General features: G+C 65.5%; 104 protein-coding genes and 2 tRNA genes. 26 read left to right on the forward strand and 80 right to left on the reverse strand.

Features of this window, described 5'->3' with window-relative positions:
- Positions 1-286 precede the first annotated feature (286 nt).
- A complete protein-coding gene (locus tag RIT73_RS13580; protein WP_309132622.1) occupies positions 287-919 on the reverse strand; it encodes a hypothetical protein in 633 nt (210 codons plus the stop codon).
- An 87-nt stretch (positions 920-1,006) separates the two neighbouring features.
- Here RIT73_RS13580 and RIT73_RS13585 point away from each other — a divergent pair, with 87 nt between their 5' ends.
- The 3 genes from RIT73_RS13585 (at position 1,007) to RIT73_RS17245 (ending at position 2,127) form a co-directional block, all read left to right on the forward strand.
- Positions 1,007-1,339 carry a hypothetical protein gene (locus RIT73_RS13585; RefSeq protein ID WP_309132623.1) on the forward strand — a complete coding sequence of 111 codons (333 nt, stop codon included), beginning with the start codon at positions 1,007-1,009 and terminating at the stop codon, positions 1,337-1,339.
- A gap of 153 nt (positions 1,340-1,492) precedes the next feature.
- On the forward strand, positions 1,493-1,870 hold the full coding sequence (locus RIT73_RS13590) for a hypothetical protein (protein WP_309132624.1): 378 nt from the start codon (positions 1,493-1,495) through the stop codon (positions 1,868-1,870).
- Positions 1,871-1,911: 41 nt separating this feature from the next.
- Positions 1,912-2,127, forward strand: coding sequence for a helix-turn-helix domain-containing protein (locus tag RIT73_RS17245; protein WP_375295014.1), 216 nt, complete (start codon positions 1,912-1,914; stop codon positions 2,125-2,127).
- A 288-nt stretch (positions 2,128-2,415) separates the two neighbouring features.
- Here RIT73_RS17245 and RIT73_RS13595 read toward each other — a convergent pair whose 3' ends face one another.
- From RIT73_RS13595 to RIT73_RS13865, 56 genes are all read right to left on the reverse strand, one after another.
- Positions 2,416-2,721: a hypothetical protein gene (locus tag RIT73_RS13595; protein WP_309132625.1), complete on the reverse strand. Its 306-nt coding sequence runs from the start codon at positions 2,719-2,721 to the stop codon at positions 2,416-2,418.
- Between the two features lie 10 nt (positions 2,722-2,731).
- Positions 2,732-3,268 (reverse strand): holin, encoded by a 537-nt coding sequence (locus RIT73_RS13600; RefSeq protein WP_309132626.1) that lies wholly within the window; start codon positions 3,266-3,268, stop codon positions 2,732-2,734.
- A gap of 2 nt (positions 3,269-3,270) precedes the next feature.
- The gene (locus RIT73_RS13605) at positions 3,271-4,164 is read right to left on the reverse strand and encodes a hypothetical protein (protein WP_309132627.1); all 894 of its coding nucleotides are present in this window, start codon (positions 4,162-4,164) and stop codon (positions 3,271-3,273) included.
- Between the two features lie 48 nt (positions 4,165-4,212).
- A complete protein-coding gene (locus RIT73_RS13610) occupies positions 4,213-4,944 on the reverse strand; it encodes a hypothetical protein (RefSeq protein WP_309132628.1) in 732 nt (243 codons plus the stop codon).
- Complete coding sequence (locus RIT73_RS13615; RefSeq protein ID WP_309132629.1) at positions 4,941-5,222, reverse strand: hypothetical protein; 282 nt, start codon at positions 5,220-5,222, stop codon at positions 4,941-4,943. The genes RIT73_RS13610 and RIT73_RS13615 overlap by 4 nt, the downstream gene beginning before the upstream one ends.
- A gap of 62 nt (positions 5,223-5,284) precedes the next feature.
- Positions 5,285-6,238, reverse strand: a complete 954-nt coding sequence (locus RIT73_RS13620; RefSeq protein ID WP_309132630.1) for a hypothetical protein — start codon at positions 6,236-6,238, stop codon at positions 5,285-5,287.
- A gap of 83 nt (positions 6,239-6,321) precedes the next feature.
- Positions 6,322-7,434, reverse strand: a complete 1,113-nt coding sequence (locus RIT73_RS13625; protein WP_309132631.1) for a siphovirus ReqiPepy6 Gp37-like family protein — start codon at positions 7,432-7,434, stop codon at positions 6,322-6,324.
- A 28-nt stretch (positions 7,435-7,462) separates the two neighbouring features.
- Positions 7,463-8,899 carry a hypothetical protein gene (locus tag RIT73_RS13630; RefSeq protein ID WP_309132632.1) on the reverse strand — a complete coding sequence of 479 codons (1,437 nt, stop codon included), beginning with the start codon at positions 8,897-8,899 and terminating at the stop codon, positions 7,463-7,465.
- A 13-nt stretch (positions 8,900-8,912) separates the two neighbouring features.
- On the reverse strand, positions 8,913-13,163 hold the full coding sequence (locus tag RIT73_RS13635) for a tape measure protein (RefSeq protein WP_309132633.1): 4,251 nt from the start codon (positions 13,161-13,163) through the stop codon (positions 8,913-8,915).
- A gap of 6 nt (positions 13,164-13,169) precedes the next feature.
- A complete protein-coding gene (locus tag RIT73_RS13640; RefSeq protein ID WP_309132634.1) occupies positions 13,170-13,502 on the reverse strand; it encodes a hypothetical protein in 333 nt (110 codons plus the stop codon).
- A 116-nt stretch (positions 13,503-13,618) separates the two neighbouring features.
- Entirely contained in the window at positions 13,619-13,975 is a 357-nt protein-coding gene (locus tag RIT73_RS13645; RefSeq protein ID WP_309132635.1) for a hypothetical protein, read from the reverse strand.
- A gap of 17 nt (positions 13,976-13,992) precedes the next feature.
- Positions 13,993-14,268, reverse strand: a complete 276-nt coding sequence (locus RIT73_RS13650; RefSeq protein ID WP_309132636.1) for a hypothetical protein — start codon at positions 14,266-14,268, stop codon at positions 13,993-13,995.
- Between the two features lie 105 nt (positions 14,269-14,373).
- Positions 14,374-15,042, reverse strand: coding sequence for a hypothetical protein (locus tag RIT73_RS13655; RefSeq protein ID WP_309132637.1), 669 nt, complete (start codon positions 15,040-15,042; stop codon positions 14,374-14,376).
- Positions 15,043-15,132: 90 nt separating this feature from the next.
- Positions 15,133-15,510: a hypothetical protein gene (locus tag RIT73_RS13660; protein ID WP_309132638.1), complete on the reverse strand. Its 378-nt coding sequence runs from the start codon at positions 15,508-15,510 to the stop codon at positions 15,133-15,135.
- On the reverse strand, positions 15,507-15,815 hold the full coding sequence (locus tag RIT73_RS13665; RefSeq protein ID WP_309132639.1) for a hypothetical protein: 309 nt from the start codon (positions 15,813-15,815) through the stop codon (positions 15,507-15,509). The genes RIT73_RS13660 and RIT73_RS13665 overlap by 4 nt, the downstream gene beginning before the upstream one ends.
- The gene (locus RIT73_RS13670) at positions 15,812-16,156 is read right to left on the reverse strand and encodes a hypothetical protein (RefSeq protein ID WP_309132640.1); all 345 of its coding nucleotides are present in this window, start codon (positions 16,154-16,156) and stop codon (positions 15,812-15,814) included. The genes RIT73_RS13665 and RIT73_RS13670 overlap by 4 nt, the downstream gene beginning before the upstream one ends.
- Positions 16,157-16,162: 6 nt before the next feature.
- Entirely contained in the window at positions 16,163-16,597 is a 435-nt protein-coding gene (locus RIT73_RS13675; protein ID WP_309132641.1) for a Gp19/Gp15/Gp42 family protein, read from the reverse strand.
- 15 nt (positions 16,598-16,612) lie between these two features.
- Entirely contained in the window at positions 16,613-16,933 is a 321-nt protein-coding gene (locus tag RIT73_RS13680; protein ID WP_309132642.1) for a hypothetical protein, read from the reverse strand.
- A 5-nt stretch (positions 16,934-16,938) separates the two neighbouring features.
- Complete coding sequence (locus RIT73_RS13685) at positions 16,939-17,862, reverse strand: hypothetical protein (protein ID WP_309132643.1); 924 nt, start codon at positions 17,860-17,862, stop codon at positions 16,939-16,941.
- Positions 17,863-17,877: 15 nt separating this feature from the next.
- On the reverse strand, positions 17,878-18,228 hold the full coding sequence (locus tag RIT73_RS13690) for a capsid cement protein (RefSeq protein WP_309132644.1): 351 nt from the start codon (positions 18,226-18,228) through the stop codon (positions 17,878-17,880).
- Positions 18,229-18,233: 5 nt separating this feature from the next.
- On the reverse strand, positions 18,234-19,484 hold the full coding sequence (locus RIT73_RS13695) for a head maturation protease, ClpP-related (RefSeq protein WP_309132645.1): 1,251 nt from the start codon (positions 19,482-19,484) through the stop codon (positions 18,234-18,236).
- The gene (locus RIT73_RS13700; protein ID WP_309132646.1) at positions 19,481-20,812 is read right to left on the reverse strand and encodes a hypothetical protein; all 1,332 of its coding nucleotides are present in this window, start codon (positions 20,810-20,812) and stop codon (positions 19,481-19,483) included. The genes RIT73_RS13695 and RIT73_RS13700 overlap by 4 nt, the downstream gene beginning before the upstream one ends.
- Before the next feature lie 18 nt (positions 20,813-20,830).
- The gene (locus tag RIT73_RS13705) at positions 20,831-22,531 is read right to left on the reverse strand and encodes a terminase large subunit domain-containing protein (protein WP_309132647.1); all 1,701 of its coding nucleotides are present in this window, start codon (positions 22,529-22,531) and stop codon (positions 20,831-20,833) included.
- Positions 22,532-22,545: 14 nt separating this feature from the next.
- On the reverse strand, positions 22,546-23,136 hold the full coding sequence (locus RIT73_RS13710) for a P27 family phage terminase small subunit (RefSeq protein ID WP_309132648.1): 591 nt from the start codon (positions 23,134-23,136) through the stop codon (positions 22,546-22,548).
- A complete protein-coding gene (locus RIT73_RS13715) occupies positions 23,099-23,515 on the reverse strand; it encodes a hypothetical protein (RefSeq protein ID WP_309132649.1) in 417 nt (138 codons plus the stop codon). The genes RIT73_RS13710 and RIT73_RS13715 overlap by 38 nt, the downstream gene beginning before the upstream one ends.
- Before the next feature lie 161 nt (positions 23,516-23,676).
- Positions 23,677-23,979, reverse strand: a complete 303-nt coding sequence (locus tag RIT73_RS13720; protein WP_309132650.1) for an HNH endonuclease — start codon at positions 23,977-23,979, stop codon at positions 23,677-23,679.
- A 133-nt stretch (positions 23,980-24,112) separates the two neighbouring features.
- Positions 24,113-24,298: a helix-turn-helix domain-containing protein gene (locus RIT73_RS13725; protein WP_309132651.1), complete on the reverse strand. Its 186-nt coding sequence runs from the start codon at positions 24,296-24,298 to the stop codon at positions 24,113-24,115.
- On the reverse strand, positions 24,295-24,879 hold the full coding sequence (locus tag RIT73_RS13730) for a hypothetical protein (protein WP_309132652.1): 585 nt from the start codon (positions 24,877-24,879) through the stop codon (positions 24,295-24,297). Before RIT73_RS13730 ends, RIT73_RS13725 begins: the two co-directional genes overlap by 4 nt.
- Before the next feature lie 155 nt (positions 24,880-25,034).
- A complete protein-coding gene (locus tag RIT73_RS13735) occupies positions 25,035-25,373 on the reverse strand; it encodes a VRR-NUC domain-containing protein (RefSeq protein ID WP_309132653.1) in 339 nt (112 codons plus the stop codon).
- On the reverse strand, positions 25,370-26,566 hold the full coding sequence (locus RIT73_RS17250; protein ID WP_375295015.1) for an HNH endonuclease: 1,197 nt from the start codon (positions 26,564-26,566) through the stop codon (positions 25,370-25,372). The genes RIT73_RS13735 and RIT73_RS17250 overlap by 4 nt, the downstream gene beginning before the upstream one ends.
- 565 nt (positions 26,567-27,131) lie before the next feature.
- On the reverse strand, positions 27,132-27,452 hold the full coding sequence (locus RIT73_RS13740) for a hypothetical protein (RefSeq protein ID WP_309132654.1): 321 nt from the start codon (positions 27,450-27,452) through the stop codon (positions 27,132-27,134).
- A gap of 109 nt (positions 27,453-27,561) precedes the next feature.
- Positions 27,562-27,972: a hypothetical protein gene (locus tag RIT73_RS13745; RefSeq protein ID WP_309132655.1), complete on the reverse strand. Its 411-nt coding sequence runs from the start codon at positions 27,970-27,972 to the stop codon at positions 27,562-27,564.
- The gene (locus tag RIT73_RS13750; RefSeq protein WP_309132656.1) at positions 27,965-28,366 is read right to left on the reverse strand and encodes a hypothetical protein; all 402 of its coding nucleotides are present in this window, start codon (positions 28,364-28,366) and stop codon (positions 27,965-27,967) included. Before RIT73_RS13750 ends, RIT73_RS13745 begins: the two co-directional genes overlap by 8 nt.
- On the reverse strand, positions 28,366-28,653 hold the full coding sequence (locus RIT73_RS13755; protein ID WP_309132657.1) for a hypothetical protein: 288 nt from the start codon (positions 28,651-28,653) through the stop codon (positions 28,366-28,368). The genes RIT73_RS13750 and RIT73_RS13755 overlap by 1 nt, the downstream gene beginning before the upstream one ends.
- A 115-nt stretch (positions 28,654-28,768) precedes the next feature.
- The gene (locus RIT73_RS13760; RefSeq protein ID WP_309132658.1) at positions 28,769-29,041 is read right to left on the reverse strand and encodes a hypothetical protein; all 273 of its coding nucleotides are present in this window, start codon (positions 29,039-29,041) and stop codon (positions 28,769-28,771) included.
- A complete protein-coding gene (locus RIT73_RS13765; RefSeq protein ID WP_309132659.1) occupies positions 29,038-29,310 on the reverse strand; it encodes a hypothetical protein in 273 nt (90 codons plus the stop codon). The genes RIT73_RS13760 and RIT73_RS13765 overlap by 4 nt, the downstream gene beginning before the upstream one ends.
- Positions 29,307-29,585 (reverse strand): hypothetical protein, encoded by a 279-nt coding sequence (locus RIT73_RS13770; RefSeq protein WP_309132660.1) that lies wholly within the window; start codon positions 29,583-29,585, stop codon positions 29,307-29,309. Before RIT73_RS13770 ends, RIT73_RS13765 begins: the two co-directional genes overlap by 4 nt.
- Positions 29,582-30,112 (reverse strand): hypothetical protein, encoded by a 531-nt coding sequence (locus RIT73_RS13775; RefSeq protein WP_309132661.1) that lies wholly within the window; start codon positions 30,110-30,112, stop codon positions 29,582-29,584. Before RIT73_RS13775 ends, RIT73_RS13770 begins: the two co-directional genes overlap by 4 nt.
- On the reverse strand, positions 30,109-30,402 hold the full coding sequence (locus tag RIT73_RS13780) for a hypothetical protein (RefSeq protein ID WP_309132662.1): 294 nt from the start codon (positions 30,400-30,402) through the stop codon (positions 30,109-30,111). Before RIT73_RS13780 ends, RIT73_RS13775 begins: the two co-directional genes overlap by 4 nt.
- A gap of 8 nt (positions 30,403-30,410) precedes the next feature.
- Positions 30,411-31,265 (reverse strand): hypothetical protein, encoded by an 855-nt coding sequence (locus RIT73_RS13785; protein ID WP_309132663.1) that lies wholly within the window; start codon positions 31,263-31,265, stop codon positions 30,411-30,413.
- The gene (locus tag RIT73_RS13790; protein ID WP_309132664.1) at positions 31,262-31,663 is read right to left on the reverse strand and encodes a hypothetical protein; all 402 of its coding nucleotides are present in this window, start codon (positions 31,661-31,663) and stop codon (positions 31,262-31,264) included. The genes RIT73_RS13785 and RIT73_RS13790 overlap by 4 nt, the downstream gene beginning before the upstream one ends.
- Positions 31,660-31,860, reverse strand: coding sequence for a hypothetical protein (locus RIT73_RS13795; RefSeq protein ID WP_309132665.1), 201 nt, complete (start codon positions 31,858-31,860; stop codon positions 31,660-31,662). Before RIT73_RS13795 ends, RIT73_RS13790 begins: the two co-directional genes overlap by 4 nt.
- An 82-nt stretch (positions 31,861-31,942) precedes the next feature.
- On the reverse strand, positions 31,943-32,287 hold the full coding sequence (locus RIT73_RS13800; RefSeq protein WP_309132666.1) for a hypothetical protein: 345 nt from the start codon (positions 32,285-32,287) through the stop codon (positions 31,943-31,945).
- A gap of 154 nt (positions 32,288-32,441) precedes the next feature.
- On the reverse strand, positions 32,442-32,750 hold the full coding sequence (locus RIT73_RS13805) for a hypothetical protein (RefSeq protein ID WP_309132667.1): 309 nt from the start codon (positions 32,748-32,750) through the stop codon (positions 32,442-32,444).
- Entirely contained in the window at positions 32,747-32,968 is a 222-nt protein-coding gene (locus RIT73_RS13810) for a hypothetical protein (RefSeq protein WP_309132668.1), read from the reverse strand. The genes RIT73_RS13805 and RIT73_RS13810 overlap by 4 nt, the downstream gene beginning before the upstream one ends.
- Before the next feature lie 153 nt (positions 32,969-33,121).
- A complete protein-coding gene (locus RIT73_RS13815; RefSeq protein ID WP_309132669.1) occupies positions 33,122-33,469 on the reverse strand; it encodes a hypothetical protein in 348 nt (115 codons plus the stop codon).
- A complete protein-coding gene (locus RIT73_RS13820; RefSeq protein ID WP_309132670.1) occupies positions 33,469-35,256 on the reverse strand; it encodes a DNA cytosine methyltransferase in 1,788 nt (595 codons plus the stop codon). Before RIT73_RS13820 ends, RIT73_RS13815 begins: the two co-directional genes overlap by 1 nt.
- On the reverse strand, positions 35,250-35,492 hold the full coding sequence (locus RIT73_RS13825) for a hypothetical protein (protein ID WP_309132671.1): 243 nt from the start codon (positions 35,490-35,492) through the stop codon (positions 35,250-35,252). Before RIT73_RS13825 ends, RIT73_RS13820 begins: the two co-directional genes overlap by 7 nt.
- The gene (locus tag RIT73_RS13830) at positions 35,486-36,022 is read right to left on the reverse strand and encodes a hypothetical protein (RefSeq protein WP_309132672.1); all 537 of its coding nucleotides are present in this window, start codon (positions 36,020-36,022) and stop codon (positions 35,486-35,488) included. Before RIT73_RS13830 ends, RIT73_RS13825 begins: the two co-directional genes overlap by 7 nt.
- Positions 36,019-38,895, reverse strand: coding sequence for a DNA methyltransferase (locus RIT73_RS13835; RefSeq protein WP_309132673.1), 2,877 nt, complete (start codon positions 38,893-38,895; stop codon positions 36,019-36,021). Before RIT73_RS13835 ends, RIT73_RS13830 begins: the two co-directional genes overlap by 4 nt.
- A complete protein-coding gene (locus RIT73_RS13840; RefSeq protein WP_309132674.1) occupies positions 38,892-39,116 on the reverse strand; it encodes a hypothetical protein in 225 nt (74 codons plus the stop codon). Before RIT73_RS13840 ends, RIT73_RS13835 begins: the two co-directional genes overlap by 4 nt.
- Before the next feature lie 115 nt (positions 39,117-39,231).
- Positions 39,232-39,570 (reverse strand): hypothetical protein, encoded by a 339-nt coding sequence (locus tag RIT73_RS13845; protein WP_309132675.1) that lies wholly within the window; start codon positions 39,568-39,570, stop codon positions 39,232-39,234.
- On the reverse strand, positions 39,567-40,019 hold the full coding sequence (locus tag RIT73_RS13850; RefSeq protein ID WP_309132676.1) for a hypothetical protein: 453 nt from the start codon (positions 40,017-40,019) through the stop codon (positions 39,567-39,569). Before RIT73_RS13850 ends, RIT73_RS13845 begins: the two co-directional genes overlap by 4 nt.
- A gap of 220 nt (positions 40,020-40,239) precedes the next feature.
- Entirely contained in the window at positions 40,240-40,476 is a 237-nt protein-coding gene (locus RIT73_RS13855; RefSeq protein WP_309132677.1) for a hypothetical protein, read from the reverse strand.
- On the reverse strand, positions 40,476-41,171 hold the full coding sequence (locus RIT73_RS13860; RefSeq protein ID WP_309132678.1) for a hypothetical protein: 696 nt from the start codon (positions 41,169-41,171) through the stop codon (positions 40,476-40,478). The genes RIT73_RS13855 and RIT73_RS13860 overlap by 1 nt, the downstream gene beginning before the upstream one ends.
- Positions 41,171-41,482, reverse strand: a complete 312-nt coding sequence (locus RIT73_RS13865) for a helix-turn-helix transcriptional regulator (protein ID WP_309132679.1) — start codon at positions 41,480-41,482, stop codon at positions 41,171-41,173. Before RIT73_RS13865 ends, RIT73_RS13860 begins: the two co-directional genes overlap by 1 nt.
- Before the next feature lie 219 nt (positions 41,483-41,701).
- Here RIT73_RS13865 and RIT73_RS13870 point away from each other — a divergent pair, with 219 nt between their 5' ends.
- From RIT73_RS13870 to RIT73_RS13880, 3 genes are all read left to right on the forward strand, one after another.
- Entirely contained in the window at positions 41,702-42,316 is a 615-nt protein-coding gene (locus RIT73_RS13870; RefSeq protein ID WP_309132680.1) for a hypothetical protein, read from the forward strand.
- A 104-nt stretch (positions 42,317-42,420) separates the two neighbouring features.
- Positions 42,421-42,852: an ImmA/IrrE family metallo-endopeptidase gene (locus RIT73_RS13875; RefSeq protein WP_309132681.1), complete on the forward strand. Its 432-nt coding sequence runs from the start codon at positions 42,421-42,423 to the stop codon at positions 42,850-42,852.
- Between the two features lie 33 nt (positions 42,853-42,885).
- Complete coding sequence (locus tag RIT73_RS13880) at positions 42,886-43,995, forward strand: site-specific integrase (protein ID WP_309132682.1); 1,110 nt, start codon at positions 42,886-42,888, stop codon at positions 43,993-43,995.
- Positions 43,996-44,049: 54 nt separating this feature from the next.
- Here the strand turns inward: RIT73_RS13880 and RIT73_RS13885 are convergent.
- A tRNA-Ser gene (locus tag RIT73_RS13885) sits at positions 44,050-44,138 on the reverse strand.
- A gap of 362 nt (positions 44,139-44,500) precedes the next feature.
- Here RIT73_RS13885 and RIT73_RS13890 point away from each other — a divergent pair.
- Together RIT73_RS13890 and RIT73_RS13895 are read left to right on the forward strand one after the other, a co-directional pair.
- A complete protein-coding gene (locus RIT73_RS13890) occupies positions 44,501-46,645 on the forward strand; it encodes an LCP family protein (protein ID WP_309132683.1) in 2,145 nt (714 codons plus the stop codon).
- Complete coding sequence (locus RIT73_RS13895; RefSeq protein ID WP_309132684.1) at positions 46,642-48,711, forward strand: FAD/NAD(P)-binding protein; 2,070 nt, start codon at positions 46,642-46,644, stop codon at positions 48,709-48,711. Before RIT73_RS13890 ends, RIT73_RS13895 begins: the two co-directional genes overlap by 4 nt.
- 58 nt (positions 48,712-48,769) lie before the next feature.
- Here RIT73_RS13895 and RIT73_RS13900 read toward each other — a convergent pair whose 3' ends face one another.
- Both RIT73_RS13900 and RIT73_RS13905 read right to left on the reverse strand, forming a co-directional pair.
- Positions 48,770-51,088 carry a YhgE/Pip domain-containing protein gene (locus RIT73_RS13900; RefSeq protein WP_309132685.1) on the reverse strand — a complete coding sequence of 773 codons (2,319 nt, stop codon included), beginning with the start codon at positions 51,086-51,088 and terminating at the stop codon, positions 48,770-48,772.
- Complete coding sequence (locus tag RIT73_RS13905; protein ID WP_309132686.1) at positions 51,085-53,895, reverse strand: MMPL family transporter; 2,811 nt, start codon at positions 53,893-53,895, stop codon at positions 51,085-51,087. Before RIT73_RS13905 ends, RIT73_RS13900 begins: the two co-directional genes overlap by 4 nt.
- 125 nt (positions 53,896-54,020) lie before the next feature.
- On the opposite strand from RIT73_RS13905, the gene RIT73_RS13910 reads away from it, so the two are divergent.
- Together RIT73_RS13910 and RIT73_RS13915 are read left to right on the forward strand one after the other, a co-directional pair.
- Positions 54,021-54,689 carry a TetR/AcrR family transcriptional regulator gene (locus tag RIT73_RS13910; protein ID WP_309132687.1) on the forward strand — a complete coding sequence of 223 codons (669 nt, stop codon included), beginning with the start codon at positions 54,021-54,023 and terminating at the stop codon, positions 54,687-54,689.
- A gap of 78 nt (positions 54,690-54,767) precedes the next feature.
- Positions 54,768-55,814 (forward strand): hypothetical protein, encoded by a 1,047-nt coding sequence (locus RIT73_RS13915; RefSeq protein WP_309132688.1) that lies wholly within the window; start codon positions 54,768-54,770, stop codon positions 55,812-55,814.
- A 9-nt stretch (positions 55,815-55,823) separates the two neighbouring features.
- Here RIT73_RS13915 and RIT73_RS13920 read toward each other — a convergent pair whose 3' ends face one another.
- Together RIT73_RS13920 and RIT73_RS13925 are read right to left on the reverse strand one after the other, a co-directional pair.
- Complete coding sequence (locus tag RIT73_RS13920) at positions 55,824-56,933, reverse strand: C45 family peptidase (RefSeq protein ID WP_309132689.1); 1,110 nt, start codon at positions 56,931-56,933, stop codon at positions 55,824-55,826.
- Between the two features lie 99 nt (positions 56,934-57,032).
- The gene (locus tag RIT73_RS13925; protein ID WP_309132690.1) at positions 57,033-58,091 is read right to left on the reverse strand and encodes an MBL fold metallo-hydrolase; all 1,059 of its coding nucleotides are present in this window, start codon (positions 58,089-58,091) and stop codon (positions 57,033-57,035) included.
- Between the two features lie 330 nt (positions 58,092-58,421).
- On the opposite strand from RIT73_RS13925, the gene RIT73_RS13930 reads away from it, so the two are divergent.
- Positions 58,422-59,813 carry an APC family permease gene (locus tag RIT73_RS13930; protein WP_309132691.1) on the forward strand — a complete coding sequence of 464 codons (1,392 nt, stop codon included), beginning with the start codon at positions 58,422-58,424 and terminating at the stop codon, positions 59,811-59,813.
- 472 nt (positions 59,814-60,285) lie between these two features.
- On the opposite strand, the gene RIT73_RS13935 is transcribed toward RIT73_RS13930, so the two are convergent.
- Positions 60,286-60,373: transfer RNA gene (locus RIT73_RS13935), tRNA-Ser, on the reverse strand.
- A gap of 159 nt (positions 60,374-60,532) precedes the next feature.
- A complete protein-coding gene (locus RIT73_RS13940; RefSeq protein WP_309132692.1) occupies positions 60,533-62,650 on the reverse strand; it encodes a hypothetical protein in 2,118 nt (705 codons plus the stop codon).
- Positions 62,651-62,838: 188 nt separating this feature from the next.
- Here RIT73_RS13940 and ilvA point away from each other — a divergent pair, with 188 nt between their 5' ends.
- From ilvA to RIT73_RS13965, 5 genes are read left to right on the forward strand one after another with little or no spacing between them, the layout of a single operon-like run.
- Positions 62,839-64,125: a threonine ammonia-lyase IlvA gene (gene ilvA, locus RIT73_RS13945; protein ID WP_309132693.1), complete on the forward strand. Its 1,287-nt coding sequence runs from the start codon at positions 62,839-62,841 to the stop codon at positions 64,123-64,125.
- A gap of 52 nt (positions 64,126-64,177) precedes the next feature.
- Complete coding sequence (locus tag RIT73_RS13950; RefSeq protein ID WP_309132694.1) at positions 64,178-65,218, forward strand: NAD(P)H-quinone oxidoreductase; 1,041 nt, start codon at positions 64,178-64,180, stop codon at positions 65,216-65,218.
- Complete coding sequence (locus RIT73_RS13955) at positions 65,215-65,730, forward strand: proteasome activator (RefSeq protein ID WP_309132695.1); 516 nt, start codon at positions 65,215-65,217, stop codon at positions 65,728-65,730. Before RIT73_RS13950 ends, RIT73_RS13955 begins: the two co-directional genes overlap by 4 nt.
- Positions 65,731-65,739: 9 nt before the next feature.
- Positions 65,740-66,291, forward strand: coding sequence for a hypothetical protein (locus RIT73_RS13960; RefSeq protein WP_309132696.1), 552 nt, complete (start codon positions 65,740-65,742; stop codon positions 66,289-66,291).
- Positions 66,288-67,211: an HAD family hydrolase gene (locus tag RIT73_RS13965; protein ID WP_309132697.1), complete on the forward strand. Its 924-nt coding sequence runs from the start codon at positions 66,288-66,290 to the stop codon at positions 67,209-67,211. Before RIT73_RS13960 ends, RIT73_RS13965 begins: the two co-directional genes overlap by 4 nt.
- Before the next feature lie 10 nt (positions 67,212-67,221).
- On the opposite strand, the gene RIT73_RS13970 is transcribed toward RIT73_RS13965, so the two are convergent.
- Both RIT73_RS13970 and serS read right to left on the reverse strand, forming a co-directional pair.
- The gene (locus tag RIT73_RS13970) at positions 67,222-68,073 is read right to left on the reverse strand and encodes an HAD family hydrolase (RefSeq protein ID WP_309132698.1); all 852 of its coding nucleotides are present in this window, start codon (positions 68,071-68,073) and stop codon (positions 67,222-67,224) included.
- A gap of 40 nt (positions 68,074-68,113) precedes the next feature.
- On the reverse strand, positions 68,114-69,400 hold the full coding sequence (gene serS / locus RIT73_RS13975; protein WP_309132699.1) for a serine--tRNA ligase: 1,287 nt from the start codon (positions 69,398-69,400) through the stop codon (positions 68,114-68,116).
- A 103-nt stretch (positions 69,401-69,503) separates the two neighbouring features.
- Between serS and RIT73_RS13980 the strand changes: the two genes are divergently transcribed.
- From RIT73_RS13980 to RIT73_RS13990, 3 genes are all read left to right on the forward strand, one after another.
- The gene (locus tag RIT73_RS13980; protein WP_309132700.1) at positions 69,504-70,619 is read left to right on the forward strand and encodes a diacylglycerol kinase family lipid kinase; all 1,116 of its coding nucleotides are present in this window, start codon (positions 69,504-69,506) and stop codon (positions 70,617-70,619) included.
- Between the two features lie 261 nt (positions 70,620-70,880).
- Entirely contained in the window at positions 70,881-72,458 is a 1,578-nt protein-coding gene (locus RIT73_RS13985; RefSeq protein ID WP_309132701.1) for a hypothetical protein, read from the forward strand.
- 236 nt (positions 72,459-72,694) lie between these two features.
- Positions 72,695-74,086 (forward strand): hypothetical protein, encoded by a 1,392-nt coding sequence (locus RIT73_RS13990; protein ID WP_309132702.1) that lies wholly within the window; start codon positions 72,695-72,697, stop codon positions 74,084-74,086.
- 143 nt (positions 74,087-74,229) lie between these two features.
- Here RIT73_RS13990 and RIT73_RS13995 read toward each other — a convergent pair whose 3' ends face one another.
- The 6 genes from RIT73_RS13995 to RIT73_RS14020 form a co-directional block, all read right to left on the reverse strand.
- Entirely contained in the window at positions 74,230-74,664 is a 435-nt protein-coding gene (locus tag RIT73_RS13995; RefSeq protein ID WP_309132703.1) for a heat shock protein transcriptional repressor HspR, read from the reverse strand.
- 14 nt (positions 74,665-74,678) lie between these two features.
- Positions 74,679-75,689: a DnaJ C-terminal domain-containing protein gene (locus RIT73_RS14000; protein ID WP_309132704.1), complete on the reverse strand. Its 1,011-nt coding sequence runs from the start codon at positions 75,687-75,689 to the stop codon at positions 74,679-74,681.
- Positions 75,690-75,943: 254 nt separating this feature from the next.
- Positions 75,944-76,597, reverse strand: a complete 654-nt coding sequence (locus tag RIT73_RS14005) for a nucleotide exchange factor GrpE (protein ID WP_309132705.1) — start codon at positions 76,595-76,597, stop codon at positions 75,944-75,946.
- Positions 76,597-78,462, reverse strand: a complete 1,866-nt coding sequence (gene dnaK, locus RIT73_RS14010; RefSeq protein ID WP_309132706.1) for a molecular chaperone DnaK — start codon at positions 78,460-78,462, stop codon at positions 76,597-76,599. Before dnaK ends, RIT73_RS14005 begins: the two co-directional genes overlap by 1 nt.
- A gap of 152 nt (positions 78,463-78,614) precedes the next feature.
- Positions 78,615-79,511: a dihydrodipicolinate synthase family protein gene (locus RIT73_RS14015; RefSeq protein ID WP_309132707.1), complete on the reverse strand. Its 897-nt coding sequence runs from the start codon at positions 79,509-79,511 to the stop codon at positions 78,615-78,617.
- Positions 79,512-79,520: 9 nt separating this feature from the next.
- Entirely contained in the window at positions 79,521-83,120 is a 3,600-nt protein-coding gene (locus RIT73_RS14020; protein WP_309132708.1) for an efflux RND transporter permease subunit, read from the reverse strand.
- Between the two features lie 476 nt (positions 83,121-83,596).
- On the opposite strand from RIT73_RS14020, the gene RIT73_RS14025 reads away from it, so the two are divergent.
- Positions 83,597-83,989 carry an MmcQ/YjbR family DNA-binding protein gene (locus RIT73_RS14025; protein WP_309132709.1) on the forward strand — a complete coding sequence of 131 codons (393 nt, stop codon included), beginning with the start codon at positions 83,597-83,599 and terminating at the stop codon, positions 83,987-83,989.
- Between the two features lie 37 nt (positions 83,990-84,026).
- Here RIT73_RS14025 and RIT73_RS14030 read toward each other — a convergent pair whose 3' ends face one another.
- Positions 84,027-84,683 carry a molybdenum cofactor guanylyltransferase gene (locus RIT73_RS14030; RefSeq protein ID WP_309132710.1) on the reverse strand — a complete coding sequence of 219 codons (657 nt, stop codon included), beginning with the start codon at positions 84,681-84,683 and terminating at the stop codon, positions 84,027-84,029.
- A gap of 112 nt (positions 84,684-84,795) precedes the next feature.
- Between RIT73_RS14030 and RIT73_RS14035 the strand changes: the two genes are divergently transcribed.
- The 3 genes from RIT73_RS14035 to RIT73_RS14045 all read left to right on the forward strand — a co-directional run bounded on the left by RIT73_RS14035 (position 84,796) and on the right by RIT73_RS14045 (position 88,212).
- Positions 84,796-86,520 (forward strand): amidase, encoded by a 1,725-nt coding sequence (locus RIT73_RS14035; RefSeq protein WP_309132711.1) that lies wholly within the window; start codon positions 84,796-84,798, stop codon positions 86,518-86,520.
- Positions 86,521-86,612: 92 nt separating this feature from the next.
- Positions 86,613-87,401, forward strand: coding sequence for an isocitrate lyase/phosphoenolpyruvate mutase family protein (locus RIT73_RS14040; protein WP_309132712.1), 789 nt, complete (start codon positions 86,613-86,615; stop codon positions 87,399-87,401).
- Positions 87,402-87,447: 46 nt separating this feature from the next.
- On the forward strand, positions 87,448-88,212 hold the full coding sequence (locus RIT73_RS14045; RefSeq protein WP_309132713.1) for a VOC family protein: 765 nt from the start codon (positions 87,448-87,450) through the stop codon (positions 88,210-88,212).
- Positions 88,213-88,222: 10 nt separating this feature from the next.
- On the opposite strand, the gene RIT73_RS14050 is transcribed toward RIT73_RS14045, so the two are convergent.
- The gene (locus RIT73_RS14050; protein WP_309132714.1) at positions 88,223-90,418 is read right to left on the reverse strand and encodes a RecQ family ATP-dependent DNA helicase; all 2,196 of its coding nucleotides are present in this window, start codon (positions 90,416-90,418) and stop codon (positions 88,223-88,225) included.
- A gap of 90 nt (positions 90,419-90,508) precedes the next feature.
- On the reverse strand, positions 90,509-90,982 hold the full coding sequence (locus RIT73_RS14055) for a hypothetical protein (protein WP_309132715.1): 474 nt from the start codon (positions 90,980-90,982) through the stop codon (positions 90,509-90,511).
- 162 nt (positions 90,983-91,144) lie between these two features.
- Between RIT73_RS14055 and RIT73_RS14060 the strand changes: the two genes are divergently transcribed.
- A complete protein-coding gene (locus RIT73_RS14060; protein WP_309132716.1) occupies positions 91,145-91,732 on the forward strand; it encodes a TetR/AcrR family transcriptional regulator in 588 nt (195 codons plus the stop codon).
- Positions 91,733-91,747: 15 nt separating this feature from the next.
- Here the strand turns inward: RIT73_RS14060 and RIT73_RS14065 are convergent, their stop codons facing one another.
- Positions 91,748-91,936 carry a hypothetical protein gene (locus RIT73_RS14065; protein WP_309132717.1) on the reverse strand — a complete coding sequence of 63 codons (189 nt, stop codon included), beginning with the start codon at positions 91,934-91,936 and terminating at the stop codon, positions 91,748-91,750.
- 27 nt (positions 91,937-91,963) lie between these two features.
- Entirely contained in the window at positions 91,964-92,695 is a 732-nt protein-coding gene (locus tag RIT73_RS14070; protein ID WP_309132718.1) for an ArgP/LysG family DNA-binding transcriptional regulator, read from the reverse strand.
- A 69-nt stretch (positions 92,696-92,764) separates the two neighbouring features.
- On the opposite strand from RIT73_RS14070, the gene RIT73_RS14075 reads away from it, so the two are divergent.
- Both RIT73_RS14075 and RIT73_RS14080 read left to right on the forward strand, forming a co-directional pair.
- On the forward strand, positions 92,765-93,364 hold the full coding sequence (locus tag RIT73_RS14075) for a LysE/ArgO family amino acid transporter (protein WP_309132719.1): 600 nt from the start codon (positions 92,765-92,767) through the stop codon (positions 93,362-93,364).
- Between the two features lie 52 nt (positions 93,365-93,416).
- Positions 93,417-94,160, forward strand: a complete 744-nt coding sequence (locus RIT73_RS14080; protein WP_309132720.1) for an AAA family ATPase — start codon at positions 93,417-93,419, stop codon at positions 94,158-94,160.
- A gap of 32 nt (positions 94,161-94,192) precedes the next feature.
- Here the strand turns inward: RIT73_RS14080 and RIT73_RS14085 are convergent, their stop codons facing one another.
- The 3 genes from RIT73_RS14085 to RIT73_RS14095 form a co-directional block, all read right to left on the reverse strand.
- On the reverse strand, positions 94,193-95,191 hold the full coding sequence (locus RIT73_RS14085; protein WP_309132721.1) for a hypothetical protein: 999 nt from the start codon (positions 95,189-95,191) through the stop codon (positions 94,193-94,195).
- A gap of 77 nt (positions 95,192-95,268) precedes the next feature.
- Positions 95,269-97,446, reverse strand: a complete 2,178-nt coding sequence (locus RIT73_RS14090) for a YhgE/Pip domain-containing protein (protein ID WP_309132722.1) — start codon at positions 97,444-97,446, stop codon at positions 95,269-95,271.
- Positions 97,447-97,543: 97 nt separating this feature from the next.
- Positions 97,544-98,407, reverse strand: a complete 864-nt coding sequence (locus RIT73_RS14095; RefSeq protein WP_309132723.1) for an ATP-binding cassette domain-containing protein — start codon at positions 98,405-98,407, stop codon at positions 97,544-97,546.
- Between the last annotated feature and the right edge of the window lie 260 nt (positions 98,408-98,667).

A 98,667-nucleotide genomic window follows, 5' to 3' on the forward strand; every position in this document is an offset into this window, starting at 1 on the left:
GTGACACATACGGTGAACGATGTCGCGAGACATGGCATCAATTCGATGAACAATGTCGTGAGACATCCCGGCGGGAAATGAGAAATGTGCCGCGACATCGAGTGAACGATGTCGCGACACATCACAACGCGGAGCCGGTGGGATTTGAACCCATATCCGCTCCCTGATCACGGCGTGATCCGCGAATTCTCTGGTGTTCTCGACCTCTCTAGATGGTGCGGCAGTGGTCTAATGTGCCCGAATTGTGCCCAGCGGGTGCCCGACGTGAGGCGCGTCCCGACCGGGCTCAGCCGCAGAGCGTGATGGGGTCCATCATGGCCGTGAAGTGGTTGCGGTCGACGCCGGAGACGTCACGGACGACGATGGTGTTGATCTCGAGCGAGTCGTCGGCGCCGCAGCCCATGTTCATGAACCAGCGAGCGACGTCGTCGGCCTGATCATCCGTGAGCGTGTCCTGGACGTAGACCCGCGCGGTGCCGGTGCTGACGTCTTCGACTTTCGTCACCGCGTACACCGGAGACTCAGGAGTCATGTCGGAGAACTTATCGACGCCAGCTGCATCGAGCACCGTCTTCTCGAGCTTCGCGGCAAACGAATCCTCGGCGGCCGGCGCTTCCGACTTCGGAGCCGGCGACGTCGGTGCCGGGTCACTCGGCACCTGGGTTGGTGCGCTGGTCTTCGGCGGCGCGGTCGTCGCGGGCTTCTCCGGCGGAGCCGACGAGGGCGCTTCCGAGGTCGCCTCGGTGGTGGCCGTCTCAGCCGCGGGCTCGGCATCCTCGGGCGCCGACGGGCCGTTGACGAGGGTGACGATGACTCCAATGATGACGATGAGGAGGAAACCTGCGACGAGGAGGCCGCCGCAGCCGATTCCTGTCGCGGCGAGCTTGTGGGATTTGGCCCACGCCATAATCTTCTGCATAGATGAAGCGTAGAACAACAGGCGCGATTTCCAGTAGACCGTTTCATATCGGCCAAACTACGGCGAGCGCGGGATAGCGTGGCGGGCATGCACATTCTCAGTCCGCGCACCGTGCCAGCGGTCGACGTCGTCGCCGAGATCCTTGCGCTGCACGACGAACACCTGCGGCCGGGGCAGGATATCGAGGTTCGGATTGTGTTCGCCGAGGTTCTCGGCGGTGTCGACGTCGTGGCCGTGGCCGTCGATTGGGGATCATGGGGTGCGACGATCGTGCAGACCTACTCCGAAGACGAGGACGGGGTCGCGGAGGCGCACCAGTACGTGATCGGCCGGCCCCTCACGGGCGCCAAGGTTCAGCTGGCCGTCGACGTGGTCCTCGCGGACCTATGGCCTCGCTTGGTGGATTCGATGGACTTCTAGTCATCAGTAGCGATCGGATGCGACTGAATGGCCAGCGCATGCATGGGCACCCGGGCCCTCAGAAATTCTTTCCGTCAGGGCATTGTCTACTGTCATACGTATGTGTATGATGGTAGACATCCACCAGCCCCCACCGATTGAAAGGCCAGACCGATGAGCACCTACACCGACTGCACCAACGTCGACTTCGACGTGTACGGCAACTGCTACCGCTGCGGGGAGCCGGAGGGGCTGCACAAGAAGCCGACCTACCGCGAGGAACTCCGATCCCTCTTTGCATCCGCTAAGCGCGACGATGAGGAGCGGGACGGCTCACCATATCCGGCAGAGATGATCATGGTCGTCGCCCTGAGTGACCGCGTTCCACTGGACGAAATTCCGGCCCTCGCAGATGTCTCCCCGGAAGACGCGAATCGCCTATTCTGGGTCGGTTTCGATCAAAACCGCGACCATCGTGCCCTCAGGATTCCCTTCTCATCCGATCGGTGGACGGAATCACTGATTGGCTCGGAGCTGGGGATCACCCGATGAGCCACGGCGACACATGCGTGTGCGGTGACTGTGTTGACGTCATGCTCCAGGCGCTCCGCGATGACGATGCGACAATTCACCAGGCCACGGAATCGCGGAAGGCTCACGCCCTCTCTGCGTACCGTCGAGGCATACCCAAAGCCCGAATCGCCACCGCCGGCGGGATCACTCGGCAGACTCTCGACAACTGGATCGCGCGCGCCGGTGTCGAGCAGCTACCGCCAGATGCTGCCGCCGTCCTACCCGCCGAGTCATAGGGCACGACAAAACGCCCCCACGCGGCGAATCGTGGGAGCGATCCCCGCAAACGCGGGGCGAGATACCCAACTTGACGGAGACTCGTCGAGAGCAATCGGGTCACCCCTGCATGCGCAGGGAAGATGTTGCGGTCGTCCTGCCCGTCAACGAAGAGCGGACAATCCCCGCAGTGACGGGGTGGGACGAGCGTAACACGACTCCGGGAACGACGAAACGCCCCCACCTCGGTGAGAGGTGGGGGCAAATCGGATGAAACTATACCGGGAAATATACCGGCAGGGTCTGACTCAGGCGTCTTCCCAGTGGTCGTTGCATTCGGGTTCGCAGATCACGAGACCCGTCGTGGCGCGGCGGCGGCCGCCGTTGCGGAGTACGACATCCCCGACACCGTAAGCGTCGACGGACTCAGCCGGTTTCACGTACTCCGCGACAGCAGGGACCGGCAGCATCCCCGTCTGCCGGAACTGCTCGTGCAGCTTCGTCTCCTCGCGCTGGAACGCCTCCCGGTTCTGCCGGCGCAGCAGCTCCGACTTGAGTGCCTCCATCCACTGGGCGATCTCCTCGGGAGTCATCTCCTCAATCGGTTTGTCCATGGTGGCCTCCTCAGTGTTTCGGCGTCCAGCCCGGCGCGGCAGGCGTCGGGTCGGTGTCCTCGGTAGCGTCGACGGCCTCGACCTCGTCGGCATCCTCTGCAGCATGATCCGACTCCTCGGCTGGGGTGGCCTCGGTGTCGGTGAGATCCACGACCTCGGCTTCGTCGGCATCATGATCCTCCGGACCGGTCACGTCCTCGGTCTCGTCGTAGTCCAGGGGCGCGAGGCTCACACGCGTGTCGAATGCCCCGACCGGATCCTCCCCGGCGCGCAGCATCCGCAACGCCTCCTCAGCCTCAGCGTTCGCGACACCGATTCCCTCGGAGCTGGTGAAGCTGGGGCCGTTCTTGGTGGCGACGTCGCCTGCGATCGAGGAGAGGACCGACAGGAGCATCATCGTCGCGGTGATGCCCAGGATCTCCGCCCAGTCGAGGGAGACGATGTTGACGGCCTCGGCGCCGATGAGGGTGATCGCCGACTGCGCCCCGGTCTTGGCGACACGGTCAGCCGTGGCTGCCCAGAACTCTCTGGTGACCAGGTTGCTCATGGTCAGTTCCCCTTCGTCTCGTAGTCGACGTAAGCGATCGTCACGTCGTGCTTGGTTTCGTTCTTCACCTCGAGGTGGAACCGCGGACGATCATCACCGTGCGGGCCGTACCCGCAGGAACCGTCGGTGAAGGTGAAGTTGCCACGTGCCCGGCGGCCGTCGCCCTTGCCGTTGACGTCGGCGACCGCGCTCCGGTGCCTGATGGTGGAACGCTTCTTCTTCCCGTTCCAGTCGACGATGACGTTACGCACCGTCACGGTTTCGCCGAGCATGAGGCCCAGCACGTCGATGTTCACGACCGTCTCGAGCAGCTGACCCTTCTTGCAGTCACCCATCGAGTAGTCGCCGTTGGAATTGGTGCGGATCCGGGCGGTCTGTCCCGGCCCGAGCTTCTGGGGTTTGCGGTGCTCACCGTGCTTGATCCGTCGCATATCGTTCTCGTCCTCCTTCGGAGTCGTGGTGGTCGAGCCTGCACTGCCAGCGGTACTGCCGGGGAGGCCTGGCCAGGGTCTGGTGTCGTCCTCGCCGCGTCCGTAGACGCAGGAGACGTGGGCGTGGGCCTTGTGTGGGTTCGACCCGCTGTAGGGCCGCCAACGGCCGGCGCCGATCTTCGGGTTGCTGATCTGCCGGTTGCTGATCAGGTACTTGATCCGGGAGTCCCCGGCCTTGGCGAGGCGGCGCACGAACGCGTGGGCGTCAAATCCGCCCTTCGGGTCGTGCGTGAAGTCGCGGGCGTGGACGATCCCGCGCGAATCCGGGTTGTGGTCGGATGCTCGCGCCGAATGCGCGGTATCACCGATCGACCCATCTGAGCGTTTCGACCGCCGCGGCGCTGCCGCATTGATCTGGGCCAGGAGTTTGTCGAGAGCCCTGGCGACTCTCCACGATCGGGCCATACTGATCACCCCTTCCTGAGGGCGTAGGGCATGGAAAAGCCCCGCGAGTCACGGGGCTTCGGTTGGTTCTGGTTGGGTTTGGGTGACCCTGCAGGGGCCGTCGACGGTGACGCTCGTGTCATCCGTGAAGGCAAACAGCCAATCCCCATCAGCGGTACAGCTGACGTCGCGGATCCCGCGGCCGGACTTACCGGCTGGACCTTCTGGCCCCTCGGGGCCGGGCGGGCCAGCCTCACCCCGGCTACCCCGGTCGCCCTTGTCGCCCTTCGGCCCGGGCGGGCCGATCGGGCCAGGGACAGTCGAGTCCTTGCCCGGGGCTCCCGGCTCCCCCGCCGGCCCCGGGATCGTCGAGTTCTTCCCGGGCGGTCCGGGTGGGCCAGACGGTCCGGGCGGACCCGGGACGGTGGAGTCCTTACCTGGCTTCCCGGCGGGGCCGGGGACCGTCGAATCGCGTCCGGGCAGTCCCCGGTCACCCTTGTCGCCCTTCGGCCCGGGCGGACCCTGCTTCGTCACCGCGGCGGTGTCCTTCTGCACCTGCTCCGCTTTCTTGCAGATGTCCCGACCGTCGACCTTCACAGACCCCTCAGCACAGGCACGTGACACCTGATTCGCCAGTTGCGAGGCCGACGACTCCGCATCCTCGGCTTTCCGCTGAGTCTGGTACTGGGACACGATCGTCCAGGCCGCGAACCCGATGACGAGGACGAGGGCGACGATTCCCGGCAGCCCGCTCATCCACGGGCGATCTCGGCGGTGGTCATGACGGCCCATGACGATCACACGTCCTCTCCATTGCGGAGGCGGCGGACAAGATCCTCGAGCTCAGCGATCCGGGCGTTCCGCTTACCGAGCTCGACATCCTTCTCAGCGAGCGCGGCGCGTTTCGACTTGAGGCTCGCTCGCAGCCGGTCGTTGTCCGCCTGCTCACGTTCAATGTCCTTGCGGAGCTCATCGCGGCGCTCAACGTTGTGTCGACGCTCCGACGAGTAGAGCCACACGATGACCGCGACAATGCCGCCAGGACCGCCATAGCTGGTGATGAACGAGGGGATATCCACACGCTGGTCTCCTGACTGTGCTCTAGACGATGACGCGGCTCGACCCGGAGACGATCACGCCCCTACACCTGCGCGGCTCGATAGTCGATGCCGTCAAGAGTCAGGAAGTTGACGCTCGACGGCACATACGCGGTAACCACGCCATTCGCTGCGACATCGACCATTCCAATGGCAGGAGCACCCGCAGCGGTGAACGTGAGCCCCACCGGGTATCGGCCCCACTTCGCCGGTAACAAGCTCGGTGGCAGTGTGCACACCGGCCAACCGACGTCGCGGATCGTGTACACCTCATTGGTCGGGCGTCTGACTTTCCCCGACAGGTACACTCGTCCGCCGATCGACTGACCAACGATCGGGTCTCCGGTATAGTGAACGTTCCACGGGTGAGGTGTGATCGTCGTCGGATCCGGATTCGTGATCGACGCCCACCCGGTCGGTGCACCGTCAGCGCCAGAACCCCAGGCGAACAAGAGTTCGCGAGTCGTGTGAATGTGAGCGATCGTCCCCCACAGCACCGACTTCGCCGGCGGCAATTGGGCCCGGCTATCGACGGTGATCGTCGGGGCGATCTTCGGGCGGATCTGTCTCACCACCGCTTCGGTCAGCAGCTGGTTCGGCTGACACTCAATCTCCCAGAGGACGATGTGGTTCTTCCCCTGCGTGGTGTCCGGATCCCCCGCATACGTCCGCACTCTGACCGGTCCGGAGACGATGTTCTTGTGCTCCAGAGGGTCATACTCGAGGGTCACCCGGTATGTCGTCGGAGCCGCCGGCATCGGCAACGGAACCTCGACCGCCGTATCCATGTAGTGGTAGAAGCCGTCGATGATCGCCTCAGCATCATTCGTGGTCGTCGACGGCGTCAGCTGCGCGGTGCGAGACGCGTTGTCGAGGTTCTTGAGCCAATACGGTTGGCCCCCACGATCGAGCACGCCATTGCCAATTCCGAGAGTGACGGACCGCCACTCCTCCGACGACATGTTGACTTCCTCGATGGGGAAAGACTTCTCGACCATCAGCTACCTCCTGGGCATGAAAAAACACCCCGGAGGGTGTTGAAAGACTGTCGAATGTGGGCCTGACGGCCAGTGCGTTTGAACTACCGGGCTTCGAGGCCCGTGACCCGGCGCTGCAGGCGGCGAACCTCGCGGACCCAGCGCGGAGCATCCTTGTCGTCAGGGACGGGGCCGATCTGGAGCTTCACGGTGCGGCCAGTCTCCGAATACGTGAGCTCCGCCTGCTGCACGATGTCGGCGACCTGACCGCCTGTTTCGAGCTGCACCGTGATGGTGTCGCCGAGACCATACCGGTGGCCGAACCGCAGGCGCGGCGTGTCCGTGACACTCAGACTCACCGACGCCTTCTCCTGCGCCTCCGTGAGCGTCTCCTGCCCGGCCTGGATGAGCTCAGCGGCAGCATCCGTGTCGCGTCGGTCCTGGAACACCTCGGCGTACACACCCCAATCGGAAGTGTTGCCTTGCACGAGTTTCAAGGTTCGGGCAGTGCCTTCACCCTGGCCGGCGACGAGCACATGCGTGGCTTCCGGCGCCGAGTTCGTGAGTTCCCGGTCTGGCAGCCCACCGTTGTCCTCCGTGAGCACCACGGCGCGGCGCAGATCCCGGCCGACGGAGAACCGCAACACCGACATGCGCAACGCAATGTCCTGGGCAATGTCGAACGTCAGCGCCGAGCCCGCCAGGGCCTGCGCCTCCTCGATAACCGTCTTGAACCGCGTATTCACCGACACCTGCGGGCCCCGGCCCTGGTCCGGGTCGATGATCAGAGGTGCACGACGCGACGCCAGGGCGCCCGGGCCGGCGTTGACGTTCACCAGGGAGCGGATCACCGTCTCCGCGGGTCCCGTGGCTTTCCAATACGCCGCCGACGACTGCGCGTCGAGAGCAGCTGCCGGATCCGGGAGCGTGAGCCGCTGCTTGAGCCACTGCACATCCGAAACGCCTGAGACCTTGATCGTCTGGACACCTGTGTCACGCTTGTCGACCATGCCGGTCGCCCAACCAGAAAGCAGCTGCACACCCTCGCCGAGGTCGTCGTCGATGATGACGATCCGGTAGCCGTGCTTGAGCCGCCTCCACTTGTTGTCCTCACCGATCACATCGAGCGCGAACGTGCTCACGTCGTTGCGGCGGAGCACGATCGTGCCGCTGACGACGGGCAGGGTCCCTCGGGACACGAAATCCGGGGTGAACATGAGCACCTTCACGGGCGATCGACCCCTCTCAGTGTCCGGCCTTGTAGGTCTCCTGGTAGCGGAGATTGATCAGGGAATCTGCAGTCGCGGCGACCATCGTCATGCGGATCCGGTTCTTCCCACGTCGGAGCGGGAACAGGTCCTGCTCGACGAGGCGACCGCCGACGATGCGACCGGCGCGGTCCCACCACTGCCCATCCGGCATGGACGGGCTCGTGATGTCCTGCACGCGCGGTCGGGTATCCACAGTCACCGTGTCCGGGATCTGCCCCGACAGGAACAGGGCCTCACCGGTGTCGATGTTCTCGAGCTTCGCATCCGTGCCGGGCGGCACGATCTCCCACACCGGCCACACCTGCTCGTCGCCCTCAATGTGGACCTCGTACTCGCCCTGCACTGATGACTCCGAGAGTCGCACGGGGAAGAACTTCTTCCCGCCAACCATCTCCACGGAGGTTGACCTGCCAGCTCGGCCCTCCCACACATGGCCTTCCGTTGACCCGTCGAATGGCATTCCTGGCTCGCCGAAGTAGATGGTGCGCACATCGATAACGTTTCCTGGGGTGTACGCCCCTGCCGTGTCTTTGACGTAAATCAGGAGACGGATTCCCCCAGGCTTATCTGGAATAGTTCCGGCGGCTTTCAGCAAGCGAATTTCACCGGGGTTGACAACGAAGTTCTCTACGCCGATATCCAGCCCCGCCAGTTCTCCGTACCCCATAAATCGTGGCCGGATCATCACAGCGTCTTCATCCGCCGGAACCCGCACCTCGAAGATCACCTCCCGATTCCCGGGAGTGGCAGGGATATTCGTCTCATAGGGGGCGGGGCTTGAGGCATAAGTCGTAGCGGTTGCGTTGGTGGTGAGTCTTGTGAACCCATCTTCGACCGCGGCAAAGCTGAGACCCGATCTCAGCCATGAGGAGATCGGTGCATTGTTCCAATTTCGTCTGCCGCGAGTTGGGGCGAGCGCGGAGAGGAATGGTTTGGTTCCTTTAGCGATGGCGCGGGATTGTTCGCGCCAGGGCCCATAGAACCATGGATCCTCGCATTCGAATGTGAGTACGAGGACCATGCGCATGTTGTTGACGACGGCTTTCGCGAAGTCGCCCTCGAGGCCGTCTTTGAGTCGGCCGTAGGCGCTGCGGGTGCCGTCTTTGGTTTTGAGTCGGATCTCGACGACGTCTTCACAGAGGTGTTCGAGGCGGCGGCGGGAGTCTTCGAGTCGCGCGTAGGCGTCTGGGGAGTTCCCGTGGTGGACGTCGATCGGGATCATGATGGTGCGGTTGGTGCGCCGGCGGTGACGGAGCACGGACCCGCCCCGCGGGAGTTGACTGTATGTCGACTCCCACGGGGCGAGTCCGGTGCCGGTCATGCCGGGTTTGAGCGTGAACTCGTTGCCCACCCCGTCGAGGGTGATCTGATCACCGTTGCCGATCAGAGTCACAATCGGTCTCCGATACATCGATCAGACCTCCTCACACTGGGTAGAGAACATCGCGCTTTCGTTCACGCTCGTCGAGGGTGCGCACGAACTCGTCCGGGTCCTGGACGTAGACGTCCCCGAACTGCATCCTCGGCTGTGCCTCGGCGGAGTCGGCGCCGATCATGCCCAGTTGCTTGGGCGTGAACACCGGCTCGGGTTTGCCCGTGGCGTTGAGCACGGTCGTGAGACCGGGCGGTAGCCAACCGCCGTCGTCGTACAGGACAGGCTTGGGCATCATGCCTGACATGAACGACATCGAATCCCCAGCGCCTCCGGTCATCGAGGGGACAAGTCCACCCGAGGCGAAGCCCTGGATGAGTCCGCCCTTCGCGTAGCCGCCCTTCCGGTTGTAGGCCTTCGACAGCGACCCATACCGGGCGAGCGCGTAGCGCATGGAGGCGAGGATGTTCGACAGCGGATCGTAGATGTTGGACTTGAACCCCTTCATGGCGTAGGCCTTGAAGGTCGGGCCAATCACCTGCATGAGCCCCTTGGAGGGGGTGCCACGCTTGGCGTTGATGTCCCAGTTGTTGATCGCCTTGGGATTGCCACCGGATTCCTGTTTCATCCGGCGCAACACCGTGTTGATCATCGCCTGAGACGTCGGCTGGCCCAGCATGGTCAGCGCCTGCTTGACCGTGTCGGTCCAGCGGCCCACACCGGCACCCTGACCGCCAGGATCGTTGATGTCGCCGGTGTCGCCACCGAACGGCATCTTCTCCTGCATCCACTCGATCGCCTTGTTGACGAGGTTCGTGGCACCGGATCCGATCATCTGCGCGAACGGTTCCTTGCCGATACCGTTCTTGATCTTGTCGATCAGACCCTTGAACGGGTTCAGATCGACAAGAGCATTACCGACACTTCCGCCGAGGTTCTTCAGGCCCTTGAGAGCGGCCATCAAACCCTTAGCGACGAGACCACCGACACCACCGGTCTTGAAGCTGCCGAGCTTCCGTCCACCCTTATCCACATGGGCGTGCCCATAGTGGTTGGGGTAGCGCCAGATGGTTCCCCAACCGAGGCCGTGCAGGATCGGCATCAGCTTGTCGAAGAACGCCATTTCGCCCTTCGACTGCCCGGCCGCCGTGTTCAGGTCCAAGGCTCCGGCACGGTAGTGCCAGGAGTTCTTGGCGTGAACCGGGTTCACTCCCCCGAACTTCGGATGCTCAGACACGCGCACACCGATGGACTGCAGGGCACGCCCGAGGGCGACGATGTCGCCACCCTTCTTGTAACCCCTGACCATCGGGAGCTCGCCCCGGGAGTTGATGTACTCCAGGGCGCCCGGATGCTGACGACGCAGACGATCCGCCGCACGACGACGCACCATGAACTCGCCAGCAGTCGCCCAGATCGGGATGTTGTCCGCCGTTGGAGTCGGCGAATGCCCCGGAACCGGGCCACCGTCACGCAGCTTCGGCACCGTGAACAGCTTCTCGTCGATGGTCTTCGAGCCGAACACGCCGGCCACCTTGTTGAAAGGCTTGACCAGACCATCACGAACGACCTGCTCAATGACGAACGCGATCGGCTTCCTGGCGAGGGATTTCAGCCCGTCCCAGGCCTTACCGATCGCGTCCCGACCGGTCTCGAACGCGTCCGGCAGCGTGTTCTTCACCAGGTCCATCACGGGCCTGAAAATGTTATCGACGATGAACGCTCGCACCTGATCGAGATGGTTCTGCATCTTCGTCCACGCACCGGTGATCGTGTCCTTCGCGGACGTGAACGCCGGGGCGAGCTTGTCCTTCAGGAACGAGACGATCGGATTGAAAATCCACGTCTTGATGAACGTCCACGCCTCATCGATCTTCTGCCGCACCGTCTGGAAGACCGAAGCGACCGTGTCCTTGAAGAGGTTGAACCGCGGCTGCAGCTGATCGCGGATGAAGCCCACGACGGCGTTGAAGACGATCTTCGCGAGCGTCCACCAGAAATTGATGGCCGCGAGGATCAGATTGAACGCCAGCGTCACCGCATTCTTGAAGAACGTGAACACGGGTGCCAGCACGGTGCGGATGATCGCGACCACGAGACTGAAAATCGCGGACACGACCGCCCACCAGACCTGGATGTAGATCTGGATGCCACGGAAGACGAGCATCGCCACGGTCTTGATGAAATTCAGGACCGGTGCGAACACCGTGGTCAGGAATGACGAGACCGCCCCGAACACCGTGGCGAACACGCCACCCGCCGACGTCACGCCGGTGGTGATGGCACCGACCAGCCACGTGATGACCGTGCCGACGAATCGGATCACCGGCACCAGCAGAGTCGCCAGCACCGAGATGATCTTCGCGACCACGGTGAGGACGAGACCGATCACCGGGACCAGTGCCGTGAGCAGCACCGTCACCAGCGGCATGACAGCCGCGAGGATCGAGGAGATGACCTGCACAACCGTGCCAATGACCTGCGCCAGGACCGGGAACAGCGTGCGCGCCAGGTTCGAGATCACGGGCACAAGGGTGCTCACCAGGGTGCCCACCAGCTGCGCGACGACAGGCATGATCGACCCCAAGGCCGAACCCAGAGTCCCGATCAGCTGCGCGAACAGCGGCTGCAGCTTCACGAACTCAGCCTTCAGGGGCAGGAGCGCCGCCTGGATCTGAGCCGAGAACGCCGACCACATGACGCGACCCTCTTCGGTCTTCGTGAAGAACTGCTGAAGAGCGAAAGCGATGCCCGCGATGAGACCCACGACGAGCAGCAGAGGGCTGGCCTTGAGCGCCATGTTGAACAGGCGCTGCGCCACCGCAGCAGCACGCGTCGCGATCGTCGTCGCGACCGTGGCCGTGCGGTGCGCCACCAGGCTGACCGTCGACCCGATCGTCGCGGTCTTCGCCGCGTTCGTCTGGATATACATGCTGCGCATCGCGCCGGCCTGGAACTTCGTAGCCGCGGCCGCGAACCTCGCAGCGAAACCGTTCGCGGTCGTCGCCGAGGTGTTCGCCGACGTCGCGGCCGTGTCCCTGGCCTTGGTCAGGATCGACTCGTGCTTCGCCTTATTGAGACGACCCTCCATGGTGATCGCCGTGATACGAGCGATGTTGTTCGCCAGATACACGGGAGCCATCGCCATTTCCGCGACACGCAGATTGAACGTCGCCGCGGCAGCCAGATTCGACGCGAGCCGGTAGGCGGCGAACAGGGCGAGCGCGTAGGGCAGGATGCGCACGACGAGGCCGAGGTTGTTCCACACCCAGTTGAGTGCCTTGCCGACGAGGTCGACGACGGGCGTCAGCGGTGCCAGTGACGTCTTGAGGTGCGTGGCGGCGCCGGCGACCCACGACATGGAGCCCGCCCCGGTGGAGAGCTTCGTGAAGTCGAGACCGTCAAGCCAGGCTGAGAGCCTGCCGATGGCGGGTCCGAGGATGTTGCCGATCGCGGCACCGAGTGGTGCCGCGGCGTCGGTCATGCGGTCGATGACACCGATGAGTGAGACGAACAGCGGCTTGATCTTCGGGAACACGCCGCCGAGGAGGGTGGCGCCGAGGCGGCCAGCGGCAGCACCGATGTTCTTCAGCGCGCCCGAGGTGGTGTTGCCAACCTCGAGAGCTGCGCCTCCGAGACCCTGCTCCATCGCGGTCTGGAACTCCGCGAACCCGATCTTGCCCTCGGAAGCGAGTTTCTGCACCTCGGTGGTCGTCATGCCCATCGTCTTCGACAGCATCTGCCAGATGGGGATGCCGCGCTCGAGGAGCATGTTCGCGGAATCCGCCTGGATCATGTCCTTGGAGGCGACCTTGTTGAAGATCATCCCCATTTCGGACATGGAGGTCTTGCCGATCGTCGCGGCGTCAGCGGTGAGCTTGAGTGTCTTCTGCAGATCCTCACCGGGCTTCACCCCGGCGGCCACAGCTGACGCCGCGACCTGAGCGGCTTCGCCCATCCCGAACGAGGTGCCCTTCACCGAAGCGAGGGCATCGTTCATGATGGTCTTCACGGACTTCGCCGAGTGCCCCAGACCGGTCAGCGACGCGGTCGCGTCCTCGATCTGGGACAGGCGCTCGAAACCCTTCGTGAGGGCATATCCGAGGCCTGCGGCGGCCACAGTGCCAGTGGCGATGACGCCACCCTTGACGACCTTCCCCAACGCTCCAGCGAACCCGCTACCAGACTTCCGACCGGCACGCCCGAATGTGTTCTCGAGCTTCCCCGCCTCATCAGCAGCTTTCTTCTGGAAGCCGGGGAAGGTCGGGGCGACATTGATGAACGCCGACGCAATGGAGGCCACGGATGATCACGCCCCTTCCGGATTGGTCGTGAACATGTTGAACAGCCGATTCACCTCCCGGTGACGGCGACGCTCCCGGACCCGGTCCACCTCAGTGACCGGGTTGAGGGGCGGTTGCGGCTTGTACCGGGCCTTGTGCACGCCCGCGAGCACCGAGGTTTGACGCTCCACCGAGGCGGTGAGGCGCGTGAGCAGGATCGCGCTGGTGTCCCAGTCACGGATCTCCGGCGCATACGCTCGAGCCGTCTTGCCCTTGGCTTTCGCGGCGGCCTCGGCCTCGACGATCTGCTCCGCCGTTTCCGGGTCGTTGAGCAGAGCCTGACGGAACCTCGACGCCACCGGGAGCCCATCGATGTAGTCGATGAGCGCCCGGAAGCGGCGCGCCGCGACCCACTCCGCGAGATCGATCCCGTACTCCGACGCCAGATCACAGCGGATCGGCCCGCGGAACCTCGTCAGGAGGTCGGCGAGCCGTCGGATTCCCCCGGGTTGCCGTAGATGTCCTGGTAGTACTTCTCAGCGTTGCTGACGAGCGCCGCGGCGTGCTTCGTCTGCGGCTTGAGCTCCATGAACTCGGCATAGCCGTCTTCGCCGAGGAACTGCTTGAGCTGCCCCTCGGTGTCTTCCCGCTGGATCTTCAACGACTCGCTGAGGTCGAGATCGAACGGATTCTGAGTGATGAACTGACGGCCCTTGAACCAGAACTCATACGGCTCGTGGTCTTTGACGACTTCGTTGGCGAGCTTGTCGAGGTCATTCTTCACGACGAGCTTGTCCGACTTCGGGGCAGAGGTTTTGCGTGCTGTAGCCATGATGGGATTCCTGCTTCCTACTTCGATTCGGTGTATCCGCGAGCGCGGAGGTTGGTGATCTCGGCGGGGTGGCCGGTGGTGATGGTGTGGCCGTCCGCGTTGACGAGGGTGATGCGCTTGGGCGAGTCGTCGGTCTCGTCGGTCTTGGTTTCCGGCTCCTGGGCGAGGGTCGGGTCGGTGGTCTGTGCGGTCTTGTCCGGTGCGACGGGGGTCGCTGCGGTGGGCTGCACGGTGACCGGTTCGACGGCGTCGCCGGGGTCGGTGTCGGGCTTCGGTGTGGGGTTCTTCGCCATGTGTTTGCTCCTCGTGGGTGCAGATGGGATGAGTGGGTTAGACGGTGGCGAGCGCGCATCCCATCAGGCACGCTCGCCACCGCGTCAGGGGGTGTCGCCGACCGGTCAGGGTGCGGCTGGGGCGACGGTGAAGCCGGCGCGTTCGGCGCTGGCCTTGAAGCCGGCACCTGCGTAGAGGTGGCGGACGCTGAAGCCGAGGGTCGGGTCCGGGAATGCCTTGTACGTGAGGTTGTACGAGGTGGGGTCGGACATGGACCACACGATGTCGTCGAGGCTGGTGACCTTGACGAAGGGCATGAACCGTCCCATCAGGTATTCGCCGGTGCCTGCGCCGTCGGAGCCGACGCAGATCGCGCGAGCGTGCTGGCGGATCGGGAGTTCCGGTTCGTCGAAGACGAGGTTGCCGTCGGCGTCGACGGTGACGGTGGACAGGTCGAGGCCGTGAGCCTGCTCGAGGGTGAGCCGGTTCGTTTCGAGGGCGTTGACGGCGAAGGATCGTTCCATCGAGGTTTCGTCTTCACGGACGGCTGAGATGTAGCCGTGGGCTTCGACGGTCTCGGAGTCGGACTCGCTGGTGAAGGTGAGTCCGTCGTCCTTGGTGATCATGCCGAGGGGACGGTACTCGGCGGGGAACGGGGTGAGCTGGCCGGTGGCGTCAACGAGCTTGGTGATGGGCGCCGCGGAGAGCGGGGCCAGCCAGATCGCGACGTTCTGGACCTTGCGGATGAGATCCGCGTTGTCTCCCTGGGCTTTGAGCTCCTGGATCGTGGTCATGATGTGCTGCCTTTCTGCCCGACGACGCGGGCATGAGGAAACCCCCGCCGCGAGGGCGAGGGTTGAGTATCAGTGAGTGGTGGGTGCCGGTCAGCCGATGGGGCGGGTGTCGACGTTGACGACGAAGCGGAAACGCTCGACGCCGCTGTACTGGTACGGGTGCTCCTTGGGTTTCTGCCGCTCCCACACGCGGTCGAGGAAGCCCGCCTGCGTGCTGTGTGCCTGGTCCACGAGGTGCGACCACAGGACGTTCGTGAGGGTCTTCGCGTCGGAGCGTTTCGAGTGGTAGATCTCGAACTCGGCCTGCACCGTGGAGAGCACGTCAGCGCCGGGCACCTCGGCGGTGATCAGCACCACCGGCATGGGTCCGGACGTGAAGTTCGGGTTGAGCCTGACCGTCACCTGCTCCTCGGGGACCAGCTGCGCGGTGAGCTCCATCAGGGCGGCTTCAACATCAGGATGGATCATCGGATGAACGCTCCTTCGATCTGCGCGACAGCGCGGTAGAGAACATGGTTGCGGGCGCCGAAGATGCGTTCGACGTCGGAATCGTTGATGAGCAGCGCACCGGCTCGAACCTCACTGCCGACCTGGACCTTGGCGGGTTCGACACGGAAACCTGACCGGTACTCGGGCAGCTTCTCGGGCGGACCCTCGACGGGCAGCCGACGCGCCCACGTCTCCCCCACCCCGGCGGCTCGGACGCATATGTCCTGCACCTCCGGGCCGTTCGCCATCTTCGCGAAGCCCTTACGGTCGTGCTTGTACTTCATCCTGATCGCCTCTTCAGATCCACGACAGTGCCCGGGTCGTCACCCGTGAACGGGTTCGGACCCCACACCTGCGGGTCACCCACCACCTCGAACAGGCCCGGCGAGGTGCCTGCGTACTTCGCGGGGAGCCGGAACTGGTCGGAGGAGCGAACATCCGTTCCCGTGGGGGCGTAGAACGTCCAATCCGCGATCGAGGAGGAGCGGAACTGCCCGTCCTCCGTCGAGCCCGCCGGGGCGAGCGTCCCACCCTCGATCGGTGTCTCCTGATCGGGCAGCGGGTCGCCGAGACGGTCGTAACCTCCGGAACGGACTCGCACCACCGTGACCGGGTAACCAAACATCGACGATCACTCCCTGAGCACGAACAGGTTGTCGAACGGCGGCGGATCCGGGAACGAGAACTGCGCGACTGGCGTCGGCGTCTCCTCGCCCTCGAATACCGCGACCATCCAATCCAGCAGCGTCATCGGTCGCGCCGCCTCAGCGGCCGGCAGAGTCACCGAATGCGCGAACGGGCCCGTCGTCTGCGACCACGAGCGAGCACCCGGCGTCGGAGACGGCACGATCGACAGCACCAGAGCCACCACGACGTCGGAGACCTCGGCGGCGGTGAGCCGATCGTTCGGGTCCTCGATGCGCTGGTCGACGTCGCGCCAGCGGCGACGGATCATCCTCGACGCCTGCCCGATGTAGTGCAGGGCCCGGGACCGTTCCGCGTTCGTGAGGGGACGCCACGCGTTCTCCACATCAGTGACTTGCGCCAGATCAGGCAGGTCAGCCATGACGTCCCCCTCCCGCTACTTCTTGGCCGTGCTGGCCTTGTCGGCCGCAGCCTTGTCAGCGGCGGCCTTCTCAGCGGCGGCCTTCTCAGCGGCGGCCTTCTCAGCGGCGGCCTTCTCAGCGGCGGCCTTGGCTTCGGCGTCGTCCGCGTCGGCGGTCGCCTGGGGCGCGGTCTGGACTTTCACGTCCTTGACGAGGCCGATGGACTTGAGACGCTTCACGTCCTCGGCCTTGACCCCGTCGGGCAGGACCGCTCCCTTGTACAGGTAGCGGTCCTGCCCCTCGACCTGGACGACGACTGCAGCCGCCGTCACTGTTGGCACACTCGTTGCGGCCATGATGATCACACTCCCGTTCCGGTGATGCGCAGGCCCGCGTTGGGTTCGAGCACAACGGGCACGGTCACGCGGCGAGCGCGCGGCTTGTACTTGTCGTGGTCCTCATCGCGGATCACCTTGGTTTCGATTCCGACACCGGCGACTTTGGCGTAGCCGGGGCCGCCGAGGTCCTCGTCGGCCATTCCGCCGAGCTGCTCGTTGTCAACGAGAGTCGGGTCGGTGAACGGCACGTGCGTGGAGGTCGTCCAGGTGAGTCCCATGTAGGGGCCGAACACGCCGGTCCCGATGGGGTTCTCGGCCTCACGCGGCAGCATGCCGTCGTTGACGAGCTTCGCGGCGACCTTCGCGTACTGGGTAGGTCGGAGGACGATGACGTTGAGGTTGTAGTCCTCACCGGCATGGGTTTCCTCGTGGCTGGCCTTGGCCATGAGGACGTCCTCGATGATCTGTCCCGCCGATGTCCAGGCACCGCCGGCGTAGGAGCCGGTGAGCTTGGAGGCGATGACGCCGAGGGCGACGGAGTCGACGTGGCGGACGGTGCCGTTGGCGAGCTTGCGCAGTGCACGTTCAACTGGGCTCATCTGCAGCCGCGAGATCGCCTCATCGGTGACCTCGGCGTCTCGGCCCCACTTGACGGTCTTGGCCGCGGCGAGTTCGCCGGCGGTCATGGAAGTCAGCGGGTAGGCCGCACCGGGGGCGACAGCCTCGGGAGCGTCGAGGGGGTAGATCTCCTCGCCGGTCTCGTAGAGGATGGCGCCGCCGACGGCCTTGAGACGCTGGCCCAGGAGGAAGTCCGCGATGAACTTCTCGTTGACGAGCTCGCGGACGCGCTTCGCGATGAGCGCCGGCGTCTTCATGAACTGATGCACCTGGATGGAGGTGGCGTCGGGGGCGACGGTCACCGGAGGTGTTGGGTAGGTGTAACTCATGGTGGTGACCCCTCCTTAGTGGTCGAGCTTGATCTCGACGAGCTCCCCATCCGCGGCAGCGGTGAGAGCAGTTCCGATGAAATTCGTTCCGGTGGCCGAAACAGTTCCGCCAGCTGCGGCGGCGACGCGCGCACCGGCAGCGATCGCACCCGACGCTGCAGGGCGGTGGACGCCACCGGGGATGACGTTGACCGATTCCCCGGCCTTCGCGTCGAAAGCGGCGACTCCGATGGGGTTGGAGTCGGCGGCCGCGTGGCCGACGGTGCGGTTGCCGGCGACGGTCACGAGGCGTCCGCCGGTGACGTCGGTGGCGGCGGTGCAGGTGAACGGGTCACCGTCGTAGAACAGTGGCGAATAGTCAGACATGGGTCTCACGCCTCCTTCGTCTTCGGGTAGAGCTTCGAGTACAGGTCGTCGGCAGCGACGTCATCGGGACTCTCGTCGACGCCTCCGGTGAAACCGCTCGCCTGCACGGGGACGGTGCCCTTGGCCAGGGAGCCCAGGACCTGCTCGGCGCCCGGATCAGCCTCGAGCTGGGCGAGCCAGTGATCCTTGCGAGCCGCGGGGATGCGGCCGTCCTTGAGCGCGGCTTCGACGATCGCTTCGCGGTGCGCCTTTGCGGTCGCCTCGTCGGCCTTGCGGCCCTTCTCGGCCTCGGCGAGGAGCCGCTGGTGCTCTTCGGAGTCGAGGAGGACCGTGCCCTCGGGAACGGTCGGTCCGGCGTTCGCGGCGGTGTCGTTCCCACCCTCGGCGAGTGCTTCGTCGAGCGCGGCGAGGATCCCGTCTTCGTCGAGTTTGGCCTCGGCGGGGACTCCCAGCCGGGCGCGCACTCCCTTGATCAGCTTCTCTGACATGTCGTCAGTCCTTTCGGCATGGTCGTCCACCGACGGAGCCGGTGGCGCGGGGTTCGGTGGTGCAGTGGTGGCAGCTCCGGCGAGCGCGACGAGGCGGTCGAATGCCGGGGCTTGTGATGGGAGGTGTGTGGCCCCGGGGTGGTGGGGCATGGGTGGGGCGGGTGCGTTGTCACGGCCGGCGTGGTTGAACACGCTGAGGTCGTGGACGTTCTTGGTGCCCGCGCGTTTGCGCGGCTCCTCGACGCGGTCGGCGAGGCCGGCTTCCACGGCCTCACCGGCGTTGTACCAGGTCTCGGCTCGCATAGCGTCCCGCCAGAACTCGGCGGTTTCGCCCGCGCGATCGGCATAGAGTTCGGCGATCGTCATGGAGATCTGGTCGAGCACTTCGGCAGTGTCCTGCATGTCCTTCGCATTGCCCATGCACAGGGCCGATGCGTCATGGATCATCAGCTCCGAACCTCGACCCATGACGATCTCATCGGCAGCCTGGATGAGGAACGACGCCGCGGAGCCAGCGAGTCCGTCGACGTGCGCCGTGACTCGGGCCTTGTGCCTGCGCAGGGCGTTCATGATCGCGACACCGGCGAAGACGTCACCACCGGGCGAGTTGACATAGACCTGCAGGTCGTCGACGTCGAGACCGGAGAGGTCGCGCACGAGCTCCTGAGCGTCGACGCCGAAGAAGCCGCCGATCTCGTCGTAGATCAGGAGGTCGGCGGATTTCTTCGCCTCGTTCGTCACCACCGTGTACCAGGGTGTCTTGTTCATGGGCTTTCCTCACTCTCCGGCGGCGGTTCCGGAGACTTCTCCGGGTCGGTCGGGGGTCCCGGCGGCTCGGTGGCCGCGGCGGGCTTACGAGCGGTCGCGTGGTCGATAGGCGGGAGCCCATAGGTGAGTCGCAGGTGCGCCTCGAGGGGGTCGTCGACGGTGATGGCACCGCATTCGACGAGGGCGCGCATCGCCTCGGCTGTTGCCGGGTGACGGGAGCCGATCTCATCGAAGACGAGCTTCGGCGCCGGGACGTCCTCGCCGAAATTGATGTCGACGAGGTCCTCGATGACGTGCTGGGTGGTGACGTCTGCGATCTGGTTCGCCACCGTCTGCAGAGACAGTGTGAAGAAGTCGGCGAACGTCGACCCCAGCGCCCAGGAGCCGGTTTCGGACCCGAGGTTGAGGAAGTGGGCGAGCACTGCGCGAGCGATCTGCTCGTCGTAGTACTGGATGGGCTTGCGCGCATCCGGCAGGTCGCCCTCGACGCCCTGGAACTTGAACTTCGCGCCGTTCGGGATCGACGCACCCGCTGTGGCTCCGGATCGGGCACCGCGGGCGAGCTTGAGGCCCGTCGCGATCTCGTCCTTCTCCCGTTTCAGCAGCTCCTCGCTGCCGACACCGGTCGGATGGTCGGACGCCTCGTAGACGGGCACGCCGAGGCCGTTACGGTCGACAGTCTGGGCCTCCACGCGCAGCAGCCGGTCCTTGAGGATCCAGAATTTATAGGCCGGGCGCAGGAGACTCGCGCCCAGCCAGTTCCCGCCCTCACGTTCATGGACGTATGCGACGAGATGCTCGACGGGGATCCGCGCATCCTTGGGGTTCGTGGCACTGAACTGCTCGATCGCGACCAGTCCACCGTCAGCGGCGACGTCCACGCGGGAAATCGTGCGTGGTGGCCGGTATGCGAGCTTCCGCAGCTGGTGGCGTTGGCCGTCGAACCGGTACACCTGCTCGAAGAACGCGTGTCCGAACGTGAGCATCAGCAGCGCGTGGCGCAGATGCTCCTGCCATGAGAAGCGGTCACGGGTGCGAAGGGGTGGTTTGACCTGTCCCCCAGCGAGTGGGAGACCCAGATTGTTCGCCACGAACTCCGCGACCTTGGGGTCAGCGCCGTTTGGGTCGATCCGCCACTCGGTGCGACGAATCGGGAGCGTCACGGCGCGGATCACGCTGATGACCTGCGCGTCCTGGCGTCGCATCCGGTCGTAGACGGGGATGCTGAGCGGCCACCGGAGCTCCGGAGTCTCCTCTTCCTCGTCGAACAGTCCCCACATCGGCGACTGCACGGCGAAACCCTTCTCAGACTGGGGTGCTGTGGTCATCGGTCACCCCCTCACGGGTCAGAAACCCATGTCCATCACGGATTCGTCGTGGTCAATGTCGTCAATTTCGCGCCCCTCGGCCTCCAAAGCCGCCGGCGGCTGCGCAGGAGGCGGTGGAGCCACCTCGTGGCGCAATAGGAGCCACAGGGCACCCTCGAACGCGATCAGAGGCGCCGCATCCGACGGCGAGCGCGAGCGTGAAATGGCTTGGGCGTCGCCGAGCTGCTTGGTCTGGGCTGTGGCGGCCGCGAGGTCGAGGATCGGCTGCGGGTTGTGCCGCACGTAGCCGTCTCGGACGGCGTCGGCGGTGATTCCGTGGGCGGCGGAGAGGTCTCCGCCCGTCCAGTCCTCGGTGGGGATCGGGAAGTCCGGGTCCCGGCTCATGGCTTTGATCCAGGGTGAGATCGGAGCGCCGGCGGCCTGCCCGGTGACGGCGATGATGCGGCCTCGGCGCTTCTCGTCGCCGAACCATTCTTCGAGCCAGTCGGTGCCGCGGCGGGCGGTGACGATCTCGACCTGTGGTTTCCCGTCGGCGCGGCGGCCGGCGAACGCGACATAGGTCATGGAGCGGTCGGCGCCCATGTCGACGCAGGCGTAGACGTCTCCGACGATCTTGTCGGCCTCGGCGACGGTCTTCGTGCCGTCGGCGAGCTCGATGATCTCGTTGAGTCCCTTGTCCCAGGCCCCTGTTTCGAACGGTCCGTCTTCGAGGATCTCTGCCCATTGGCAGAGGCATTCGGTGCGGAACACCCATTCCGGGTCGGTCTTCGCGGCTGAGGCGAGTGAACGCTCCGTGACGTGTCCGTATCCGAGCGCAGGGTTCGCCTGCGCCCATGCATTGCGGTCCCAGATGTCGCATCCGGGAGGCGCCGACCACTCGAAGAGGCCGAGAGTGTCGGCGTCCTGCTCGAAGTCCTCGACCGTGAGGTCCTCGTCCTCGTCGAGGTCGTCCTGCACATCGATGAGGGTGGGACCGAGCTCGGTCGGGTCGTCCTTGCAGATGCCGTCCGGGTCGCCGAGGGCCTTGTGCGCCATCTTCCGCAGGTGACGGAGCACCACCGAGGTGGTGTCGCCGGCGTTTGATAGCGCCCACACCTGAGCTTTGGGACGTGCGATCGTCGTTTTCGTGATCGCGCCCCAGGCGTCCCACGTCTGATGTTCACGAAGCTCGTCGAGGATGATCAGGTCGCCGGATAGTCCGCGGCCGGCCTTCCTGTTCGCAGCCTTGACCTTGTACACCTCACCGGAGAGTAGGCGAATGGCCTTCTTCCCGTTGACCTTGATGGGTTTCGCGGCGAGCTCGGCAAGATCGGGAGTCTCGTCGATGATGTCGAGAGCGCCCTCCCACACCGCCTCTGCGGTGTCGAGGTCCTGAGCTGTGCCGAGAACCGTCATCTTGTTGTCGAGGCCGGTCAGGTGCGGGTAGACGTACATCGACCACAGGGACAGCACCTGTGAGAGCGTGGACTTCCCCGACTGGCGGGCGACGAGCACGACGACGGTCTTGAAGCGGAAACCGTCACCCTCACGCTCGAGGGCATGGATTAGCAACCACTGCTGCCACGGTGACAGGGTGATCCCGCAGACCTGCTCGGCGAAGTCGATCACCGAGTAGCCGAACGTCCTGGCCTCAGTCTCAGGTGAGCGCGGTTCGAGGGGCTGCCGCGGCGGTGTGAAGATCCGCGGGACTGTGTGTCCCTTCCGCTCCGTTCGCGCCACAGCTCACCGCCTCATCATCCGGCTCCTCTCAGGACCGAGAGTTTGCTCTTCGGCTTCTCGCTTGAGTTCTCCGAAGTGGACTCGGGGACCGAGGCGGGAGTGATCTGTAGCTCAGCGCAGGCCTTGAGGTAGGTCGGGATGGTCCCGAACGCCGCCTTCTGCAGCTTGTCCATGCTTTCGCGCTGCGCCTCGTCGATGAGCCACGCCAGCGTCTTCACCGCCGCGATCGCACCCGCAAACTTCGCATCCTGCAGGTGCGGGGCCGCGGCGATCGCGCGCGCCGTTGCGTCAGCCATGTAGCCACGCTTCCTCGTGGGTTTGACGAGAGGCGCGAACCGGTCACCCCAGGCCCGGATCTGCTCGGCGGTCTGGCGTTCCACCGTCAGAGCTGGGTGCGGCACCACACGGCCACGAGCGTCCGTGACAACCATGCCCTCCTCGTTCACACGGGCACGGGCCGCACGGAGTCGCGCTATGAGCGTACAGAACGCCTCGAGAGCGGCGCGGTCGACAGTGCCGGCGAGATCATTGGTCTCGACGATCTCGCGCCACACGGCGGCCGCGTCCTCAGGCAGGTCCTCCGGAGGATCCGAGTGTGTGCTCACAGCCGACCCTCCCTATCGTCATCTCTCCCACCTGCGCGAGGGTGCCGGTGCGGATGCTCGTGATCGGTCGGGCCTCGACGTCGGGCTGGCCGATGTAGGCGGGGCGCAGCTTGGCGACGAGATCGGACAGCCGGCGACGTGAGCGCTTCCAATCGACGATGACACCGATATCGGCGACGGTCATGTGCGGGTAGTCGGCGAGCACGTCGGCAACTGCCTCGGCGTAGTCGTCAATCTCGGAGTGCCGGCTGTAGCCATCGGGTCCGGCGGCACGGACTGCGCGGCGAACGGTATTGCGGGAGACTCCTGCAGCGCGGGCAGTGCCCCGGATCGAGGCGAGCGCGGTGTGGGTCTCTCGGAGGGCTTGGCGGTCGTGCATGACGGGTCCGTTTTCGTTGCCAAAGTCGATGTTTACCCTGGTAGGGGGGTCACATTTCCCGGGGGAGAGAGGGAGCTGGATGCCCGGGAGCTGCCGCGTCCGCCGACCCAGATTTTTTCGGGCCCCGGGTCTACCGGCTCGAACTCCCCCGAACCGGATCGTCATTCGAAGCTCGTCACACCCAGCCCGAGACTGTCCGCCGTACCCGCCGATTGGTTGCACTGAAGGTGGCTTGGAGCCCAGTTGTTCGGATCCCATCGGGACAACGGGAACAAACTCTGCGGCTTCACGTGCTGCACCGAGCATGAGTCAGGGTCAGGGTACTCAAGGTCATAGTTGATCGGCTGACCACAGAGCGAACACGGCTGCTTGAGCTTGCGGCCCAGACGCTTCACGAACTCGAGCGCCTCGGTGACTCGACGGCCAGACCATGCAGGGTTGGACACACCAGCAGTCATGGTCATCACCACCTCGGCGTGTGCACCAATAGATCAGGCCAGCCCTTGACGTCTAAGAGCTGGCCTGACCAAATCACTGAGAGAACTACACGGGTGTAACTCTCGCTCAGCGTCAGCGTAACACAGGATGCGGCCAAAGCTATAGTGCCGCGGCTTCACCTGTCCGTCTGGCCCTGCGCATCTTCGACTCCACGTTGAGCAGCTGACCCCTGTTGATCCGTCCACGGAAGGGCGTGAGATGCCGCTCCTTCACCCACCTCCTGATGGTGCGCGGTGAGCGGCCGGTGATCTGTGCCGCCTCGGTGTAAGTTACCCACTTCTTCATCCGACTCTGCTCCCTGCGTTCATCATCTCGATTGCCCTGGCGAATCGCACCAGGTCCTGTTCCGGTGCCACGTACCCACACGAGTGGCATTCCACTGTGATCGGCCACCCCTCCCCGTTCGGTGGGGTGAACCACATATCCATCAGGTCACACGTCCCACACGGTGTGCCGGGCAGGTGTCGGGCCCGCTCAGCCACCGGCCACCTGGTGCGCATCCTGCCCAGCATGGTGTGCAGATCCTCGCCGAGGTCGAGCACATCAGGCAGATACAGCAGATCCTGCCGATGCAGACGGAACCACTCGACGACCCGTCGCACCTGGGCACCGACCTGATCCGGTGACGTGCCAGCCGGGAAGCCCTTCACATACGGGCCCCGCCTCCACACCCTAACCCTGGGCGGTGACACCCGGAACTCCGGGGCCACCCTCTCAGCCACCGACACCAACAGCGCGATCACATCATCAGCCGCATCCACCGCCGAGGCGACCAACGGTGCCGGCGGTTCCAGACGCCTCGACCGCGTCGGCTGATCCTCACCCGACCTGCCACGCACCATCGAGTCCCGGGCCTGCATCGCCACCTCGGCGGCATCAGCGAGATCCCGATTCAGCCACGACAGATGCACCGCACACAGGCGCCCCATGTCGACGGGCCGGGGCCGGCATCCCTTGCACTCCGGATCTGCACACTCGGCGAGATGGTCGCCCTTCTCCGCACAGTCCTTCCACTCACACATCAGCATTTCGGTCCTCGCAATTCGTCCTGTATACGGCCTGACACCCAGTCCCTGGGCCGCCAAATGTCTACGTCCTCGCCTACAACCTTGAGGTTGTGCAGCCACACCTTCTGCGCCGGCGACGTCGTCCCCGCCTCCGACTTGAGCTCACGCCACAGCACTCGCCTCTGCCTCGGATGCACGAGCACCAGGTCGGGGAAGCCCGGCTCGGACCTACGGCTGTCGAACGTGTGGAAGTGCGTCCATCCCATCCGCTTCGCCAGGTCGATCACCATCGCCTGCAACTCCGCCTCGGTCATGGCTTTCGCCTGCCTGGCCCGGTACTCCTCGAGCTTCACGACTCACCCCTGACGCAGAGCCGACAAGGGGCCGGGAGCCCATGCTCAGGACAATCCAGCTCATCGGTCTTGCCCCGCGGTGAAGCGTTATGCCAAGGGCTGCCGAACTGTCCGGGCGGGGGTTTGATATCCGAGGGTGGAGAACCAGCCTGTCCCTGCTGCGGGTGAGATTGGGCGGCGGGAGTTCCAGCGGTGGAAGGTTGGGATCGGGAGCGACCGCCTCGACGGCGGCGCTTACCCTTCGGCTTCCCCTGCCCGGACCCTGACCTACCCTGATCTACCCCAGGACCACCCTCCCCTCCCCTGCCCTGCCTTGCGCGTGCGTGCGTACCTGCGTGCGAAGACAGTTCATGGGACGGTGATATCGAGTTTGATATCACTTTGATCTGATCCTGATCCGCGGGACTCGATCCGTGTTCAGGCTCCGAATCAGCCGCCGTGGGATCAGCTGCGGGTTCACGGCGATCAACATCAATGCGCGTCTCAGCGGTCGGAGTCGAGCGAGTCTCCCTGGTGCGATCCGCGTCCCGGGTGGGGCGATCAGCAGTGGGAGTCTCAGCGGTCGACGTCGAGCGAGACGCTGACGGATCAGCGGCAGTAGCCCGAGGATCTACCTCAGCGTTGTGTTTCGGTGCCGGACGGAGAGTCATGCCGGCGATCTCCGGAGTTCTCTGTCCCTTGGTCGTGTTGCATTCCTTGCAGGCGAGGACAACGTTCGTCGGTCCGATCGCGAGGCTGGGATCGACGTGGTCGAGCTCCCAGCGCTTCGTGCTCTTACGGTCGGCGCGCTTGACCAGGTGCCCGCAGTAGCGGCACTTTCCCGCCGTGGCCTTCGGCGGGTCGATGCAGTCACGGGCCCACACCTGAGCGATCAGGTACTTGTCCTTCAGCTCCTGGCGTTTCTTCCTCGTCGTCTTCACCTGCTCGCCCCGGTCATAGTTCAGGTCGAACCAGTCGTGGAACAGCCAAGTCCCCTCGGCGACGGGTGCGCAGCGATCGCACTCATGGCCCGGCGAATGCCAGAGGCCGACGTCGACGAGGAGGCTGGCGAGCGCGAATGCTCGTGCGGGGTTGAGGGTGAGTCGGGCGAGGTCGGTTTTGGTGACGACGCCGTCGGTTAGTGATGCCTGAACGAGTGATCCGGCCATGGTCCACATGCCGAGGGCGGCGAGGCCGTTGAGGTCGTCTTCCATGAGTCGCTCGGCGAGGGTGCGTGCTTTGGGGTTGACCTGGAGTTGATCGTCGATCTGGAAGAACACGCGGTGGGCGTCCTTTCGTGAGCGTCATGGGGGTGAGGCGGGTGGAGGGGTGCGGGTTCCGTGATCCAGCCTCGGTCGTAGTCGACGGCCGCGTGCCGGCTGGCGTGGCTGTGTTTGCCGACGCGGGGTTGATCGTCGAGCAACTTCCGGTCTCGCACGTGCTCCTGCCATGGGCGGCCGTAACGGATCGCGGTTCTCGGCGGCCACCAGCGGGATCGGTCGATGAGTGGCGCGATGTCCGCGCCGCGCCCGTCCCAGTGGTCAGCGATGCCCTGCAGCGCCGCCATGCAGTCCGGGCAGATCCTGCGTTCGGACAGTCGAGCCAGTTTCACCCGGTACGCGCCCCCGCACAGGGTGCAGGTGACATCCCAGCCCTGCGGTTCAATCGGTTGCAGAAGCCCCCGAGGAATTTGGAGCCGTCGAATGGCTTCCGTCAGCTCTCGCAACGAGTCGAGAAATGGGCGCATGTCGATTTCGTATGTGACGGTTCGCTTGTCGCTCACGACTCCCCCACCACTGCTCTGAGCGCGCCGAGTGCGGTCCGCTCGTAGGATTCCCGGCGACCGCAGTCGCCTTCGAGCCGGGTACACACCTTCTCGTGGTGGGTCAGGGTTTCCCCGTGGTCCTCGTCGTGGAGGAAATCCGCCAGCCGTTTCACCGACTCGTCGGACTGCAGTTGCTCGCGCTGCCAGCGGGCACCGTCTGCGAGGGTTTGCGCGAGCACCTCTTGCCTCGCCTGATCGTTCCAGGTAGAGATCGAGGTATTCCCGTTGATGAACCGCATCTCACCCTCAGTGAGTGCCTTCTCGTCCCAGGACATTATTTCTCCTTGGTGTGGCAGGGGCATCGGCAGGTGGTCGGAGCGTCGGTGGTGGTGTCCCAGCCGGATCCGTCGCAGGCCCGGTGCTTTCCGTCTCTGCAGTCGGGATTCATCGCTCCTCCACTCGCCCGCTGATGAGATGTGCTCGGACAGTGCGATCGAGATTCGTCAACGTCCCCATCGACAGCTGGTACTCGTCGATGACGGCCTGCGCGACTTTCCGATAGTTCTCGCGGTCTTCGTAGGCCATGGACGGGTACTCGCCCGTGTACGCTTCACGCTCCCAGTCCTGCTGCTGTTCCCACTGCACAATGTCGTCGGCCCAGTAGTCGGCGTCCTGCGCCTTGGCGATCGTTCGGGCGAGCATGTCTTGCAGCTCCGGCTCGGTCATCGACTCCGGAGCCTGGCCCTCCGGTTTCGGTCGTCCATCACTCTGGATCACCCAAATGGTGGCGCGGCCCTCGCTGTTGAGGGTGATGTACCGGTCGCCCGGCTCGTGGACGATCATCTGCTCAGCCATCGGTGGCCCTCTTTTCGAGTCCTGCTTCGATCAGGGTCTCGGTGACAATGTGCTGGGTGCGGTAGCGGGAGACCAATGACTCAAATCCACAGACGCACTGGGTGCCGTGCATTTGGTGCATCGACTCCACTCTGTAGTGCACGTCTTCGACCCGTTCGGTCAGCACGTCCAGATCCCTATGTCGGGTGCCGAGCTGCGGGTCGATGGACCCGCTCGCCCACAGCATGGCGAGCTGGCGGATGTCAGCGACTCCGGCACCCACAGTGACGAGCGTCAGCGCAGCTTCGGTCGCATCGTTGAGTTCGTCAGGGGTGAGGCCGAGGCCACGCGCCTGACCGCGCAGGACCGCGTTTCGGATGACGATCTCCGTCATGCCTTTCAACTTGTCGAACATCAGTTGCCTCCTGTCGGCGGATCAAAGAGTGGGAAGTCGGCTCGGAACGTCGCCCAGTTCCTCGCCGCCGTTGCGATCTCGTCCCGGGCTTTCTTGCCGGTGAGCCAGAGCAGGTGCTCGTTCGGGATCCGGCCCAGCCGGTCCGCGAAGTCGCCCAGGACGGCGGCTTGGGCTGAGCCCTCGATCTTGACGACCTCACGGCGAGCGATCTCCTCGGCCTGGTCAGCGAGGTCCGGCGGGACGAACGCCGTCAAGCAGCGGATGATCTGCTCCTTCGTGAACGTCACCACAACAGGGTCCGTCCTCTGGAAGACTGGCGGGGACGTGAGTTCCGGGCCTCTCCCGATCGAGCACTCCATCATGTGCCAGCCCCTGAGTCCGCCGCATTCACGGCACTCCTGCTCACTCATCGTCGTCCTCCGACTCTCGGTCCAGGGCTTGCCCGGCGGCGACGAGCATCGCCGTCGCCTCGACCAGGTAGGTGCGTGCTTTCGCGGCCTCGGGATCATCGGGCTTGTTCTTCCGCAGCATGATCGCGTTGCGTGCCCACATGAGCTTCGAGTCCACGAGCTCAACGAGACCCTGCGGTCCGTGCTCGTCATCGTGCTCGGGGGTGTACCCCTTCTCGATCTGCCGCAGCCTCTCAGCCCCGACGTCCTGCATGAACTGGCTCATGACTCACTTCCTCTCTGGATTTCGTAGATGCGCAGGGCACCTGTGTCCGCGTCCCGGGCGAACACCTGATCGCTGTCGGCCGGGGCCGGCGACTCTTCGACCTCCGGGGCGGCCATGCTCATGCGGCACCACACGAGACCGTCGGTGTGAATCCAGCCGTTCGTGAAGTCCGCGAAGTAGCGGACGATCGAGCGGCCACAGTGCTTGCACCTGGGCAGGTCCTGGGCGGGTAGCGTCTGCCGCTCGTCGATTGGATCTGCATCGTTCATCGATGGCCCTCCTTGTCCTTCTCCGCCCACGACTCTTTGATGACTGCTGCCACGCGTGCGGCCTGAGTGTCGATGAACGCCCACACCAGAATCACCACGGCTAACAACCACGTCAGCGGCCAGGCGACTCCGAAGATCACGAAACAGGCCATGTCATCCGTTATGTCTCTCGTCTCCCTGAGATCCAGCCAGTAGAGAACCGACAGGCCGAAGAACGTCACACCCATGAGCACCACGTAGGCGACGACAAGCAGAATCCAGAGCAAGGCGCTCATCGGACACCCCAGATGCACGTCACCGGCACTGCGCCCTCGGTCTCCTTGGAGCACGGCATGAACATCGGCTCCTCGTCTCCGATGATCGTCACCCACTTGTGCGAGACGTCCTCGGCGCTGAGCTCGTCGATCGACTCGTCTCCGGCCGCGTTCTTGTCGAACCTGTTCACCATCGCCACGAACAGCTGCTTGTCCTGGTGACCAGGGCCGGTGATCATGCAGTTCTCGTCCTCCACGAACGGGTACCAGTGTGTCTCGTCGAACCACATGGTCATCATTTCCGTGGCCGTCGCCCACGGGTTATGGGGGCGGACCGGCGAGAGACCCGCCTCATCGACGAGGTCCGCGAGCGCGCGGAGTACATCTGGCCGCAGACCCCACGTGGAGAAGATCGCGGGTTGGAATCCTCGTTCTCCGTTGTGGCTGATGATGCGTCCGATCTCGTTGGTATGCGTCCCGTTATCGGCGGTAACGATGATGGTATGCGGGTCGTCAGCTGATGTTTCGGTAGTGAGTTTCGTGGTCATGATTCCTCCGTCCGGCCGAGGCGAGCGCGGATCCGCCGGTTCGCGGACACGACCTCGTCTTCCGTGCAGGTTGGTCGCAGAAGCGCCTCATGGTCGGTCATCCACCTCATGTACGCGATCTCGTTCGCAGTGCGCTGTTCGTAGACGAGCGCGAGGAGGGCGTGGGCGATGGCGTCGGCTGCGAAGTGGATTTGGGTGCTGATGCCGGAGCCAGCCGTGCCGGGTGCAGGGGTTTCGCCGAGGCGCCCGGTGGCGATTTCAGCGTGGAGGTTGTTGGGCAGGGTGTCCATGGTTGGTTTCACATTCCTGTCAGAGTGTCGGTCCAGGTGGACCGCACGGATTCGAGTGCTGCAGCCTCGTCGGATTCGGGGTCGATGCGCACGGGCATGAGGAGACCCACGAACTGCTCGCCGATGGTGACGAGAAGAACCTTGTCCTCATGCGTGGGCTGCAGGGTGAGGCGGCCCTCGTAAGCCGCGGCGGATTGGGCGAAGTACTTCAACAGCTGCCCGGAGAGGTTGAGGTCTCCGGGTGTCGTGGGGCCTTTGTCGAGGGCTTTGCGGAAGATCGTCGGCAGCTGGGCGAGGGGCCGGGAGTGGGGTGCGGCGGGGATCTCGTAGACCTTGCCCGGCCAGAGACCGGTGACGTCGGTGAACGTGACCGTCGCCGGCGACTCCGGTTCCGGTTCCTCCGGCCGCTTCTCCGGGGTCCCGCCCTCTTCGACGCCGAGAGCATCCTTGAGTGCCTGCTTCAGTTCCGGGTCCGGGGCCTCGATCATGCGGGCGATCGTGGACACGTCCCCGGCGATGGTGTGGAGCTTGCCGGTGGGTTCAATGTCGATGCGCAGCGTCGACCCCATCTCCTCCACCGGTGTCTTCGCAGGCTTGAACAGGGACAGGATCTCCGTGACACCCACCGCGGGAAGCTGGAACGTGTCCGTCTCCGGGTCCCCCGTCAACCCAGCCGAGTCCATCACGGACGCGGAAGCGATCGCGGCCGTGAACCGGTTCGTCGCCGAGACCAGAACCTCAACATCGGTGAAGGTCAGCCGCGCGCCCGACAGGTCCAACCAGTCCTCCCCCGTCGGGATGTGCGGTTTCACCGCCGTCAGACCCTTCCGGAACTCCTCAGTGTTCACATGCGCAGTGATCATGTGAGTACCTCGTAGCGTTCCAGGACCTCGTGGTCGCGGAGCACCGTGCCCTGCACGACGTATGCCCCGTCCGGTGTCGCACAGGCGTAGCTCGTGCCACCGTCCGCCGCCTTCACCCGGAACGGCACACCCGGTTTGGTGGGCAGCCCGGATCCAGGACCACGCTCAACCCTGCTCTCGGCACCCCACAGATGCATTGTTCCCTCAGGAGTGGCAGTGATGATCAGCTGCCCGTCACCGGACTCAGCGTGATCGGTGAGAGTGAGGTTCACTGAGACGGGTCCACCGGCACCGACCGCGAACTGGCTGCCATAGATGAGCTTCTGCAATCCCTGAGTGAGCTCACGAACCGCACCCTCGATCCTTGCCTCAGCCGTCTGGTCCTCGTTGTTGCTCACTTCTGCTCCTTCATCACGTCGTCGACGTTTGGCCTGGGCCGGCGGACTTTGATGTCCGCGCGAATCTGATCCAGATCGACCTCTTCGATCTCCTTGCGGAGGCGACTGAACCGGCGCCGCCGTAGACTCCTCCTGGTCATGTCCGCGACTGTGAACACCAGGACCGAGACCACCACGGCCGTGAGTACCGTCTGCAATTCCGTCATTTCTTCCTTCTCCTCTCGATGATCCACACCCAGACGTGGGCGGGAATGATGAGTGCTTTGTCCAGCCACCGGCTCATCCGCCTATGGCCCTTCGCTCTTGCGCGATCGCGGCTTCGAGGCGGCGCAGATTCTCCGGACCATCCGGATCCGGCTCGACCGGCGTGGCCTTGATGTCGGCGACGATGCGTTCCGTCTCCTCGCGCCGGCGCCGAGCGCGCTCACCCTCACGCTGGTAGGACTGCATGAGCATGTCCTGGGCGGCGGCAGCGTTCCGGGTGTCGTTCTTCACGCGCTCGAGGAAACGCTCACGGTCGCGGATTGCGCGGCGACGGCCCAGGGGTAGCAGCTGCACCTCGGCGTCGGTGAGGATCGGCATGGTCATGAACGCGTCCACGAGTTCTTGAAGTGCGCGATTCACAGTGTCTTCTCCTTCGTGTGATCGCACCCGGCACAGCATGAGCCGATGCGGGCGTTCTTCCGGGCCGTGCACGCGAACGCTCGCTCACCGCAGGCCCGGCACGCGAACACTGGGCAGTCGCACATGATGTGCGGGCACGTCCGCCTCTTCGGAGTCACGACCGCGCCCCCGAGAGCTGATGGTCACGGAACTCGCGCCGGAACTGCACCGCACCAACAACCGTCGACACCACAGGCACAGCCACGAGCAACACCACCGCCACGGCAGCGATGGCGCGGCGGCGCTTCCGCCCGGGCCTCGGCGGCGTCCAGGCTCTCATGCGGGCCACCTGAGCCAGATTCAGCACCGGGACGGGGTACCCGTTGTCGTTGACCACCGTGTGCACGCCCGGGCTCAGCAAGTAGCCGCGGGAGTCCGGGGGCACGCTGGGCCCGGGACCGAGATGCCCACCTTGAGCTCTCATGCGCACATCACCCCCTCATCGGCGCGGAACCGCTGGTGACCATCCGGCCAGAGACCGAGAATGTCGAGCAGCTCGGCGATGACATCCGGGCGCGTGCGGTTGCGCTCAGCGACCGTGACGGCTGCCATGCGCTTCACCGGCTCCGGAGTCGGCCCGTGGTTGAGCAGATGCTCCTTCTCCATGTCATGCGTGGGACTGTGTCGCTTACCTCGGCCCATCGTTGGGTCCTTCCTCTCTCGGTACTTCCCTCGGCGGGTGTTCACAGTGCTCACAGCAGCCTCGGCCGCCGCGGTCTCGCGCGAGGGCTCTGCAGGAGAGCAGGGTGCCCGCGCAGTGATGGCATCGCTGACACTTGTCGATCTCGACGACGGTCACGAGGACCTCCGGAACGCCTCGTCGACGTCGACCTGGTCATAGCCGTAGGCGGCTCGGTGCGGGTCATCGGCTCGGACAAGCAACACCTGGTAGGCGTGGGCGACCTTCCCGGGATTGACGAACACGCCGTTGAGTCCCGCGAACATCGCCGACCCTGTCTCGTACCCGACCACGCAGAGGCAGTTGATGAGCGTCGTCTTGATGGGCGGGTGGCCGAAACTGCTGAGCACCCATGCGGCGTTATCCTCGGACGTCACAATCCACCACGACTCAGCTGGCAGGTCCGGGTGCAGCCACGGCTTGTCCTTCGTGATGAGCTCGAGCTCCTGATCCATGTCAGCCATCACGCCGCCTCTTCGATGAGAGACGACACGGCGATGCGGATGAGATCCCGCGCGATCGGTGGCGTCACCGCGTTTCCCGCGAGCTTCACCTGCTGGCGCTTCGTTCCCAGGAGCACGTAGTCAGCCGGGAACGCCATCCCGAGCTTGATCTCGTGCGGGCTGAGCATCCGGAACAGACAGTCGCGGAAGTCGATCGACTCCATCGAGGCGAGCGCGTGGTGGTTGCCGTTCGCGGCGATCGTGTCGAGGGGCGAGGTGACGGGTTTAGCCGTGTTGTGGTTGCGCAGCGGGATGACGACGGCTTTCGACTCCGTGGTGTGCAGTGTGCGGAGTGGTTCGTTGTCGGGCCAGATCCGGTAGTAGCCGTCGTCTCGGCCGTGGCCGGGGTGTCTCGGGTCGGTGGCATCGTAGGTGTTGCCTGCGGCTTCGAGGATCGCTGCCGAGGGTGCGACTGCCAGCCCGTGAGATTCGGTGGTGGTGATCGTGCGCATCGGGTCCGCCGTAGGGTGTGCATTCTCGTGCCAGGTGCCTCCGGCGGGGACGAGGAGGCTGGCGTGTGTGCCGCCTGCGACGAGTGTGGGGATCGGGTCGTGCACGGTTGTCGACCTGGTGGAGTCGGAGCCTGAGACGTTGTTGACGATCAGAGGTGGCGCCATGACGAGTGCGGATTCGTTGCGGGTCGTCTGTGTGCGCATCGGCGCCGAGGCAGTCTGGGTGGTCTTCCCGTCGCGACCCTCGACCGGGACGATCAGCGACTGATGGCCCGCGGTGGTGAGGGTGCGCATCACCTCGGTGGTCGGCGTCGACAGTGGTCCCGGGTCCTCGCCTTCACGGACTGAGTTGTGACGGGTCAGGAACGGGTCGAAGAACTTCCTGACTCCGGCGGCGACGCGGGCTTCGGTCTTCGGCGCCAGGTGATGGAATCCGAGGCTCGTTCCGGACTTGTCGAAATACTCCTTGAGTGGGCGGTCACGGATCGGGGTGATCGGCGCCGACCAGTCGATGATCGAGGACGCCGGCAACCAGCCGGGTTCGACCACGGCGTTCCGGCAGGATGAGGCGGGGCATCGCCACACGTACTGGGTGCGGTAGCGGCCCCACTGTTTCTCCTTCTTGAACACCTGCATTGCGCTGACGATCTGATCGCACTGGTGGCAGTAGGCCGGGGGCCGGAGCCTGTCGAAGTCGGGTGCCTTGTTGCCTTTGCGCCAGAACACGACGTACATGCGGTCACGGCTCTGCGGCGCCGGCAGCCCGTAGGCTTGGGCGTGCATCGAGTTGATGTAGACGACGTGATGGTCGTAGCCGAGGCTGTCCATCGCGTGCAGCCATGCGTCCCACATCACCCACATCGCGGCGTCAACGACATTCTCGGTGATGATGATCCGGTACTTGTGGTGCTCCGCGAAGCGCGGAACATCCCACATGGTTGCCCGCGAGCGTTCCGCTGCCTCGTCCGGGCGATCGAACAGCGATTCGGCTTGCAGAGCACGTTTCCTGCCCTTGGCCTGGCTGTGGTTGGTGCACTCGGGGCTGGCCCAGAGGATGTCCGTTTGGGGGACGTACCTCGGGTCGATCTGCGAGACATCGGCGAGCACGTGGTCAGCGCCGGGATGATTCGCGGCATGCGATTCGATGGCTTTGTCCCAGTGGTTCATCGCGGTCCTGACCGTCACTCCCGGAACATCGAGTGCTCCGGTAGACGACCCGCCGGCGCCGCAGAACATATCGAGAAGAGACAGATCCCATCCGACGTCCGCCGCCGTTGAGTCGGGCATAGTCAGCATGGCGCCTCCGATCTGTATTCGAGCCTCTGGGCGAAATCGGTGTGGCCGTGGGCCGGGATGTCGATGGTGAGGGTTTCCCGGTCGACGGCGTGGTTGGTGCGCGCGTCCTGGAGTCTCGTCACGCGGTTCCGGAAAGCTGTCGAGGCGGCGACCAGCTGCTTCTTCACATGGACGTCGACGGAGCCGCTGGGATAAGTGGTGGTGATCTTGAGGAATGACTCTGCGGATTTCAGCACGGCTGCTCCTGAGGTTCGGCGATCCCGTGGACGAGGTCGCCTCCGAGGTTCGCGTAGTTGATGAGGTCGTGTGTGTCGAGGTAGTCGACGGCCGCGGCGATCGCAGCTTCGTGTCCGCGTACATCGGCGGTCTCCGTGTGATCGACGAGGCGATCGGTGAGGCGCTGCTTCCGCACGGCGGTGAAGACGTCCTCCTCGCCGACGATGTGGCCGCCCACGGTCGGGTTGGCGAGCCTGAGTGCGTCCGCCCACTTCGTCACGCCCATGGCGCCAGCGACGGTTTCGCGCGTCATGGGTCGGTATGGGCGGTCGGGCCTGGCTACGAGTCCCGCGCGGTTGCGGAGGATGGTCTTGACGTTGTCCCAGGCCTGCTCGGCGGTCCACGCGAACGAGTGGTATCTCGGTGGGCTGTCGGGTGTCGTCTGTTCGTAGATGTCCCAGACTCGGTTCGCGAACGGGCCGGTGGCTGGGAGGAAGCCCGTGCCGGGCATCTTGAAACCCCGGTCGACGCGGATGATGAACTTGCTCATGCGGTCTCACTCATTTCGAGGTCGAAGAGGCTGGGCATCTCCTTCTGGCGCTCCTCGGCTTCGAGGTACTTGACGCCGTCGAGGAAGTAGCCGCTGTTGAGTTCGACGGCGCGTCCGCGGCGACCGAGCTTGAGTGCGCGGAGTGGGACGGTGAACAGTCCGCCGAAGGGATCGAACACGAGGTCACCCGGGTTGGAGTAGCGTTCGATGAGGCGGTCGACGATGTCGAACTGCAGCGGGCACACGTGCATGGTCTGAGCTTTGCGGGACTGCTCCGTGTTGAGGGTGAGCATGCGGTTGACGTCATGCCACACGTCCGGGTGCCAGGATCCTGGCGCCAGGGCCATGAACGTCGACGGGAGTCTGCCTTCGCCGTGGAGTTCCTCCCCGACCTTGATGTGGGTCTCGAAGTCGTAGACCTCGGCGAGAGTTTGCTGAGTGAACAACCGGGACAGCTGTTCCGGCGGCAGTGCGGCGAGCTCGTCGGCGGTGAGGTGCCGTTGGCCTGACGAGCGCCAGAAGGCGTGCGCGTCGACCTGCCAGCGGGCCAGCGAGTAATCCTCGACGGTCTTGGTCACCGGTTCGTCGGCGTAACCTCGCGTCCGGTCCGTCTGCGGCTTGTGGAACAGGAGGATGTATTCGGGGCTGCCGGCGCCCATCTTCGTGCCGTCCTTGCGCATCTCCGTGTAGCCGAGGCGGTACGTCTGGTTGTTCTCGCGCACCACGTCGGTTACGACGGTGATCATGCCCAGGTAGTCGAAACCGTGCTTGATGCCGTGCTGCAGAGCCTCGGCGTGGAACGGGGAGACGGTGGGGACGCCGGCACCGGTGACGGACCCGAAGAGGATCCGGTCCTTGACGTGGCAGGCGTAGATGCGCCCGGGCTTGAGTATCCGGTGCAGCTCCGGGGTGAGGAAGTCCATCTGCTCCCAGAAGTGCGCGTTGTCGTCGGTGTGCCCGAAATCGTTGTAGCTGGGCGTGTACTCGTAGTGGTTCGAGAACGGGATGCTGGTGACGACGAGGTCAACCTCGTTCTCCGGCATGCCTCGGGTCTCTTCGACGCAGTCATTGTTGGCGACGAGCCACCCCTCCCCGGAGGCTTCGATGCGCTCGACGCCCATCGATCGCACGAGTGCCTGGGCGATCGCCTCAGGGTCGAGGCCGTGTTCTTGGATGACATCGGTCATGGTGCTAGTCAGCTCCTCGTGCTGTTGCCATTTGCGCTTGAGCTCGGCGACGACGCCGGTCTCAGCGTTCGAATGGATGAGGTGTACGTGGCAGGTGCGGGTCTGCCCGTACCGGTGGATGCGGTGCACCGCCTGGATCGTGTCGTTGAACTTGTAGGTCACGCCGACGAATACGGCGGTGCGCGCCTGCTGCAGGTTCATGCCCTGCCCGAGCATCACGGGCTTGCCCACGAGCACCGAAGTCTCCCCGCCTTTCCAGGCCATGAGCTGTCGTTCCACCTCGTCAGTCGACTGCGAACCGCGCACCGTGGAGTAGGTGATGCCGTGATGGGCGAGAGCCTTCTCGACAAGGTCCTGCTCGTCGTTGAGGTCGCACCAGATAATCGACTGCTCCCCCGCGAGCTCGGCGTCGGAGATGATGCTCATCGCCTCACCCACGCGAGGTTCGAGCGAGATCCGCTTCTCGCGCGCCGCATCCTTGATACTCAGGTCGGCACTGCGGAAGATGTGGCCCTGCCCGTCCCGGTCGACGGTGTCGTCTGCGAGAGAGATCTCGACCTCGCGCCAATGCACCTCGAGGGGTGGAAGGTCATAGCCGGTGGCGTCGCATCCGAGATCCGCCGGCGTCTGGATGAACGCCGCCCACGTGTTGAGCCACAGCCAGAACTCGCGTTCCTTGTGCGGGTAGAGCCGAAGGTTGTTCGCCTTCGTCGAGTCCCGCTGGAAGAACCTCGTCAGGGCCTGGCCCGTATCCATGACGCCCAAGAATCCGGCGTAGTGGATGAGCTCCTTGTACCGGTTCGGGCTGGGCGTGGCGGTGGCGACGAAGCGGTAGCGGACGCCGGCGAAGCGTGGCAGGAACTCCTGATAGGTCTTCGACCCGAAGGAACGGAGGATCGACGCCTCATCGAGAGACACGGCCGTGAACTGACCTGGGGTGAGCTTCCCGTCGCGCACGGACTCGTAGTTCGTGAGGTAGATGCCACCGAACTCAGGATCAACCTGGGCGTCACGCTGGATGAACCGTGTGGCCACGCCGAGCTTCTCTGCATCGTTTGCGAACTCGATACGCACACCCAAGGGCGCGACGATTGCGACCGGTCCTGCGTGCCTGATCTTGATCTGGCGGAGGATCTCGAGTTGGATGATCGACTTCCCGATCCCGAACGCCGCGAATACGGCCCGGCACCCGCCAGCCAGTGCCCAGCGGACGAGCAGCTTCTGATGCTCAAACAGACGCGGGTGCAGATCCTCGATCGCGACATCGAACCCGGACTGCGGGGACACCGCAGCCTTCGCCTTGAGGAACTCCATGTACGAGCGTTCCGGGACCGCCGGTGCCGGGCTCTCGGCGGCCTGGTTGAGCCATGCCTCATCAACGACCTCGTACAGCCACATCGGTTTGCCCTGATTGCGACCGGCGGCGTCGAGGTTCCGGATCGAGCCCGCGCGTTTGATGACCTTCCGTCCCGCGAGCGCCGAATACCGGGCCGAGAGGACGCGAGGATCGACGGTGAGACCGTGCTGATTGGTGAGGGCGTCGCGGACCTTGTTCGGGTCGAGGAAGCCGTCGTTCGCGCGGGCGACCATGCGCATCGCGGCCTCGATGCGCCGCTGGTCGTCACCGTGAACGTGTGTGGATCCGTTCACGGCGTCGATCACCGCGTCACGCTGCCCGCGCGTCACGGCAGGTCCTTCGCGTCGACTGAGGCGAGGAGGACCACGAATCCGACGACGAGAGCGGCGATCGCGCTGAGTCCGTTCGCGGTGACCGTGAAAACGAACGACACGAAATAGACGGTCATGGCGACGATGAGGACCGGCAGGTAGATGAACAGGGCCCGGCGGAGGAAGTACACCTCGTGCGGGTGCTGTCGGGTGGGCTTATCGGTTACAGTGGTTTCCAAGATCGGTCCGATCTACTCGACCCTCGGCGCTGCAATCGCCGGGGGTTACTTCTATGTCTGGACGTTCGGGTGGAAGGGCAGGCCCCGGGACGTGGTCCGCCGGGACCCACCCGACTCAGAGGGCCGCCGCTTCGTTGTCGGCGGCCAGGCGAGCACGGAGCTTCGCCACCACATCGACTTCCTGGATGCACCTGAGCAATGACAGGGCGTTCGCGGAATCGTCGATGATGCGGATCAAGGTCTCGGTCATCGTTTTCAGGGACTCGGCGTCCGAGTGCTCCGTGAGGGGCAGGCCCGCGACCTCGCGTGCCAGGGTCTCCACGCGACGCTGCGCGTACTGCTTCGCCGCATACACGTCCTCGATGCGGACCCGCTGCTCGGCGATCTCCGCCCTGCGCTCTGCCGCGGAGGGTTGCTCATACGGGTTTCCACCGCGCACCTGGTAGGGGTTCATCGCCGCACCGCCTTACCCTGCGTCGGCTGTGCGGCAGAGACCATGCGAGCAACATCAGCAGGTGTCGGTCCCCCTGCTTTGAACGGATTCGCCGCCCGAAGGTGAGCATCATGCTCGGCGACCGCATTCGCGATCTTCGTCGACGGATCTTCGGGGCGGTCCGCGCCGGGCACGTTGAGATCCAACGCCATGGGTGCGGGACGGAGGTCGTCGCGGAAGCGAGCCCGCTCCGCGCGCACCATCTCATCGATCTTGCGCTTCGTGTCCATGAGCACGGTGCTGATGCGCTGCAGATGCTCACGCCCATACCCATCCTGATCGGCCGAGGGGTACTCCTTAAGCACGTGCGCCAGATGCAGGGCCTTGTTCACCGATGATCGGATCGCGAACGAACGCTGCGACTCCCTCGGCGACGGTGCCGTTTTCGGTTCCTGGTGATCAGTGGTCATTCCGTTTCCCTTTCCGCGAGCCACGCATCGAGGGCCTCGATGCGGTAACCGATGCATTTCTGAGATGCACCGTTCTTCGACCTGATCCACTTCGGCGAGCGGCCACCGCCGTCACCTCGGTCCAGGTACCGCCAGGAGGCGAGAGTGTTCGCCGGGACACCGATGTACGCGGCAGCCTCAGCGGGCTTGAACACCCTCGTCCTCGGAAGCGTCGAGAGAGTCATGCTGCACCTCGCTGCACGTAACCGAGAGCCCTCGTCCGCGGGATGCCCGGCGAGCGCCTGTACATGGCTACGGCGCGTTTCAGTGCGTCACCGGAGATGGGTGCCGCGCCAGATACTCCGCTGCCGAGCACCGTTGTGAGAACGAGGGTTCCCTTAGGTCCGGGACTGACCCGCAGGTGTCTCTGTGCGACCTTGAACGCATTGACGTCGGCGGCGACGTTGCGAGTAGCCATCAGGCCGCACCTCCCTCGGTGTCGGCCTCTCCCCCGGTAGGCTTCCGGTTACCACACCCACAGTCCGAGCAACCGCCCGGGCCACCACCCACCGAGGGAGAAGAATTATGAGCGTTCTCATCCATTACGGCGGTAAGACCTACAGCCTTGCCCCCGAGTACGATTGCCACGCCGTGACGAATAGCCTCCTGCGACGTTCCAACCACGTCATCAGGAAAGCCGACCGCCTTGAGTTCCGCGATGATCCGCTTGTCGAAGGCAGTCCGGACGACTTCCAGCCCTGGGCCTTCTTCCGGCTCTCCGATGGTGGCGAGATCAACATCTGGGTCCATGACGGCATGGAGATAGCCGTCGAAGACACCGAGAGCAGCGTCGCACCGGAGACGGAGGCTGAGATAACACGCGACCCATTCCAGTAGGTCGCCTCTCGCGTCCGTGTTCGGCAGATCCATGAGATGGTCTCTCAACTCCCTGACCGCGGCGCGAGCATTCGTCGCTGCCGCCGCTCGTGGCTCTTGGCGGCCACGACGATCAGCAGATTCGAAGTACCGCAACTCGTTGACCGGCGATACACTGGTGTCTGACATTGGTTCACCTTTCTGGTGTCTCGAAGCCCCTGGCACTCCACTGCTGGGGGCTTCACTCATCTCTGGATCGGTCGGGAGGTCGTCGTCGACGCGGTAGAACCCGTTCATCACGCCGCCTCCGTCTTCTTGTTTCGACCAGCTGCACCGGCTGATTGTTCAGTTGGATTGTCCACTCGGGTCAAAAAAAGATCCTCGACGCCGACCTGCAGAAAGTGAGCGATCCGCAGGGCGGGCGTGGTGTCGAGAGTCTTTGCGGTCCCCTTGAGGAGCCGACCGAGGTAGCTGTGCGACTTCCAGCCGGCAGCTTCAGCGAGCTGCCGCTGAGAGACGCCCTGGACGATCATGAGCCGGGCGAGCTTTTTGCGATCCCGCAGCTCCATCCAGATCCCTCCTAGTTGATAGATCTTCGTTGTAGCCATAACCATACAGTCCTTCTGTCCAGGTGTCCAGTTCTTCTACACATCATATTCATACCGGTGCCCACTGCGCAACTGTTTTCTTTCATGCACTCCCCTGCATCCGCGCGGTTTCGCCCATCGTGTCCCCCGAATGCTTAGACTTTCTAGTGTCCAGTCATACTGTCTGCGCGGTGCCCGCTCTGGTTGCCGCACGTTACTTGCCTCGGAAAGATGTGCCCTGTGAACGACGGAAGAACCCCGCTAGGTCGAGTCATCGACGCGGCTCAACACGAGAACGGCTGGTCACTCAACCAGCTCGGCGAGCGCGCCAAGGAGCTCGGCCTCAAGGGGCTCACGAAGTCGAACATCAGCAATCTGAAGCGCGAGCAACAGCAGCAGATCAGCACGAACACTCTCAAGAATCTCGCGGTCCTCATCCGCGTACCCGAGAGAGTGATCGTCGAGGCCGCCATCCGATCGACCAACCTCGAATACCCGGAACGCACTACTGCCGGCGCCACCGAGGCGATCGCGAACGACCTGCACCTGTCTGCGCGGGACAAGCGCATTCTCCTTGCTGCCATATCGGCAATGAGAGAGGAAGTAGGTGATGGCGATGCAGAAGCCACCCCACTTAGCGAAGCCGGCGGGACGCCGGCTCCAGGTGGGATTATCGACCGAGATAATCCCACCTCAGGAGAGGACGACGGCGCTGGCGACGTGCACCACATCGGCGAGCGCCGTCGGATCTCGCCTGAGAAGATGGCTCGGATCGAGGAGCTGCAGCGCCGAGGCGATGCGGCGACCGATGAGGAAATCGACACTATGGCCGCTTACGAGCCCGACGAGGACTGAGTCAGAGCAAGGCGTCTTTCCGATCCCGGTTCAATGACGGGAGATGAGGCGGGCGGGCGGGGTGAATTCGACGCCGACCATGATTCGAACTAGTGTTCGACTGCATGAGTACCATGCCACACCCGTGGAGGACTCTGAGTCGGCTTGACGACGTCGTTGTGTGCTGGCGATCGCACCTCCCGGGACGTAAGCACGCGGCCACCGACGGTCGCAACACCATCTGGATCCTGACGGGTCTGACTCAGGCACAGCGACGATGCGCACTGCAGCACGAACTCGTCCACCTCGAGAATCGACACACCACCTGCCAGGACGCACGCACCGAGCTGCTCGTGCGGCGCGAAGCCGCCCGACGTCTCATCACCACCTCAGCGTTCTTCGACACCGGCATATGGGCGCGGAGCCTCCACGAGTGGGCCGAGGACCTCTGGGTCACGGTCCCCGTCCTCCTCGACCGCATCAACCACCTCTCCCCCACTGAGCAGCTCATCGCTCTCGACTACATCAACGCCGCCCGCGAGCGCGGGGCGGACTAGTGCGCCCAATTTCGGGCAAGGAAGGATCCGATCATGGCGAAGGCCGTGGCGTATGAAACCGACGCTGGTAGGCGCTACATGGTGCGCTATCGGAAACCTGACGGTAAGCAGACGAAGAAGCGGGGCTTCAAGACGAAACGTGAGGCCGAGGCCTGGGCGGCGACCGTGGAAGTGTCGAAGCAGCAGGGCACTTTCATCCCCGAGGAGCTGGGCCGGGTCAAGGTCGGCGATCTGGGGTCGGCGTGGATTCGCCGTCAGTCGGACTGGAAGGAGTCGTATGCCTACACGATGCGGTCGACGTGGTGGGCGCACGTGGAGCCGAGGTGGGGCAAGACTGCGATCGCGGACCTCAACCGCGTGGATGTCGAGGATTGGGTGTCGACGCTGGGCCGGTCGAACTCGGTGGCATCGAGGTGCGTGACGATCCTCAACGGGATCCTCGACGACGCGGTGTCCCAACGCCTGCTGCCCATCAACAGGGTGGGGAAGGTGGCGTTACCCCGGAAGGATCCGAAGGCGCGGGTCTACCTCACCCACCAGCAGGTCGCCGACTTCGCGGCCGCCGCAGGCGAGCGCGGGGTGATCATCCACGTCCTGGCGTACACGGGACTGCGCTGGGGTGAGCTGGCCGGTCTGCACGGGCCAGACATCGACACGGTGGGTCGTCGGATCAGCGTCAACCGCAACGCCGTGCAGGTGGGGTCGAAGATCGTCGTGGGCTCGCCCAAGACTCACGAGCTGCGGACGGTCCCGGTGCCGCGCTTCCTCGCGACCAAGCTCAAGGACCACATCAGGCCGGGGATCGTGTTCCCGGACGGGAAGGGTGGCTACGCGCGGTCGCCGCGGGCGTCGGAGACGAAGCGCTCTTGGTGGCGCACCGCGGTGATCGACTCGAAGATCCCCGAAGTGACTCCGCATGATCTGCGGCACACTGCGGCGTCGCTGGCGGTGCAGTCCGGTGCGCACGTCAAGGCCGTGCAGCGGATGCTGGGTCACAAGTCGGCGGCGATGACGCTCGACGTCTACAGCGATCTGTTCGACTCGGATCTCGACATCGTCGCGGATGCTATGGAAGCCGCGCGATTGTCCGCGTTGAAGCAAATTGTGCCCAATGCGTGCCCGCCGGGCACAATCCACACATGACGAGACCCCCGCCTTCCCAGTGATTTACTGGTCAGACAGGGGTCTCACACAACGCGGAGCCGGTGGGATTTGAACCCACGGTCCCCAGTTCAAGGGACTTCACCTTAGCAGGGTGACGCTTTCGGCCGCTCAGCCACGACTCCAGGATCAACTCGATGGCACTCGATGATGAGGCCGACGAATCGGCAGTTCGCACTGCTCGCACTAGCCTATGCGAAAAGAGTCGAGAAGAGCAAAGCGCAGCTCTGCAGCATGGCCTTGCTCACACTCCATGGTCTTTGCAGCACCCGCCGTCGCGCGTGATTTCGGGGGCGCGGATCGCCTCTTCTGGCCGCGTCCACCGCAAATCCAGGATTCATCAATCTACAGGCGTAAAATCGATCCGTAATGCTCTGCGGTCTGTTCTTCCGAGAGAGTTGCCCACGACAATCGGAGGTCATCTCACCTGCTTGTGGTCAAGCGCACCGAGCACCCCGTGAGCTGTGAACGTTGAGGAGTTAGTAACTTGCCAGAGATCCCACCTGACAAGCACGGACCGACCGGGAATGATCCCCAGTCCGGAGCTGCTGGTCGCCGTCTCAAGGCATCTTCTCGACCCCGATTCCGCGGCGAGTCCACCGCGAGCGACGACGACTCGACGCCTTCGACCCCCTCCTCGGGCACCGACTCCTCCACCACCGAACAGAAGGCGCCGACCCCGCGCCCCGTCGCACCGAGAACACGGCGCGAAGCGCGGATGCTGCGCGCCGCTGCCAGCGGCGGCGCTGCAGCCAACGGCACTTCGGCCACCAGCGACTCGACATCCTCCAGCAATGCCGCATCCGCAGGGCGCACCGAAGGACCGGCCGCCTCGGCGCCGAGATCAGCCGCTCCCGCAGCCGCGGGCCATCGACCACCCGAGGACTTTGCACAGGAATCGCAGCCCCGCACTTTCAGCGATACCCCCGCTACGACCGCCTCGGCGCATACCCCCGGCGACAAGCACGGGACCGGCGACCATGAGACCGCCGCCGCTTCCACTGCTGTCCACCGGCATTCCTCGCGGGTCGGCGAGACGTTTCCCAGCCTCGTCGGCTGGACTTCGCTGAGTGCGCTGCTGCCGGGCATCGGACTCCTGCGCACCCGCTTCCGCTCTCTCGGGTGGGTCTTGCTGGCAGGCTTCGCCATCACCGTCATCGCCGTGCTCGGCTATCTCCTCATCAAGGGGCCGGTCCAGGCGATCGGCACCGTCGTGTCCAACCCGACACTGCTCAATGTGATCGCCATCGGAGTCGGCATCGTCGGGCTGATCTGGGTCGCTGTCATCGTCGTCTCGCACCTCGGTCTGCGCAGGGGGAACCGTTACACTCCCTGGCAGAACAAGCTCGCGGGCGTCCTCGTGCTGTCCCTGGCTCTCATCGTCGGCATCCCCTTCGGCGTCGGCTCCGTCTTCGCCCGGGTCCAGAGCGAAACCGTGGCCAGCCTGTTCGGCAGCAGCACCGGCTCCGTCAAAGCCGCAGAGGACCTGTGGGCCGACCAGCCTCGCATCAATGTCTTCCTCATGGGCCGCGACAGCGGATCCGGACGCACCGGCACTCGACCTGACACCATGCTCGTGGCCTCGATCGACACCCGCACCGGCAATGCTGCCCTCGTCTCCGTGCCGAGGAACCTCGCATTCCCGATCTTCCCCGACGGCACGCCCCTGGCGGAGCAATGGCCCGACGGCTTCCGTCCCTCGGGCGACTCATCCGTCGACCTCATCAACTCCGTGTGGGAATGGGCCGAGGCCAACCCCGACGCGGTCGGACCCACCGACGGGCTCGACCCCGGCATGGTCGCGACGATGCAGGCGGTGCAGGGTTCCCTCGGCCTCGACCTCGACTACTGGGCGTCGGTCGACATGGCCGGATTCGAGGACGTCGTCGACGCGATCGGCGGAGTGGACATCGATGTCGAACGGCCGATCCCGATGGGCGGCGGCAAGTCGATCAACGGCATGCCCAACAAGGTCAACGGCTGGATCGATCCCGGTCAGCAGACCCTCAAGGGCAAGAAGGCCCTGTGGTACGTGCGCTCCCGCCAGGGCGCGGACAACTACGACCGGATGTGCCGCCAGCAGCGCATGATCAAGACGACGATCGACCAGATCGATCCCCAGGAACTCGCAGTCGCCTACCCGAAGCTGGCCAACTCCGCGACCAAGAACATCGCGACGTCGATCCCGCAGAACGAGATCCCGGCCTTCATCGAACTCGCCCTCAAGATGAAGAAGGGCTCAGTCACCTCGGTGCAGATCAACAACAACGTCACTCCGACGTTCAACCCCGACTTCGATGTGCTTCACAAGTGGATCGACGAGCAGGTCAGTGATTCCTCCGACGGCGCGGAGCCCACGGCCAAGCCTTCCGCGCAGACGGAGGAGAAGAGCCCCACAGACGGTGAGACGAAGGCGCCGGTGGAAGGTGAGACCACCGACAACCAAGCAACGGAGGAGTCTCCTGCTGACGCTCCTGCGGGAGCCCAGACCGCCGGTGGTGAGCAAGAGGACGAATCGACGGCGAAAAATCCCGGACAGGCCAACGCCGAAGGCAAATGCCTGCCCGACGGCTACAAGCCCGGCGACCCCTTCCCCGGCTACCCCGGTCCCGGCACCGGAGACGAAGGGTGAGCGGGGCCGAACCCCAATCGGTCGCGATCATCGGAGCAGGCCCTCGGGGACTCAGCGTCCTCGAACGGCTCGTCGCCCTCGCCGCCGAGCGCACCACCGGCCCGGACATCGTCGTCCACCTCATCGATCCCTATCCTCCCGGAGCAGGGATCGTGTGGCGCACGGATCAGCCGGAGTCCCTGCTGATGAACACGACGATCGCGGAACAGACGATCTTCCCCGACGCGAGCTGTGAGTTCCTCGGTCCCGACGCCGCACCCACCGGCCCGTCCATGGCCGAGTGGTACCGGTCCCAGGGCGGCACCGAACCGGTCGATGCGACGTTTCCCAGCCGCAGCCTCTACGGCCGCTACCTGCGCGACGCCTATGCCCTGATCAGCGACCGCGCCCCTGATTCCGTCGAGATCGTCGAACATCCGACCCGCGTCGAATCCGTCATCGACCTGCCGCCCGTCGAGGTGCCCGGCCACGCCGAGCAGACCCCGGACACTCCGCCCGCCCAAGTCGTACGGTGCGAGGACGGCACCACGATCGTCGCCGCGGCAGTCGTCCTGGCCGTCGGGCACATTCCCAGCGCCCAGAACGAGGAGCGCGCCCGGCTCGCCGCCTATGCCCACCGCACCGGCGGGCTCTACCTCCCCCAGGGCCTGCCGGCCGAAGCCCCCGTCGCCGAGGTGCGCCCCGGCAGCCGTGTCATCGTCCGCGGCATGGGGCTCAACTACTTCGATCTGCAGACCCTGTTCACTCATGAACGCGGCGGCCGGTACGTACCCGATGCTCCCGGCGAGCTCCGGTATCTGCCCAGCGGGGCCGAACCGTGCCTGTTCCTCGGCTCGCGGCGCGGAATCCCGTACCGCAGCAAGCCGATCACCCGCGAGCATCCCAGGTCATTCGAACCTCTGCGCTTCTTCACGAAGGAGAACATCGCTCTCCTGGCCAACCTCGATGACCTCGACGAGGGACACCGCGCCCATGCCCGGTTCAACGACCAGCTGTGGCCGCTCATCCTCGCCGACCTCCGCTTCGCCTACTACCGCACCCTCTCGCGACTGCGGCCTGAGGTGTTCGACGGCGATCCCGGTCAGCTGCGCGAGGCGATCGTCGAGGCGGTCTCACGGCACCTGACCCGGCGTACGTGGCAGGAGACCCACCCCGACGCCGAGGCGGGTTCCGCACAGCACCCGTCCGAGGCCGCTCGCCCCGGACGTGTCACCCACGAGGCGCTGGCGTGGGCGGAGATCGAGGAGACTCTCGTCCCCGACCCTGCCCATCGGAAGTCGCTCCACCAGCTGCTCAACCCACTCGACGGCCTCGAGTTCTCCTCCCGCGAACCCGGTGTCCCCGGTTCGCTGCACGATTGGATGGTCGACTTCCTCCGCACTGACCTGCACAGCTCCCTGGCCGGGCCCGAGGGCAGCCCTGAGAAGGCCCTGTTCACGGTGCTGTGGCAGGCACGCCTGCTGCTCAAGGAGCTCATCGTCGCCGGCCACATCGATCCCGTCAGCGTCGACATGGAGATCTGCGGCTGGTTCGAGAACTTCGTCTCCGGAATCTGCGACGGTCCCCCACCTCAGCGCATCGCCGAGCTCCTGGCGCTCGCCGAGGCAGGCATCGTCCGCTTCATCGGCCCCAATATGCGCATCGACGCCAACGAGGAGCCGGAGTCCATCGCCGAGGACACCCTGCCGCAGGTCTTCCGGGTCACCTCGGCGGCGGTGTCCGGTGAGATCACCGGCAGCGTTGTCATCGACGCAGCCTCGCCGACGAACTCCGTCACCCGGGCCGCCGACGTCCTCATCAACGGAATGCTCGAGCGCGGTCAGCTCGCCGCCGCCCGCCTGACACTCGACGATGGCAGGCAGACGATGCTCAACGGGCTTGCGGTCACTCCTCGCCCGTATCGGACGATCGATGCCGAGGGCAACCCGCACCCGCGGCGCTTCGCCCTGTCCCTGCAGCTCTCATCCGTCCAGTGGGGTCTGGCGATCGCCGCGAACCCGAACTCGAACGCGACGACCCTCTGCGATTCGCATGCCGCCGCCGAGGCGATCCTCGACCTGATCTGAGCGGGCAGCGGTCCTTGATGACCGATCTCAAGGCACTCGAGTCGCCTCAGCGCTGTCGTCACGCCATGGCGAAGGCGGCTGCGGGCTTCGCGGTCCGGGCGCGGACGATCGCCAGCAGCGACAGCACTCCTCCGATGATCGCCCAGGCGAGCAGCCCACCGTAGGCCGCTGCCACGCCGGTGGTCCCTGCCGAGATCGCCGAGAATCCATTCAGCGCCGGCGTCAGCGGCAGGAGTGGCGCCACAGTGTGGAAGAACTCGGGCACAGCCCCGATCGTGCGCCCGGCCACCGCCAGCACGAGGGCGATCACGGACACGAAGCGACCGGCTCCCCCGAGCCAGGCCACGAGGGCGAAGTTGAGCACCATGAACACCATCGCCGAGGCGAAGGTGAGCATCACGATCCCGACGGCCTGTGAGGCGTCGACGTCCATCACCCAGGTGGCCAGGCCCGCGAGTACCGCGGCTTCGACTGCTCCGACCGCCAGACCAGGTGCGAGTCCGCCCAGCCAGACGGCCGGCGAGGACTGCGTCGACAGCAGAGTCGATGCCGGGATCGGCCTGAGCACGGTGTAGGTGACGAGGCCGCCGATCCACAGGGCCAGCATGATGAGCAGCGCGATCGTCGACCCCTGCAGCAGGTTGGGCAGGGAATCGGCGCCCGGCGTCGTGACGGGCGCGGAGACCACCTCGGCGAGGGTGTCGCGTTCGGGTGCCGTATAGGAGGGCACCTTCTCCGCACCCGATTGCACGCCCTCGGCGAACTTCCCCATTCCCTCGGCGTAGTCCTTCGTGCCCGCGCCCAGGGTGTCGAGGCCTGCGGCCAGATCACCGGCGCCGGTCGCTGCGCTCGAGACTCCCGATACGTATTGATCGAGTCCGTCGGTGAACTTCCCCATCCCGTCGTCGAGCTTTCCGGCGCCGTCGCTGAGTTGGGACGACCCCTCCGCGGCTTGGGCGATACCCTCGGTGAGGCCGGGCATTCCGTCAGCCAGCTGCCGGCTCCCATCGGCCAGACCGGAGGCGCCGCTGCGCAGACCCTTGGACGCCTCAAGCAGCTCGTCGGCGTTGTCCGAGATGCCCTTCATGCCTTCGGTCAGATCGCCCAGCCCTTCTTTCAGCCCTGAGGCCAGGGAGTCGATCCCGTCGAGCAGAGAGGTGCCGTCGTGCTCCTGCTCCAATCCGGCCGCCGCCGAGTCGAGGGCGCCGGACGTGCCGCTGAGCAGACCAGTGGCGTAGGCCTTCTCCAGTCCCCGGCACATCTCATCCGAGGTGCCCGCCGGGCACAGCTGGGCCCGGACCTGCGAGGCCTCACCGGATGTGAGCATTCCGGCCGAGACAAGCGAGTCGAGTCCTGTCATCGTGCCGCTGCCGGCTAGGTTCCGCGCGTCCTCGGCGTTCTTCTCCAGTCCGTCGCGGTAGGCGTGGAGTCCCTGCGAGAGCCCTTCGGCGCCGTCGACGACCTGGTCGAGGTCGCCCGCTCCCCCGCCGCCGGAGCCCTTGCCGCTGAAGCCCCTGATGATCTCGTCGATGGACTTCGTGTACTCGGTGACGCCGTCGGAGAGTTCGCCGGCCCCCTCGGCCAGCTTGTCCGTGTTCTTCGGCAGGTCCTTCGTCGACGTCGACATCGTGTCCAGCCCGGCGGAGAGACCGGAGGCACCGGTGGCCAGGTCTCCGGTGCCCTTCTTCAGGTCTCCGGCTGCGGTGCTCAGCTCTGAACCGCCGGTGCCGAGTTCGCTCATCCCCTGCGCCAGGTCCCCGGCGCCGGTGGCGGCCTCGGTCGTTCCCTGTGCGAGCTGGTCCGCGCCCTTGTCGAGTTCTCCGGCGGCCTCCCCGAGATCGCGCATCTGGCTGCCCATGTCGTTGAACCCGAGGTAGATGTTGCCGAGATAGCTCTTCGTCATCTCGGTGTTGAACGCGGTCCGGGCCGCTTCGGCGACCGCCCGGGAGATCAGGGTGTCGGCTGCCGGCGCGACTCCCGAGACGTCGACGTCGAGCTGTGTCCTGGTGGCCGTGGCGGCGTCGCTGACCGAGGTCACGGAGCGGGAGAATCCGGCGGGAATGGTCAGCGCAGCCGCATATGTCCCATCCGCCAAACCGTCCTTCGCCGCAGCGGCATCGGTGATCTCCCAGTCGATGCCGGCATCCTCCTGCGCGACCAGGCCGCCGGTCAGCTGCCTGCCCAGGGGCACGGTCTGACCGTCGACCTCGGCGCCTTGGTCATTGTTGACGATCGCGGCGTCGATCGAGTCGAGGCGGTCGCTGCTCTTCCACGTGGCCAGGATGAAGCCGGCGGCCACGATGATGGGGATCAGCACCAGTCCGAGGAACGACACCCAGGTGACGGGGGTGTCCGAATTCGCGCGTTCGAGCCTCATGCCTGTGCACCTTCCAGTTGAACGATGGTCGTCGCGTCGAGATCGAGGTGGAGGACGTCCGTGGACGGCGGCGCCACCTCGGCGAGGTCCTCGGTGCGCATACCGAGCACGACCGCGCCCCCGGAGCCCCGCACCTCGGCGATGAGTTCCTGCAGTGGGGCGGAGAAGTCGGAACCGTCGACGAGGTCGATGACGACAAGCTCCGGTGCCGAGGTGCGCAGCCGGGTGATCTCCCGTGCCCACTTCCCGTGGCCGAGGACGTCCCGGCGCAGGTAGGGTACGGCCCGGCGCACCCGGCCGGCATGTTCGGGCAGCACCCATTGCCCGATCTTCATCTCCCCCGCGCTCAGCGGGAGGCGTCCGGAGACGGCCAGCAGGAGCGCCGCCCGCGCCTGGCCGGTGACGGTGAGGAGCTGTCCGGGCAGCAGTGCGAGGTCGACATGGGCGAAGCCCTGCCGGTCCGGTCCGGCGCCGATGTCGCGGCCGTAGATCCGGTACGGCGAGTCAGGCTGCGGCCAGTCGCGCAGGGCCACCTCGTGGGCGAGCCCTTCGCCTTCGACGTCGAGTCGGGGCAGCCGCTTCTCGAGCCAATTCGGCAGCCACCATGCCTTCTCTCCGAGCAGCGCCATGATCGCCGGCACCAGTGACATGCGCACCAGGAAGGCGTCGACGAAGATGCCGACAGCGAGCGCCAGGGCGATCGATTTGATGATCGGCTCGCCGGTGGGCACGAAGGCCGCGAACACGGAGAACATGATGACGGCCGCGGCTGTGACGACCCGGGCTGAGCCGAGGTAGCCGACCCGGATCGCTTCCCGCGCGCTCGCGCCGTGCACCCAGGCTTCGCGCATCCCGGAGACGAGGAACACCTCGTAGTCCATGGCCAGGCCGAACAGGATGCCCATGAGGATGATCGGGAGGAAGCTGATCACCGGACCGGTCTGATCGAGTCCCAACGGCCCTGCCAGGTATCCGTCGTGGAAGACGAGCACCACCGCACCGAACGAGGCGATGACGCTGAGCAGGAACCCGCCGGTGGCCTTGAGCGGGACCGCGATGGAGCGGAAGACGATGGTGAGCAGGATGATCGAGAGTCCCACGACGAAGATCCCGAAGGGGATCAGGGCCTCGCCGAGGCGATCGGAGACGTCGATCTGGATTGCCGTGGCTCCCGTCACCGAGGTGTGGAACCCGTACTCATCCTCCACTCTGTCGCCGATCGCGCGGAGGCGTTCGACGGTGGCGAGGGTGGCGGGATCGGCCGAGCTCGTCGTCGGGATGATCTGGAACAGGGCCGTGGTGGCATCCTCGTTGGGGGTCGCCAGCACGACTTCGGAGACGCCCGGATCGGCGGCGATGAGCTTCTCGATCCGCTCGACGTCGCCGAGCGGATCATCCGAAGTCACGATCTCACTGGTCATGATGAGTGGACCGTTGAAGCCGGGGCCGAAGTGCTCGTCAATGAGGTCGAAAGTCGTCCGGGCGGGCGTCCCCTTCTCCTGGCTCCCGGCATCGGGCAGGGAGAGTTGGAGCTGCCCGGCGGGAACGGCAAACAGGGACAGGCTGCCTGCGATGACGACGATCGTGAGCACCGGAGCCGTCGTCACGACCCGCAGCCACCCTGTGAAGAACCGGTCCATGACCGTCCGCCGAGGTGGGACGCCGGCCCCAGCGGTCGCCTCGGCCGCGGTGGTCCCCGCGGCCCCAGCGGTCGCCTCGGCCGCGGTGGTCCCCGCGGCCCCAGCGGTCACCTCGGCGAGGTCATGCCGTCCCCGGCGCCCGCGCGGCCGCGGCCTGATCCTGTCCTTCGCCAGCCCGAGCAGGGCGGGGATCATGGTCAGGGCGATCAGCACTGCGACGGCGACCGCGCCGGAGGCGGCGATGCCCATCACGGTGAGGAAGGGGATGCCGGCCAGCGACAGCCCGAGCAGGGCGATCATCACGGTCAGGCCGGCGAAGATGACGGCGGAGCCCGCGGTGGCGGTGGCACGGGCGGCTGCCTCGAGGGGGGCGTGGCCCTCTGCCTGCAGGCTCCTCGCGCGGGAGACGATGAACAGCGCGTAGTCGATGCCGACCGCGAGGCCGAGCATCAGCGCCAGCATGATCGAGGTCGAGTTGATCGAACCGAAGGCGGTGGCGCCGACGACGAGGAGCACGGAGATCGCCACCCCGATGAGCGCAGTGAGCAGCGGCATCCCCGCGGCCCGGAAGGAACCGAGGGTGAGCAGGAGGACGAGGAAGGCGATGAGGACGCCGATGCCCTCGACCCAGGACACGTGGACGCCGGTGATCTGGAAGAGCTCGCCGCCGGCGTCGACCTGCGCGCCGGGCAGCGCGCTGCGGGTCTGCCCCAGCGCGTCGAGGAGTCTGTCAGGAGCGTCCTCACCGACATCCTGCTGGGTGCCGTCGTACTGGACGGAGATCAGGGCGGCGGACTCGTCGGCGCTGATCGTGCCCTTGACCGTCTCATCGAAGGGTGAGGTCACGGCCGCGACATGCGGAAGGTCGCCGAGACGGTCGACGGCGTCCGCGATGGCGTCGCGGTAGTCGGGATCCTCGACGCTCTCACCGTCGGGCGCGACGACGATGACGGTCGCGGACACGCCTGATGCCGAGGGGAAGGTGGCGCGCATCGAGTCGAGAGCCACCTGGGCCTCGGAGCCCGGGAGGGTGAAGTCGTCATCGAAGTCATCGGCGAAGAGCGCGACGCCGGTGGCGACGAGAGCGAGGACCGCCAGCCAGCCCGCGATGAAGCGCAGTGGGGCGCGGTAGGCGCGGCGGCCCAGGGCGTAGAGGAACGTCGACACAGCAGACCTCGATGCAGATTCCGTTGATGTTTCGATACATTCCTGTATCCGATACAGTTATGTATTCTCAGCCACGGCGGCGCTCAATGCAAATGGCTGCGGCTACACTTCTCACTGGAGCAACCATGAACCCAACCACCTCTGAGAATCTCAGCGCCCGGCGCCGGCAGACCCGCACGACCCTGGTCGAGGCGGGGATCTCCGTGTTCGCGGTCAAGGGCATCGACGGGGCCTCCATCGAGGAGATCTGCGAGGCGGCCGGTTACACCCGCGGCGCCTTCTATTCGAACTTCTCGAGCCGCGACGACCTGGTCCTCGCGACGATCGAACAGCGCACCTCGGAGACCCTCGACCGGCTCGATCGCACGATTCAGCGCTGGGGCGATCAGCTCGGCGCGGCGCAGTGCTCGGACATCGAGGCTCTGCTGACGACTTTCATCGACGACGCCTTCAGTGAGAAGCGGGAGACGGTCGCGGAGACGATCGCCGAGCACGAGATCGAGCTCTACTGCCTGCGCGTCCCGCACCTGCAGGCGCGGTTCGAGGAGCTCAACTCCTATCAGCTGGAGAGATTGGAATCCTTGGTCACGACGGCGCTCGACATCGTCGGCGCCACGACGAAGATCCCGCTGCCCGATCTGCTCCTTGTTCTCATCTCCGTCTATTCGCAGAACTCCCTCCAGGCCGCAGCCGGCAAGGCCCTCGACGAGGCAGTCGAACTCGACCCGCGGCCCACCGTCCAGATCCTCATGGCCCTCCTCGAGTTCCCCAACGGATCCTGCGCCCAGAACTGAGCCCGCAGCGCTCCGCTCACCTCGGCAACAGTCCACGATCCCACCGCTGCGCCCGCGACAGGCACTATGGTGGATGGGATGAGTGAACTTCAGCGCGAGTACGCAGCCTTCCTGTCCAACATGGACGTCCGCCTCGGCGCGTTCGTCCTGGCCGATCTCCCGGAGTCCTTCCAGCAGGAGGACGGGACACAGGCGCCGTTCCCCAAGGACCTCAGTCCGAAGTCGCTGCCGATGATCGAGCACTTCGTGCTCTCGAAGTTCTCCACCCCCGCCGAGGTGGTCGCCGAGGAGAACCGCCGCTTCGTCGAGGGACTCATCCGCTACCTCGGCGAGACCTATCTGCGCGCCGTGGGCGGCGCATGGGATCACGACGAGTCCACCGGCAACGGACTGCCCTTCATCCGACCTGACTCCGCGGAGGGTCCGCTGCGCGGTGAGCCGATCCCGCTGGTGGCCGTCGTGCTCACCGCCGTCGACCAGCGCACCGGCGGGATCTTCGGCGCCGTGCTCGACAAGGCGCTGGCCGGCTTCGGGGAGTCGCGGACTCCCGAGCGGGCATGCACCGGGCTCGCGCTCGGCCTTCTCAACGCGGAGAACTCGAGCAAGGAGGAAGTCGAGTTCCTCTCCCGCTTCATCGGCACGGTCGAGCCAGGCATCGCCGCCTGGACGAGGGACCAGGCCGACCCGACGGCATGGTCATTCGACCGGGACAGCCTGGTGCGCCTGGGCAAGCAGCTGTCAGTGCGCTACGACTCCCCCGCGGAGATGATGGTCGACGACGAGGTCTCCTACGTCGGCGGCGCCATGCGCTTCATCGGGGAGACCATCCGCAGGCACGGGGTCGGGCAGTGGCGCTACGGCTCGGGCGTCGAATCCGACGATCCGCGCCACAAGCAGCCCTTCATCCGGTTCGTCATCGGTGACCAGAACCTCGACATCGTCCCGTGGAAGCTGGCGCAGACGGCGCTCGAGGATGCCGCATCGATCGCCTCGGCGTTCGACACCATCCTCGAGATGCGCGCCGAGGAAGCTGCGGCGAAGGAGGGCGCCGCGCAGGCCGACGCCCCCACCGAAGAGGGCACGACCGATGACGAGACGGCCGAGGGGGCGAAAGACGGCAGCTGAGCGTCGGCGTCAGACGGTGAAGCGCTGACTGCGGCCCAGTCCGTCCGCAGGTGATCCCGGCGCCAGTTCGATCGTGCGATTCGCAGGATCGATCTGGACCGTGACCAGAGTCGCCGAGCGGTCCCCGTAGACCGCCCCCGGTTCGGGAGCGCAGCACACCGGGGGCTCTCCCGGCCCCGAGGTGAGGATCTGCAGAAGATCGGCCGTGGTCTCGGGGCCGCTGCGGTCGGCGATCTTCGCCTCGAGGTGGTCGTAGCGCGCTCTCGACGTCGCTCCCGGACGCAGCTCCAGCCCGCCCGGCTCCAGGTCGGGGTGGAGGAAGTGGTTCGTGTGGAGCAGGTAGCCCTCACCTCGGCGCTCTCGCTTCTGCGTGTTCGCGATCTCCACCTGCACCGCCTCGTCGGGGGTGATCACGGTGATGATCGACGACGAGGACGTCGGTGCCGAGTGGATGATCTCGAGGGCCTCGGCCAGCGTGCGCGCCCGGGAGAGCACCCGTTCGAGAACCGCGTGGATCGGCACTCCCCCGGGCTCGTCGCCCGTGTGCTTGAGGATGTTGAGCAGGACGCCGACGCCGGCTTCGTTGAGACCGACCTTCCCGGGCATCCCGTACTCCGCGAACCCGATGTGGCGCAGCTGGTCCGGCCTGTCGGCGGAGGGGCTCGGGACGCCGCCCACGTCATTGACGTGCCACAGCGTCGAGAAGTCAGCCACCCAGTCCCAGTTCTGCGCTGCCATCGAGGACCCCTGCCGGGTGTAGCTGACCGTGGAGCATTCCGTCGGCGCGATCGGCGCCATGGTCATGATCTCCGTGCGTGCGACGATCGTCATCACATCGATGATGGGGAGGTCGGCACCGGCGGCGACTGCCTCGATCTCTTCCGAGCCCTCGACGTCCCACGACCTCAGGGCGGCGAGACTCGCGGCGGCAGCGGTGGCCACGTCCGCCTCGGCGATCTGCAGGTGGGCGAAGTACTGCCGGTAGCCGGCCAGCGTTCGCGCGATTCCCTCGCGCAACTCCTGCCCGCGGCGCAGACCGCGCTCGCGCAGGTCAGAGGCGCGGACCGTGAAGGTCTCGGGCTCGATCTCGGCTGCGGGAACGAACTCTGCCGTCGTCATCGACTTCTCCTCTGGTCGTCTTCGCAGGGTCCGGGCGGTGCGAAGGGTGGGGTGTTGTGAAGGGTGGGGTGTTGCGAAGGGAGGGGTGCGCCTTCCACCTTAGCCCCGCGCGGCGAGCGCGCCGGTTCCGACCTCGAGGCCGAGGTAGTGCATGTGCGCGGCGGTCTCGGCCAGCGCCGCGAACAGGTTGAAGTGGTGGAGCTCGTCGAAGCCGCGGGACCAGTGCAGGCCCCGGGCGATCGAGTAGACGCTGCGATCGTCCGTCTCCTCCATCCGCGCCCTGATCTCGGCGAGTCGTTCGTGGTGATGGTCGATGAGTTCGCGGGTCCGGTCGTGGAGACCGCGGAAGCGGAACCCGTGCGCCGGCAGCACGGATGTCTCGGCGGAGAGTGCGCCGATCTTCTCAAGGGATCCCAGATAATCGCCGAGGCTGTGCGTGATCGCAGCGCTGTCGAGGCCGATGTTGGGGGTGATGGTCGGCAGCACATGGTCGCCGGAGAACAGCAGGTCATCGTCGGCGCGGACGAACACGGAATGGCCGTAGGTGTGGCCGGGGGTCCACAGTGCCGTGACCGTTCCGCCGTCGACCGGGAGGACGGAGCCGTCGTCGAGGACTAGCACGTTCTCGGGCAGCCGGTCCAACTGCAGGCTCGCGGGCGTTCTGCCCCTGCCCGCCTGGAGGCTCTGGACCTCGGCCCACCTCTCTTCTGGCACTCCGTAGGCACGGGCGATGTCAACGGCGGGATCGACCCCGGTTCCCATGTCGACGGCTTTCGAGTAGAACCGCTCGAAGGCCGTCAGGTCCTCGCCGTGCATCGCCACCCACATGTCCGGATTCACCCTCAGCAGCGCGGGAACGAGACCGATGTGGTCACGATGGTAGTGCGTGACCGCCACCCCGCTGATGTCGCTGACACCGAATCCCAAGGACTCCAACGCCGAGGTGAGCGCCCGGTACTGGTCCTCGCCGTCCCAGCCCGCGTCGATGAGCACGACACCCGCGCCGTCGGCGATCGCATAGGAGTAGGTGTAGACGAGTGGGTTGTCCGGTATCGGCACCGGAATCGCCCAGACCCCGTCCCCCACCGCCTCGACCGCGGGCAGAACCCGGTCCCTCCAGGCCTCCGACTGCCTCGAACTCAGCGCTTCGATCGCCATTGAGCATCCACCTTCCCTGTCTGCCGGTCGTCTCCTCGTCAACCTACTCGAAATCGACTTGTTACTGAAGGGTCGTTCTGGAAAGGGAGACCACCGCGCGCGCCGCCACCTCGGCGAGGGATGAGCAGAACTGCGTTTTCAGTATTTGGATTCACCGATTTCGTCGTTTATGACAGACTTTTGGTCATTTTCTTATCTCAACACGCGATCTGAATTTCGTTTTCAGCACAAATGAATTAGCGTCTACCGAGCAGATCACACTCTGCACCTGACGTCAGCGTCGGAACGGTCCGACGCGGCTCACGACAAGACTCATTGGGGAGGATTGATATGGCTGGTTCAGGCACGCTGAAGCGTAACCTCGGACTGTGGTCCATCGTCGGACTCGGGCTCGGTTACATGACACCGACCGTCGTCTTCGACACATTCGGGATCGTTTCGGACGAAACGAACGGAGCGGTGCCCGCCGCGTACCTGGCAGCACTGATGGTCATGATCTTCACGGCGTTCAGCTACGGGAAGATGGTCCAAGTCTTCCCGACGGCAGGATCCGCCTACACGTACACTCGCGAGACGATGACTCCCGGGCTCGGCTTCCTGGTCGGGTGGACATCGCTCATGGACTACCTTCTGCTGCCGATGGTCAACTGCCTGATCATCCGCCTGTACATGGAATCGATGGTTCCGAACGCGCCGACATGGATCTGGGTCGTCGCCTACACGGTGATCATGACCGGAATCGTGCTCACCTCGATGCGGGGAACGGCGAACCTCAACGGCATTCTGCTCATATTCGCCCTGATCATGGTCACCATGTTCTGCGTCCTGGCCTTCTTCCAGCTGCAGGCCGGAGAGGGCGCCGGTCTCATCGTCAGCGCCGAGCCATTCGTCCACGAGGGCGTGCACATGTCCGCTGTGCTCACCGGTGCGACTGTCGTCTGCTTCTCGTTCATCGGCTTCGATGCGGTGACGATGTACACCAACGAGGCGAAGTCGGTGTCCACGATGCCGAAGGCCATCATGATCACCGTCCTCGCCGGAGGCGCAATCTTCCTCGTCGCCTCCTACTTCGCGCAGCTGCTGTTCCCGGACAACTCGCAGTTCACGATCGTCGACGATCCCCTGCCGGAGATCGGCGAGATCACCGGTGGTCCGATCTTCGCGCTGTTCTTCCTCGCCGCGGCGTTCGCTGCCACGGTCGCCTCCGGCCTCGCCTCGCACGCCTCGGTGTCGCGGATGCTGCTGGTCATGGGCCGCAACGGAGTGCTGCCGCGCAAGGCATTCGGCTACATCAACCCGAAGACCCACACCCCGGTGTTCAACATCGTGCTCGTGGGAGCGGTGTGCCTGTTCGCGATGACATTCAGCCTCGAGTTCATCTCGGCGCTGATCAACTTCGGTGCGCTCATCGCATTCACGTTCGTCAACCTCACCGTGATCGCCCACTACGCGTTCCGAACCAAGCAGGTCGTCGACGTCAAGTCCGCGTTCAACTACGTGGTGATGCCCGGACTCGGCGCGATCCTCACCGGCATCCTGTGGTCGAGCCTGCACGGCACCGCTCTCACGAGCGGACTGATCTGGCTGGCCGCCGGCGTCATCTACCTGGCGGTGCTGACCCGCGGCTTCAAGCGCACGGTCCGCAGCTTCGACGACCCCGAGGCGGACGCCACGATGTCCGAGCCTCAGGTCGAGGAGCGGGAAGAGAAGGAAACCGTGTGACGGTGGGTTGAGTCAGGGCCGGTCGCGGTTGTCGCCGGCCCCACTTGACCGCTGACGCCGGCGGCGCCGCGGCGTCGCTGGTGCCGGCAACGTCGCTGGCGGCGCCGCTCGATCGCTGGCGCTGCCGCTGCGGGAGGCGGTCGCCGGCGGCAACGTCGCTCGCTCCAACGAGAACAGCTCTGCTCGACCAGTTCGACCGGTCGAGCAGAGCTGTTCTGGTTTCCAGCTCCGTAGAAGTAGTTGAAATCGCGCACGATGGAGGCTTCTGCTCGCTTCTCAAGGAGTTTTCGATCAGAAGCCGGTACAGTGCGCGTTTTCAACAACATTCTCGTCGACTGCCGAAGTTGCGCAGACACCAAAGGGGCCAGGGAGGCGGGGGTTAGGGGGCAGCGGCAAAGAAAATGTGCCGCGACATCGAGTGAACGATGTCGCGACACATTCCCCTGCAAGCGGGAGATACCCCCACAAAACGCGGAAGCGGTGGGATTCGAACCCACGGTACGGGGTTACCGCACAATGGTTTTCAAGACCATCTCTTTCGGCCGCTCAGACACGCTTCCATGGTTCGAGATGAACCCGGCCTGCTCAGCCGCGAGGCTGAGCCACAACAGTTTCTCACAGTCCGTTCGCGTTCCGCTAATCGCGAGCGAGCGCGAACCACGGGCGAGCCAGACCCCCACAAGTTGCCCACTGAACCTCTAGAAGCCCCGCTCGGGAGGTCAGGAATCCTCCGAATCCCTGCCCTGCTTCTGGGCCCCGGAGGACTTCTCCTCGTGCTTCAGGTCGTTCGTGCGACGGCCGTTCGAGTCCGCATCCTTCGGTGTGGCACCGCGCGCCGCAAACGACGCGGGCACCCGTGAGACCACAGGTTCTTCCTCGTCATCGAATTCGGCGTCATCGGCGTCGAGTGCCGCATTGCCGTCATCGTTCTTCTCGCCGGCGTCGTCCTTCTTCGACTCCTCGGGAGCGCCAGCATCGCCTGCGCCAGAACCGGCACTTGAACCAGCGCCAGTATCGGCAGCGGACTCCGGCCCCAGGGTGAGGCCCTCCGGTGCGACGACCTCGTCGCCGTCCTCGGCATCGGGCACCGTCAGCTCGACCTCGGTGGGTTCGTCACTGGCTCGTGCCGGCTTGCCCTTGAGCACCAGGGCCAGGGTGGCCAGGGGGACGGAGAGCCAATTCGGCCGGTTGCGGAGTTCGGTGACGACCTCAACGAGCAGCCGGTCGATGAGCGCGGCTCGCAGCACCGGGTCGCCCAAGCCGATGGACTCTCCGCGCGCCCGGGAGTACCCGCTGAGCAGAGAGTTCTGCACCTGGGAGGCCCAGAGGAACTCGGGCGAATCGTAGATGGCGCGCAGTGCGTCCGAACTGCTGCCGAAGCCGTTGACGACGAGCCCGCCGTCCTCGGAATCGAGGGCACCGGTCCGCTGCAGCCGTGCGAACCCGGCCGCGTAGTCGACGCTGCGCAGCAGGGCGACCAGGTCCAGTGCCGGCGGCTTCGGGTCGGAGTTCGCGGAATCGCTGAACTTCACCACTGTGTAGCCGTCCGTCGGCGAGCTGACCACATGGTCGAGCGTCAGTTCGCCGTGGATCTTCTGCAGACTGCCGATCGTCTCCAGGGCCAGCAGCTTCGCCCGGTGCTTGCGCAGTTCAGGCACCAGGGAGTCCAGGGCCAGAGGTGCCCGGCCCAAGGCCCAGTCGACGCGCTCGGTCCATTTCTGCACGAGCTGCTTCGTCGGCTCCCCCGTGCCCTCGACGATGCCGAACTCCGCGGCGAGGTCGGCGTGCAGCTCACCGATCCTCCGGCCCATCTCCGCCGCCTGCGCGTTGTATCCGCCGATCGACCCGGAGTCGACGTTGCAGACGATGTCGACGGCCTCCCGCCACGCGGGTTCGGCCTCGACGTCAACGTGGGACAGCAGCGCCATCGGCGCCTCCATCTCCGTGACCTCGAACATGTCGTACCAGCGGCCCGAACTCCACCCGACCACTTCGGGAACGCTGCGCGAGCCCGCCTCGGTCAGCAGCACCGGAATGGTCAGTGAGGACGGCATCCCGTTCTCGAGCACGCGGAAGAAGCTGAGCTCCATCGGCTCGTACTCGTCATGGATGACCACGGTCGACTTGTTGGCGCTCGACTCCGTGACCTCGATCGGCCGCACCACCACGGTCGCGGGGGCCGACGACCCGGGGGCCGGCGTGGCCAGCGCCTCCTTCGACGGCTTCGGGGGAACCACCTCGGTGACGGTGTCGAAAGGGGCGGAGAGATCCGCAGGGTCGACGATCTCCGTCGCACCCGGATAGGGGGCGTCTCCGGCAGGAATCGGACCGGCAGGAATCGGACCGGGCGGAACCTGGCCGGACGGAACCTGGCCGGCGGACACCTGACCGGAGGAAGTCCGCCGTGCGGCACTGTCCTCGTCGTGGCGCAGCGATTCGGTGCTCAGCTGCCCGCCGGCGAAGACCTTGCGCTTGACGATGGCATCGGCCATGAGGTTGACGAACACGGGGTCCGCGGGTCCGTCGTAGACGTAGACCGGGCCGCGGGCCAAGTCGTCGACCTGGCCGATGAGGGCATGCCGGAGATGGAGGTCCTCGCTGCCCCTCAGCGAGAGGGGGATGTTGAGGCGGCGCAGGGTGGGCCCGTCGCCCACGGAGATCACGGTCACCAGGCCGACGAATCCGCCGAGCTCCTCGGCCGGGTAGGTGAAGGCGCGCGCCACCGACATCGGGGTGATGTCGGGGTCAGTCCCGAAATCTGCAGCGAGCTTGGGGAACCACGGCTGCCGAGGTATCCAGCTGGCTAACAGTTGTTCGAGCTCACTGCTGATGGCCATGTCGCCTCCTTGAAGGGAATACGGGCATCTTCCATCAAATCACGGTTGCGTCCTCACGCTCATGCTGACGCACCGACAGTCGTGTCTTGACCCCATCGGTCCCGTCTCTTGACCGCATCAGTCCCATCGCTTGTCCTCATTCCGAAACGAATTGCCAAATGGCAAGACAGGAGGCGCACAATAGAGAGGTGTTGAAACAAGACGTGTCACCCCAGCAGCAAACGCTCGCCCTCGAGGTCGAAGCGGCCGCGCGGCGAATTGCCGACTCCGTGATCATGTCGCCCCTGCACATTTCGGAGCGGCTCTCAGCCGCCACCGGCGCATGCGTCTACCTCAAGCGCGAGGACCAGCAGCTGGTCCGGTCGTACAAGATTCGCGGCGCCTTCAACTTCATGCTCCAGCTCGACGCGGACGAACGGGCCCGCGGCGTCGTCTGCGCCTCGGCGGGCAATCATGCCCAGGGCTTCGCGCGCGCGTGCAAGGAACTGGACATTCAGGGCACGATCTTCGTCCCCAAGACGACGCCGAGGCAGAAGATCGATCGTGTCCGCCACTTCGGTGGGGACCGGGTGACTATCGAGATCGCCGGCTCCACCTACGATGACGCCTCCGCCCTGGCGCACCGGTTCGCCGAACTCAATGGCGCTCTCCTCATCTCCGCGTTCGACGATCTGCGCACGATCGCCGGCCAGGGCACCGTGGGCGTGGAGATCGCCGCGCAGCTCGACGTCGACCCCGATTACATCATCGTCCCCGTCGGCGGAGGCGGAATCCTCTCCGGGGTCGCCGCCTACGCCGCCGAGCACCTGCCTCACACCAAGGTCATCGGCGCCGAGCCCGCCGGAGCCGCCTCGATGATCGCCGCACTCAAGGCGGGCCGGCCGATCACCCTGGAGAACATCGATCGCTTTGCCGACGGCACCGCGGTCAAACGCGCCGGCGCGATCACCTACCGGATCGTGTCGGAACTCGGCGTCGACGTCCGCCCGGTCGATGAGGGCGCCGTGGCCACGGAGATGCTCGACATGTACCAGACCGACGGCATCATCGCCGAACCGTCGGGGGCGCTGGCCTCGGCGGCCATCGGCGCGCAGGGATCGGGCAAGCCGATCACCGTCGAACCCGGATCGACCGTCGTGTGCCTCGTCTCGGGCGGCAACAACGACATCTCCCGCTACCCGGAGATCCTTGAGCGCTCACTCGTCCACGAGGGCCTCAAGCACTACTTCATCGTCGACTTCCCGCAGGAGCCGGGTGCCCTGCGCCGGTTCCTCAACGAGATCCTCGGACCCGAGGACGACATCGCGCTGTTCGAGTACGTCAAACGCTCCGACCGGGAGACCGGACCCGCGTTCGTCGGAATCCAGCTCGGCTCCGCCGAGGACCTGCCGAACCTGCTCGAGCGCATGGACGCCTCCCCGATCGAGATCGAACGCGTGCACAAGAACTCGCCCCTGTTCCGGCTCTTCGCCTGATCCGGGATCTGCCCCGGTTCGCGAAGTCAGTGCCTCCGATTAGAGTGGACACATGCGAGCAATCACGATTTCGGCACCCGGCGGCCCCGAGGTTCTCGAGGTCACCGAGGAGCCTCAGCCAGGCATAGCTCCCGACGAAGTGCTGGTCGCAGTTCATGCGGCCGGCATCAATCGCGCCGATCTGCTGCAGCGGCAGGGGTTCTACAATCCCCCACCCGGAGCCACGACGATCCCCGGTCTCGAAGTCTCGGGCACCATCGCCGAGGTGGGACCGGAGGTCACAGGATGGAAGGTTGGCGACCGCGTCGCTGCTCTGCTCACCGGCGGCGGATACGCCGAGGCGGTTCCCGTTCCCGCAGGCCAGCTCCTTCCCGTTCCCGAAAGTCTGAGCCTGACCGAAGCCGCCGCCCTGCCCGAGGTGCTCGCCACTGTGCACTCGAACATCGTCGGGCGCGCCGGAATCCAGGCAGGCGAGTGGCTCCTCGTCCACGGCGGCGCCTCGGGGATCGGGACGGCCGCGATCCAGGTGGCCAGGCATCTCGGCGTCCACGTCGTCGTCACCGTCGGCTCCGAGCGAAAGGCGCAGTTCTGCCGCGACCTCGGGGCCGACGCCGTCATCAACTATCGAGAAGAGGACTTCGTCTCCCGGATCCATGAGATCTGCACGCATGGGGACGGCACGACCGGTGCCGACGTCATCCTCGACATCATCGGGGCCAAGTACCTCGAGCGCAACATCAAGGCCCTGGCCACCGACGGACGCCTGGTGATCATCGGGCTCCAGGGAGGGACGAAGGCGGAGATCAACCTCGGCGACCTGTTGCAGCCCAGGAAGACCGTCACTGCCACGACCCTGCGCGCCCGTCCCAAGGAACAGAAAGCCCAGATCGTCGCCGAGGTGGTTGAGCAGCTCTGGCCGGCCGTGACTGCAGGCGACATCCGGCCGATCATCCACGAGACCCTGCCGCTGGCCGAGGCCGGTCGCGGACAGGCGGCGCTGGAAGAGGGAGCGAGCATCGGAAAGGTGCTGCTCATCGTCGACGAGGAATCCCAGACGACCGAAGCCGGACAGGAAGAAGACACTCGATCATGACAACCGATCCCCACGCAGCTCACTCCATCGGCGACGAGGCAACGCACGCGCGGCAGGATGACCCCGGCGAGGAGTCGCGGGAGCTCGACATCTCCTCCCCCGCGAAAGTCATGCGCATCGGCACGATGGTCAAGCAGCTGCTGGAGGAGGTCAGGACCACCGACCTCGACGAGAAGGGCCGCGAACGTCTCGCCCAGATCCACCGCCGGTCGATCGAGGAGCTCGAGGACGGTCTGTCGAAAGACCTCATCGATGAACTCGAACGGCTCGACCTTCCCTTCGACAGCGAGGACGGTCCGCCCACCTCCTCAGAACTGCGCGTCGCCCAGGCACAGCTCGTCGGTTGGCTGGAAGGGCTGTTCCATGGGATCCAGACGGCCATCATGGCTCAGCAGGCGATGGCGAGGCAGTCAATGGGTCAGCTTCCTCCCGGAGTCGTCCCGCCCGGCGCCGCCCGGCACCCTCAGCCCGAGTCCGACCGCGAAGACCGCGGCCACGGCAACTACCTGTGACTCCAGCCGATGAAGCTCTTCTCCGGACTGAAGAAACTCGGTCGGGCCGACCACAGCCCTGATCGGCAGTTCGGCACCGGTCTGTGGCGTCAGCACCACGATCGCTTCCTGCGTGCGGTCGATCGCTATTACACGACGGCGGTCGCCATCTCCGAGGCCGAGGACGCCAACGCCGCAGTCACCTCGGCGAGCACCGCTGACGACGCCACGGAACCCCCGGGCGCCCCGACGAGCGAGCTCATCGCGGCCGGCACACACCGGCTCAACGAGCTCGTGCCCGTCGTCGATGACATCACCCGCTGGATGCACACCCACTGTCCGGTCGCGGGGCAAGTCGTACCGGCACACGTTCGGCAGCGGGTCGGAGACGCCCCGGAGCTGATGGCCCGGGCTTCGGCCAAGGTCGCCGAGGCGGTTCTCGCCGCGTCGATGGCCAGAACCGAGCTGCGCGCTGGACGACCGGCGGCCTCGAGCGCGCAGGCGTGTGAGCGATTCATTGCCGATGCCGCCGAACTGCTCGCTCGCGCTCGGAGCAGCCTGCCCGCAGAGGACGTCCAATGACCGCCGGCCGTCCTCGAGCAGACGTCACCGGCGCAGGAACGGGTCGAGCCGCAGCAGCAGGGCCTGTCATCTCCGTGCCTCCGGGCTTCGATCTGGGGCTCGTCGCCAGCGACATCGACGGAACCCTCCTGCTCGACTGGCAGCCGATCTCTCACACCACGATCGACGCGATCCACCGCTGCCGGACCTCGGACATCCCATTCGTGCTCGTCACCGGGCGGCCGATCCGTTGGCTGGCTCCCATCGCCGAGCAGATCCCGGACCTCGGGCTGGTCGTGTGCCTCAATGGAGCGGTCATCTACGACATCGCCACCTCCAGCGCGGTCAAGGCCCACACGATCGCCCATTCCGACATCGAGGAGATCGTCTCAGCGATCTCCTCCTCACAGCCCGAGGCCCGCTTCGCCTTCGAGACCCTGTCGGGACTGCTCATCGACCCCGGCTTCCCCACCCGGCTGCCCCAGGATGCCGACATCGTCGAGGACCTGTCCCAGCTGCGCGAACGCGACGTCGTCAAAATCCTGGTCAGCATCGGGACCGATGACTCGCAGGCCCTCCACGATCTGCTCGGTCCGGTGCTCACCCATTCCTGTCACGCCACGTTCTCCGATCCCGTCAACGGGCTCGTCGAGCTGGCAGCGGCGGGGATCACCAAGGCGAAGACATTGGAACGCCTGTGCGAGCACCTGGGCGTGGATCGGCGTCGGGTGTTGGCATTCGGAGACATGCCCAACGACATCGAGATGCTCACCTGGGCCGGACACGGAGTCGCGGTGGGCAACGCTCTTGACGCAGTGAAGGAGTCAGCGGATGCCGTCGCCGAGGCGGTTGAGGCGGAGGGCGTCGCCCGCTACCTCGGCGCGGTGCTCGACTCTCTCGAAATCGGCACCGAGTCGGGCAACGCCGACTCATCACACTGACGCCGTCCGTCTACAGACCGCGGGTGTTGGTCTCCCCGGTAGCGTCGAGCAGGCTCCTGCCCAGGTCGAATCGGTCGACCAGCTCGAGAGCGAGTCCGTCTTCGTCGACCGTCTTCGCCACCACGGTGGCGAGTTCCTTGAGCTCTTCCTTCGCCTGGCCCATCACGATCGCGTATTCGGCCCAGTCGAGCATCTCTTTGTCATTGAGCCCGTCACCAGCCGCGACGCTGAGTTCGTGGTCGATGCCGAGTTCGGCCTCGACGAGCTGGAGCGCACTGGCCTTGGACACACCGTCGGGAGCGATGTCGAGCCAGTTGCTCCACCCGATGGAGTAGCTGACCTCATGGAGCCCGAGCCGGTCGACGGCCTGCGCGAATTCCTCGGCACTGCCGTTGACCTCGCGCATCACGATGCGGGTCGCGCGCTTCACCAGAAGCTCTTCGAAGCTGACGATGTCGAGGGTGTCCGAGGCGGCAAGCTCACCGGGAGGGAACTCACCCGAGGCCCAGCGGTGCAGGTCGGGGTCCTCGACGAGGAACAGCGCCGCGGGCAGGGCTGCGTGCATCCGCAGCAGGGCGTCCTTGGGATCGAAGGACACGACATGGTGCATCTCCCAGCCGTTCTCCAGTTCCGGGTCCAGACGGACGACGACGGAGCCGTTGGAGCACACGACGAAACCGGTGGTCAGGCCGAGGGCGTGGACCACTTCGAGGGCACCGGGCAGGGCCCGGCCGGTGGAGACGACAAGGTGATGCCCGGCCGCGCCCAGCTCGGTCAAGACTCGATGAGTCGCTGCTGTCAGCGTGCCATCGTAGTTGACGATGGTTCCATCGACGTCGAGAGCGATGAGATGCGGGGGCAATATTCCTCCTTGCAACAGGCAGTGGCGGTGGGCGAACGACTCAGCGCTCGAAGCGCGGACCTTCCGGTCCCTGAGCCACCATGCCACCGAGGTAGGGGCGCAGTGCCGCGGGGACCGTGACGGAGCCGTCGGCCTGCTGGTGGTTCTCGAGAATCGGCACCAGCCAGCGCGTGTTCGCCATCGTTCCGTTGAGGGTGGCCACGGGGCGGGTGGCCCCGCTGTGACGTTCCCGGATCTGCAGCCGCCGGGCCTGGAAAGTGGTGCAGTTCGACGTCGACGTCAGTTCCCGGTAGGTGCCCTGCGTCGGCACCCAGGCCTCACAGTCGTACTTGCGGGCGGCCGAGTCCCCGAGGTCCCCGGCTGCGGTGTCGATGACCCGGTAGGGCAGTTCGCACAGCTGCAGCATCTTCTCCTGCAGTGCGAGCATCCGGTCGTGTTCGGCTTCGGCCTGCTCGACCTGGACGTAGGAGAACATCTCCACCTTCTGGAACTGGTGGACGCGGATGATTCCGCGGGTGTCCTTGCCGTACGAGCCGGCCTCGCGGCGGTAGCACGAGGAGATGCCGGCATAGCGCAGCGGTCCGTCCTCGAGGTCGATGATCTCGTCCATGTGGTATCCGGCCAACGGAACCTCCGAGGTTCCCACGAGGAACAGATCGTCGGCTTCGAGACGATAGACCTCATCGGCGTGTTCGCCGAGGAAGCCGGTGCCGCGCATGACCTCGGGCTTGACGAGAGTGGGCGTGATCGTGGGGCAGAACCCGGCGTCCTCCGCGACGTCGCGGGCCAGGTTGAGCAAAGCCATCTCCAGCTTGGCGCCGAAACCGGTCAGGTAGTGGAAGCGTGCGCCGGAGACCTTGGTCCCGCGCTGGGTGTCGATGGCCCGCAGCTTCTCACCGATCTCCAGATGGTCGAGCGGTTCGAACCCGTCGATGCTGAAGTCGCGGGGTTCGCCGACGGTCTTGAGCGTGGCGAAGTTCTCCTCGCCTCCGGCGGGAATCCCGTCGATGATGAGGTTGGGCAGCTTCGCCGCCAGCGCTTCGAATGCGAACGTCGCCTCGTCGGACTCGGCCTGCAGAGCCTTGACCCGGGCGGACTTCTCCTTGCCCTGAGCGATCAGCGCGGGCTTGTCCTCTTTCGCGGCCGTGGCGATCTGAGAGGAGAAGGACTTCTGCTCGGCACGGGCGTCTTCGAACGCGGTGATGGCAGCACGGCGTGCGGAGTCAGCGGCGAGGATCTCGTCGACGAGGCCGACGGGCAGACCGCGGGCCTCCTGCGATGCCTTGAACAGGTCCGGGTTTTCTCTGAGTAGCACTAGATCGATCACTCTCTCAGCTTAACGGTCCGGGCACCGATTGTGATATTCCCGGCCTCACCGTGAGCCCAGGTGGTCCACCATCGGCACCAGCGCGGCAGAGTAAGTTGGGATCATGAACTTCGAGTTGGACACCGTGGGCTGGCTGATCGTCATCGTCGGTCTCGCTCTGGCGCTCCTGGTCGCCTTCTTCATCGGTGCCCGGGTGGGTGCCCGCCGCACGCTGCGTCACCACCGCGAGATCGTCTTGGCGGCGGACACCCCCGACCCCGAGGTGAACCCGGCTCATCGCTATCGGGCCGCGCTGATCATCAACCCCACGAAGACCGATGCCAGGAGGCTGGCCTCCACCGCCGAGGCGATCTGTCGGTACGAAGGCTGGGCCCCTCCGCTGGTGCTGGAGACCACTCTCGCGGATCCGGGTGGGAAGGCGGCAACCGCTGCCCTCGACGAAGGCGTCGATGTCGTCATCGCCGCCGGCGGCGACGGGACGGTGCGTGCGGTGGCCGGAGCGTTGGCCGGGACCTCGACGCCGATGGGAATCGTCCCGCTGGGCACCGGAAACCTGCTGGCCCGCAACGTCGATCTCGTGCTCGACAAGACGGAGTGGGCGCTGCGCATCGCTCTGTGGGGCAGGAACCGGGCCATCGACGTCGGCCGGGCCTGGATCGCCGAGGATGGCGAGGCGCAGGTCTTCACCGTGATGACCGGCCTCGGCTTCGATGCCGCAGTGATGGCCGACACCAGCAACGAGCTCAAGGCCAAGCTGGGCTGGCTGGCCTACATCGAAGCGGGATCCCGGAAGCTCGTCGGCAAGCCCAGCCAGGTGAAGATCACCTTCGACGACGACTACCGGGTCTCCGCCCGCGTGCGCTCCGTCCTCGGCGGCAACTGCGGGAAGCTGCAGGGCGGCATCCAGCTTCTCCCGGAAGCAGTCATCGACGATGGTCAGCTCGATGTTCTCATCGTCAGCCCCAAGAACCTCGGCCAATGGGTGGGAGTCGTCGCATCGGTGATCGGCGGCAGAGCGGCGAGAGGGCTGCACACGGAGAGCCGCAAATGCCAGAAGGTCGTCATCGAATCCCATGAAGAAGTCGACGTGCAGCTCGACGGGGATCCGGTGGGCCGCTCCTCCTACCTGGCGATGGAGGTCCAGCCCTTGGCACTGTCGGTCCGCGTGCCGACCACTGAGCAACGCAAGCAGATCCGCGCCGCTGCCTGGGCAGTCTGAGCAGTTCGCCTCCTGCGGGGTCCGGACAGAAGCCACGGCTGGGGCAGGGCGACGGCTGGGACAGTCCGGACCAACGCCAAGTCACAGCAACGTCTCGATGGCGGCAACCGGTTTACCAAAGCGTTACCGCCTTCTCCGTGAACTAAACGTTCTTAATGACTACCGGTGTGTTGCCCACCCTAGGATTGCCTGCATCCGAGCCCATGGCAATGCGCATGACAGACAGCGCCACGGGCTCCCGCGAAGATGGAAGGCACCCCGATGAAGAAGCTGCTTCTCGCCCCCGCAATCGCCCTCGCACTCTCCGGTCTGGTCGCGTCGCCCGTCGCCGCTGCGGAACCCTCTGCTGCGACCGACACCGCCTCCTCTGCAGCCCGCTCAGCATCCGAAGAGCCCACTGCGGATACGACCCCGACCGAAGAGGCTGAGGCTCCGACCCAGAAGCCACCGGCGGAACCCAAGCAAGAACCGGCTGCAGAGTCGCCGGAGAAGAAAACGGCCGAGCAGCCTGAGAAGAAGGCTCCTGAGCAGCCGACCAAGAAGGCGGCCGAGCAGCCGAAGAAGGCTGCGGCTCCCAAAGTCACGAAGCCTGCGCCGACGCCCAATGAGCCTGCAGCTGCCGGCGATGACGCCGACCAGAGCAAGGACGACACAGGCAAATCCGAAGAGGGCGCTGACGAGGAGAAGCCGGAGCCGATCAAGGCCGATCTCGACGTCGCAGAATCAACGATCACCGCCGAGGAGTTCGCTGAGGAGGGCGTCACGGTGTCCGTCACCGGCCTGAAGAAGGGCGATGTCGTCAAGGACTCCACCTCCGGCACAGCCGTCACCGTGTCTGCTGACGGAAAGCACACGGAGACCGTCCGGTATCAGGATGACCCCGACAGCCTCGAAGCCGGACCGCAGAGGATCACGGTCACCGTCAGCAGAGACGGCGTCCCGAGCGAAACCCTTTCGGACTCGATCACGATCCAAGCCATGGCACTCGACGCCTCCCTGACAGTGATCCCGGAGGAGATCACCACTGCGGATCTGGCGAATCAAGACAAAGGATTCCAGATCACCGTCGATGGGCTCCGGGCCGGCGACAGGGTTCAGGATTCGCTGACGGGCGATGACCCAGAATCCGTCGACGGCAACTCCTTCTCCAAGCGCATCTACTGGAGGGGAGACGCTGCCCAGCTCACCCCGGGACCGCTCGACTTCACCGTGACCGTGGTCCGGGGCGAAGGAGAGGACAAGCAGGAGCAGGAGCTCAAGGGCACGATCACCGTCATCGATCCGAAGGACGACGACAAGAACGATGACGGAAAAGTCGACGGCAAAGATGACGACAAGGGCGACGACAAGAAGGACGACGCTCCGGCTGAAGCTCCCGCCGATGCGACCCTGTCCGTGACCCCGAAGAAGATCGAGGCCGCCGACTTCGCCGATTCGGACAAGGGCGTCACCCTGTCGGTCGACGACTGCGAACCCGGTTCGACCGTGCATTTCGAGGTGACCCCGAAGGGCATCAATGTCACCGCCTACGAAAGCACACGGACTGCCGATGACGAAGGCGGAGCGAGCGTCTCGGTGTTCGGCACCAGCGACAACGCCTCCGCCTATGTCGGCGCGTACACCGTCAAGGCCACCTGCGGGGACGACGCCATGGACGGCGCGTTCACAGTGGTCGCCGGTGCAGCGGGCGGCGACGACTCCGGAAACAGTGGAGATCTTCCCCGCACCGGTGCCGATCTCGGCGCACTCAGCGCGGGCGCGATGCTGCTCCTCATCGGCGGAGCTGCCGTCGCACTGACCGGCCGCAAGAAGGGCGGACAGTCCTCGACGAAGATCTGATCGCCCGCTGAACCCAGAGAAGGACGATTCCCTGAACCACTGTGGCCCCGACGAATGTCGGGGCCACAGTTGCGTGCAGTTGTCCCCTGCCCGAGCTTCGGCCACTACACCCGTTTGGGAAGATCCTTCTCTGGATCAGGTGACCACAATGTACACAAATATTACGGTCGTCGTCCTTTAAATTAGCGTGGAGGGCGGAAGGCTTCACCACATGCTCAAACCTGAATAGGAACCGTATGAAGAAACTCGCCCTCGCCCCGGCCGTCGCCCTTGCGATCACCGGAATTGCCGCTGCCCCTGTATTCGCTGCCCCCAGCGCGAAACGCCACTCTCAGGAAGCCTCCGTGCCGGAGTCAGCGACGTCGCCGACTCCCCAGGACGGACAGGTCGAGGAGGCCGCGGCAGAGTTCAGCATTTCCCCGACAACCATTTCGCTGGCCGACTACGGTGATCCGGACAAGGGCGTCACATACACCGGCACGGGTCTGGAACCCGGCTCGACTTACACCATCGTCGACACCCCGAGCTCCGGGCAGGCGGTCGAATCGTATGAAGAGACGGTCGAGGTCGACGAAACCGGTGGCTTCGCCGTCACAATCTACGGATCTGACAATGATGTCTTCCTCGGCACCTACCACGGTGAGATTCTGGATGCGGAAGGAACCGTGGTGGCTGAAACCGACTACGAAGTCACCGCGGGTGGCGAAGAGCCTCCGGCCGAAGAACCTCCAGTCGAAGAGCCTCCGACCGAAGACCCAGCGATCGCTGCAGAGGCTTCTACCCTGACCGTGAGCGAGTTCAAGGCCAACGGCCTCGACTTCTCCGGCGAGAACTTCACGCCAGGAGAGGAAGTCACCGTCCACGCCGGCGAAGCAGATTCGGACGTCCTCTTCTTCGAAAAGACATTCACGGCCGACGAGGCAGGAGAGATCTCCGGCACGCTCACGGTTGATGGTGAGATCACAGCTGGAAAGTACAGTTTTGTCGCTCGCAGCGGTGCCGATCAGACCGCCACGGACCCCGTCTACTTCACCCTCACTGAGGACAAGTCGGAAGAACCGACCGAGGAACCGCCTGCAGCTGAGGCCTCGCTCGCCGTCTCCCCCGAGACCATCTCCCCCGCCGACTTCGTCAAGGCGGACAAGGGCGTCACCCTCGCGGTTGAGAACTGCGAACCAGGCTCCGACGTGAACTTCGTGGTCAACCCGAAGGGAGCGACGAACGTCACCGCCTACGAGAACACAGTGCAGGCAGACGATGAGGGCACGGCCTCGGTCAACGTCTACGGCACGAGCGCTTCCGACCCTTCCGCCTACGTCGGCGACTACGAAGTCACCGTCAGCTGCGGCGACGACGAGATGACCGGCGAATTCTCGGTCAGCGATGACGCCAACGCCGGCGGATCCGACGGCAATGACGACGGAGCCGGCGAAGACGACAACGGTGCCGGCGGAGATGACAACGGTGCCGGCGGAGATGACAACGGTGCCGGCGGCAGCGAGCTGCCCCGCACCGGTGCCGAACTCACAGGACTGGCCGCTGGCGTCGCGCTCCTCCTCGTCGGTGGGGCCGCTGTGACGATGACCGTACGTCGCAAGAAGGTCGCTCAGTCTCCTGCGGAGTTCTGAGCAGCCTGAATCACGTCGGCTGAGTATGGGATCAGCAGCAGCACTCTGCCCCTCGGCTCGACCACGAGAATGGGCCATGAACTCCGCGGAGTTCATAGCCCATTCTCAGTGAACCGGAGCGGACGGACCCCGGCGCGACGGGTTTACCGGTAGTACTGGTTGTACAGCACCAGGGCACCGGCGTCCGGCTTCATCCGCGGGCGCCGACCGCGTGAGATCGACACGATGTCCCCTCCGGCCCCAGCTGCGAAGACGCGGGCTTCCCGCTCCTGCGCCGACATCCGGGCTCGCAGCTCTGCCTCAAGCTCCTGGTTGCGGCTCTTGAGGGCATCGACCTGGTTCTGCAGTTCCATGATCTTCTTGATGCCGACCAGATTGACGCCTTCGTCCTGGGAGAGCTGCTGGATCATCCGCAGCTTCGCGATGTCCTTGCCGGAGTATCGCCTGCCCCTGCCGGGGGTCCGCTCAGGGGTGACGAGACCCAATCGGTCGTATTGGCGCAGGGTCTGCGGATGCATCCCCGCCAACTCCGCCGCCACCGAGATGACATACACCGCGGCATTCGAAGAGATCTGCACTGTGCTTCACCGCCTCAGCTGGCTTTCGCCTTCTCGAGCAGTCCCGCACGGGGGTCCTCGTTCTTCGTCGCCTCTTTGAACGACTCGACGGCCGCCTCGGCGTCCTTCGACAGGTTCTGCGGAACCACGATCTGCACGGTCACCAGGAGATCCCCGGTGCCCTTCTTCGTCTTCACACCCTTACCGCGCACGCGCAGCGTCCGGCCAGAGGGTGTTCCGGCAGGGATCTTCACCGTGACCGGCATTCCGCCCAGGGTCGGCACCTTCACCTCGGCGCCCAGGGCCGCCTCGTCGAAGCTGACCGGCAGGTCGATCCGCAGGTTGTCACCGTCACGAGTGAATACCGGATGCGGTTTGACGTGCACGGTGAGGATGACGTCGCCGTTCTCACCGCCGTTCGGGCTGGACTTGCCCTTGCCGGCCAGGCGAATCTTCTGCCCGTCCTTGACCCCGATCGGAGTGCGCACGGTCAGCGGCTTCCCGCCCGGCATGTTCAGCTTCACAGACGCCCCGTGCACCGCCTCACCGAACGACAGTGTGGTGCTCGACTTGATGTCGCCGCCCTTGACCGGAGGCGAGTAGCTGTCATAACCGCCCCCGTAGCCCCCGCCATAGGGACTGCCGCCGAAGCCTCCGAGCAGGTCAGCCAGATCAGGCGGGACGTCGGTGCTCGTCCGCGTGCGGGTCCGCGCGCGACCGCCGCCGAAGAGGTCCGAGAACACGTCCTCGAACCCACCTGCGCCGCCCGGTCCGCCGCTGCCGGCGGTGAACCGTGGGCCCTTGCCCATCGCGCGCACCTGGTCGTACTGCTCCCGCGACTCCTTGTCGGAGAGCACCTGGTGGGCCTGCCCGATCTCTTTGAACTTGGCCTCCGCCGAGGCATCGCCCGGATTGGCGTCCGGGTGGTATCTGCGCGCAAGTTTGCGGTAGGCCTTCTTGATCTCGGCCTCGGAAGCATCCTTGGAGACGCCGAGGGTTTTGTAGAAGTCCTTCTCGAACCAATCATTCTGAGGTCCGGTATTCACCTGGCACCTCCTTTCTTCCACGTTCTGCTCGATGTGCCGCTGCCTGCGACCTGGTCATGCTGTTCGTTCACTGTATTCAATTGTCTCCTCACAATCCGCACTCCCAAGATGAGATCGCCGGATCGTCTCCGACATCGGAAGGTCCACCCCCGGTATCGGAAGACCCGTGACGAGATCTTCGGAATCCGGACCGCCGCCGAGGCGGCACTGCACTCACAGAGTGAGCGCAGTCCCGCCTCGGCGAGGTCATCGGTTCAGTCCTCCGGCTGCTGCACGCCGACGCGGGCCGCACGGATGATGCGCTCACCCAGACGGTAGCCCGGCTGCATCACCATGAAGACGGTCGGTGATTCGACATCGTCCGAGGGCTGCTGCATGAGCGCCTCATGCAGAGCCGGATCGAACTCGTCGCCGACCTCACCGTACTGCTCGACGCCGATCTTCTTCAGGGACTCGAGCAGCTTGGTCACGTGGGCCTCATAGGGTCCGCTGACGTCGCCGTGCTCCTGCGCCAGCCGCACCTCGTCGAGAACCGGGATCAGGGCCTCGACGACCTTGATCGTGCCACCGGCTGCGGCCCGTTCGCGTTCACGATCGGCTCGCATCCGGTATGCGGCGTACTCGGCGTTGATCCGCTTGAGATCGGCCAGATACCCGGCGGCCTCGGAACCCGGTTCAGGTTCGGACCCGGGAGCGGGTTCGCCCGCCGCCGGCTCGGTGTCGTCGAGGCTCGACGCGTCGGCAGGGATCTCGACGCCGAGGTCGCTGGCATCCGCCACCGCCTCCTCGGCGTCGGGAGTCTGCTCGGCCTCGGGCCGGAGCTCACCGGTCTCCGGATCGATCCGGCGCTTGTCGTTGAAGGTGAAGCCTGGCTCCTCGGACGACGGATCGTTGCCCTCGGTGGTCATTACTTCTTCTCCTCATCCTCATCAACTACCTCGGCGTCGACGACGTCGTCATCGGCTCCCGTACCGGCGTCCGCATCCGCACCTGCTGCTGCGTCAGCGGCGCCTTCCGGAGCCTGCTGGCTGTAGATGGCTTCGCCGATCTTCTGCTGGTTGGCCACGAGCTTGTCGTAGGCCGACTTCACAGCATCGTCGTCTTCGCCCTTGAGAGCTTCCTTGAGCGCGTCGACGTCCGAGGTGATCTCGGTCTTGACGTCCTCAGGCAGCTTGTCCTCGTTGTCGGTGATCAGCTTCTCGGTCTGGTAGGCGAGGTTCTCCGCGTTGTTGCGGACTTCGGCGGCCTCACGGCGCTTCTTGTCCTCTTCCGCGTGCTCCTCGGCCTCACGGACCATGCGCTCGATGTCCTCCTTCGGCAGCGCGGAACCGCCGGTGATGGTCATCGACTGCTCCTTGCCGGTGCCCTTGTCGGTGGCCGACACGTGGACGATGCCGTTGGCGTCGATGTCGAAGGCGACCTCGATCTGCGGCACGCCACGCGGAGCCGGAGCGATTCCGGTCAGCTCGAAGGTGCCCAGGTTCTTGTTGTCCCGAGTGAACTCGCGCTCACCCTGGAAGACCTGGATCGACACGGAGGGCTGGTTGTCCTCAGCGGTGGTGAAGGTCTCCGAACGCTTGGTCGGGATCGGGGTGTTGCGCTCGATCAGCTTCGTCATCACGCCGCCCTTGGTCTCCAGACCCAGGGACAGCGGAGTGACGTCGATGAGGAGAACGTCCTTGCGTTCACCCATGAGCACACCCGCCTGCACGGCAGCGCCGATCGCCACGACTTCATCGGGGTTGACGCCCTTGTTGGGTTCCTGGCCGCCGGTGAGCTCCGTGACGACCTCGCTCACGGCGGGCATACGGGTCGAACCGCCGACGAGGATGACGTGGTCGATGTCCTTGACGGACACGCCGGCGTCCTTCATCACAGCGTGGAACGGAGCCTTGGTCCGCTCGAGCAGGTCCTTCGTCAGGTCCTCGAACTTCGCCCGGGTCAGGGTCTCGTCGAGGTGGATCGGTCCGTTCTCGCTCATCGACAGGTACTGCAGCGAGATGTTGGTGCTGGTCGCCGAGGACAGTTCCTTCTTGGCCTGCTCAGCCGCTTCCTTCAGGCGCTGGAGGGCGGTCGAATCCTTGGTCAGGTCGACGCCGTAGTTGTTCTTGACCTGCTCGACCAGCCAGTCGACGATCCGCTGATCCCAGTCATCGCCGCCGAGGCGGTTGTCACCGGAGGTGGCACGCACCTGGATGGTGGAGAAATCGTCGTCGTCCTTGCCCACTTCGAGCAGCGAGACGTCGAAGGTGCCGCCGCCGAGGTCGAAGACCAGGATGAGCTCGTCTTCCTTGCCGCGCTCGAGGCCGTAGGCCAGAGCTGCCGCGGTCGGCTCGTTGATGATGCGCAGGACGTTCATGCCGGCGATCTCACCGGCATCCTTGGTGGCCTGGCGCTCCGCGTCGTTGAAGTAGGCGGGAACCGTGATCACCGCGTCGGTGACCTTCTCCTGGAGGTATTCCTCAGCGTCGTGCTTGAGCTTCTGGAGGATGCGGGCCGAAACCTCGGGGGCGCTCAGCGTCTTGCCGCCGATCTCGGTGGTCCAGTCGGTGCCCATGTGGCGCTTGACGGAAGCGACGGTGTTCTTGACGTTGGTGACGGCCTGGCGCTTGGCGATCTCGCCGACCAGGGAGTCGCCGTTCTTGTTGACTGCGACCACGGACGGGGTGGTGCGACCGCCTTCGGCGTTCGCGATGACCTTGGGGTCGCCGCCCTCGAGGACTGCGACGACGGAGTTCGTGGTTCCGAGGTCGATTCCAACAGCACGTGCCATATCGTTGTCTCCTTCAAATCGTTGAGCCTGCTCGACTCAGTATTCTCTTCGTGTCCGAGACCGTCAAACCTGGCCTCATGAAACTTGCGTACACCTGACTCAACTTTGGGGAGAGGGAGATTATTCCGTGTATGGCAGAAGTTTTTTCGCAGTCAGTCGCGGAGGTCGAGCTCGCGCATCACCTCGGCGACTCTGCCCCGCTGCTGCCGGCCGAGTCCCTGGATCGGCAGCGGCAGGCACCGCGGCGGCACCAGGTCCAGCTCCTCGGCGATCGCGGCGACCACACGCAGACTTCCGCCGAACTCCTGGAACAGCGACCACAGTGGTGCCAGCCGCTCGGATTCGGCGAGCGCCGCCTCGACGTCGGGCCCGGTGACGGCACGCGTGATCCCTTGGGCAAGATCGGGCAGCGTCCCGCCGATCACCGAGTACCAGGTCTCGCAACCCGCGGCCAGTCCGGTCGCGGCAGAGGCATCGCCGGAGATTCCGATCGTGACGTGGTCGGGGATGGCGGTCCGGATCGATTCGACATGCGCTTCCGCCTGCGCCCGATCGGCAGGGACTCCGGGGATCTTGATCGACACGATCCCGGGCAGCTGCGCGATCCGTGCGTAGAGATCGGTGGTGAAGCTGAAGTGTGTGGTGCCGGGGTTGTCGTAGACGATCACCGGCAGCTCGGTGTATTCGGTGACGGTGCGGAAGAGCTCGAAGACGTCGTCAGCGGTCAGCGGCTGGTAGGTCATCGGCGCCAGGAGCACACCGGCCGCGCCCGCCTCTTCGGCGTAGCTGATGTTGGCCAGCACCTGCGAGGTCCGCAGCGCTCCGACCCCGACGATCACCGGGATGCCTGCGGCGTGCTCGACGGCCAGGCGGGCGACCCTGGCCCGTTCGGCCTGGGTCAGATAGGCGTAGGAGCCGGTGGAGCCGAGAGCGGTGATCGAGTCGACGCGGGCGGCGACGAGGCGCTCGATGAGGCCCGTGAATGAGCGCTCATCGAGCATGTCGTCGTCGAGCGGGGTCAGGGGAAACGCGCTGAGTCCGGTGAACATGGCCTGACTCTAACCCACCGCCCTGCGCGCGGCACGGCGTTCCCTGCGCCGCTCGACGAGGAGGTAGAGCGCCGGCACGAGGATCAGGGTGAGCAGCGTCGAGGACGTCAGCCCGCCGATGACCACGATGGCCAGGGGCTGGGAGATGAAGACGCCTCCCCCGGTCAGCCCGAAGGCCATCGGCAGCAGGGCGAACACGGTGGCCGCAGCCGTCATCAGGATCGGTCGCAGCCGCAGTCGCGTGCCGTGGACGATCGAGTCGGTCAGCCCCAGATCCTGCTCCCGCAGTTTGTTGATGAGGTCGATGAGCACGATGGCGTTCGTCACGACGATGCCGATGAGCATGAGCAGGCCGATGAGCGCGGGAATGCCCAGCGGCGTGTTCGTCAGCACCAGCAGCAGGACCGCGCCCGTTGCGGCGAACGGGATCGACACGAGCAGGATCAGCGGCTGGACGAAGCTGCGGAACGTGGCGATCATGACGAGGAGCACGAGCACGATCGCGACCAGCATGGCCATGCCCAGCTGAGCGAACGACTCCTGCTGCTCGGCGCTGGCTCCGCCGACGGCGAAGCTCACCCCGTCGGGCAGGTCCATGTTCGCTGTCAGCTCCTGCGCCTCTGTGGACACGACGCTGAGCTGTCCTTCGGCCGGGGTGGCGAACACGGTGACCTGGCGGCTGCCGTCCTCGCGGGTGATCGTCGCCGGAGTCTTCGCCTCGCTCACCTCGGCGATCTCATCGACGGTGACGGAGTCGCCCTTGAGATCGGGAATCGCTTCCTGCTCGTCGGCCAGACGCTCCTCTTCGGCCTGGTTCTGCCGCTGCTCCTCCTGGCCGTTGATGATGTCGTCGATCGCTTCGTTCGCCTCGCGCAGCCCCTTCTCCGCGGCCTCGACACCCTCCTCGGCCTGGTCGATCTGCTCCTGACGCATCTCGCCGGGGTTCGGCGCCGGAGGCGGATTGCGGACATCGCGGAGGGCTTTGCGTGCCTCCTCCAGTTGGTCGGCGGCGGTGTCGCGCGCCTCGCGAGCCGCGGCGAGCTGTTCGGCGGAATCGTCTTCGGCCTTGCGCTTGGCCTCGTCGGCGCGGCGCTCGGTCTTCTCCTTGATCCGATCGCTGGCATCCTCCTGCGCGTGACGGGTCTGCGCCTCGGTGACCGGCAGTTCGAGTGACCGGATCTCGTCGGGGGTCGCGTCGGGGTGGGTCGCGGCGATCGTGATGTCGCGTTCCACACCTTCGAGGGTCACGGTCCCCGCCGGGGCGCCGTGCAGGGCCGAGGCGATGGCCTGGCCGACCTCGGCCTGGCTGTATCCCTCGTCGGCGGCCTTCGTCCGGTCGACGTCGACCTGAATCACCGACTGTTCGGCGGCCAGGTCGTTGCGGGCGGCCCTGACTCCGTCGGCCTCTGCCATCTTCCTGGTGACGGCGTCGGCAGCCTTCGACAGGGATTCGAGGTCCGTGCCCGAGAGCGTGATCTCAACGTCCTGATCGAGGCCGCCGCCTGCATCCATGACGGTGACATCGCCGACCTCATCGCCGAAGTCCTTGATCTGACTGCGAATCCGGTTGGTGGCGGCAGCGGTGTCGGCGCCCTCTGCGAGGGTGATGTTGAAGCTGTTCTCCGCACCGGACTCCGGTCCGCTGACCGTGGTCGAGAACGTGTCCACATCGGGATCGTCGGCGAGCACGCCTTCGATCCTCTTCGCCGCCTCGTCGCTGGTGCTCAGGGAGGCACCGGGCGGCATGGTCTGCGTGACGTAGAGCGAGTTCTGGCTCTGCCCGCCGAGCAGGTCGGTCTTGAGCAGTGTGCCGAGCATCATCGTGACGAGCAGCACGACCACGGACAGGGCCACGGTGCGCCCGGGATGGCGCAGAGCGGTGAGGATCGCGGGCATGCTGCGCTGCTGGAGGCGGTCGATGCGACCGGAGGCCTCCCCGGTTCGGGCCGGTTCGATCGTCGGGTCGACTCCGCCAACGGGCAGGGGCTCCCGTCCCTTGGCGGCGCGCTTGGCATTCTTCTTCTCGATCTTCGCCTGGCGGCGTTCGGCCCGCCGGATCGCGCGTGCCCGCTGACGGACGACCCACTTCTCGTAACTCGCATCCGTGGTTGCCTGTCGTTTGGGCGAGAGCGGCTTCGGGGAGTTGCGGAGGAACCAGTAGCTGAAGACCGGGACGATGGTCAGAGCCACGACGAGGGAGGCCAGGAGCGCCAGGGTCACCGTCACGGAGAAGGGCCGGAACAGCTGACCGGCGATGCCCTCGACGAAGGCGATGGGCAGGAACACCGCCACCGTCGTCAGTGTCGACGCGGTGATCGCACCGGCAACCTGTTTCACCGATGCGACGATGTCGGTGATCGTCAGTCGGTTCGTGCCCTGCCGGCGGCGGATGTTCTCGATGACGACGATGGAGTCGTCGACGACTCGTCCGACGGCGATGGTCAGAGCGCCGAGGGTGAGGATGTTGAGCGTGTACTCACCGACCCACAGGCCGATCATCGCGATGAGCAGGGACATCGGGATCGAGATGGCGGCGACGACCGTGGAGCGGAATGAGCCGAGGAAGGCGAGGATCACGAGGACGGCGAAGAACAGGCCCAGCCCGCCTTCGACCGAGAGGTCGTGGATCGACTGTTCGATCTCGGGCGCCTGATCGAAGATCGTCGAGAACTTGATGTCGTCGCCGAGCTCGGGGCCGACCGTCTTCAGGACGTCGTCGACTCCATGGGAGACCTCGACGACGTTGTCGTCCTGCCCCTTGGTCACAGAGATTGTGACGGCGTCCTTGCCGTCGGCGCGGGAGAGCGTCGTGGCCTTGACGGCTTCGAGGTCGATGTCGGCGACCTCATCAAGCTTCACGGTGCCGTCCGCGGTCCGCAGCGGCGTCTGCCCGATCATGTCGACCGCGTCCATCTCCGTTCCCACTGCGACGGACAGGGACTTGTCTCCCACGGTGCTCTGGCCAGCCGGGGTGACGGCGCCGGCGGCCTTGAGCTCCTCGGGGATGGAGGACGCGACGACGTTCTTGGCATCGAGGTCGTCCGGACGAAGCGTGATCCTCACCTGCTGCTCCCGCTGTCCGGCGAGCTGAACGTCGGCGACGCCGTCGACAGCCTGCAGCTCGGGGATCAGGTTCTTCTCCAGCAGATCGCCCAGCTGCTGCTGATCCTCGCCGCCGGAGACCGCGAACATGACCACGGGGACATCGTCGATCTGATGGGACAGCACCTCCACCTCGGCGGTGTCGGGGAGGTTCGCCTTCGCACTGTCGACCGTCGAACGGACAGTGTCCGTCATCTTCTCCGCGTCTTCGCCGAACGGCCAGGTGACGTTGGCCGTCATCATCCCCGCCGAGGTGGTCGTGGTCACCGATTCGAGATCACCGACTCCGTCGAGAGCCGTCTCCAACGGCTTGGTCACCGTCTCCTCGACGACTTCAGGGGAAGCGCCGGGGATGGTGACCTGGACCATCGTGCCCGGAATCTCGACCGAGGGAATCGTCTCCTGGTTGAGGGAAGTGGTGGCGACGACGCCGAAGACGGCGATCACAAGCGTGAGCAGGCCGACGATCAGCCGGTTCTTCAGGCTCATCCGGGTGATGAGGGACAAGGGGCTTCCTCCGGGTTTCGGGCGTGCGGGATGCATCGACGGGCGGGACTCGAGGGTGGGTCAGGGGGTGGGATGCGCCCGGGCGAGGGCGGGGTTCGGGGTTCGAGGGGTGAATCAGGGGGTGAGGATCGCAGCTCTTCCAGTGTTCCAGCCAGTGCGGAGTTCGGCGTCCCCCAAAGGGTGACATTCCGTCTCCACCGAAAGGAGGAGTGTGGAATTGCCTTCGAACCGGCTGAACAGAGGCTGAGTGCGGAACATAGTTCGATCCTAGGGTCGCCGTACGAGCACCGCGCGGGTGTTTTCCCCCGTCCCGACCTGCGGTTGACCCGGCACGCTTCCCGTCGGGCTGAGGCGCACGCTTCCCGTCGGGCTGAGGCGCACCCTTCCCGTCGGGCTGAGGCGCACCCTTCCCGTCGGGCTGAGGCGCACCTTCTGGAGCTCTCCCAGAACAGGAGCTGCCTGACTACACTGAACTCATGGCCCACGAACGCATGTTCGATCCGGATGACCCGATGCTCCACTGGTTCAGGTCATTGGCATTGGCGCTGCCGGAGGCGGAGGAGAAGATCTCACACGGTCGGCCGGTCTTCTTCACCACCAAGCTCTTCGCCGTCTTCGGCGGGGTGCGGAAGCTTGAGCCGTCCGGGATGGAGCAGCATCCGCACGCCATGCTGGTCAGACCCGACCCGCTCGACGTCGATGTGCTCCTCGAACGTGAGGACGCATTCTCCCCCGCCTACTTCGGCCACTCCGGGTGGGTCGGCATCGAGCTCGACTCACTTCCCGAGGATGAGGTGCGGGAGCTCCTCATCGAGTCCTATCGGCAGACTGCGCCGAAGCGGCTGAGCAGGCACGTGGAGACCGACTGAACCGGGACGTCAGGCACTTTCGGTGCGCTCGGTCCTCTCACAGTCCTTCGGTGCGCTCAACCAGGTTCTCGAACTCCTCCGGAGTGTCGAAGTCGGCCAGTTCGCTGGGGTCTGCATCGATGACCACGGGCTCGACCGTCTCGAACAGGCGCTTCACCGGCAGGTTCACCGGCGGTCCGATCTCGCTCAGGCGCGATCTCAGCAGTCGAGTCGGCCAGGCGGCGCAGAGGAACTGCAGCTTTCCGCGATCGTCTTCGGCCGCGGCCGGACGCCCCGTGTCCCGACATGCTCGCGCAAGCGCCTGCAGGTGCCCGGGAGTGACGACGGGCATGTCACCGGCAAGGACAAAGGTCACGTCGCTCTCAACACCATCGCCTCGAGCGGACTCAGTGGCAGAGTGGAATTCGGCACCGGCGGACTCAGCCGCAGCGAACTGGGCAACGGCGGCCGAGATTCCGGCCAGCGGGCCGCCGAAGCGCGGTTCTTCTCGGATCGCGCGCACGCATTCGTTCTCGGCCTCGTCCAACCCCTCGGTGGGACCAGCCACCCAGACCTCGGCCTCGGGCGCCGCCGAGAGCACTGTCGACAGGACCCGCGAGATGACGGTGCGATCGCCCAGATGCACGGCAGGCTTGTGGACTTCTCCGAATCGCGTCGAACGTCCCCCACTGAGAATGATTGCCCTGGTCACCATGTCTTGATCTTAGTCTTCACCGTCGTCTCCGCTCAGTCCTGCGAATTCCGTCGCATGCGTGTGGAGCCGTTGGGCCATACTGTTAGGCAGAACCAGCACGGAGGGAACCAGAATGACGAAGTTCGATGTGGTCGAGGCGTCCATCGCAGCACTGCGCCAGTCACTTGAAGACGGCACCACCACCTCGGTGGAGCTGGTCAGGGCGTATCAGTCCCGGATCGAGGCCTACGACCGGCCCGGCACCGAGACCGCACTCAACTCCGTCATCGTCGACAACCCGGATGCCCTCGCCGAGGCGGCCGCCTCCGACGACCGGCGCGCCCGCGGTGAGACGCTCGGTCCCCTCGACGGAATCCCGTACACGGCGAAGGACAGCTACATGGTCGCCGGACTGACCGTGGCCTCGGGCTCGCCCGCCTTCGCCGACCTCGTCGCGCAGAAGGACGCCTTCACGATCGAACGCCTCCGCGCCGCCGGGGCCATCTGCCTCGGGCTGACCAACATGCCCCCGATGGCCAACGGCGGAATGCAGCGCGGACTCTACGGTCGAGCTGAGAGTCCCTACAACGCGGACTGGCTGACCAGCGCATTCGCCTCCGGCTCCTCCAACGGATCCGGAACCGCGACGACCGCAAGCTTCGCCGCCTTCGGCCTCGGCGAGGAGACCTGGTCCTCCGGCCGCGCACCGGCCTCCCACAATGCGCTCATCGCCTACACCCCGTCCCGCGGTGTCATCTCGGTCCGCGGCAACTGGCCGTTGGTGTCGACGATGGACGTCGTCGTCCCCCACACCCGCACCATGGCTGACCTGTGCGAGGTCCTCGACATCATCGTCGCCGACGACGCCGAGGCCCGCGGCGACTTCTGGCGCGTCCAGCCCTGGGTCGAGATCCCCACAGCCTCCGAAGTCCGCCCGGCCAGCTACCTCGACCTCCTGCCGGGCAGCAAGGAGGACGCCGCATCCACCCTCAAGGGCAAGCGCCTCGGCGTCCCGAAGATGTACATCAACGCCGACGACGAAGCGGGAACGAACCCCTTGGGCGGGATCGGCGGACCCACCGGTCAGAAGGTCGAGACCCGTGCCTCGGTGATCGCCGCCTGGGAAGGCGCGCGACGCGACCTCGAAGCCGCCGGCGCCGAGGTCGTCGAGACCGACTTCCCCGTCGTGAGCAACTACGAAGGCGACCGCCCCGGGGCTCCGACCATCAGGACGCGCGGGCTCGTCACCTCGGAGTACCTCGACAGAGAGATCAACGACCTGTCCGCCTGGGCGTGGGACGATTTCCTCCGCGCGAACGGGGATCCCAACCTGAGCAGCCTCGCCGAGGTGGACGGCTCCCAGATCTTCCCGCATCCTGAAGGCGCCCTGCCGGACCGGTACACCGGCTTCGACGACGACATCGCCACCTATCCCGAACTGGTCAGGGAACATCCGTACGCCTCGGTGACCGACATCCCGCTGCTCGAATCCGGGGTCAGGGGGCTGGAGGAGACTCGGCGCATCGACCTCGAGGAGTGGATGGACGAGTTGGGCCTCGACGCGGTGATCTTCCCCGCGATGGCCGATGTCGGCCCCGCGGACATGGACGTCAACGAGGCTTCGGCGGACCTCGGATGGCGCAACGGGACGTGGGTCGCCAACGGCAACCTTGTTCCGCGGCATCTGGGCATCCCGTCGGTGACCGTGCCGATGGGCACCATGGCGGACACCGGGATCCCGGTCGGCCTGACGATCGCCGGGCGCGGCTGGGACGACACCGCACTCATCGAACTCGCCGCCGCCTTCGAAACGACCGGTGAGCGACGGGACGTGCCTCCACGCACGCCGCGACTGTGAAACCTGGGGCGCACCTCCCCATCCCTGAAATGTTCGGGTGAACCGATTCGGTTACCTGGAAGTAACGCGGGATCGGTGCCAGAGTGTTGGACATGACTGATATCCCCCTGCTCGCCGAACGCGCCGCCGCCCTCCTCGATGCCCATCACAACCGCCGCCCTCTGGTCCTCCCGACTGTCTGGGATGCCTGGTCGGCACGCGCCATGGTCTCGGCGGGATTCTCCGCCCTGACTGTCGGTTCGCACCCGCTCGCCAATTCGCTGGGTGCCGAGGACGGCGAGGCGATGAGCCTCGAAGAGGCACTCGAGGGCATCGATCGCATCACCGCCTCGGTGGACGTGCCCGTCTCCGCCGACCTCGAATCCGGCTATGACACTCCTGCGCCCGAGCTCATCGCCGGGCTCCTGGCTGCGGGAGCCGTGGGGGTCAACATCGAGGACACGGTCCACAGCCAGCAGAGACTGCGCACCGCCGAGGAGCACGCCGAGTACATCTCCGACCTGCGTCGCGCGGCTGATGCCCAGCGAGTGCATGTGGTCATCAACGCCCGCACCGACGTATTCAAGCACGCCGATGAGTTCGCCGACCCCACCGCCGAGGTGGTGCGACGGCTGAACCTGTGCGCCGAGGCGGGCGCCGACTGCGTCTATCCCGTGGCCATGCCGACCACCGACGATCTGCGTACGGTGCTGTCCCAGGTATCACTGCCCCTCAATGTCACGGCTCATCCCCTCGCCGGGGCCATCCCGGAGGGACTCGACCTGAATGCGCTGCGCGAGCTCGGTGTCAGTCGCGTGACCTTCGGCCCGCTGCTTCAGGCCGCCCTGCAGCAGGACTTCGCCGAGTTCACCACGAACTGGCACGACGTGTCATCCCACTAGTCCAGCACCTAGAGCAAACGCAGTGAGAATTCGATGAGGAGTTGCCATGCCTGATAACGCCCGTCAAGGTCAGCCCGTGTGGATCGACTATGTCTGCCATGACCTGGAGACGACGAAGAACTTCTATACCCAGGTCTTCGGCTGGGACATCGTCGACCAAGGACCGGATTACGGTCACTATCACCAGATCATGAAGGGTCAGCACCCTGTTGGCGGGTTCATGCAGGCCATGAACATGGACGGCTCCCCCAACCCGTCGATTCCGGCGAGCTGGACGACCTACCTCCACGCCGACGACATCGAGGTCACCTACACGGAAGCCGTGAAGTCCGGAGCCGAAGCCATCACCCCTCCGATGGCTGTCGGGCCTCACGGGCAGATGGCGGTGATCGCGGATCCCGCCGGAGCCGGCGTCGGCCTCTGGCAGCCGGGTCAGTTCTCGGGATTCGACACCCCGCTGACCCCTGGCACGCCTGTCTGGTTCGAACTCATGACCGTCGATTTCGAGAAGGCGACCGACTTCTATCGGAATGTCTTCGCCTGGGATCTGGTTCCGGTTCCCGGAGGAATGAACTACTCCACCCATGGAGCGGGTGAGAGTGCGGTGGCCGGGATCTGCGACGCCAGTGACTGGACCGACACGTCATACTGGCGGACCTACTTCAATGTCGAGAGCGTCGATGGAGCTGCGGCGACGATCAGAGAACTCGGCGGCAGCGTCCTCGACGGCCCCGAGGACACGCCGTTCGGCCGCATCGCCACCATCGCCGATCCCGAAGGCGCGCGGTTTCAGCTGCAGCAGAATGTGTAGGCGGCTCTCCTCACGCCCGCAGTGCCAGGGCGAAGGGGAAGACAGCGCTCGCTCCTGCCTGTCGGAGCAGGCGGGCGGCGATCGTCATCGTCCAGCGGGAGACCACCTCGTCGTCGACGAGCAGGACCGCACGTCCAGCCACGGTCTCTTGCACTTCGGGCGGCACCACGAAGGCATCGTGGAGGTCCTTGACCCGGAAGGCGCTGTTGACCTCCGGTGAGCCATGGTCGCGAACCTGCACCAGCTCACCGGCGTCGACCAGCCGACCCGCCGCAGCCAGGTTGGCGGCCAGCGATCTCACGGTCACGGGCCTGCGAGCGCTCGGGATCGACACGACAGCCTCGGGGCGCTGTCCCCAGTTCCACTGCCCCAGCACCTCGAGGCACCATTGACCGATCTGTGCCGGCACCTCGGCGTCGGGGGCCGAGGGGCCGAGGAACTCGCGCAGGACCTGCCCCTGCCCGAGGTCGCTGAGCCGGGCGATCGCCCGCCCCTCCTCCGCCAGTTCCCCTGCGGCGATCCTCCCCTTGAGCGGGACGCCGATGGTGGCCAATCCGCTCGGCCAGGTGCTGCGCGGCTCGATGGGCAGACCGATGCGGTGCAGCGTTCCGGCAGTCGCTTGTCTGCTCTCGGCCGAGATCTCGGTCGACCACCACACGCCGGCACAGTTGTCGCACCGGCCGCAGGGCTGAGGGTCAGGGTCGTCGAGCTGCCGGATGAGAAATTCCATCCGGCAGCCGCGAGTGGCTTCGTAGTCGAGCATCGCCTGCGCCTCCGCCGCGCGCACCTGCGCCACATGTTCGTAGCGCTCCCGGTCGTAGGTCCAGCCACGGCCGGTCGCGACGTACCCGCCCTTGACCTTGCTCACCGCGTCCTCGACCTCAAGGGTCTTGAGCAGCAGCTGCAGTCGGCTGCGCTTCGTCCCGACCAGGGTCTCCAACCGAGCGACGGACAACGATGCATCGGACTCGTCGAGCGCGCGCAGGACGGCGGCCGCGTCGTGCTGGTTCGGCATCGAGGCGGTCGCGAAGTACTCCCAGATCCGCTCATCCTCGGGCCCGGGCAGGAGGATGACGTCGGCGGAGTCGGTCGCACGCCCCGCGCGGCCGACCTGTTGGTAGTAGGCGACGGCAGACGAGGGTGCGCCGATGTGGATGACGAAGCCGAGGTCCGGTTTGTCGAAGCCCATCCCCAGCGCCGAGGTCGCCACGAGCGCCTTGATGCGATTGTCCTTGAGCTGCTGTTCGAGCTCTTCCCGCTCCTCGGCGTCGGTGCGACCGGTGTAGGCGCGCACCTCATGCCCCTGGTCACGCAGAATCCTTGTGATGTCCTCGGCAGCGCTGACCGTGAGGGAGTAGACGATCCCGGAGCCGGTGAAGTCACCGAGGTGACCGGCCAGCCACGCGATCCGCTCGCTGGCGTCGAGACCGGGCAGCACCCCCAGGCGGAGGGAGTCGCGGGCGAGCTCCCCGCGAACGACGGTGGTGTGATCGCCGAGCTGTTCGGCGACATCGGCGACGACGCGCGAGTTGGCCGTGGCCGTGGTCGCAAGCACTGGAGTGTCGGTCGACAGGTTGTGGAGGATGTGTCCGATGCGACGGTAATCGGGGCGGAAGTCGTGACCCCAATCGGAGATGCAGTGCGCCTCGTCGACGACGATGAGGCCGAGGAACCGCATCAGCTGAGGCATGATCTCGTCCCGGAACTGCGGGTTGTTCAGCCGCTCCGGGGACACGAGCAGCACGTCGACGCTGCCGGTCTTCAGGTCCTCGATGACCCCGTCCCACTCGGTGACGTTCGAGGAGTTCAGCGATGCCGCCCGGACCCCGGCCCGCTCGGCAGCCGCGATCTGGTCGCGCATGAGGGCGAGCAATGGCGAGACGATGAGACTCGGCCCGGTGCCTGCCGCGCGCAGCATCCGGGTGGCGACGAAGTAGACGGCCGACTTCCCCCAGCCGGTCCGCTGCACCACGAGCACCCGCTTCTTGCCGACCACGAGGTCGTGGATGGCCTCGAGCTGACCGTCGCGGAACCTCGCGTCCGGGTTTGCGGTCAGCTCGACAAGGATGCTCCGCGCCTGCGCCTCGAAGTCGGCGGGCACCTGAGCGGGCTGCGGGGCGGAACCGGAACTCGCTCCCGCGCCAGGGGCTGCCTCCAAGTCGTATTCGCCGGAAGTGGTGGCTGAAGACGGGGTGGCTGAGGTCATAGGGGCCAGTCTAGGTGGAGGCTCTGACACGGGCACGCCGCCGGCGAAGAGTCTGTCCGGAACTCGGGGTCACCTCGGCGATCAGTGACCTCAGCGCAACGCGAAGCTGACGCCGAGGGTCGCGAGGACTCCGAACAGGACACCCCAGAGGATGATCGAGATGATCTGCCACACGGCCACCGCGTTGCGGTTCGCGCCGAAACTGACCATCGCCATCGACGTGATCTGCGAAGGCAGCACGGTCTGGCCGAGCAGTGAGACTCCCGGCACCCCGAACTTGTCGAACATGCGCTTGAGCCGCTGACGCTTGGGCGTGAGCTCGGTCGCCCTGTTCTTCATGGCCTGATCCCGCAGTGCGCCGGCTCCGTAGACGAGCGCGAGCATCGAGAGCACGTTGCCGATGACGGCCATGAGGATGGTGACAACGGGGTTGAGGCCGATCGCGACGCCGATGGCCGAGCCGAAGTAGGACTCGACGAAGGGGATCGCGGAGACCAGCAGGACTCCTGCCCACTGGAGCCAGTCGGGGAACGAACTGGCGAAGTTCTGAATGCTCTCGATCATCGGAGTGTCCAATCTCGTCGGGGATTGCCGTCGGGGGGTGCTCGACAGGATTGTAGTACACTGTACCAGCACAGCGTGCTAGTATTCGAGCGGTATCCCGACGGTCCAGCCCCGGCACCACCGGGCGGACCAAGCTGGAGAATGTCAGAGAGGGGAAGGGACATGTCCCGACGCGATGACATCATCCAGGCGGCGATGCGACTGGCCGCGCAGTCTGCTCCGGGCAGCGCGAACCTCAGTGTGCGTGCGGTCGCCAGGGAAGCAGGGATCGGCCCCTCCACGCTGCGCCATTACTTCCCGACCCAGGCCGATCTCCATGAAGCCGTCGTCCGCAGCTCCCTCGACATGGCGATCAGAGACTTCTCGATCGCCGATTCCTCTCTCGATCCGGCCGACCGCCTCTATGAGTGCTGCGCACAATTCCTGCCCTCGCACGAGCACCGCGACATGCAGCTCGAACTGTGGTTCTCCATGCACCTGAACGCCCTCGGCCCCGAGAAGCGGGCACTCACCCACAGGCTCCTCGAATACGGCCACGATCTCACCTACGACTACCTGCACCGCTGGCTCGGCATCCTCGCCGAGGAGGGTCACATCTCCCCCGCCGAGGTGGACCCCTCCTCCACCGCGCTGTTCACGATGATCGACGGGCTGAGTCTGCACGCGATCGTCACGCCCGAACGGATGACCGTGGACGCCGTGCACGAGCAGATCAGGTGGATGATCGACAAGATCCTCGGCCGCGGCTGAAGACCGCGGCCGGCCTCACCGCAACTCGACCGCCGCGCGATGCACTGCCCCGGTGAGGCGGGAGAGCTTCTCCGAGGCCAGCGTCCAGCGATGCCAGTAGAGCGGCACATCGACGGCGGGGCTAGCAGTGATCGGTACGAGTTCGGCGCCGGCGTCCGCCCTCAGCCGGTCCAGCTGCATGACCGGGATCAACCCCCAGCCCACGCCCGCAGAGACCGCGTGGGCGAACTCTCATGAGCTCGGCACCACTGACACCGGAGGAGTGGCGGCGACGCCTGCCCGAGCGAGGAAGTCGAGCTGCAGATCGTCGTCCCGGCCGAACTTGACCATCGGCATCGATCCGAGGTCCACCTCGGCGCCGAGATGCCGGCGCGGGCCCGACGGCGCAGGTCGCGCTCCGAATCTCTCCACGAGGCCAGTTGTCGCGACCGCGACGTAGCGCATCGTACCGAGCTTCTCCGCTCGCGTCCCGTACCCGCTCCTGCTCTCCGAGGTGACGGTCCCCAGCACCTCCCCCGAGGTCAGCAGCGGCAGAGCTTTGTCCTGGTCGACGACCTCGATCCGGATGACGATGTCGTCCCAGTCGGCCACCTCGGCGAAGACGGGTCGGAACCACGTCGACATCGAATCGGCGTTGACCCCGATCCGCAGAATGGTCGGCGCTGGTTTTGACGGATCCTCAGCACTCGATGCACTGTCCGCACCCACCGTCAGGCTGTGCAGACGGTCCATGGTCTCGGATTCGAGCAGCTCGATCTCCCGCGCGTATTTGAGGACCGCCTCCCCCGCCTCGGTGACGGTGACTGGATTGGCGCGGCGGATGAGAACCTGGCCCAGCCGTGACTCCAGCGTCCGGATCCGCTGGCTCATCGCCGAGGGGGTGATTCCAAGGACGAACGCGCCGCCCTCGACTGTGCCCTCGTCGACGACCGCCGCCAGGGACCGGACCTGCTCGATGTTCATGAAGATATTCTGCATCAGATGCAGGTTCAGTTGTTTTCCTTCTCATTCCACCGACCGTAGTCTGTCGAGGTGCTCACTCACCTCGTCAGCGGAACCCTCTCGGGCTGGTCGCTCATCATCGCCGTCGGTCCTCAGAATGCGCTCGTCCTGCGGCAGGGGATCCGCCGCGAGCATCTTGGCACAGTGCTCACGATCTGCATCCTCGCCGACATCCTGCTCATCGCAGCCGGAACGGTGGGCATCGGCGCGATCATCCTTCTGGCACCGTGGGCTCTCGAGGTGCTGAGGTGGCTCGGAGTCGGTTACCTCCTGTGGTTCGCATGGGCGAGCCTGCGCTCGGCGCGGACCGCAGCCGGGCTGCAGGCGGACGCTGTCCAGCGCAGTCTCGGCGCCGTGGTGACGACGACCCTGGCGCTGACATTCCTCAATCCCGGCGTGTATCTCGACACGGTCGTCATGCTCGGCAATCTCGCCAATCAGCAGGGCCCCAGCGGCGTCTGGCCGTTCACGATCGGCGCCATGGTCGGCTCGCTCACCTGGTTCCTCTGCATCGGCTACGGCGCCAGGGCTCTGTCAGCGCACCTGGCCAGACCGAGGATATGGCAGATCATCGACGTGCTCATCGCAATCGTGCTGGTGATCCTCGCCTTGCGGCTGGCCCTCGGCTGAGTCGGGCGCCGAATCGGGGGCCGGGTCAGCACCGCCGGCTAGGGTTCCGGACATGGACTCCGCTCGGCACCCCGACGCCTCTCCACTCGCGTGGAGCCTCCCTCTGCGCTCAGTGCACCGACACGCACACGCACCTCCTGAACTCAGCCCCTGGCTCCGGGATCTGCCTGCAGTCCGCGACCTCCTCGCGGGATTCGAGTTCTCGCCGACGACGGTCTTCGTCGGCGAGAACGGCTCCGGAAAATCGACCATCATCGAGGCGCTGGCGACGACACTCGATCTCCCCCACGGAGGCGGAACCTCCTGGGAAGGACGTCCTCACGCCCAGGCGCCCCCTGAGCTGACCGATCACCTGCAGATCGTGCGCGGAGCCGGAGCGACCAGAGGCGGATTCTTCCTCCGCGCCGAGACCATGCACGAGAACATGACCTATCTGATGGAGATCGGAGCGCTTCGGGCACACACCTACTCTCAGCAGTCCCATGGCGAGATGTTCATCGAGATGCTCTCCGGACGTTTCATGGAACAGGGACTGTGGATTCTCGACGAACCGGAGAGTGCGCTGTCATTCACCACCTCGCTCTCCCTCCTGCAGCTCGTCCGGGAACGTGAACAGGACGGCCTGCAGACGGTCATTGCCACCCACTCCCCGATCCTGGCGAGCGCGGAAGGCGCGAAACTCGTCGAAGTCGGTGATTGGGGATTGCGCGAGGAGTCGTGGGAGAGTCTCGACATGGTCGACCACTGGCGCAGATTCCTCGCCGACCCGCGCCGGTACACCCGCTATTTCGACTGAGACCGATCCCAGGCCGGGCACCTCGCTGCGAACTACCCCGAGGACATCGAATTCTGCATCCTGTCCACGAATCGCACCGACTGAATATCCTCGTCTCGTCCCGCCAGCTCGGCCAGGAGGACGGCGCCGACGACCGCGATCACGGTCCCGGTCAACGTTTGGATGAGGTCGACGAAGGGTTCGACGCCGACCGGCATCGCGGACTCCCCTGATCCTGCGATCTCGGTGAGGAGCAGCACCAGAGGATAAACGCCGCTTCCGAACACCGCTCCGCCTCCGATCCAGGCGAGCGCGATCGGCACCCCCGTGGAGACATGACGTGGGCGACGTTGGACCAGTGCGAGCAGTCCCGCGGCAGCGGCGAGAGCGAACAGCGCCGTCCCGGCTTCGGCCACGTGGTCCGCAAACCCTCTGCTCAGGACAAGCCGATCCGGCAGCCCCCAGGTCGAGCCGAGAGCCCAGAAGGACCGGACGATCGCGATGAGGACGCACAATCCCGTGACCAGCCAGGCGAAGACTACCAATGCAGGCCGGTTCCGGCCCTTCGGAAGAACTGCGATGCGACTCCGCAGCACCTGCGGCCAACGGTCACGGGCATAGAGCACGAACGCTACGGCGACGCCGACCCCCTGCGCCCCGAAGCTTCCGTAGACCACTGGCCCGACCCACGGCGCGAGGGTGCCATCACCGACGGAGCGGGGATCGCTGAGCACGGAAACGGCGACGACGGGCCCGGTGAACACGAACGGCGTCAGCAGACCGATCGCCACCCAGACTGGAGGGAGCACCAGCCAGGCGGGCACGCGAGAGCCCCAGGAATGAGTGAACGCGAGGATGATCGCTCCCGCGAGCACCTCCATGGCTGCGGTGATGACGTTCCCGCCCTGCACCACCTCGGCGTCCAGCGGGGACACGCGGGCGATGCCGATCGTCGATCCCATGATCCAGGCGATCTTGAGCAGGAAGTACGGCAGGATCATGGCGATCGCGAGATATCCCACGATCAGTCGAGTGCGCGCTGCAGAGTTCATGCTTCGAGCATGACCGCCCTCCCCGGGCAGAGACTTCCCCCGCATCGGGGAACTGACTCACCCGACCGCGCCCCTCCTCACAGAGACAAACTCGGGTGCAGTTGCGTCAAGGTCACCATGCGCTTCTTGCTGCATGTCCAGACGGTCGCGAGCAGGAAGATCACCGTCATCAACAGGAGCACCGCCGCGGATTGGACCGCGATGAACATGTCGCCGCCGGCAATCAACGTCCGCAGGCCGGTCACTGCGTGAGTCATCGGCAGGAACGGAGAGATTGCCTGGAAGATCGGCGGCGCCGTCTGCACCGGATACGTCCCGCCTGCCGAGGCGATCTGGATCATCAGCAGCACGAGCGCCACGAGCCGCCCCACTCCCCCGAGCAGTGCGACGCAGAACTGATGAACGGCGTGGAAGCTGGCGGCCACCAGGATCGAGAACAGCAGGGTCCACAGCCATGCTCCGGCGGTGAAGTCGAGGGCGAAGGTGAGCACAGCGTAGAGCACTGCCACCTGAGCGATGCCGAACAGCAGGCCGGGCACGTAGCCCGCCCAGGCGATGCGGGTCGACTTCGCCGATGACGCCAGCGCCCGGTAGGGAATCGCGTTGATGACCATGTAGGTGATCATCCCGCCGATCCACAGCGCCAGGGACACGAAGAAGGCGGCCAGGCCCTCGCCGTAGACGTCGACGGCGTTGTTCTTGACCTTGTCGGCGTCAACGGGAACGGCGACGACGTCCGAGCGGTGCTCGCGGTCGGCCTTGTCATAGGTCGGGATCTGCTCGAGGCCCTCTGTCAGCTTGTCGGCCAGTTCCTTCGACCCGTCGACGAGCTTCCCGGCGCCCTTGTCCAGCTCGGTCGACCCCTCGGCCAACTGTGAAGAACCGTCTTTGAGCTTCCCGGCGCCGTCCTTCGCCTGCCTGGTTCCGTCCTTGAGCTTGACGGTCCCGTCGTGGAGGTCGCCGGCACCCTGCGCCAGCTGCCCTGCCCCGGTGTCGAGCTTCTTCAGACCCGTGTGCAGATCGCCGGCACCGGTGGCGACCTGGTGGGCGCCGTCGTCGAGCTCGCCGATCTTCTGGTCGGCGGAATTGATCTTGCCCATCACCTCGTCGACGGCTTTCGTGACCGGTTCCTCGAGGTCACGGGCGTCGTCGACGGCGGTCGAAGCACGCTTGTGCGCGCCGTCGAGGTCCTCGCCCAGGCCGTGCATCTCCTCGGCGAGCTTGGCCACATTCGGATCGTCCGGGTAGTCCTTCTCGAGCTGCGCGATGCGGTCGGCCATGTCGCCGCGCACTGTGGTGCGAGCGGAGTCGAAGTCCTCTTCGGCCTTGCTCAGCTTCGGCCGAGCCCCATCGACGAGGTCGCCGGCCTTTCCCCTCAGATCCTCGGCCTTATCGGTCGCTTGGTCGGCGACGTCGTGCAGCTGCGCAGTGCCGTCAGCCACCTGGGAGGCGCCGTCCGAGAGCTTCTTCGCTCCCTTCTTCGCGTCCGTGGTGCCCTTCGAGAGCTGGTCGGCACCGTCCTTGAGGTCGCCGCTGCCCTTGACGAGTTGGGCGGCGCCGTCGTCGAGGTCGCCGATCCCCTTGCCCAGATCGCCCACACCCTTGTCGAGGTCGTGGGCGCCCTGGGCCAGAGTGCCGGTGCCGTCGTGGAGCTCCACCGCTCCGTCGTTGAGCTGACTCGCTCCGTCTGCGGCCTTCTCCATCGACGAGTGGATGTCGTTGAAGCCGACATAGACCTCGGACACGTATTCCGAGGTGGTGGTCTCATTGAGACCCGACTTGATCTCTCCCAGAACGGTTCCCGCCAGCTGACCGACGATGTAGTTGTGGGCATCGTCGGTGCGCAGCTCAAGACCGGCCTGCTCGGGGTCGTCGCCTCCGGTGGAGACGAGCCGCTCGGAGAAGTTCGAGGGGATCTCGAGGATCGCGAAGTAGCGCCCCTCGGCGAGCCCCTCATCGGCTTCCTTCGCCGAGGTCTCCTGCCAGTCGAACCCGCCTTCGCCCTCCGGCGTGATCTTGTCGACGAGTTCGTCGCCGGCGTTGATGCGCTCTCCGTCCGACTTCGGCTTCTCGGCACCTGTGTCATGGTTGACCACGGCAGCCTGCAGCCGGTCGAGGTGATCCGTGGGCGCCCAGTTCGAGGCCAGGTAGAGGCCGCCGTAGATCGCCGGGATGACGGCGACGACGATGATCGCCAGACGCGTGATCGTGTGCCGTTTGAAGCGAGTGAGCTCTAACCACGGGAGGGAGAACATTGAGAAGTCACCTTAAGCTGAATCTGGGGGGTAGGGAGGGATGGTGCGGAATGAGAGCTGCCGACGCGACGCAGATGCCGGTGTCGCGGACCCGCGGCTAGCTGAGTTCGCACTCGATCACCGAAGCGGGTCTGATCTCTGCCTGCAGCGATTCGAGGACGAGGTCGACGTCGCCGGAGTCCTCGCAGGTCACGATGAGCGTCAGCGGATTGTCGGGATCTCTTTTCCGGCGCAGCTCTTGGTAGATGAGCAGACCGGCCCACGCCCTGGCCCGGTCCCTGCGCTCGCGCAGGAAATCGATGTTGTCGAGCACGATCACGGGTGGCTGGGACAGACTCGACAGGCTGAACTCGAGGAGGAATTTCTGCAACTCGCTGAGATCGGAGACGAAGGTCGCCCCCTCGGCGTCGATGAGGAAGTCGGCGTCCTCGGCGTCAGCGGTGGAGAAGGTGTCCGGGGGTAATCGGTCGATGACCTCCGTGGCGGAGGTGATCGTGTCCCGAATCGTCCCGATGACTTCTCGCAGTGTTGATTTCGAGACCCAGGGCTTGTACCAGGGTTGGAGCATGATGAGACGTTCGGCCAGATGCTGGGCGACTGTGAAGTCCTTCTCGAGGTCGGTCAGGCCGGCCACGTGACCGACTGACACGCATGAGCGCACGGCCCGAGCCTGCTTGCGGATGTCATACTCACCGACGCTGCCGGATCCTGCCGAGACGTGCATCCGGCCGGCCAGCGACAGCAGCAGGGAGGTCTTTCCGGTTCCGGCTGCGCCGCGGATGATCGCGACCGAGCCGGCGGGGACGTCGAGGTCGACGTCGGCGAAGACCTCTCCCTGCTTTCCGTTGAGGCTCCAACCCCGGAGGCTGATCCCACTGCCTCCGGGCTCTGCAGCCCCGCCTGTGGTGTCGTGTGTCGTGTCGGCTGTCGTTTCGGCGATTGTGCGCAGATGGCTGTGCATTCTCTGCTCCCCTGATGTGTACCTGCGTCGACCGGTGCACCGCGAGTACGATTTCGCTCGTTCAGTTCCAGCACAGTACACTGTCGCGGCGAACGCAGAATAAGTTACCTACAGGTAACAATAGTGGCCGAAGCTGAAAAACGGCTAGAAATCGGGCACATTGTCTGCAATCCCACACTGATCCGTGCCTGTTAGTGCCGTCGGTTCCGCGCGCGACGGCAACGAGCCGTCACCTCGGCGAGCACATCTCACGAAAACGC

The organism is Brevibacterium sp. (assembly GCF_031179145.1).
GTDB lineage: Bacteria > Actinomycetota > Actinomycetes > Actinomycetales > Brevibacteriaceae > Brevibacterium.

What these genes read in the sequence shown, in the direction of transcription:
- RIT73_RS13580 (WP_309132622.1), bottom strand. Translation starts at nt 919, where the DNA reads ATGCAGAAGATTATGGCGTGGGCCAAATCCCACAAGCTCGCCGCGACA.
- RIT73_RS13585 (WP_309132623.1), top strand. Translation starts at nt 1,007, where the DNA reads ATGCACATTCTCAGTCCGCGCACCGTGCCAGCGGTCGACGTCGTCGCC.
- RIT73_RS13590 (WP_309132624.1), top strand. Translation starts at nt 1,493, where the DNA reads ATGAGCACCTACACCGACTGCACCAACGTCGACTTCGACGTGTACGGC.
- RIT73_RS17245 (WP_375295014.1), top strand. Translation starts at nt 1,912, where the DNA reads ATGCTCCAGGCGCTCCGCGATGACGATGCGACAATTCACCAGGCCACG.
- RIT73_RS13595 (WP_309132625.1), bottom strand. Translation starts at nt 2,721, where the DNA reads ATGGACAAACCGATTGAGGAGATGACTCCCGAGGAGATCGCCCAGTGG.
- RIT73_RS13600 (WP_309132626.1), bottom strand. Translation starts at nt 3,268, where the DNA reads ATGAGCAACCTGGTCACCAGAGAGTTCTGGGCAGCCACGGCTGACCGT.
- RIT73_RS13605 (WP_309132627.1), bottom strand. Translation starts at nt 4,164, where the DNA reads ATGGCCCGATCGTGGAGAGTCGCCAGGGCTCTCGACAAACTCCTGGCC.
- RIT73_RS13620 (WP_309132630.1), bottom strand. Translation starts at nt 6,238, where the DNA reads ATGGTCGAGAAGTCTTTCCCCATCGAGGAAGTCAACATGTCGTCGGAG.
- RIT73_RS13625 (WP_309132631.1), bottom strand. Translation starts at nt 7,434, where the DNA reads ATGTTCACCCCGGATTTCGTGTCCCGAGGGACCCTGCCCGTCGTCAGC.
- RIT73_RS13630 (WP_309132632.1), bottom strand. Translation starts at nt 8,899, where the DNA reads ATGTATCGGAGACCGATTGTGACTCTGATCGGCAACGGTGATCAGATC.
- RIT73_RS13645 (WP_309132635.1), bottom strand. Translation starts at nt 13,975, where the DNA reads ATGGCTACAGCACGCAAAACCTCTGCCCCGAAGTCGGACAAGCTCGTC.
- RIT73_RS13650 (WP_309132636.1), bottom strand. Translation starts at nt 14,268, where the DNA reads ATGGCGAAGAACCCCACACCGAAGCCCGACACCGACCCCGGCGACGCC.
- RIT73_RS13655 (WP_309132637.1), bottom strand. Translation starts at nt 15,042, where the DNA reads ATGACCACGATCCAGGAGCTCAAAGCCCAGGGAGACAACGCGGATCTC.
- RIT73_RS13660 (WP_309132638.1), bottom strand. Translation starts at nt 15,510, where the DNA reads ATGATCCATCCTGATGTTGAAGCCGCCCTGATGGAGCTCACCGCGCAG.
- RIT73_RS13665 (WP_309132639.1), bottom strand. Translation starts at nt 15,815, where the DNA reads ATGAAGTACAAGCACGACCGTAAGGGCTTCGCGAAGATGGCGAACGGC.
- RIT73_RS13670 (WP_309132640.1), bottom strand. Translation starts at nt 16,156, where the DNA reads ATGTTTGGTTACCCGGTCACGGTGGTGCGAGTCCGTTCCGGAGGTTAC.
- RIT73_RS13675 (WP_309132641.1), bottom strand. Translation starts at nt 16,597, where the DNA reads ATGGCTGACCTGCCTGATCTGGCGCAAGTCACTGATGTGGAGAACGCG.
- RIT73_RS13680 (WP_309132642.1), bottom strand. Translation starts at nt 16,933, where the DNA reads ATGGCCGCAACGAGTGTGCCAACAGTGACGGCGGCTGCAGTCGTCGTC.
- RIT73_RS13685 (WP_309132643.1), bottom strand. Translation starts at nt 17,862, where the DNA reads ATGAGTTACACCTACCCAACACCTCCGGTGACCGTCGCCCCCGACGCC.
- RIT73_RS13690 (WP_309132644.1), bottom strand. Translation starts at nt 18,228, where the DNA reads ATGTCTGACTATTCGCCACTGTTCTACGACGGTGACCCGTTCACCTGC.
- RIT73_RS13695 (WP_309132645.1), bottom strand. Translation starts at nt 19,484, where the DNA reads ATGAACAAGACACCCTGGTACACGGTGGTGACGAACGAGGCGAAGAAA.
- RIT73_RS13700 (WP_309132646.1), bottom strand. Translation starts at nt 20,812, where the DNA reads ATGACCACAGCACCCCAGTCTGAGAAGGGTTTCGCCGTGCAGTCGCCG.
- RIT73_RS13715 (WP_309132649.1), bottom strand. Translation starts at nt 23,515, where the DNA reads ATGCACGACCGCCAAGCCCTCCGAGAGACCCACACCGCGCTCGCCTCG.
- RIT73_RS13720 (WP_309132650.1), bottom strand. Translation starts at nt 23,979, where the DNA reads ATGACCATGACTGCTGGTGTGTCCAACCCTGCATGGTCTGGCCGTCGA.
- RIT73_RS13725 (WP_309132651.1), bottom strand. Translation starts at nt 24,298, where the DNA reads ATGAAGAAGTGGGTAACTTACACCGAGGCGGCACAGATCACCGGCCGC.
- RIT73_RS17250 (WP_375295015.1), bottom strand. Translation starts at nt 26,566, where the DNA reads ATGGAAGACGACCTCAACGGCCTCGCCGCCCTCGGCATGTGGACCATG.
- RIT73_RS13740 (WP_309132654.1), bottom strand. Translation starts at nt 27,452, where the DNA reads ATGTCCTGGGACGAGAAGGCACTCACTGAGGGTGAGATGCGGTTCATC.
- RIT73_RS13745 (WP_309132655.1), bottom strand. Translation starts at nt 27,972, where the DNA reads ATGGCTGAGCAGATGATCGTCCACGAGCCGGGCGACCGGTACATCACC.
- RIT73_RS13750 (WP_309132656.1), bottom strand. Translation starts at nt 28,366, where the DNA reads ATGTTCGACAAGTTGAAAGGCATGACGGAGATCGTCATCCGAAACGCG.
- RIT73_RS13760 (WP_309132658.1), bottom strand. Translation starts at nt 29,041, where the DNA reads ATGAGCCAGTTCATGCAGGACGTCGGGGCTGAGAGGCTGCGGCAGATC.
- RIT73_RS13765 (WP_309132659.1), bottom strand. Translation starts at nt 29,310, where the DNA reads ATGAACGATGCAGATCCAATCGACGAGCGGCAGACGCTACCCGCCCAG.
- RIT73_RS13770 (WP_309132660.1), bottom strand. Translation starts at nt 29,585, where the DNA reads ATGAGCGCCTTGCTCTGGATTCTGCTTGTCGTCGCCTACGTGGTGCTC.
- RIT73_RS13775 (WP_309132661.1), bottom strand. Translation starts at nt 30,112, where the DNA reads ATGACCACGAAACTCACTACCGAAACATCAGCTGACGACCCGCATACC.
- RIT73_RS13780 (WP_309132662.1), bottom strand. Translation starts at nt 30,402, where the DNA reads ATGGACACCCTGCCCAACAACCTCCACGCTGAAATCGCCACCGGGCGC.
- RIT73_RS13785 (WP_309132663.1), bottom strand. Translation starts at nt 31,265, where the DNA reads ATGATCACTGCGCATGTGAACACTGAGGAGTTCCGGAAGGGTCTGACG.
- RIT73_RS13805 (WP_309132667.1), bottom strand. Translation starts at nt 32,750, where the DNA reads ATGAGAGCTCAAGGTGGGCATCTCGGTCCCGGGCCCAGCGTGCCCCCG.
- RIT73_RS13810 (WP_309132668.1), bottom strand. Translation starts at nt 32,968, where the DNA reads ATGGGCCGAGGTAAGCGACACAGTCCCACGCATGACATGGAGAAGGAG.
- RIT73_RS13815 (WP_309132669.1), bottom strand. Translation starts at nt 33,469, where the DNA reads ATGGCTGACATGGATCAGGAGCTCGAGCTCATCACGAAGGACAAGCCG.
- RIT73_RS13820 (WP_309132670.1), bottom strand. Translation starts at nt 35,256, where the DNA reads ATGCTGACTATGCCCGACTCAACGGCGGCGGACGTCGGATGGGATCTG.
- RIT73_RS13830 (WP_309132672.1), bottom strand. Translation starts at nt 36,022, where the DNA reads ATGAGCAAGTTCATCATCCGCGTCGACCGGGGTTTCAAGATGCCCGGC.
- RIT73_RS13845 (WP_309132675.1), bottom strand. Translation starts at nt 39,570, where the DNA reads ATGAACCCCTACCAGGTGCGCGGTGGAAACCCGTATGAGCAACCCTCC.
- RIT73_RS13850 (WP_309132676.1), bottom strand. Translation starts at nt 40,019, where the DNA reads ATGACCACTGATCACCAGGAACCGAAAACGGCACCGTCGCCGAGGGAG.
- RIT73_RS13855 (WP_309132677.1), bottom strand. Translation starts at nt 40,476, where the DNA reads ATGGCTACTCGCAACGTCGCCGCCGACGTCAATGCGTTCAAGGTCGCA.
- RIT73_RS13860 (WP_309132678.1), bottom strand. Translation starts at nt 41,171, where the DNA reads ATGAACGGGTTCTACCGCGTCGACGACGACCTCCCGACCGATCCAGAG.
- RIT73_RS13865 (WP_309132679.1), bottom strand. Translation starts at nt 41,482, where the DNA reads ATGGCTACAACGAAGATCTATCAACTAGGAGGGATCTGGATGGAGCTG.
- RIT73_RS13875 (WP_309132681.1), top strand. Translation starts at nt 42,421, where the DNA reads ATGAGTACCATGCCACACCCGTGGAGGACTCTGAGTCGGCTTGACGAC.
- RIT73_RS13880 (WP_309132682.1), top strand. Translation starts at nt 42,886, where the DNA reads ATGGCGAAGGCCGTGGCGTATGAAACCGACGCTGGTAGGCGCTACATG.
- RIT73_RS13900 (WP_309132685.1), bottom strand. Translation starts at nt 51,088, where the DNA reads ATGAGGCTCGAACGCGCGAATTCGGACACCCCCGTCACCTGGGTGTCG.
- RIT73_RS13910 (WP_309132687.1), top strand. Translation starts at nt 54,021, where the DNA reads ATGAACCCAACCACCTCTGAGAATCTCAGCGCCCGGCGCCGGCAGACC.
- RIT73_RS13915 (WP_309132688.1), top strand. Translation starts at nt 54,768, where the DNA reads ATGAGTGAACTTCAGCGCGAGTACGCAGCCTTCCTGTCCAACATGGAC.
- RIT73_RS13920 (WP_309132689.1), bottom strand. Translation starts at nt 56,933, where the DNA reads ATGACGACGGCAGAGTTCGTTCCCGCAGCCGAGATCGAGCCCGAGACC.
- RIT73_RS13925 (WP_309132690.1), bottom strand. Translation starts at nt 58,091, where the DNA reads ATGGCGATCGAAGCGCTGAGTTCGAGGCAGTCGGAGGCCTGGAGGGAC.
- RIT73_RS13930 (WP_309132691.1), top strand. Translation starts at nt 58,422, where the DNA reads ATGGCTGGTTCAGGCACGCTGAAGCGTAACCTCGGACTGTGGTCCATC.
- RIT73_RS13940 (WP_309132692.1), bottom strand. Translation starts at nt 62,650, where the DNA reads ATGGCCATCAGCAGTGAGCTCGAACAACTGTTAGCCAGCTGGATACCT.
- RIT73_RS13950 (WP_309132694.1), top strand. Translation starts at nt 64,178, where the DNA reads ATGCGAGCAATCACGATTTCGGCACCCGGCGGCCCCGAGGTTCTCGAG.
- RIT73_RS13955 (WP_309132695.1), top strand. Translation starts at nt 65,215, where the DNA reads ATGACAACCGATCCCCACGCAGCTCACTCCATCGGCGACGAGGCAACG.
- RIT73_RS13960 (WP_309132696.1), top strand. Translation starts at nt 65,740, where the DNA reads ATGAAGCTCTTCTCCGGACTGAAGAAACTCGGTCGGGCCGACCACAGC.
- RIT73_RS13965 (WP_309132697.1), top strand. Translation starts at nt 66,288, where the DNA reads ATGACCGCCGGCCGTCCTCGAGCAGACGTCACCGGCGCAGGAACGGGT.
- RIT73_RS13980 (WP_309132700.1), top strand. Translation starts at nt 69,504, where the DNA reads ATGAACTTCGAGTTGGACACCGTGGGCTGGCTGATCGTCATCGTCGGT.
- RIT73_RS13985 (WP_309132701.1), top strand. Translation starts at nt 70,881, where the DNA reads ATGAAGAAGCTGCTTCTCGCCCCCGCAATCGCCCTCGCACTCTCCGGT.
- RIT73_RS13990 (WP_309132702.1), top strand. Translation starts at nt 72,695, where the DNA reads ATGAAGAAACTCGCCCTCGCCCCGGCCGTCGCCCTTGCGATCACCGGA.
- RIT73_RS14005 (WP_309132705.1), bottom strand. Translation starts at nt 76,597, where the DNA reads ATGACCACCGAGGGCAACGATCCGTCGTCCGAGGAGCCAGGCTTCACC.
- dnaK (WP_309132706.1), bottom strand. Translation starts at nt 78,462, where the DNA reads ATGGCACGTGCTGTTGGAATCGACCTCGGAACCACGAACTCCGTCGTC.
- RIT73_RS14015 (WP_309132707.1), bottom strand. Translation starts at nt 79,511, where the DNA reads ATGTTCACCGGACTCAGCGCGTTTCCCCTGACCCCGCTCGACGACGAC.
- RIT73_RS14025 (WP_309132709.1), top strand. Translation starts at nt 83,597, where the DNA reads ATGGCCCACGAACGCATGTTCGATCCGGATGACCCGATGCTCCACTGG.
- RIT73_RS14030 (WP_309132710.1), bottom strand. Translation starts at nt 84,683, where the DNA reads ATGGTGACCAGGGCAATCATTCTCAGTGGGGGACGTTCGACGCGATTC.
- RIT73_RS14035 (WP_309132711.1), top strand. Translation starts at nt 84,796, where the DNA reads ATGACGAAGTTCGATGTGGTCGAGGCGTCCATCGCAGCACTGCGCCAG.
- RIT73_RS14040 (WP_309132712.1), top strand. Translation starts at nt 86,613, where the DNA reads ATGACTGATATCCCCCTGCTCGCCGAACGCGCCGCCGCCCTCCTCGAT.
- RIT73_RS14045 (WP_309132713.1), top strand. Translation starts at nt 87,448, where the DNA reads ATGCCTGATAACGCCCGTCAAGGTCAGCCCGTGTGGATCGACTATGTC.
- RIT73_RS14050 (WP_309132714.1), bottom strand. Translation starts at nt 90,418, where the DNA reads ATGACCTCAGCCACCCCGTCTTCAGCCACCACTTCCGGCGAATACGAC.
- RIT73_RS14055 (WP_309132715.1), bottom strand. Translation starts at nt 90,982, where the DNA reads ATGATCGAGAGCATTCAGAACTTCGCCAGTTCGTTCCCCGACTGGCTC.
- RIT73_RS14060 (WP_309132716.1), top strand. Translation starts at nt 91,145, where the DNA reads ATGTCCCGACGCGATGACATCATCCAGGCGGCGATGCGACTGGCCGCG.
- RIT73_RS14070 (WP_309132718.1), bottom strand. Translation starts at nt 92,695, where the DNA reads ATGAACATCGAGCAGGTCCGGTCCCTGGCGGCGGTCGTCGACGAGGGC.
- RIT73_RS14080 (WP_309132720.1), top strand. Translation starts at nt 93,417, where the DNA reads ATGGACTCCGCTCGGCACCCCGACGCCTCTCCACTCGCGTGGAGCCTC.
- RIT73_RS14085 (WP_309132721.1), bottom strand. Translation starts at nt 95,191, where the DNA reads ATGAACTCTGCAGCGCGCACTCGACTGATCGTGGGATATCTCGCGATC.
- RIT73_RS14090 (WP_309132722.1), bottom strand. Translation starts at nt 97,446, where the DNA reads ATGTTCTCCCTCCCGTGGTTAGAGCTCACTCGCTTCAAACGGCACACG.
- RIT73_RS14095 (WP_309132723.1), bottom strand. Translation starts at nt 98,407, where the DNA reads ATGCACAGCCATCTGCGCACAATCGCCGAAACGACAGCCGACACGACA.